Origin of the sequence: Paraburkholderia haematera (genome assembly GCF_905220975.1) — a bacterium.
In the GTDB taxonomy this organism is placed as follows: domain Bacteria; phylum Pseudomonadota; class Gammaproteobacteria; order Burkholderiales; family Burkholderiaceae; genus Paraburkholderia; species Paraburkholderia haematera.
Genome location: NZ_CAJNBK010000004.1, coordinates 230686 through 345064, shown reverse-complemented (window position 1 = coordinate 345064; position 114379 = coordinate 230686). Strand labels below are relative to the sequence as shown.

Genomic DNA, 114379 nt, shown 5'->3' with positions numbered 1-114379 from the left:
TGATCGGGGCCTAGCGGAATCCCACGCTGAAGTCGTGGCCCCACAGGCTCACGCGGGTCGCCTCGTAGACGCTGTGCTGCGCCCAATCGACCGTCAACCCGCCGTAGCCATACTCCAGATCGAAGCCGCCCGGCGTTTTCATGTAGAACGAGATCATGTGGTCGTTGCAATGACGGCCGAGCGTGGCGGAGAGCTTCACGCCATGCGCCGCGACCCGGTCGAGCGCGCGGCCCACTTCGTCCATCGAATTCACTTCGGCCATCACGTGGATGCAGCCGGACGGCACCGCGAGATCCATGATCGCGAGACTGTGATGGCGCGCGTTCCTGCAATGCAGAAAGTGGATGCGCTTCTCGGGTTCGGCGGGATCGTCGGTGAAGCGCACACGGAAGATGTCGGAGAGTTCGAAGCCGAGCACGTCACGCAGGAATGCGTCGGTGGCGTCGAATTGCGGGGCGGGCAGCACCGCGTGGCCGAGTCCCATCGCGCCGGTAACGAAACCGGTCACGCCGAGCGGTGAAGCGAAGCGCCGGAAATCGGCGCGCACGCCCCAGAAGAACTCATGCCGGTTGCCGGACGGATCGGTGCACCACGCCATCGCCTGCACGCGGCGCAGCGCGGCTTCTTTCGCGCTGGCGCGGATCGTTTCCACGCCGGCCAGCTCAAGGGTGCGGATCGCGTCGTCGAAGGCGGCCGCGTCGGCCAGCTCCCAACCCGACGCGAAGTAGCGATCGGCGTCGCCAGGCACGATCAGGTAGCGGAAATCGCGCTCGTCCATCTTCACATACAGCGCGCCGTCCGTTGCGTCCTGCGTCTGCATGCCCAGCACGTTTTCCGCGTAGCCGCGCCATGTGCCGACATCCGCCGACTGCACGACGACGTAGCCTAAAGCCCGTACATCGATCATCTCCGACTCCTCCAGAACCTGTTGTTGTCAGGCTTATTCTGGCGGTCCCGGGGGCGGCTAACATCGTCTGTTGGGACTAGCTTGCAGCGGTGTTTTCAGCGGTTTTTTCGTGATTTTCGGCGCTGCTTCCGGCACCGTTTTCGACAGCCTCGCGCAAGCGGTACTTGAGCACCTTGCCGGCCGCGCTGACAGGCAACTGATCGACCAGCGAGAGATGCCGTGGCACCTTGTAGTTCGCCATGTTCTTGCGGGCCCAGTCGGTCAGTTCTTCCGGGCTCGCGTGCTCGCCCGAACGCAGCACCACATACGCATGCCCCACCTCGCCGAGCCGTTCGTCCGGTACGCCGACCAGCGCGACCTGCGCCACCGCGGGATGCGCGCTGAACAGCCGCTCGATCTCCGCCGGATAGCAGTTGAAGCCGCCGACGATGAACATGTCCTTGATACGGTCGGTAATGCGCAGATAGCCGCGTTCGTCGAGCGTGCCCAGGTCGCCGGTATGCAGCCAGCCCTCATCGTCGACCGTGTCGATGGTGGCGTCCTGCTGCCCGAAATAGCCCTGCATCACGTTATAGCCGCGAATCAGCACTTCCCCGGTCTCGCCGGTGGCAACCGCGGCACCGCTGCTGTCGGCGATGCGAATCTCCACGCCGGGCATCGCACGGCCCGATGTGTGAGCGACGGTTTCGGCGTCGTCGCCGCTGCGGCATAGCGCGGCAAAGCCGCACGACTCCGTGAGGCCATAGCCCGTCAGCACGGTTTCGAAACCCAGTTGTGCGCGCATTCTTTCGATGAGACTCGGTGCGATCGCCGCCGCGCCGGTCACCGCGACTCGCAGTGACGACAGATCGCGCATGGCCAGACCCGGCATGTCGAGCAACGCGTGATACAGCGTCGGCGGCCCCGGCAATACGGACACGCGATCTCGCACGATGCGTTCGAGCACACGCTCCGGGTTGAACACGAGATGCGGCAGCACCGTCGCGCCGCTCGCGAACGCCGCAAGCCAGCCGGCCTTGTAGCCGAACGCGTGAAAGAACGGATTGACGATCAGATAGCGGTCGCTTTCACGCAGCGTCGCGATCTGCGCCCAATCGTGAACCACGCGGAGATTCTGGCCGTGCGTGGTCATCACGCCCTTGGGGCGGCCCGTCGTGCCGGACGTGAACATGATGTCCATCAGCGTGTCGGGGCGCACCGCCGCCTCGCGGGCACGGAACACCTCCATCGGGGTGCCTGCGGCGCGCAGCAGGAACGCGTCCCAGGTCTCGTCGCAGCCGCCGGCCGCTTCCGTTCCCGTTCTCGTTTCCGCTTCTGTTGACGGACCGTCGAACACCACGATGCGTTCAAGCGTCGCCGGACGGTGTGCGGCCAGCATGGCTGGATACGAATCGCCAAGGAAAGTGCCGCAGCAGAACAGAAGCCGCGCGCCGCTGTCCTCGAGAATCGCTGCGGCTTCCAGGCCTTTCATTCGGGTATTGATCGGCACCAGCGCCGCGCCCGCGCTGTGAATCGCGAGCGCCGCTACGATCCATTCAGCGATGTTCGGCGCCCAGATCGCGATACGCTCGCCCGGCTGGATGCCGCAGCTCATCAACGCGCGCGCCGCTTCGATCCGCGCCGCGTCCAGTTGCGCATAGCTCAGGTTGCCCTGAGCTGTTTCGATCGCGATGCGCGTGCCGTAGCGCGCGGCGCCGCGCGCGATCAGCGCGGGTGTCGTCAGGATGTGGTTGAGCGTCATGGTGAATTCGATGGGTGGGGTTCGCGGCAAGCGCAACACGCGAGGGCCGCGCGTGCGAACCGCGAACCTAGTCGGGGAAAACCACGCGCAGCGTCGCGCTGGCAGGTGTCGCACTACAGGCAAGCGTCCAGCCGTCCGTCAGATCGGCCGCATCGAGCACGTGGTTGGCATTCAGGTTCACGCTGCCGGCCTCGACCCGGCACATGCAGGCGCCGCACAAACCGCTGCGGCACGAGTTGGGCGCGGGCACGTCGGCGCGCAGCATGGCGTCGAGCAGGGTTTCACCGCTTTCGCAGATGACGGTGAAGGTGGTGCCGTCGAGCACGGTTTCGATCGCGGCGTTGGCGACGGAGCTTGTATCGGTCGAGTCTGCGGCTGAGGGTACGTTGGGTAGTTCCGGTGCTGCGGATGCGGTGCGCGCTTCGGGCGTACCCGTTGCTCCAGTTGCTCCAGTCGTGTCAGTCGCTCCGCGCGTGCCAGGCAGGCCGGCCACGCCAGCCGTAGCCGGCAAATCCGGCAGCGAAGCAAACCGCTCCACATGCACCTTCGCTCGCGGCAACCCCAGCGCCAGCATGGCCGCCAACGCGTTCTCCATGAACAGCGCCGGCCCGCAGATGAAGCATTCCTGCGTGCTCCACGGCCGCGCCAGTTCTTCCAGATGACGCTGCTGCGGAATGCCCTGCACGCTATCGAGCCAGTGAATCACGCGCAATCGTCCCGCGTGCCGCTGCCCGAGTTGACGCAGTTCCTCTCTGAAAATCACCGATTGCGCGTCCCGATTCGCGTAGATCAGGGTCAGCATGCCGCGCCCGTTCACCAGCGCGGACTTGAGGATCGACAGCACCGGCGTGATGCCGCTGCCGCCCGCGAACAGAAGCAGGTCGCCGTCAAGCGAACGTGGCGTGAACACGCCCGCGGGCGTCATCACGTCGAGTTCGTCGCCGGGCTGAATGCTGTCGCACATCCAGTTCGACACGCGCCCATCGCGCACCCGCTTGACGGTGATCTTCGGCGCGCGGTCGATGCCCGGCGCACTCGACAATGAATAGCAGCGCTGCACAATCGCATCCGCGCACGGCACCTTGAGCGTGAGGAACTGCCCCGGGCGATAGCTGAAGGCATCGTGCAGCGTCTGCGGCAGATCGAACACGAAAGAGCGCGCGTCGGCGCTCTCCGTGATCACGTCCGCCACTTTGAGCCGGTGAAAACGCGAATCGGCCATGGCGGGCGAACTCAGGCGATGCCCATGATCATCTGCGCATTGTCGATCCGATACTCGCTGCCATTGATGAAGCGAGATTCGTCGGACGCAAGGAACAGCACCAGATTCGCGATGTCTTCCGGCAGGCACATGCGCGAATGCGGATCGACCGACTGCGTGAGCGCCTCGCGAGTTTCGTCGGCAGAACCAAAGAACGGTGCGGTCATCGGCGTGAGAATGCCGTCCGGATGAATCGTGTTGCAGCGGACCTTGTAGCCCTGCTGCTTGCAGTGCGCGGCGATCGCGCGCGTCATCGCCGTCACGGCACCCTTGCTGGCCGAATAGGCGCAGAACATACCGAGTCCGCCCAACGCCGCGACCGACGACATGTTGACGATCGAACCGCCCTTCTCCTTCATCGCCTTCACCGCTGTGCGGCAACCGAGAAAATAGCCTTCGGCATTGATGCGCAGCACCCGCTGCCATTGTTCGAGCGTGGTGTCTTCAATGCTGCCGAGCAACAGCACCGCGGCGTTGTTGACCAGCACATCCGGCGTGCCGAACGTCGTTTGCGCCGCGCCGAACACGTCGTTCCAGCCCGTTTCCGACGAAATGTCGTGACGCACGAACAGGGCGGCATCGCCGATCTGCGCGGCCACTTCGCGGCCGGCTTCCTCGTTGACATCGGTGAGCACGACACGCGCGCCTTCACGGGCGAACAGCAACGCATCCTGTTTGCCGACGCCGCTCGCGGCGCCCGTTACGACGGCGATCTTGCCTTTGAGTCTGTCTCCCATCTTCATTCTCTCTTTCAGTGTCAGTCAGTTTCAGTCAGGGAATGGGCGGCGTTCGCGAGAACCACGCCCGCTGCGGCCCGGCCCGCCTGGCGGCCGGACCAGATACAGTCCGCGAGCGAGAGGCCGCTCACGTAGTGATTCGATGCCAGGCCGCAAGCGGCCCGGCCGGCGGCGAACAAGCCCTCGATCGGTGCGCCGTCCGAAGACAGCACCGCGTTGCTCGTCTCGTCGACTTGCAAGCCGCCCAGCGTGATCGACGGGCACGGGAACACGCGGCTGTCCGATGAAATGTCGATCGCGTAGTAAGGGCCTTGCATGAGCGGCTGCAACATCGCGGCGGATTTGCCGAACGCACGGTCGATGCCGTTAAGCGCGCCCAGGTTGTAGGCATTGATGGTGCGCTCGAGCACGGCCGGGTCGCAGCCGATGCGTGCGGCCAGTTCGGCCGGCGAGCGGGCGCGTTGGCGGCCGGCCAGCATCAACAGCATCGCGGGCACGCTCTGGAACGCCCACAGCTTGCCGCGCAAACATTCCCTGAGCGCGAGCTTGACGAGCCGCGCATCGAGAATCAGCCACGCATGTCCTTCACGGTTCTCGCACATCGCGTGGCCGAGCGCGGCGCCATAGATTTCCTCGTTGCAAAAGCGCTCGCCGTGGCGGTCCACAACACAGCCTTGCGCCCATGCGTACGGCGGATTGATGAAGCGCCACGCGGACACACGTTCGAGCCGCTGCGCCATGGCACCGGCAGATAAGCCAAGCCGGATGCCCGAACCGTCGCAACCCGTCGTGCCAAGACGCCAGTTCGGCAGATAACGCGGCGCGTAATGCGCCACCATCGACCGGTTGAAGATGAAGCCGCCGGTGCTCAATACCACCGCATCGGCCTTGATCGTGATGAGCCGGCCCTCGCGCTGCTCGACGCGATAAAGCGCGGCGCGCAACCGGTCGGCCCACGCCGGCATGCCGTTATGCAGGCGCTCGGCCCAGCGCGCGAGCCGGCGATGGGTACGCTGCGCACGGCCCGGCGCCACTTGCCAGACTTGCGCGCCGATTACGCGCCCGCTGCGGTCGGTGACCAGCCTGCGCACGCTTGCGTGGCACATCGTGTCGACCAAGGGCTGTGCATCCACCGCGCGCCGCAGCGTGTCGTACAGCACGCGCCCCGACATGCCGTCGCCAACCACCCGATGCCCGCGCGGTGCCGGCGCATGTTCGCGCACGGCATCGCCCACCGCCTCGTTGCCCGAGTAATACAGGTAATAGCGGTTCTGCGGATACGACGTCTTGCGCGGCGGCACCGACGCGGCAAAGCGCACGCCGAGGCGTTCGAGCCAGTGCAACAGATCGACGCTGCCTGCGCAAAAACGTTTGAGCGTCGCCGCGGACACCGCGTCGCCCACTTCCTGTTGCAGGTACGCGAACATTGCCTCGGGCGTGTCGCTGTAGCCCGCTTCGATCTGATAGCGTGTGCCGCCGCCTGCGTAGACCACGCCACCGCTTTTCGCGCTCGCGCCACCGCCCTCGAAACGCTCGACAATCCGCACTTTCGCACCGGCCGCCGCCGCTTCCAGCGCGGCGCACGCGCCCGCCGCACCGAAACCCGCCACCAGTACGTCGCATACGTCGTCCCAGCGCACGCACGCAGGATCGTCGACGACAAGCGGCATGTCGACCGGCGTGGCCGATCCGTGCTCTGCGGGCGTTGGGCTTAGCATCGCGCCATGTTCCCGATCAGGCCGCTGCGCAGCGCACGGGCGCCGCCGCAGTCGTATAGACACCGTCCACATACACGAGCGGATCGACCTCACCACTGATCAGCACCTGCTCGACGCGGCCAATAAAGATCGCGTGCGTGCCGTAATCGAAGCGGCCGTCCTGCGTGCAGATCAGACTGGCCTGCGAATCGTGCAGATACGGCACGCCCTGCGCCGAGCGCTGCCAGTTACCGGTCGTGAAGCGCTCTTCGCCTTTGAGGCGCCCGCTGCAATCGATCGCAATGTGCTGATGCTGCGCCGAGAGCACGTTCACGCAAAATGCCGCGCCTTTGTCGAGCGGCGGAAAAATCGACGACGTGCGGTTAATGCAGATCAGCAGCGAGGGCGGTTCGGTCGAGAGCGAATCGACCGCGGTGGCCGACATCGAATAACGACGTTCGCCGTCGCAGCAACTGATGACAGCGACCGAGCGCGCGAGGCGGCGCATTGCCAGCAGCATGTCGGCGCGCAACGGGTGAGAAGTGAGGTCGGTCATGATGTGACTCCGCGAAGTTCGATGCCGGCAGCGCGTGCTGGTTCTGAAGGACTGCTGTTGCCATCGCGATCATCGCCACCGTCGGCGAGATGATTCGCGGCAATGTAGCCAAAGGTCATGGCCGGCCCGAGCGTCGAGCCCGCGCCGGGGTAGCTCGCCCCCATCATCGACGCGCTGGTGTTGCCGATCGCATAAAGCCCGGCAATCGGCGTGCCGTCGGCGTGCAGGACACGCGCACGCGAATCGGTGAGCAGACCGCCCTTGGTGCCGATGTCGCCCGCGTCGATACGCACGGCGTAGAATGGTCCGGTCTCGATGGGTGCCAGGCACGGATTCGGTTGGACGCTGGGGTCGCCGTAGTAGGTGTCGAATGCATTGCCGCCCTTGGCGAATTCTTCGTCGATACCGGTCGCGGCAAAGCGATTCATTTTCTCCACGGTGTCGCGCAAGCCCTGCGCGTCGACACCGATCCGTGCGGCCAGCGCGTCGAGCGAATCGGCCTTATAGAGCAGAGAACGAAACGCCGCCGGGATGCGGGCGTCGGGCATCATCACGCTGGGCATGATCGGCCCGCACGGATACTTCTTGCGAAACTGCGCGTCGAATACCATCCAGGCCGGAACGCACGCCCCGGTTTTCGCGTGGTCGCGATACATCGCCGGAACGAACTCCGAATACGGCGCGGCCTCATTGACGAAGCGTTTGCCGAGACCGTTGACCACCACGCAACCCGGCAGATTTCGCTCGACGAACAGCGCACGCTGCTTTTCCTCGTGATCGACGTGCAGTGTCGGCGCGCCCCAGACGTGTTCCATCAACGCAATCTGTGCGCCCAATTGCTGGCCGACTGCAATCGCGTCGCCTGTATTGTTCGGCGGCGTCGCGCTCCACTGCGCTTGCGTGGGACGCGGCAGATAGCGCTCGCGCATCGCCTGATTGCGTTCGAAACCGCCGGCCGCGAGAATCACGCCGCGCTTCGCGAGCACACGCACGGTCTCTCCCCCGCGCTCCACCACGACACCCGTGACGCGTCCGTCGGCTTCGAGCAATCCGGTCATTGGCGCGTTGAGCCACAGCGGAATGTCGCGATCGAGCAAGGCGCGGCGCAGGCCACCCGCCAATGCATTGCCGAGCGTCAGGCGGCGATCGCGCCGCGAGCGGCTGCGCGCGCGCAGATCGAACCAGTAGCGGCCGAACTGCTTCAGCGCAAGCCCGATATAGCCCGGCGCTTTCGACAGAAGCATGTGCGCCTCTTTCGACGTCACCGCGACCCGCCCGGCGATCAGCGTCCCGGGCGAAGGCAGCCGCAAGCGCGCGAACTCCGCACCGAGCGACGCGCCGTCCACCGGCAGAGGATCGAGCGCGCGGTAACCCGGCATCGATCCAGGCAGGTCCTGAAAGTAGTCCGCGTACTTCGGCAAGGCTTCGTAACGCACCGGCGTATTCGCTTCGACATAGCGCAACATCTCCGGTGCCGTGTCGAGATAGGCGTCGATCCGGTCGCTCGCGGTCATGCCTTTCGTGCAGGCATCGAGGTAGGTTCGTGCGGCCTCGCGCGTATCCGTGGCGCCCAGTTCGGCGATATGGTGGTTGCATGGAATCCAGATGCCGCCGCCCGACACCGCCGAGGTCCCGCCGTACACGTCGCTCTTTTCGAGCACGGCGACGGACAGGCCGCGGTCGGCCGCGCGGCACGCGGCCAGCATGCCGCCCGCGCCGGAGCCGATCACCACGACGTCGAACACGTAGTTCTGCGGTTGCTGTTCGCTCATGGCGGCATCCATCAGACGAAGAAATCGGTGTTCGGGCGTCCGAGCATCACGGCGCCGAGGTTCTGGCCGAAACGATCGAGGTTGTTGGCGTAGTGCGCGCGCGCCGCATGCAGATCGAGAAAGCGGCGCACCAGCGGATTGCGGTTGTAAATGCCGTTGCCGCCCGCGTAGCGCAACAGCGAATTAGCGGCTTGCGCGCAGCGCTCGGCCACTTGCGCGGACTGATAGCGGAAGTGCACGCGCCGCTCGATCGATACCGCCGGGCCACCATGGGCCGCGGCGAGCAGCTCGCCGAAGTTACGCATCAGCAGCACTTTCATTTCGTCGATCGCGACCGCCGCGTTGGCACAGGCGGTTTGCGCGCCGGTGTCGTCGGTGGTTTTCGCGCCGCTGTTGGCACTAATGCGCGTGGCCGCGTAGGACGTGAAGTCATCCAGCGCGCCTTCCAGTGCGCCGATGCACGCCGTGCACACCGCGCGGACGAAGATCTGCGCGAACGGCAGATGGAACAGCGGCGCATCGTTTACCGCGAGGCCGGGGCTCGTGCCCATCATGCCGTCGACCGCCTTGTGCGTGCGATAGTCCGGCACGAATGCATCGTTCACCACGATGTCGTGGCTGCCGGTCGCGCGCAAGCCCAGTACGTCCCAATCCTGTTCGATCGTGTAATCGGTTTTCGGCAGCAGGAAGGTACGGTATTCCGGCGGCTCGCCTTCTTTCGCCGGCGGCACCAGCGCGCCGAGAAAGACCCAATCGCAGAGTTCGCTGCCGCTCGAGAACTTCCAGTGCCCGGACAGACGGAAGCCGCCTTCAACCGGCGTCACCCGGCCCACCGGCATATAGGTCGACGCAATCAGCGTGCTTTGATCCTTGCCCCACACGTCCTGCTGCGCGCGTTCGTCGAACAGCGCAAGCTGCCAGTTGTGCACGCCGACCACGCCGTACACCCAGGCGGTCGACATACAGCCGCGCGCCACCGCCATCTGAATCTCGAAGAAGGTTTGCGGATCGAGTTCGTAGCCGCCGTAGCGCTTCGGCTGAAGCACCTTGAAAAAGCCGGCCGCCTGAAAATCGGCCACGGTTTCAGCGGGAATCCGCCCGTTCGCCTCGGCTTGCGCGGCGCGCCCGGCTAAGACCGGCGCGAGCGCTTCGGCGCGGGCGATCAGTTCGGCTGCAAGGGCGTTCGAATCGTTGTCGCGATGCACGGCTGTCTCCTGTGTCGCGCGAGGGGTGTCGCGCCTATTTTGTTGGGTTCATCTTCGAGCGCCGGCTGCGGCGTCGCATCGTCTGAAGAGACTAGCGACGCCCGCCTCGCCCGCTGTTTTGCAGCAACTGCATCGACCTTATGCGGCGGCTTGCGCCTTCTGCTTTTCGTCCTTCAGTCGATTGAAGTACGGAATCACGTGCTCGCCGATATTGCGGATCGTTTCGAGTTGCGCTTCCTGGGACACCGTGCCCATCTGGCAGAGGAACAGCACTTCATCCACACCCGCTTCCATCAGGCGGCCCACATAGCCGATGCAATCGTCGACGGTGCCGTAAGCGTGATTCGGGTTCATCATCGAAAGCGCCGGGTCGCTGAAATCGACCACCACCTCCTCCGACGCGAAGCGCGAGCGGATCACCATTTCGCCGGTATTGCCCTTCACGAGGTCGTCGCCCCAGCTATCCGGGTTCGGACGCTCGCCGCCGGTGTACCAGTAAGCGAGCGACTCCATGAAATAGCGCTGGCCGCGAATGCCGATCTTGCGGGCCGCCTGCCCATCGCTCATCACCACGGTCGGGCACAGGGCCGCCAGGTGCTGCGTCGGACGGAAGCCCACCTGATCTTCAGGCTTGCGCGTGGCCCACGCCTCGCGGTAGATCGCGTTCTTCTTCGCGACTTCGTCGGGGCCGCCGAAACCGAGCACCAATGCGCCGAGGCCACGTTGACCGGCGCGCAGCAAGCCGTCGTTGTTGGTACATGCCATGTACATGGGCGGATGCGGGTCCTGAAACGGCTTCGGGTGAATCGGCCGTTTAGGAATCTTGATGTATTTTCCGTCGTGCTCGATCTCGTCCTGAACGAACATTTTCGGCACGAGGTACATCGATTCGTCGATCATCGGTTGCAGCTCGGCGAGGTCATAGCCGAATGCGCCTGCTTCCTGCTGGCTGCCGCCTTTGCCAACGCCGAAATGCACGCGGCCACCCGACAGAATGTCGAGCATGGCCACGCGTTCGGCCACCTTGATCGGATGATTCATCGCGGGCGGCAGGCAGATCACGCCGTGGCCGAGGCCAATGCGGGTCGTACGGCCGGCCAGATAGGCAAGGAAGGTTTCCGGCGCGCTCATATGCGCGTAGTTCGTCAGCGACGTGTGTTCGACGCACCAGACGGTATCGAAACCCATCTGTTCGGCGAGCAACGCCTGCTCGACGGTCTCCTTGAATACCCGGTGATCGCCTTCCCGCGAAGCGTCCGTGGTCTGGGCTTCGTAAATCAGAGAAAACTTCATTGCGTGCGTCTCCATGAATTTTGGACTGTGCTGAAACGGGCGGTCCGCTCCCGACGCATCGATTCCTACGATGTTCGTGACGGTCCACGGAATGAAGTTTCAGTTCGCGCGTGCGGCCCGGCATCGTCTATTTGGATTAACGGTGTGCGCTTTGGCGTAGAAGCTTTGATCGACCGCGCTTCTTGCTGCATTCAGGGCGGCCTCTATTGCCGTATTTTTCCTGCTTCGGCTAGTCCGATTGGACCTCGTGCAGCCATCGTCCGTGACGCTACGATCGAACCGCCATACAACGCGGCTCAACGGATGGGAGTGCAATGCAATGAAGGCTTCGATGATGCTGTACCCCGTCGACACGATCGATGCGGCGCTGCCGCTCTTTGTCGACGGGCTGGGATTGACGGTGAAGTTCCGCGACGGCGAACGCTATTGCGCGCTGGATGGCGCAGCGCTGACTATCGCACTGGTGGCGGGTGAAGAACGGATAGTCGAACGCGCGGCACTGGTGTTTCGCCTGGACGAAAACGACGACCTGTATGCAGCCATGGCGCGTGTGGTAGCGGCGGGTGCGTCAGTGCGCGTGCCGGTCCAGCAAGGGCCGCACGAATGGCGGGCGGTGCTGGAGGACAAGAACGGCGCGCTGCTGGTGTTGTCGCAAAAGCGCGCGGTTTAAGGGTTTAAGGGGTTCGAAGGTGTACCGCGCCCGATACAGGCGCGGTACAGGGCACAAATGGCACGTATTGCACGCGTTCGTTCAGCTGCGTTCAGCCAAGCGGCACCACACTGCCCAGCAGGATGCGCACGAGCGTGGCCTGACGCGTCACGCCCGTCTTCGAGAAGATCGCGCGCAGATGAGCCCGCGCGGTGTTCTTGCTGATGCCTAACTCTTCGGCGGCCTCTTCCAGCGTCAATCCATTGGTCAACAGCAACGCAAGCGAAGTCTCCGCGGGCGTGAGATCGAACAGCTTGCGCACGATCTCCTGCGAGCCCTGCGATTTACGATCGGGATCGCGCAAAAACAGCACGGTTGCCGGGCGGCGCTTGTTGTCCTCGGACCAGTCCGATAGCGGAATCGTGCGGACCAGCACGCCGAGTTTCGGCTTATCGCAACCACGCGTGATCGGCATGGCTTCGACAATCGGCGCGGCGGTGCCGAAGTGCCCCATCAGTGCATGGCGCACCAGACGTTGCAGATTGCGGTTCTCCTGGCTGTCCGTCGCCTCGACGTTGCCGTGCACGACACGCAGCCCGTTGCCCTGCGCGAGAATCTCGTCGGCCACGCTGTTGGTGCGCATGATCGTACCGCTCTCGTCGAGCGTCACCGTCCCCACCAGCATCCGGTCGATCGCGCTCGCGTAGAGCGTGCGCTCCGACTCCACGATATCGAGCCGCGAATGCAGTTCGACGGCACGCCGCAAGTGCGGCAGCAACAACGCGCAAAAGGCCTTGTCCTGTGCGGAAAAATGCTTCGCAGCGTGACCGCGGCACACGCGAAACCGGCATTCGACGCCGGACTCCGTGCGCAGGTCGGCACCCATGATGTAGCGAATGTCAGCCGGCTTCAGAAACTGCTTGTAGAGTTCGCTGGTGAGCCAGCCCGTGTCGCCGAATACCTCGTCGACCGTGACCACGCGATCCGCCGGCAAACCGACGAACGGGTCGAGCGAATAGTAGTAGTTGTTGTATGACGCTTCGCCCGGCACACCGGACCCCATTTCGGATGCGTGCACCATCAGGCCGCGCCGGTCGCTCGAAGGCGAACGCAGAATCAGGGTGACATAGCTCGCGCCGAGCGAGGTGCGAACCAGCTCGAGCGCACCCGCCCACGGTGTGCTTTCCAGCGCCCCTTGATAAATGCGTGCGGCCAGTTCGCTGAACTGCGCGACGCTCACCCCGGCCAGTTCACTCATGGCCTGGCCTTCTTCAGAGGCCCATTTCGTCTCCATCAACACTCCGTCCTCCATGCGATCTTGCATCGCGTCGCCAAGCTTAAGGGCCGATCTGTTTGCCGGCATCGGGGGAAGTACTTAGCTGACACAAGTTTCGCTGAGCGTGCGAACGAACTCTCGTCCAATCGGACGATGCCCCCTTAAAGCCGCCGCGATTCAATGCCTTCAGTGTTGCGGCGCGCGCGCCGAATGACTCGATTTGTCCACAGATTGGCGGTCCGTTCGCGGGCCAATGCGCGTCTTGCGTGGCCGCATCGCTTATACCCGGTATAGCCGCTTTCATGACTGTTTTCTCAGGAGACCCGATGGCGCTCGATCCCCAGGCGCAGGCCGTGCTCGCCGCTTTCGCCGGCATGCCCCCACTCGATTTCGCGCAACTCACCGCGCCGGCTTACCGGGCCATGCTCGCCGCAGGCGGCGCTTTTGCGCCCGGCGACGCCATTGCGGCCGAAGAAGATCTGATGATTCCCACCGCAAGCGGTCCGATTGCTGCGCGCCTCTACCGGCCGGTGCCTCAGGGTGGCAACGAGAACGCTCTCCTGCCCCTTACTGTCTTCTTTCACGGCGGCGGCTTCGTTTCCTGCGGGCTCGATACCCACGCAAACGTATGCCGTTGCCTCGCACAACGGGCGCGAACGGTCGTGCTATCGGTCGATTACCGGCTTGCGCCGGAAGCGCGATTTCCGGCCGCCGCACTCGATGCGTGCGACGCCGTGCGCTGGGCCGCGTCCAACTCAGGCGATTTGCGCGTGCGTCCTGGCGCGCTTGCCGTTGCAGGCGACAGCGCAGGTGGCAATCTTGCAGCGGTAGTCGCGCAGCAGTTGCGTCATAGCGCCGTGAATATCGCGCATCAGATGCTGTTCTATCCCGTGGTGGATTGCGCGACCGAGCATCCTTCATACGAATCGATGGGCGACGGCTATTTCCTGACGGCGGACATGATGCGCTGGTTCAAAAGCCAGTATTTCGCGCAGGGCGCCGATCGTGCCGATCCACTCGCCAGCCCGCTCGCCGCGACCGATCTCACGGGCGTGGCCAGCGCCACTATCATCAGCGCCGAATGCGACCCGTTGCGCGACGAGGCGGAGCACTATGCCGCGCGTCTCGCGCATGCGGGCGTGCTCACGACTCATCTGCGCTGGCCGGGGCAGATGCACGGCTTCGCCAGTTTTCTCGGCGCGCTCGATGCAGCCGACCATGCACTCACGCTGGCAGCCCGCTCATTGCGCCTTGCGCTGCACGTCCAGAACACCTGACTCCGTTCACCAGAAAAGACATGACTGCATTAATCCGCCTCGCGGCCGAAGACGGTATCGCGACGCTTACGTTCGACCGCCCCGAGGCACTGAACGCCCTCAACGAAGCAATGGCGAACGAACTGAACGCCAAGCTCGCACGCCTCGCTCATCACGACGAGATCCGTGCGATCGTACTGACCGGCGCCGGTAACGCCTTTATGGCGGGTGGCGACTTGCAGACCATGCGCGCCGCACTCGACACCGGGCCCGTGGTGCGCGACCGCGCGATCGGCAAACTGGTACGGCTCGCGCAAACCGTGGTCGAGACAGTCGCGGGCTCGCGCAAGCCGGTGATCGCCAGCATCAACGGCGCCGTGGCGGGCTTCGGCTTGAGCCTCGTTGCGGCCTGCGATCTGGCAATCGCTGCAAAGAGCGCGACGTTTACGTCGGCGTATGGGCGTATCGGCACGTCCCCCGACGGCGGCGCGACCTACACGCTGCCGCGCGCGCTCGGCGCCAAGCAGGCCGCGCAATGGATGTATCTCGACGAGCGGCATACGGCCGACGAAGCCCTGCGTGCAGGGATCGTCAATTGGGTCGTACCGGACGAGGAGCTCGCCGCGCAAACGCGTTCGCTGTTGCAGCGAATGGGCGCGCTCTCGCCGGATGCATTCGCGCAAACCAAGAATCTGATCCTGCACGCACCCCAGCGCAGTTTCGCCGAGCATCTCTACGCGGAACAGCGCAGCTTTCTGCAGTGCGCGGCGGGCGACGATTTCCGCGAAGGCATCGACGCATTCTTCGGCAAGCGCGCACCCGTATTCGGTTCTGGCGCACGTTAAGCGCTTTTCCGCTGTTCCTGTTTGCAGCGACAGCACAAGCAACAAGCAGTAGCACAGGGATCAACCCATGAAACTCGCCACTACCGACGAAATCGTCGCCGAGCTGAAAGCCGGCCGCATGATCATTCTGGTCGACGAAGAAGATCGCGAAAACGAAGGCGATCTGCTGATTGCCGCCGACCACGTCACGCCCGAAGCGATTAACTTCATGGCGCGCTTCGGCCGCGGCCTTGTCTGCCTGACGCTGAGCGCCGAACATTGTGCACGCCTCAAGCTCCCGCCGATGGCGGAACAGAACGGCACGCAGTACGGCACCGCATTCACGGTCAGCATCGAGGCGGCGCAAGGGGTCACCACCGGCATCTCCGCCGCCGACCGCGCGCACACAATCCGTACGGCGATTCAGCCGGATGTGCGCGCCGAGCATCTGGTGCAGCCCGGTCACGTGTTTCCGATCGCGGCGCGCCAGGGCGGCGTACTGGTGCGTGCCGGTCATACTGAAGCCGGCTGCGATCTCACCGCGCTGGCAGGCTTGACGCCGGCTGCGGTGATCTGCGAAATCATGAACGACGACGGCACGATGTCGCGCCTGCCGCAACTGATCGAATTCGCCGAACGCCATGGCTTGAAGATCGGCACGATTGCCGATCTGATCCACTATCGCAGCACGCACGAGTCGCTCGTCGAACGTGTAGGAGAACGACCGTTGCACACGCCGTGGGGACCGTTCCGCGCCATTCAGTATCGCGACACCGTGCGCCACTCCACGCATCTGGCGCTGGTGCGCGGCAATCCCATGCCCAATGTGCCGGTGCTCACACGCGTGCACGAATGCTTTTCGCTGCTCGATCTGCTCGATGCCGAACCGTCCGCGCATTCGTGGCCGCTGCACGCGGCGCTGCAAAAAATCGACGCGGCCGGATGCGGCGTGGCGGTCCTGCTCGACTGCGACATGCGCGCCGATGCGATGAACCACACCAGCACCGGCAACGGCAATGGCAATGGCAACGGCACGCCGGTTCGCAAGGACGGCCGACTCTCCGGGATTGGTTCACAGATCCTGCGAGACCTGGGCGTGCGTCGGCTGAATGTGCTGTCGAGTCCATTCAGGCTGCCGGCGCTCTCCGGGCACGAACTGGAGATCATGGCGTTCATCCCGCTTGGCGAAGCGGATCTGGACAATCCGCACGCCTTCGAACGCGCGCCTGCCACGCCGGGGGGCTCGGCACCGCTTCGGCCCGCCGCGGCGATGCCGGCAAGCGCGCCGCCCGCGTCATACGAACTCGAAGCCTCTTCATGGTGAACTCCCGATGACTCAAAAATCCTATGCAGCCCTCGTCACCGGCGCCTCACGCGGCGCCGGCAAAGGTATCGCGCTCGCCCTCGCCGCGACGGGCGCGACGGTCTACGTGACCGGGCGTACCCAACGCGAAGGCGACGCGCCCTTGCCCGGCACGGTGCACGCGACGGCGATCGAAATCGACAGGCTCGGGGGCAAAGGTATCGCCCTCACCTGCGATCACGCCGACGACCAGCAAGTAGCGGAAGTGTTCGACTACATCCGTCACAACAGCGGGCGCCTTGATATCCTCGTCAACAATGCCACGGTATTGCACGATGAACTGATTCGTCCCGCGCCGTTCTGGGAAAAGCCGCTGGACCTCGTGGATATTCTCGATGTCGGCCTGCGCTCGGCGTATGTCGCGAGCTGGCATGCCGCGCAGATGATGGCCGAACAAGGCGACGGGCTGATCGCATTCACGTCCTCGTTCGGCGCGAGCTGCTATATGCACGGCGCGGCGTACGGCGCGCAGAAAGCAGGGGTCGACAAGTTCGCGAAGGACATGGCCGTCGATCTGAAACCGTATGGCGTTGCGGCGGTTTCCATCTGGATGGGCATGCTGCAAACCGAGCGCACCGCGCGCGTGATTGCCGAGCACCCCGAACAGTATGCGGGCTTCAGCGAACTTGCCGAGACGCCGCAATTCACGGGACGCCTGATCGATGCGTTGTATCGCGACCCGCAGCGTCAGCAGAAATCCGGTCTCGTGCTGGTCGGCGCGGAGCTTGCGCACGAGTATGGCATCACCGAACTCGACGGCCGCCGGCCGCCCTCGCATCGCGAGGCGCTGGGCGGGCCGGTGCAGGCGCATCCGGCTATCGTGGCCTGATACACGGCGCGGCACGCGTGGCGCAGCGGTTCCGATCGCTGTGCCGCGCGGTTGCCTATCCCGTCCTGCTGTGCCCCACCGCTTCGTGCCTCTGCTTCGTGCCTGCTTCCGCGGCACGGGCAACTAGAAACCGCTCACCACCAACGCATACACGAGCGCCGCTCCGCCCACTGCGCCGAGGAAGGTGAAGCACTGTTCGTCCGAGCCCGAGCGGCGTGCCCAGATTCGTCCAGCCAGCGCAGCCAGGCCGGTGATCCCCAGAAACATCGACAGCGACGAACCGGCCGTACACACCATGCCGGGAAACTCATCGTTCCAGGCGCATTCGTAAAGCTGGCGCATGGATACGCCGACCACGCCGATCGCGACCAGCAAACCGGCAATCAGGCCATCCCGCTGAACCCTGGTTTTCATCTGCACCCCTCCCGCATCACACCACCCTCATCCCGCTCGTCCCCATCCCTACACGCGGTTCCAACGCCTGCCGCGTGGCTGTGCGCCTCGATACGGCGGACGAAAAGCCTTGTCGCGCCGTTCCAGGTTCATACCGTCATTGACGGCGATTGGACGCGTGCGGGCATCGTCCGGATGGACTAAGGGGATTGCCTGAGGGGTTGCATGAGGGGTTGCACGAGGGATTACCCGATACGGACGAGTCAGGCTTCCTCGTCGTCAGCGTCGCTGTCGTGGAGCAGGCTCAGCACGCGCCGTTTGATCGCGATGAAGCCGGGATCCATCACCATATCGAGCGAACGCGGCCGCTCGATCGGGATTTCAAGCCGCTCCCTGATGCGCCCGGGACGCGCCGACATCACATATACGCGGTCGCCGAGCAGGATCGCCTCGTCGATATCGTGCGTGACGAACAGCACGGTCTTGTGCGTGCGTTCCCAGACTCGCAGCAACAGTTTCTGCATCTGCGCACGGGTCTGACTGTCGAGCGCGCCAAACGGCTCGTCCATCAACAGCACCTCGGGATCGTTGGCGAGCGCGCGAGCAATCGCCACCCGTTGCATCATGCCGCCCGACAACTGCTTCGGATAGGCATCGACAAAATGGCTGAGGCCAATCTCCTCGACGTAATGCGCGACGATTTCGGCGCGCTCTTTTGCGGGCATACGTCGCCGCCGCAAACCGAATTCGACGTTCTGCCGCACCGTCAGCCACGGAAACAGGGTGTACGACTGAAACACCATGCCGCGGTCCGCACCCGGCTGCGTAACCGTGCGCCCGCCCACCACGATTTCGCCCGCGGTCGGCTGTGCCAGCCCCGCTGCCAGATACAGCAAGCTGGACTTGCCGCAACCGGAAGGCCCGACGATCACCGCGAACTCTTTCTCCGGCACATCGAGCGACACCTTGTCGAGCGCGATCGTCGTGCCGCCGTGTCCGTTCGGGTAGTGCAGATCGACGTCGATGGCCCGTAATTTCGCTTCGGGCACGGGCTTATGCAACGGTTCCACTTGCCCGGCGACCTCGGGGCGCCTCGCCAATGCAGTTATTGCGCCCATGGAGCCACCTTTAGTTTGAGGATGCGAAACGCCTGATCGGTGATAAGACCGAGCAGCCCGATGATGCCGATCGCCATGAAAATCACGTCGACCTGAAAGCCGCGCATCGCTTTCATGCTCAGATAACCGAGCCCGCTCGACGCCGCCACCAACTCGGCGACCACAAGATAGGTCCATGCCCAGCCCATCGTCACGCGCAAGGTGTCGAGAATCCCCGGCACGCTAGCCGGTGTCAGCACATTGAGCAGCACATCGCGGCGCGACGAACCCAGCGTGTACGACGCGTTGAGCAGTTCCTTCGACACGCCTCGCGACACATCGGCCACCATCACCAGTTGCTGAAAAAACGTGCCGAAGATAATCACTGTCACGCGCTGCTCCAGGCCAATGCCGATCCACAGAATGAACAGCGGCACGAAGGACGTAACCGGCAGATAGCGCATGAAGTTGACGATCGGTTCGAGCGCGCCCTGGACGATGCGAAACGTGCCCATCAACATGCCGATCGGAATCGCCAGCAAAGACGAAATCGCAAAGCCGATCAGCACGACACGGACACTGGCGAACACGTGCTCGCCGAGCGTGCCATCCGCGTATAGCCGCTGTGCGGCATCGAGCACCGCGCCCGGCGACGGCAGGAACATCGAAGGAATCACGTTCCCATAGGTCAGCAGCGACCAGCCGGCCAGCACCACCAACCACACGGCGATGCCGACCGCGAGCAGCACGGCACGCGGCACGTCGGCCTTGGGCGTCAGACAGACGTCGATCAATGAAGGCCCGCGCCGCCGTGCCGCGGGTGGCGCTTTCGCAGGGTTAGGCAGGGTCGTGCTCATTGCGGCACCTTGGCGCTGGCGAACGTGGGATCGACGAGCATGTTGTAGTCGACGGCGATTTTCTGTTTGCCCAGATCGCTCCAGATGCTGCTGCCGAGTGTGATGACCTTCTCGACCGAACCCGGCTTGGCCGCGGTGCCGAGCAGGCCGACGTTCATCGGTTGATCGTAGAAGCGCACGCCTTTGGCGGCGTCGGCGAACGCTTTCGGATCGGCCAGGTAGCCGCCCACGCCCTTCGCCATGATCGCGTAGGCCTTCTCAGGGTTGGCCCTGGTGTAAGCCACGGCCTTGTAGATGCCGTCCACCAGCGCCTGCACGTCCTTCGGGCGGTTTTTGATGACATCGCAATTCAGGGTCACCACGTCCACAATCACGCCAGGCGTGGCTGAACTGTCGATCAGCACCTTGCCCTGCTTGTGCTCACGCACGAAGGTCAGATGCGGTTCCCACGTCACCGCGGCCGGCACGCGTTTGGCGATAAAAGCGCTCGCGGCGTCGTCAGCGCTCATGTTCTGGATCGTCACGTCCTTGATCGACATGCCGCGCTGTTTCAGCAGATACGCCAGCCAGAATTGCGATACCGAACCTTCACTCATGGCGATCGGCTGCTTCTTCAGGTCCGCGAAACTGTTCACGCCGTCGCCCACCAGCACGCCGTCGCCGCCGTAGCTTTCGTCGAGTGCGATCACGCTCTTGAAGCAGAAATTCGGCGAGCGGAATTTCATCACCTCGTCCACCGTCGAGGCGGAGCCGTCGATCTTGCCCGACGCCTGCGCTGCCATGTAGATCGAGGCATCGTCGATCGTCTTCAGGTCGACGTCGAGCCCTTCCTGCTTGAAGTAGCCGAGATCGCGCGCGAGGTACAACGTGCCGTAGCCGACCCAGGTGGTGTGGGCAATCGTCAGGGTTCCCGCGTTGGCGGCCGGCGCGGCGAACGCGGCGAAGGCCGCGAGGGTCGCGAGTGTTGTTGAAAGCAGCGTGCCGGCAGCCGTTGCCGCGGCGCGGCGTGTCAGTGCGTTGAACATGAGCGGGTCCTTGAACGGAGATCGAAGACCGCACGCACCGCGTGCGGATGCACCACTCAGCACCAGCCATGCACCGGAATTGCGAATCGCTCAAGATTCCTTCGTACCTGAATCCTGAGCCATACACGGCATGAACGATGAGTGACGCACACAGCGTAGCGCCGCGCCATCATTGATCAAAAATTGTTTTCCTTGCCTGAATATAGTTTTTAATTATGCAGGCGAAAACGTAGTGGAGTCGGCGCCGCTCTGCGACTGCGAGGGCGCGATCCGGGGCGAACCGGCCGTGAGCCGGTTCGCCTCAAAGCGGTTAGCTCTTGAGTCGATACCCGGTCTTGAAGATCCACGCCACGATCACGAGAAACACCGCCAGAAATAGCGCGGTCATTCCGAGGCTGACTTCGACATCCACGTCGGCGAGACCATAGAAGCTCCAGCGAAATCCGCTGACCAGATAGACGATCGGATTGAACAGCGTCACGATCTTCCAGAACGGCGGCAACATATTGACCGCGTAGAAACTGCCGCCGAGGAACGTGAGCGGCGTGATGATCAGGAGCGGCACGAGTTGCAATTTCTCGAAGCTATCCGCCCAGATGCCGATAATGAACCCGAGCAGACTAAAGGTCACCGCGGTGAGCACCAGAAACAGAATCATCCAGAACGGATGCTGCACTTGCAACGGCACAAACAGGCCGGCGGTAGCCAGAATGATCAACCCGAGCAGAATCGATTTGGTAGCCGCCGCGCCCACGTAGCTCACGACGATCTCAAGATACGACACCGGCGCCGACAGCAACTCGTAGATCGTGCCGGTAAAGCGCGGAAAATAAATACCGAACGACGCATTCGAAATGCTTTGCGACAGCAGCGACAGCATGATCAGACCCGGCACGATAAACGCGCCGTAGCTGATGCCGTCCACTTCCTTGATTCGCGAACCGATGGCCGCACCGAACACGACGAAGTAAAGGGACGTGGATATCACCGGCGCGATGATGCTCTGCATCAGCGTGCGCCAGGTGCGCGCCATCTCGAACTTATAGATCGCGCGAATTGCGTAGATGTTCATTGGTTACCTCGGAGCAGACTGACGAAGATGTCTTCGAGCGAGCTTTGCGTCGTATGCAGGTCTTTGAAGCGGATGCTGGCATCGTCGAGCGCTTTGAGCAACGCAATGATGTCGGTGCGTCCGCCGTCGCCCTCATACGTGTAGGTCAGCTCGTTGCCACCCTTGGCGACATCCAGCCCATAACCGGCCAGCGCCGGCGGCACCTCCACGAGCGGACTCTCCAGTTGCAGCGTCAACTGCTTCTTGCCGAGTTTGCGCATCAACTCCGTTTTCTCTTCCACCAGCATGATCTCGCCCGCATTGATCACGCCGATGCGGTCGGCCATCTCTTCGGCTTCGTCAATGTAGTGCGTGGTGAGAATGATCGTCACGCCGCTGGCCGTAAGCGAGCGCACCAGCTTCCACATGTCGCGGCGCAACTCGACGTCGACACCTGCCGTGGGTTCGTCGAGAAACAGCACGCGTGGTTCGTGCGAGAGCGCTTTTGCAATCAGCACACGGCGCTTCATGCCGCCCGACAGCGTAATGATCTTGCTATTGCGTTTTTCCCACAGCGACAGATCACGCAAGATCTTCTCGACGTAAGCGGGATTTTTCGGCTTGCCGAATAGCCCGCGGCTGAACGAGACGGTCGCCCAGACGGTTTCGAACGAGTCGGTGGTGAGCTCCTGCGGCACGAGGCCGATCAGCGAGCGCGCGCCGCGATAATCGGTCGCAATGTCGCGGCCGTCCACCATCACGCTGCCAACGCTCGCATTGACGATGCCGCAAATGATGCTGATGAGGGTGGTTTTGCCCGCGCCGTTGGGCCCGAGCAAGGCGAAGATTTCCCCGCGATTGATCGCCAGATTGATGTTTTTGAGTGCATGAAAACCCGTGGCATAGGTTTTCGACAAATTCGTGACCGAGACGATAGGCTGCATGGATTCGACGATGGCAGACACCGGTATTGGGTTGGTAGGAGGCGGCGCGAATGCGCGGCCGCACCCGCAATGTAATTGAAAGTGAGAAAGCGTGCAGCGCAACCCCGATATTCTGTAGAAGCCGGCAGGCCGGAGCCTGTCACGGTTCGGCGCACGCGAAACTGCTGGCGAGGTTCACGTTGCCCTTGCCGCTGTAGCGGGGAAACAGCGGGTAGCGGCACAACGGACGCGAGCGTCCGTTGGTTGCGGCCGCAATATCCGTCGCGGTCAAGGTTTCGGGCGATACGCCACGCGTCACCCAATTATCGAGCGCGCCCAGCAAGTCCACGGATGGGATGAACACCCCGCTGCCATGTTGAAAACCCGGCACCATATAGAGCCGCATGAACGCATCGACCTGGTCGACGCCGAACCGATCGATCAGCGCTTCATAGTAAGCGATGGTCTGGTTCGGGCTGATGACTTCGTCGGCGAGGCCTTGCAGCGTGATGAGCTTGCCGCCGTGGGCGATATAGCGTCCAAGGTCGGGGTTCATCGCGCCGATCGTCTGGGACAGCGCGACAAGCTGTCCGCGATATTTGCCGGGATAGAGCGGGTCGAACCTGAGCGAGTCGAACGCCGCGTCCCGCGTCACGAAATAGCGAATGTAGCCGTCGCCCTGTGCGAACAGGTAGCCGTTGGCGAAGAAGCTCGGCACCGGCAAACGCTCGGGTTGATGCGCGAGCCCGAGCAGGCCGGTCAGATGCGTGCCCTGAAAAACGTTGTACCCGCGATAGCCGGTGACGCCCCACGCCAGCCTGTAGGGCAACGAAAGGCCGTCGCGCATGACCAGCAAGGTGGCGAGTTGCGCGTCGGTGAGGCACGTCTCGTGCGAAGGAGCGCGTCCGGCGCAGCGCAGCGAGGCGATGATTTCCGGTTCGTGTTCCCGGCAAGCGGCAACGTCGCTCACGATGCCGTCCGCCGCGCCGTCGAGCCGGTCGCAGACCGCGAGCGTGCGTTGTACCACGTATTCGAGCAGTGGCGGTGGAATGAAACCACCGGGTGTCGCATATTCCGCCTGACCGAGCTTCACGCCCATCAAACGTACGCCCGAAAAATTGAGCGCGGGCGAATTGGCGATCACGCCGTCGTAGTCGTCGGGATAGCGCTGCATCACGGTGTAGCCTTCGCGGCCGCCAGTCGAGCCGCCGGCGAAATACATGCGCTCCGGCGGCCGCCCGTAAGCGCGCGCAATGAGCGCGAGCGCGGTGTCGTGTGTTTTCTTCAGATGCGCGTGGCCGAAATTCGTCACCGCTTCATCGACGAGGCCGAAAATCGCGAGCGCCGAATTGCCCACATGCCCCGAGTCGTCGCCGAAGGTTGCATAGCCTTGCGCGAGCGGTGCGCGATCCGGGGAGAACGGCATCACGCCCGTACCGCTCACCACCACGCCGTTATAGCCCCCGCCGCCGATCTGCAGCGCGCGGCCGTTCCAGCGGCGCGGCAGATTCAGGTCGAAGCGGATATCGGGCGTGCTGGCCTTGAGCCCTTTGATGCGACCGGTGATACGGCAATATTCGCCGCCTTGCTGATTGCCGGGCGCGGTAGCCGCCACCATCGCCGCGCTTTCGATCTGCACGCCGGCCGTGGGCAAGGCGATCAGTTCAGGTGGCAACACCGCTCCCGCGAATTCCACGCAACGCAGGGCGAGCGGCGCTTCCCTGGCCGCGGCATAGGCCACTGAGGCGCTCAGCCCTGGCATCGCGCCAAGGATCATGACGAGCGTGCGCGAATATCGCTTCAAATGCACAGGGCGCATCCGGCGCACACGCGCCCTCACCCGTAACCCGCGCCGTTGGCAGCGGTGTGCGACTGCGGCCCTTTCCAGTCGTTCCAGCCGCGCGCGATCATGAGTATCGCGCCGATGGCGACCAGATCGCCGCCGAGTCCAATTAGCGTCCCGCGAAAGCCGTGGAACGTATGCGGTGTCGCCGTATCGACGATCAACGACACCAAGGTGCCGGAGACGAAACATACAAGCCCGGTACGACCGACCGTCACCACGGCCGGCAATCGTTGCGCAAGCCATGCGATGCTGCCCACACGCACGAACTGCGCGGCGAGCCAGGCAATGACGATAAAGTTGATCACGCGTTCCACGGAAAGGTTCTGTTTATTCAGGCCGGGCAGCGGCTGCGTCAGTACAAAGAGTTTGACGATGGCGAACGCGAGCACCGCGACCACCGCCGCGCGCGTGAACCAGCGCGCCGTGCGGGTGGCGTGAAAGCGCTCGCTGATGGGCTGCACCCGGCACAGAATGCCGAGCACGAACATCAGCTGCCATGCAAACGGATTAAAAGCCCAGTCGGCCACGTCGTCAATGCTCAATAGTGCGGCCAGCGGCCGGGCGAGCATCCAGACGGCCATGCTCAGGCCCAGTGCCGCGAGCGACGAACGGCGCGCCAGCGGCACCACGAACGGCACGCACAGGGCAAAGACCACGTACATGGGCAGCACGCTCGACAGATACGGCTGGCGCCGCAGCACGGCAATATCGAATGCCTCGTGCAACGGTTGAACCGCGAACGGCTGCCAGCCGGTGAGATCGACCATCGGCGGGTTCAGATGCAATAGCGCGAGGACAGCGCCGGATAGCAGGGTCAATACGGCCGTCAATAGATAGGCGCGATAGATCTCCCAGCAGCGCCTGACGAAGCGCATCGCCGCCGCACTCTCGCCGCGGCCCGCGAGTACCGCCGTATACGCTGCGGCCGACGCATAGCCGCCGAGAAATACAAACACTTCCGCCGAATCGCACAGGGCATACGCGTGCAACATCAGATGCGACAGCGCGCTGCCGGGAATGTGATCCAACACGATGACGATCAACACGACGCCGCGGAAAAAATCCACTTCGATCGAACGTCCGCGACGGCTGTCCATTCAGGTTCTCGCAAGATAGCGCCTGCATGCAAATGCGCCATAAAAAGCGGTCATTTGCCAAGGTTCTCAGTAGGAACTCCATAACAATAAAACGTTCCCATCGATACCGTGCACGACGCCGGCGCGCGCTGACAACCGCCCTTTAAATGCGTGCGAAGTGGCAGCAATCTGAAATTCAGATGTCGGAGTGTCGTAATACTGAGTCGTCATGCCCCAGGTTGATGGAAAGTCTTGCGGCAAGTTTTGCGGCTTTTATTGCGTCCCGCGCGAACACAATCGGTAAAGGCCGCTGAAAAAAATCACCTCTTCCTCTACGCGATTTTTTTCGCTTTTTTTCAACGTAGGATGGATTCTTGCACGCCCGCTGGAAGACAACCCCATGACCAACAACAGGATCGCCGGCTTCGACGGATTGCGCGCGATTGCAGTCCTGATGGTCTTTTTTCAACACCGTTTATTCGGTGACATTGGTGAGATCGGACACCTCGGCGTATGGATCTTCTTTGCGCTGAGCGGTTTTCTGATCATCGGTATTCTGTCCGCGCAACGCACGCGGATCGAAAACAACGGCAGCCGGTTCGGCGCGGAACTGAAGCGCTTTCTGTTTCGCCGCACATTGCGCATTTTTCCGGTTTACTACCTGATGCTGGTGGTGATGTGCGTGCTCATGGCGTTCGGAATGGCGAGCCCAGAGCTCGCAAGCGGCATGCCGTTTCATTTCGCGTATCTGTCGAACTTCTGGATCGGCTCCGTACTGCATTACTGGCCGGGGCGTTACTCGCATCTCTGGAGTCTCGCGATCGAGGAACAGTTTTATCTCGTGTTTGCGCCGTTATTGCTGCTGGTTACGGCGCGGCGGCATCGCGCGGTGTGCCTCGCGATCGTCGCGGTTGGACTGGTTTCGCTACTGGCGATGCGAGCGGCACAATGGCAGGACATCACCGTCTATACACATCCGCTGACCAACTTCTGGTTGCTGGCGTTGGGCGGAATGGGCGGCTTGATGATCGCCGGGAAGGAGAGCCGCTTACGCGTCATGCTCGGACATGGCACGACGCTGTTCGTCCTGAGTATCTGCCTTGTGGGATTTTGCGTGACGGAGCCGACGTGGAGCCGGTTGGGCAGTTCACTCGCCTTCACGATGATTAGCGCCTTGTATGGCGTGTGCATCGCGGCGCTTGTGTGTTCGATTGCGTGCTGCCGCAACGCCGCCGTGATCGGTCTGCTCGAAACCGGCTGGCTCGTGAGTTTCGGGCGCATCAGTTATGGCTTTTATCTCTATCACAACCTGATTCCGGACCTGACCCGCAACCGCCACGCCACGGCGTTCTTCGGCGGCACCGTCCCGATGTGGGCACATGTGGCCGGGATTGTCGCGTCGTTCCTGCTTTCGGTGACAATGGCCGTGCTGTCCTGGCGGCTGATCGAAGCGCCGATTCTTCGCCTGAAGACACGGCGCGCGCAGGCTGGCACGGCCAATCGGATTGCCGGGCAAACACCGCCGCCATTTGCCACTCGCACGGAGCGTGCATTGAGAGATGAACGCGCCGCTTCAGATGTCGCCTGAAACAGATCAACCTTACGTTATGCCTTCATGCGGCATGAGCAAGGGCGCGGTATCATGCGGCCTCACCTGGCCGGCTGCTTCGAACCTTGCGCGACACGCGGGCACTGAACAGGCCGAACGATAAAAACACGCCATTGCCCGCGCGTTCCGGTCCATCGGATCCGCGCGGTTGGCTCGCGGACTTCAGCAATGTTTCATTTCAGTTTCGCCAGTGGCGTGCTCGGCGCGAGCCTGCAGACGCTCAGCCTTTACGCGCTGCTTGGCATCATTGCGGCGCTGTTGCTCGGCGGGATGGTCAAGGGCGTGGTCAGTATCGGCGTACCGCTGGTGGCGATGCCGATTCTCAGCCAGTTCATGCCGATCAAAGAGGCCGTTCTGTTGCTGTCCATGCCAATCATTCTTGGCAATATTCCACAGGCGCTGGAAGGCGGCGACATGCTGCCGACGGTTCGGCGCATTGCCGCACCGCTGATCGGCACGGTGATCGGCAACATCGTCGGCGTGGGCGTATTGATCTCGCTGGCGCCGCATCGCGCGCAGGCTGCCGCGGGTGGATTGCTGATCGTCGCGGCGCTGCTCCTGCTGCTTTCACCGCGGCTTACGTTGTCGCCGGGGTGGGCCAAACCGGCTGGCTTCGTGCTGGGATTCGGTGCGGCGTTGATGGAGAGCATCGCTTCGGTGCCGGGGCCTTTGCTGGCGATGTATTTGATCGCCACGGGCGCCACGGGGAAAGTCTTTACGAAGCAGATCGCGATCATCCTCGTGGTTTCGATCATCACGCTGGTTGCCACGTTTAGTGGCGGTGCGCATGCCAGCTTGAGCGATCTCGTCATTTCGGCTTGTGCGAGCGTGCCGGTGATCGCGGGAATGCTACTCGTACGGCCGCTTAGGGACAGGCTGCCGCCGGCGGCGTTTCGGGTGCTGGTCCTGCTGTTCGTTCTGGGCGCCGCTGCGCAAATGGTCTGGAAATCAGGGGTTCTATAAGGGCCTCGCGCAGCGCATGCCCGGCGAGAACGACAGTTTCGTGGCGATCCTCGACCGGTTGCCCGGCCAGGTCCGAAGGCGCAGACCGCCTCACCCCAAACGTGCCATGGGAAAGACGCCCAACGGTTTCGCAGCAGAGCGGCGGGCCTCTATGGGCCCGTCCGCTTCTCGCCGCACTCTCAGGTCCTACTTTTTTATTGCCGGTACCTGATGGCACCGGTCTACTCTCCCGCAACTACCCCCGATCCTCGCAACCCTTCCCTTCGACAGATTCAGACTCAGGCGGCTGTACGCTGCCCCGGCTTCATCTGCGCTTCACTCCCGAGCTGGTCGAGAAGCTTGATGACGCGTTTGCGCTGGCTGACAATCAACTCGTGAGTCTCTTCCAGCACGCGAATGCGTTTTTCCCAGTACTCATGGTCTAACGGCACCAGCACGCTACCCGCGTCCCCACGCGCCACGTACTGAACCATGCTCTCAAGATGCTCCAGCTGGCTATCCACCAGACTGGCCGGACGCCGCCCGCCGCGCTGGGCGGTCGGTTGCTTGTTCGTGCCTCTCATCTTTCGATACCCCGTAAATTGGCCGCCGACAAGAACTGGGCCTCCACACCCAGTGCGCCGCGAATGCCGATCGGCGCTCTTTCTGCGCGCAGTTGCGTTTTCCAGCGCGGGGCCTGTTATAAACGGATTTATTGGGCCGTCGATGAAAGCGATCTGCATCTAATCATCCGACGATAGCGCATGTTTTTTGACAGGCTTTACCGTACGTCTCAGTTCTGGGCGACGGCGTGTTAAATATCTGGTTACCATCGCTACTTCACCAGAACCGCGTCCCCCGCTCGCAGCAATCCATCCATGAATCAGCGCACATTGCCGCCCCACCTGGCCGCTGCAGCCGCGGCCGAATCGCGCTCCGTCATTTCCACGAGCCGCTTCAGCACGCATGCGCTCGCAGCCGAGGAACAATTTCTGGCCTGGCGCCAGCGCGTGGGTCACGTGGTCGACGCGCCGCCGTCGAAGGAGCGGATCGCCAGGGGATTTCGCGGTGAGATCGACCTGTATGCCGTGGGCGGCATGGTGTTTACGGACTGCAGCACTGACCCCATGCTGCTGGAGCGGTCGGTGGCGCGCGTCTCAACAGACTCGCGGCGCGACTACGTCTTTCAACTGTTCGTGGAAGGCGAAATCGGCCATGTGACGGGTATGCGCAAGAAACGCAGTGCGCCGGGCTCGGTGCAGGGCATCGTCGCGTTCGATCTGAACCAGCCGTTCCGGGCCGAACGGCCCGAAAGCCGCCTTCTGAGCCTGTTCGTCCCGTCCGCGATCGTGGACGAGGAACTGGGCGACGGCGCGGCGCTTCACGGCCGGATTGTCCAGCAGGGTTCGCCGCTGACCGGCCTCGTACTTGAGCACCTGGTGGCGGTCGCCAGAGAAATCCCCACGCTCGGCCCGTCCGCTGCGGCGGACGCATTGCATGCCGGCGCCCAATTGCTGATGGCCACCTTCCGCAAGGAGGCACGCCTGACCGGCGCGAGCCGGGCGGCGCTGCAGGCTGCCGTGATGGGACAGGTGCGGCGCTACATCGATGCCAATCTGCACCAGGGCGACCTCACGCCGACCAGCGTGGTTCAGGCGTTACAACTGAAACGCGCCACGATCTATCGCTGGTTCGAGCACGACGGCGGGCTCGGCGCCTACATCCGCAATCGCCGGTTGCGGGAGGCGGCGGACGAACTGGTCCGTTTCCCGCATCTCCAGGTGACGGAAATCGCCTATGGACTCGGTTTCCAGAGCGCGTCCGACTTCACTCGCGCATTTCGCCGTGCCTTCGACATGAGCCCGCAAGATATGCGGGCACGCGCGTTGGACCTCCAGCACCTCAATGCGTGGGCGCTTACGCCGGCGGCTGCGGGACACCGGCAAGGCGCGCATCCGGCGCTTTGGTCTCGGGAAATGCCTTCAGCGCGGCAAGTGTGAGCAGGGTCGCGGCCATCAGATACCACGCGGGAATCATCGGATCGCCTGTCCGGTTGATCAGCCACGTCACGAGGAAAGGCGAAAATCCGCCGAAAAGAACCACGCCGAAGCTGTAAATCACTGAAATTCCAGCGGCACGCCGATGCGCCGGAAACGCTTCCATCATTAACACCGAACTCGGGCCTGCGTTGTTCACCGCGAGCGCCACATACGCCGTGATGATAACGAGCGCGGCGACATCGCCCACGCCGTGGGTCAGCGCCCAGAATGCCGGCCACGCGGCCGCCAGCGAAGCCACGAGCGCCACGTACTGCAGCGTCTTGCGGCTGGCGCAGCGGTCGGCGGCGCGCGCTATGAGCGGCGTCACCACGAGGATCACGAGGCCGGACAGGCAGGCCGTCAGGAGGCTGATCGCCGCCGGCCGGTGCAGCGTGCGAACCAGATAGGCCGGCATGTAAAAGACGGTGAGGTAGATGCCTACCGAAGGCGCCGCCATCATCAGGAGGCCGCAGAGGAAGGCACGCGGGTGCTCGGTGACGATCCGTCCCGGGCTGAGTCCCGGGCTGTGACTCGCCCGCTGCAGCGGCGCGGCTGCCGGCATCCGGCGGCGTAAATACCAGCCAACTGGCCCAATCAGCCCGCCCAGCACGAACGGAACGCGCCATCCCCAGTCGTGCATCGCAGCGGGCGACAGCAGCGCCGTCGTACTCGCCCCGACCAGCGCGGCGGCGAAGGCGGCTGCTCCCTGGCTCGCGCCGCGCCAGCTCACCATGAAACACCGGTGCCGGTAAGCCATCGACTCCATCAGCGAAGCCGACGCCGGCCCGATCTCTCCGCCTGCCGCGAGCCCCTGCATCAGGCGCGCGAGCACCATCAGGACCGTCGCGGCCGGGCCGATCGATGCATAGCCCGGCAGGCAGGCAATCAGCCATGTCCCAATGGTCATGAGTGTGAGCGATACCGTGAGGCCGGCTTTGCGGCCGCGGCTGTCGGCGATATGGCCGATCATGATCGCGCCAAGCGGGCGCATCACGAAGCCCGCGCCGAAGGTGGCGAGCGAAAGCATCAGCGACGACGCGGGATTGCTCGATGGAAAGAACAGATTGCCGATGATGACCGCGGAAAAGCTATAGACGGTGAAGTCATACGCCACGAAACCGTTACCGATAACAATGGCAATGACGATACGCCTGAGTTCTGCGCGGGACGGTTGGGCCGCTCTGGAGGCAGCAGTTTGCATGGATTGCGGTCGACGGGCGGAGCGTCGAGGTATTCCGGAAATGGGCAGAATGGAGGTGCAGCTCTTCTCTTTAACGGCGCAAAGAGACGCAACTTTACACCGGGCGCGCAGAGTTCGCGTGGCGTAGGTGAGCGGCGAATGCGGCCGTTGCCAGATGCCGGGAAACCCTCTGAGCGCGCTGCTACACTTGCAGACCGCCAACTTCCCGAAGAATGCCCGCCGCCCGGCATCGTGCTGATCGCAATCCGCATGAGCGTCGCACGGCACCTTCTTCGGCTGACACACTCCGCACGCCATGCTTCGATTCGAGAACCTCGCCAAGCGCTATAACGAGCGCATCATCTTTCAGGGACTGCACTACGACACAGTCGCAGGATCCGTCGCGCTCAACGATGAATCAGGCAGCGGCAAGTCGACGTTGCTTGGCATCCTCGCGGGCACGATCGAGCCCGACGCCGGCGACGTGTGGCTCGGCGGCCATTCGCTGCGTACCGCGACACAGGCGGCGAAATCCCTGCTGACGTATGTGCCGGAAGACTGCATGACGTATCCGGACCAGACTGGTCGAGCGTATCTGGATCGTGTGGCGTCGGAAAGAAAGACCGTGGTCGACGGCCCTACGCTCGATCTTGCCCATCGCTTCGGCCTCGAACCACATCTCGACAAACGCTTCGAGCAGATGTCGTTTGGCACACGCAAGAAATTCTTCCTGACGGGGGCCGTACTCGGCGAGACGAAAGTCGTGATCGCGGACGAACCGGTCGGCGGACTCGACGCTTCGGCGCGCGCGGTGCTGGTCGATCTGTTTAAAACGCTGGCCGAGACCCGCACGGTCTTTTTCTCGAGCTACGACTGCGCGTTTACGCAAGCATGCGGGGCGAAAACCGTCGATTTTGCGGACCTGGGTATGCACGGCTAGAAGGCTTGTACGCGCCGTCGAGTCGGCATGCCGTGCTCTCAAGCCTCATTGATAGCTCATCGTGAAGGTGGCCAGCCCCTTCACCGTACCCGGCCCTACCGTGCCGGTGGAGATGTACTGCGCAGTCAGTGGAATGCGGGTCGTACTCGCCGATGCACCGACCAGCCACTGATTCGGATTGCCGGCCACCGCCGAATCCGGCTCATAGCCGACCACGGTGCCACCGCTATTAAGCAGGCGTATCGCGACGCCCGTCGCGGTCGATCCGCTCGCCAGCGTCAGATTGCTGGTCGTGTTGCCGGGCGTGGTCGCATCGGTCAGCGTCACATAGACATTCGCACCGGCCTGGCACGATAGCCCGATGCTGAGACCGGTATTGCCGACTGCCGTGCCCACGGGGCTCAACGCACTGGCATTGACAGTTGGCAGCGCGACGCTGACCGACGGCGTCGTCACCGTGCACGTGGTCGCCACGATCGAGGTGTTATTAACCGAGATTGTCACGAGGGCCGGCGACGTGATGTTCGCCGGAACGTTGTGGCTGACCAGCGTGAGCAATTGCGGGATATTCACCGCACCACCCGTGGTCACTTGTGCGGCTGTTTTGACCAGTTGATAGGAGAACGTGAAGCTCCCCTGAAACGCAGCCGTCGTTGTGATCGGTGCGCCGAAATCGCCCCACCTGCCGAGGGCCAGCGTGGACAAAGTCGTGTTGCCGTAGGTGACGTCGACGACCTTGATGCCGATGCCCGCGATGCCGGTATTCCATACGCCCGCAACCGCGCTGCTCGTCAGTTGCGGATAGTACTGGATATACCAACCGTTGTTGTACGGCGGCACCGTGCCGGGATTCGACGGACAGTTAACGGAAACAGTCGAAGACTGCACCGGCCCGATTGCCGTGCCGACCGGTGTGTCGCGCGGCACGGTGATCGTGCCGAAACTGATCGCGGCCGAGCCGGTAATCGTGCATTGCAGCGCCGCACGAGCGGGCGCGCTGGCGACCAATCCGGCACACCCTGCCGCGCAAAGCATCAGGATGCCGAAGCATTTGCGCAGCGTACCGTATGAGCGAGACTTCTTCATTGCGCTTTTCCTCCAGCGGACGCACCCGCCGCTGCCTGGTTCGTTACGCCGGCCGTCGCGCCGCACACGGCATCGATATGCGCATACGCGCCGCGGTCTTCGCCCTTGGGTGGCAGGTGATAGCCGAATGCACACTGTTCATCGGCGGCATCGCCCCACTTCACCGTGAGCGCGCCGTCATCGGCCACGCCGCGCACGAAGATCCGGCTGTTCTGGCCGATCGCACCGACGCCCTGCCCCTTCGCGTCGTACACGGTCGCGCCGAATGGCAACGGTGCCCCGTTCGGCAAGCGGGCCGAGATCACCGCCGCCCTGCCCGTCACCGTGCCGAAGTGGATCATCACCACCGAATTGGCACGCGGCGCCACCTGCTGGCTGGTCGACTTGAATTCGACGTCGAGCGGGATTCCCTTCGGATCGATTTCGACCGTGTTCAGGCTATACGGCGTCAGATACGGAATCACCGCGTAGCCGAAGTTATCGATACGCACGCCGGACGAATTGGTGATGCGGGCGCCTTTCGCGTCTTTCGCCTCGACCACGCCGATCGTGTCGCCCAGATCGTTGGCAAAGGTCACGCCACCCGGATGCGCAACGATCGCACCGGTCACACCCGCCGACACTTGCGAGTAGCCGGAGCCGCCGCTTGCACTCGCCGCCAGCGTCGCGTACGGACTGCGGTACTGGCCATTCACGCCGCCGGCACTTGAACCCGGCGCATGGTTAGCCGTCACGCCATACGTGAATTCGTTGTCCACGCCGGCCGAGCCGTTCAGCATCGCCTGCTCGGACGAGCCACTCTGACTGTTATGCGTGAAGCTGGTCGACAGGGTCGGTGCATGCTGGCCGGTGCCGAGCGGAATCGAGACGCTCGCAAACAGCTGGTTGTTCATCTGCCCAGTCAGGCCGTCGCGTTGCCTCGACAGCGAGACGTTGTAGCTGAAGCTGGTGCCGAGCGCGCGCAACACATTGTTGTAGCCGATCTGGAATTGCGTGGTGGTGCCGCCGCGATTCCAGTAGTCGAGCGTCGAGCCGACCACATAGGCGTTGCCCCAGCCATTGCCGAAGGTCTGGTTCATGGTCAGTTGGACCTGATTGCGCTGACGGTCGACGGCGCTCGGGTCCTGTCCCGCGGCAACCGCGCTGCGCGCCAGCATGGCGTCGCGCAACGCCCAGAAACCACTCGACGAATAGCGATAGGCGGCGACGGTGAAGTTGGTGTCGGTGGCCGGCACCAGCTTGCTGTAGCTGATTCGCACGCTCTGACCGGTCGTATTGGTCACGCCGCGAATGTTGGCGCGCGCCTCGGTCACGTCTAACGCGACCGCGCCCAGCGGCGTATTGACCGCCGCGCCGAGCAGTCCCGCGAGATAGCCGTTTGCGACAATCGTCCCCGCGTAACCGGTGATCACGTTGTTGAAACCGTGCTGCACCGTTCCCTGAAGCAGGTTGTCGTGCTGATTGACCTGCGCGTCGCGAAGCTGGCCCGCGGCGACATTGAAGCGCGTGATACCCGGACGCAGCAACTGCGCGACCGACGCATAAGGCACCGAGAAACTATGCTGGCTGCCGTCGGCCTCCGTAACCGTGACGAGCAGATTGCCGCCATAGCCCGTGGCGTACAGATCGTTAATCTCGAATGCGCCCGGCGCGACCGTCGTCTCGTACAGCTTGTTGCCGTTCTGCGTGACGCTCACACGCGCATTGGTCATTGCCACGCCACGAATCAGCGGTGCATAACCCCGCAGCGAGTCGGGCAACATGCGGTCATCGCTCGCGAGTTCAACACCGCGAATACCGATGCTGTCGAAAACGGCGCCATCGGTAAAGGCGTCGCCCAGCGTCAACTGGCTGCGAATCGACGGCAGATCGTGCTGCACGTAGGTCGCGATATTCTGATATGTGCGCGGCCCGTTCGATTGCCACGTCAGCGCCGAATTTTGCCGGAAGTGCCAACTACCGATATTGACGCCGCTATTCAGGCCGAGATAGGTCTGCGTATTCGCGGAGCCCGACCCTGTCACGCGAAATGAATTCAGGTTGTAGCCCAAAGTGGCTGAAGTCACGCCTTCGTCCCAGAATTCGGGGCTCACGTAGCCTTGGGGATTGCGCAGCAGGGATGCCTGCGGGATGCTCAAATCGAGCCGCAGATCGGACAGCTCGAAAGATTGCGACGCACCGTCGACGAGATCGGCGAGGTTCGCGCATTCACCCGCCTGGGCTTTTGCGAGTTCGCCGCGGCCCTTGTCCGACAATGCCGAAAAGTCCAGACCGAGGCGCTCGATCAGCGCCTTGCCGAAACAGGGCACGGCGTTCCCCGCGCCTTCCCGCGCCACAAAACGCTGCGTGTCGTGACCGATCCAGTTTCCGTTCACGTAGAGATCGACGGTGTACTCGCCGGGCTGCACCGGATTGCCGCGCTCGAAACGCGATACGTCGACGCTTTGGCCTTTCGGTTTCATCAGAAACTCGCTATTGAACTGCACGTCGGCAAGCATCGTCGAGTCGGCGAACGCAGGGGCCGTGCCCCAGGCGGCCAGCGCGCCGAGCATCACGGCATGGCTGCGCCTGAGCACGAACCAGTTTCCGGCGCGCGGCCGTGAAGAGTGTTCCCGGGTGCGCATGGTTACTTGCGGGTCCCGTCGCGCAGCGTTTTGCCGTTGACGCCGGCGCCGTAATCGTTGATGAACGTGTAGTCGACTTGCGCGGGCACGGCGGCGAGCGGCGCTACGTTGCCGACGTCGAAGTCCGCGCTCGCGCCCGGGTCGACCATGCCGCCCTTCTCGCTGGTCCAACTCGTTGTGCTTTCGCTTGCGACAATTCTGCTGAACGTCACGTGATAAGGCGTCGGATTGGTCGCCTCGAGGGCGTAAGCGCCGTTGTCTTTGCGCACGAATTTCCAGCTGACTTTCGCGGCCGCTTCGTCCGCATTGCCCGGCAGCCCAGCCGGACGAAAGAACAGCTTGATGCGCGAACGGAACGCCAGTTGCAGCGAATTCGGATCGTCCGCTGTCGCGCTGGCCGCTGCTCGCGGCGGCACTTCAAGGACGTTGAGCCAGAACAGCGACTCCTTGTCTTGCGGCAAGGGCTCCTGCGTGTAGATCAGCCGCAGGCTCTGCCCTTTCTTCGGATCGAGGCGAAACAGCGGCGGCGACAAGGTGAACGGCACCTTCGATTCGTCCGGCATCGCGTTCGGATTGCCCGTGTCGAGCCACACCTGCACCAGGGCCGGTGCGTCGCCCTCATTACCGAGCTTGACGGTCACTTCGCGCTCTTTCGCCTGATAGATCACGCGCGTCCCGCTGATCACGACACCCGCCTGCGCGCTGCTCACCCACCATGACAATGCGAAAACCGTCATCGCCTTCAATAAATTCTTTCGCATTGCCATTTCGTTATCCTGATTATGTGGCGAACTCGTGGTTCGCTCTGATCTTCTCGACAGCCGGCGCTTCGACGGGCGCCGGCCACCGCCCCGTAGCGTCTGATTTTTACTGGTAGACGATCGAGTACATGACGGTCGTATTGACGGTACCCGCCGTCGACGCGCCGTTCGTCGCCACGTATTGCGCGAAGTACTTGAGCGTGGCCGCACCGCTTGCCAGCGCGACCGCTTTCGAGTTCTGCGAGGCCTGGGCGGCACCCAGCGTAATGACGCTGCTGTCGCCGTTGAGCAGGCCGATTTCCACGTTGGTCGCCGTGCCCGTCGCATTGATCAGCTGTCCCGTGGTCGTATCGACGGTGGCGCCCGGCTCGAAATAGGTGGACACGTTGCCCGAATTCGGCGTGCAGTTCGACAGTGCGATGTTGAACGGCGTGCGGCCTGCAGTCGTGCCGGCAGTGGCGAGCGCCGAAGTCGAGACAGTCGGCAGCGTGACGGTAAAGTTCTTGCCGCCGCCGTTGCCGCTGATCGTGCAGGTCTGGCTGGTGATCTGACCGGTGAACGTGATGGTGCCGTCGGCCGCCTGCGAAGCGGCCGGCATGGCGGCTGCGGCAGCAATGGCCGTGGCGATAACGCCTGAGCGCGTGAATTTCATGGTTGTCCCGATTGATAAGTAATACGTCGTATTGAAAGACCGTGTGTGTGGCGGGTTCAGCAATGGCGTTGCGCGCAAACCGACCGCACCGGTGGCAATTATCGGGACGACGTCCAGAAGGGACAGTCAAGCAGTGTCAATCTGGAGGCGAAAAGTTTGAACCAATGTTAAAAGAGCGGCATGTAGTGACTGGAAGGGGCTTAAGCAAACGCACTCGTTTCCGATCCGGCATAGCGGGCGCCGACTGACGTCGCACTGGCGAATGCCCGTTTTCGCTCGACAGATGCCGGCGCTCCTTTCGATCCCATTACCGCGCCATCCCGGGTAGGGTCCGCTGGCACACGGCATGCACTGCTTGCAGCGGTGCTGGCCTTCGAAGCCGGCCTGCTGCTGGTGGGCGCACAAACCGGCTTGCTCGACTATGACGTGGCGCACGGCCGCCGGCACGGAATCGCCGCCGAATACCGGATCGATTTTGGCACCGACCCTGTCGAAGAGTTCATGAGACTGGCCGGAGCCACGATGGAGGAATTCCCGAACTGCGTTTGCCTCGCCAGCAAACTGATTTTCAAACGGGTGAATATCCTGACCAGGTGGCTGCACAATCACACGCCACTGGAAATTCAAACGCGCCTGCATCAGCAGGGCAAACAGATGGTGCTGCTGCCGATGAACGTTGGATGAGTCAGTGAACCATGGTCACCGGGGTAACCGTGTGCCTTGAGAGCGATGCGAACATGGCCAGTCTGCGGAAGAAGCCCATGTGGCTGGCATCGATCACCATCACGTCGGGTTGGGTGGTCGCGGCGTAGTCGGCGATTGCCTTCGTGCGGTGGCCGAATACCCGTTTCCAGTGATACGGCACGCCGGCTTCTTCGAGAACGGTGCGGACGTCGATCAACGCCTTCAGCATGGCGCGCTTCTCCTGGCGCACCAGTGCGCTGCGACTGTGGAAAGCCGCCGCGCGCCCCTGATCCACAGGTTCGAGGACTTCCAGCAATTCGACTTCGGTGACGCCGCGCTCCAGAAACATGAAGGCTGCGTAGCGCGCGGCTTCTATCGCGCCGCCGTGGTCGAGAACGGGGATTAGCATTCGTATCATCGAAAACTCCGGCGGAGTACTTTGTACTTTAAGCTTAGCCAATGCGGCGTTAATGTCGCGTAAAAATCTCCGTAAAAAACGCTCCGCCGTATTCTGCCGCGCGCAGGCAAATTCCATAGCGGTACAAAGCGCCCTCACGATGCCTGTAACGCAGCGGGATTCAGCTCAATATGCAGAATCACCAGCCACCGCTTCGGGCAATCCTCGGAAATCTGCAGATTCTGCTTCCCGTCGCCAACTGTTTTCACGAAACCCTTCGCACGCGCGAAGCCGAACGCCCGCCGTGCATCAGATTGCAGCCATAGCGTCAGCAACCCGCATGTCACGCAACTGAACAGCCAGATCGTGTCATGAGGCAGCGCTGCGTCGAGTTGCTGCGCCACGTACGTAAAAATAGTCGTGAGAACCTGATTGGTGACAAAGGCGATGGCAACGACCTTGCACATCCCTCTGAACATCATGGCGGATCTTGAGGGCGTCATGGAATTTCAAACCCCGAGCATGCGGCGCGCTTCGACCTCAGCCAATTCGAGCGCTGCGCCTGAATCACGCATCGGCCGGCCGCAGCCACGTCCGGTAATCTGCTGAATCTGCTTGCCTTGCCGGGAAGTCGTCACGCGCAGTGCGCCTTTGAACATGTTGCCCGGTGCGGGGAATACGCAAGCCTCGACGGTCACGTTGCCCTTTGTTTGTTTGAACGCCATACAACCTCCAGCCAATCGCTGATTTTTCTTGCGGCGGAACGCCAGACTCAAACTCTACGGGCGACGCCATAAAGGCCGGGAAACGATTGCCGCCGGCGATATAAAAATTCCGTGAAAATCAGCGCACGCCGACCAGCCGGTAGCCCACTCCCGCTTCGGTGACGATGTGTTCAGGATGCGCCGGATCGCGTTCGAGCTTGTGCCGCAGATGCCCCATGTAGATTCGCAGGTAGTGATGGTTGTCGGTTTGCAAGGGGCCCCATACCTCGCCGAGCAGGTGTTCATGCGTCAATACGCGTCCGGGATGGCGCACCAGCACGCTCAGTTCGATGATGACGAGATACGCCTGGCGCGTCGCAGCGTGCGCCAGGCCCTGTGCGCCGGTCTGCGCTTCGAAGACACTCATGCCGGCCGCTTCGAGGCTGATGCGAATGAAGCGGCGAATGGCTTTGTCAGTGTCGATCACAACGATTCTAACGGTGGGATCGCGCATGAATGTGCCACGTCGACAGCACCTCGTAGAGGTCCCGGTCAACGTCCAGGCGGGGTCTCCATAGATTATTGGACAAGCGCGCTTCATGCGCGCGCCAGTAAAGCAGCGCGTTCAATGCATCGGCTTGAGATCGTCCAAAGCCAGGTTGAGCTTCAGCACATTCACGCGTGCCTCGCCGACGATGCCGAACTGCCGCCCCGAGGTATTACGCGCAACAAGATTCATCACCTGTTCGACCGGCAGGCCGCGAGCATTCGCCACGCGCGCCGCCTGAAAGGCGGCAGCCGCCGGACTGATCTCAGGGTCGAGGCCACTGCCAGACGATGTCACCAGATCGACCGGTACCGGTTGCGTCATGTCGTTCCCGGCAGCCTTCAACGCATCGAGACGGCCTTTGATTTCGTCGGCGAGCGCGGGGTTGGTCGGGCCGAGGTTCGAACCACCCGAGTTCTGCGCGTTGTAGGGCTGGGGCGTGGTGGCCGACAGGCGCCCCCAGAAATAATGCGGCGCGTCGAACTGCTGGCCGATCAGCGCGGAGCCGGCCACCTTGCCGTTCCGCTCGAGCAGACTGCCGTTCGCCTGGCGCGCGAATGCAGCATGACCGATTGCGCTCACAACGATCGGATAGATCACCCCGGTGATGACCGTCATCAGGACGAACAGGACAAGCAGTGGGCGAAGCAGCGTTTTCATGATGTTCACTCTATTGGGTCAGACCCAGCCGAACACGTTCAGCACCATATCGATCAGCTTGATGAACGGGAACGGCAGCAGAATGCCGCCCAGCCCGTAGACCAGCAGATTGCGGCGCAACAGCGACGCCGCACCGAGCGGCCGGTACTTCACGCCCTTGAGCGCCAGCGCCGGCACGTACGTCAGTGCACCGACCAGCACCACCGTGCCGAGCAACAGCACGACGAACAGTGGGCCGTGCGTCGGCAGCGTGCCGGCGGTCGCGGAGATGCGTTTCTTTGCGGCCAGCGATCCGGCGATCGCCAGCACCGGCACAATCGAACCGAAGCGGCCGAACCACATGACGGTGGCCAGCGTGCTGTTGTAGAACGGCGTATTGACCGAGAGGCCCGCAAACGCGCTGCCGTTGTTATTGGCGGCCGAACTGTAGGCATAGAGAATCTCGGAGAATCCATGCGGGCCGGGATTGGCGATGCCCGCCACGCCGGCTGCCGACAGCACGGCGATCGATGCACCGACCAGCACGAGCAATGGTGTCAGCAGCACGGCAATCGACACCATCTTCATCTCGTACGACTCGATCTTCTTGCCGATGTATTCCGGCGTTCGCCCGATCATCAGGCCAGCCACGAATACACCGTGAAATTTAGGAAAATCCGCGTAAACACAGCATTAATACTTCGCGGAGTTTCGTAAAAACGAGGGGCATGGTCCAGGAACCCGCCAGGCTGGCGCGGCGGCATGGTCGTGCGGGGAGACTTTCAGGCGTTCGTACTGCCGTTTGAAACTGATAGGCGCCGCTCAAACAACTCAAGCAACTCAAGCAACTCAAGCAACTCAAGCAACTCAAGCAACTCAAGCAGCTTATGCCGCTTGAGCCGCCTTATCGTGCGCAGCCTGTTCGAGCCAGAGCCGGCTATCAGGAAACCAGAATGCGTCCGGGCGAGGCGGCGCAACGAGCTTCACTGGAAGAGAGAGATTGAAAATCTTCGACCATGCGGACAGATAGGACGGCGTCTTCACGAGGAATCCGCAACTGGCGAGAAGCAGGCTGGAAACCAGCGCCTCCCGGCCGATTGCGAGTCCCGGATAGCCGCTGAAGTGAATCGGCGTGCTGCCACATGCAAGGTGTTTTGCCGGTGCTACGCTGACCGGCTTGTTGAACGGCCAGGCGGTAAAGAAATCGATAAACGCCTGTTCGTCGCTCGATACGAAGATCGTGGTGAGGTGCGGGTTTTCCGCGAGCGTGGATTCAACCTGCCGGCAAAAGCTCCCCCATGAAACCGGAATGGCTTCGAGCGTCTTGTCAGTGCCTCTGAAATGCGCGCCAAGGGTCGACGCGCCGAGCCCGAGCGTCTGGCAGATCGCGTCGACTTCTTCGTAGATATGCGCGGCCGGCCGATAGTGCGCGAAGAAGAGTTCACTCGCGCTCGCAAGCCGAAGACGGGCTTCATACCTCTGACGAAAGCCCAGTTGGACCAGGTCGCGAACGGTCGACGTTCGCACCTTATGCGTGATCGCGGCGCCCGAGGTGGCGTGCACGGAGTCGAAGAAAGCCGAGAACCAGTCCAGTTTTCCTTCGGCGTCGCCATACAGCCCGCCGCGCGCGCTTATGCACGGGGTGAGGCATTTCTCTTCGCAATACATCAGAATAAACAGGACCATCTGCATCACGGAGAAAAACCCGGAGTTCTCCTGAATCTCGATGGAAAAAATGCCTCTGTTCAAGCGCTGTGTAGCATGAAGTGAAATCCGGCGTGGCATGGCCACGGAATGCTTGAACCCTTCGCTGCGTCGGATCTGTTTCGCCCGATCGACCACCTTTCTCAACATGCCGACTCCTAATTAATTAGGTATTCTTTGAAATGGCACGCACCTCGCACCTCTGTTTGCCGCGAAGGAAGGGACGGTCCAGCATAGCACCTCAAAAAATCCAGTCGCGTAAAGTTCGCCCCGTCTTGGTGAGCTAGCGCACAAAGCATCGGTAAGGTTTCCCCTGGATGCGCGCGCCGCACTGCGGGTTCAACCCGGCGCCTCCTCCGTGTACTCACAGGCCACCGTTCCCCTGGGATGCCTGCACCAGCCGGAACATTGGCATAGTTGCTTGACCTTCCCGCCGTGGGAAGGTCCACGCTTAAGCTCTGATTTCTCACCGGAGGTAAAAAATGGAATTCGAAATCCCGGATATGACATGCGGCGGATGCGCCAATGCCATCGCTCGTGCGGTAAGCGGCCTCGACCCCGCGGCGAAACTCGACGTCGATGTCCCCGTTAAAATCGTGAAGGTCGCGTCGGTATTGCCGCCGGAACGCGTCATCGAGGCAATCGAAGCAGCGGGCTTTCATCCTTCGCTCAAGGGCTAAGCAGATCGCATCAGCCGATGTTTGCCGATTGAGCCTCGCGCCCTGTTCGCAGCATCATGGCCGCTCGTTATAACTTTTCCACCGATGGAAAACCCAACATGAATAATCTTCGCGCTTTCCGTGCCCTTTGCCTTTTCGGCAGCATTGCGTTTGCCGTCGCGGCAACACCCGTCTACGCCCAGCAGGGCGCTTCGATGCCCGGCATGGACATGTCCGGTTCAGCGGACGCCGGATCGAATGCATCGACACAGGCCTTCAAGGACGCCGACGAGAAAATGATGCAGGCCATGGAAGCACCTCCCTACACGGGCGACGCCGACAAGGACTTCGTGGCCCACATGATTCCGCATCATCAAGGCGCGGTCGAGATGGCGCAGGTGGAACTGAAATACGGCAAAGATCCCGAGTTGAAACGCCTGGCCCGAAACATCATCAAGGCGCAACACGACGAGATCGCCTTCATGCAGCGCTGGCAGGCGAAGCACGGTGCAAAGTGACAATGGGCAACGTTGCCGCCGAATGCCTTAATGCGCTAAAGCTTTAACGTTGCAACGCCGTGCTTGACCCTCACGCAACGTCAGGTTCTAGTCTCGATGCAGGCAAGAAGAAAGGAGCGATTTCGATGCTGCTGAAAGTAGGTGAATTAGCCAGGCGATCCGGCATTACGGTGCGCACGCTTCATCACTACGACGCAATCGGGTTGCTCACGCCTTCTGCCCGCTCCGATGCGGGTTACCGGCTCTACAACCGCGACGACATTGCCAGGCTGCATCAGATCCAGGCGATGCGGCGGCTGGATCTGTCCTTGGCCGACATCGGGGCCTTGCTGGCAAGACCGGACTCCTCCCTCGCTTCGGTTGTCGAGCAGCAGATCACCGCGCTCACGCTTCAGACTGACCCGAAGGCCACGATCGCCTCCTCACGCCAACCCAATAGAGGCGCTCAAAGCGCCTCGCTACGCCGTCTGCCCCAACTGTTCGCCGAACTGCAAGGCTGCAAGCTGGGCATAGAGCGGCGAGCTCAGAAGGAGCTCGGCGTGACGGCCCTGCGCGACGATGCGGCCTTGTTCCAGCACGACAATGCGGTCGGCCTGTTGTACGGTCGCGAGGCGGTGTGCGATGACCAGGGTGGTGCGGTTCTGCGCGGCATTATCCAGCGCCTTTTGTACCAGCCGTTCGCTGGCGGCATCGAGCGCGCTGGTCGCCTCATCCAGCAGCAGGATGGGCGGATTCTTCAGGATCGCGCGAGCGATCGCAATGCGTTGACGCTGTCCGCCGGACAGTCGCACACCGCGCTCGCCGAGAAAGGTGTCGTAGCCTTGCGGCAGTTCTTCGATGAAACCGGCCGCAGCGGCCATCTCGGCAGCCTGTTGCACTTGCGCGAGCGTGGCGTCCGGCGCACCGTAACGGATGTTGTCCAGCACGCTCCCTGAAAAAATCACCGATTCCTGCAGCACCACGCCGATTTCCTTGCGCAATTCGACGAGCGGCACGTCACGCGTCGGGACGCCGTTGATCAGAATGCTGCCGGACTGCGGATCGTAAAAGCGCAGCAGCAGTTGAAACAACGTCGTCTTGCCGGCGCCGGACGGCCCGACCAGGGCGACATGTTCGCCCGGACGGACATCGAGCGAAAGTGCGGAGAGCGCGGCAATGCCAGGGCGCGATGGATACGAGAAGCCGACATTGTCGAAGCGAATGCCCTCGCCTCGCGCGGGCAGCGCAACCGTGGTCGCGGACTCCAGCACCGGCGAGCGCGCCGCCAGCAATTGCAGCAAACGTTCGGTGGCGCCGGCCGCGCGTTGCAGATCGCCCCATACTTCGGCAACGGCTCCCACGGCGCCGGCGGTGAACACCGCGTAGAGAATGAACTGGGACAACTGTCCCGCCGTCATCCGCCCGGCCAGCACCGCCTGCGCCCCAAGCCACAGCACGAACACGATCGCGGTGAACACCAGCACGATCACCACGGCGGTCAACCAGGCGCGCGCGCGAATGCGCGTGAGCGCCGTCTCAAAGGCCGCCTCCACCGCGCCGGAAAACCGCCGCGCTTCAAAGGGCTCCTGCGTATACGACTGCACAGTGGGCATGGCGTTGAGCACCTCGCCCGCCAGTGCGCTCGTGTTCGCAATCTTGTCCTGGCTCGCGCGCGAAAGACGCCGCACACGCCGGCCGAAGATGACGATAGGCGCGACCACCACGAGCAGCGTCGCGATGATGTAGCCGGACAGCACGGGGCTCGTCACCGCCAGCATCGTCAGGCCGCCGGCCAGCAGGAAAAAGTTGCGCAAGCCGAGCGACAGGCTGGTGCCCACCACTGTCTGGATCAAGGTCGTGTCGGCGGTGAGTCGCGACAGCACCTCACCGGTCTGTGTGGTCTCGAAGAACTGCGGACTCATCCCCAGGACGTGGTCGTAGACCGCGCGACGCAAATCGGCCGTGACCCGCTCGCCCAACCAGGACACCAGGTAGAAGCGCAACGCCGTAGCGCTGGCCAGCACCAGCGAAACGACGAATAGCGCAAAGAAATAGCGGTCGATGTGCGCCCGCTCGCCCCCCGCGAAACCACGATCGATCAGGTATTTGAACGCCACCGGCAACACCAGTGTGGCGCCCGCCGACGTCACCAGCGCGAGGAACGCGAGCGCCCAGCGGCCGGCATAGGGGCGCAGGAAAGGAAACAGTGCAAACAGGGGGCCGATACGTCGTGAAGGCGACGAAGGCGACGAAGGCAAAGCAGCGTCTGGCATGAAGATTCCCAAGCGAATCGAAGGTCACCCAGATTGTGCCAGTCTTGCGGATTCGAAGGCGGCTCACATAAAAGCCTGACGCCGATCCACGAGTGCTTCTATGTCCGCCACGCATCGTCCTGAAGAACGGTCCGCCCATGCAGCAACACGCCGCCCGTCTGACTGCTTCCACGTGCTTGCCGCGACCGTCCATCTGGTTCAAGATCGAGTCGACTCATTCGGTCGAGGCCATTGCCATGACAGACGACTCCGATCCCGACAAACTGAAAGGCCCCGGTGGCTTGACGTTGCGTCAGATCCACGAACAGGTGCAGAAGAGCGTCGAGCGCGACCGCGAAGAGCAGGCATCGCGCAACGCTATTGCTCCGCAGCGCAGCAGATGGCAGCGTTGGGTGCGCTACGTGTGGGGCCGCAGCGGGCGTCGTTAGACGGCGGCGGCATCAAGAGCCGCGGCTTCACCTTCTCCAGCGCGTCGCTGAAGTTTGCCGATGTGTCGGGCTGCGCTACACGCTCGCCAGTGTCAATGTTGGAGGACTCGCCGGTGGAGGGTGGACGCATAGTGGCTCAGAGCGATTGGAACGCGGCGTTTCATGCAGGCGGTGGCTGATTTTCGTTCGTACGGAACCGAAGTGCGGACTCACGGCGATCGCGCGTGAGAGGTAGGCCAGCCCCTAAGGGCCGGCCAATGATCCCGCTCGCGCGAATCCGCTTACGGGGCCGCAACACCCTGCGTCGTCGCCGTGTACGGCGAGTAGAAGCTAATGCCGGCCCAGGTAGGCGTCGGTGCGTTATACCGCGCTGCGCCCTGGGTAAAGTTGGCGCCGTTGTGCCAGTCGCCGGTACCGGTGTACTGGGGCACCGCCGGATACGGGTACACCGGGCGCGAAGCGGTCACGGCGTTCGACGAATTGGTCTGGTACGTCATGACAGCATTCGGAGCGCTGCCCTGTTCGACCCAGCCGGTGATCTGCGTCACCAGGTCGATGTTGGGAAAGCCCTCGCCGCCGCCGCAGTGGCCGACGCCCGGCACGAGGTAGAGGCGCGCGGATGCGTCCACGTTCGACGCGCCCATCGTGTTTTGCATGGCCTCGTAGTAGTTGATCGTGAAGAGCGGCGAAATGTGCTGGTCAGCCCAGCCGTGCCACAGGATCAGCTTGCCGCCCGCTTTCTGGAAAGCGGACAGGTCGGGGTTGGTGGCATCGATGAATGGGTGGTTAGCCTGCAGGAAGTTCGGATAGAAACTCGCGTCCCGATAGCCGAAGGTGTCGATGTTCGGCATGCTCGGCGAACCCGTGAAGATCAGATTGTAAGCACCTGTCACGATCGAGTAGCTGAACAGACCGGTAACAGGCACGGGAGCGGCCGTCGAGTTCGTGCTCGGCACTTCGACGCCAATCCAGTTGATCTCCGAACCCAGTTGCGGCGACCCGCCCAGCATGCGTTCACCGGTAGTGGCATCCACCGGGCCGCCGTAGATCTTGCTGGCGGTGGCGACTTCAGCCGCGGTCAGGCAGCTGCTGGTGTTCGTCGCGCCGTTCGGGCACTGGATCGATGCCGGGTCGAAATTGCATATACGCGGATCGGCCAGCAGGCCGTCGGGCACCCCGGGCTGGCCACCGCAGGCAGCAACGACCGCCTTGTGCAGCACGGCAACCTTGTCGGCATAAAGCACGGCATTGCCGGTGCTAGTGCCGGTAGTGCTGTTCGATTCCACGCTCCAGCCGTGATACAGCGAGTTCTGGATCTGGAAGTGAGCAGCCGGAGCGCCAGCGACGATGCCGTTGTAATCGGTCGGGTAACGTTGCGCGGCCATCAGGGCTTCGCGGCCACCGTCAGAGCAACCTACGAAATAGGAATACTTCTGCGCCTGCCCGTAATAGACCTGAATCAGCTTCTTCGCCGCGAGCGTCGTGATGTGCTGGCCGCGATAAGCAAAGTCAGCCTGCTTTTGCGGATCCGTGGTCCACGTGGAGTCCTGGCCCTGGTGACCCATGTCGGTTGCTGCCGTCACGAAGCCGCCTTTCTGCACCAGCGGGCAGGTATAGCTGAAACTGAAGGCGCTTTGCTGGGTCGGATCGCTCAGGTTGCCGCACAGGCCACCGCAGCCCAGTTCCGCAAAACGTTGCGTATAGGTGCTCACAGGCAGCGCCACCTCGAAGGTGTTCGAAGGTGCCAGCGTACCCTTCACCGTGCAGAAGCTGACGGCGGCGCCATTGATGGTGGCGCTGGTGACGGTAGCCGAAGTAATCGAACTGCCCGCCCCGCCGATGCCGGTGATGTCCACCGAGGCCAGCCTGGAACAATCGACGACTGGAGCAACAACGGACAGCGGCGGATCGGCTGCGGGAGTGACGCTGCCGCTGCCGCAAGCGGCGACAATGGCGGTGGCCACGCCAATGGCAAACACTGCCAGCAGCGAGGCGGCCCGCGCACGAGTGCGCGCAAACAGCCCGAGGGGATGCGGAGTTTTCATGCTTGTTTCCTTAACTTGTCTCTTCTGTCGGATATCAGAACCGTCCCTGCACGCCGGGATCAGACGACGCACTCTCGATAACGGCACGATTTATTATGCAATCCTTATTTATATGACGTCTTGCCCTCCCCTGTTCGGCATGCTCCTGTTCACAAAGCGTATCTTTCGACGCGCAACATCATGGCCACTTCACGACATGGTGCACACATGCGTGCGATAGCCACTGATCACTTTGCGGCGCTGTCGCGCGTTTGGGCTGACCTCATGCCGGGTCCATGCCGTGCGCAAGCTTGACCGAAGCCGCCCGAGGCGAGGCGAGGAACGAGATCAGTTTCCGGACCTCGTCCGCCTGCCTGGACGCCGTGCAGACCGCAGCCGAGAAAACAGTCACGACCTGGATCTCAGACGGCAGTGACCCGATGACATCAATGCCCGGCAAGTGAATCAGCTCGCTCAATTGCTGGAAACCGAGTTCGACATCCCCGCTCGCGATAAGCGAGCCCACTGGAACGCCTGGCGGAGCCTGCACGATGCGCGGCGCGATAGTTTCGGCGATGCCCCAGCGCTCGAACAGGCGCGACAGGTGAGAGCCGCTGGGACCCGTGGAATAGCCGATGCTGCGCGCGGCCAGAACGGCGTCGCGAACAGCCGCCTCACTGCCGACCCCGGGCTGCGTCGCCCCGGCTGCCACGGCAATCGCCACGCCCGAGCGGGCAAGGTCTGTCCGGCTGCCGGCAACAATCTGGCCCGCCGCCGCCAGCCGGTCAATCACATCGGCTGCCAGTACGACCAGATCGCACGGCTCGCCGTCCATCACGCGCCGGGCCGCCTCGACGCCGCCAACCGATTCGATCAAGACACGTTGCGGCGCATGTCGCATGTATTGTTCGACAAGATCGGCCAGCACATGGCGGGTAGCCATCGATGAGATACCGCTGATCGTCTGGCTCATGAATAGCCGCCACTGCAATCCGTCGTGCCCCCGGCAATCACGGTCGCGGTTCCGGGCGCACCGTGTTTCGCCGTGATGTCACCGTCGGCTCGTTGCATGTTGCGATATACAACTCCGGGTTCATACATCATCAATGCCCCTTTGTTTTCAGCGCTGCATCGAGGCGCGGGTAGACGCGTCGCGCGTTACCCTCGTAGATCTTGTACCGTTCATCCGCACTGATATGCGCGGCCTCGATGTAGCGCTTCGTGTCGTCGAAATAGTTTCCAGTCTCCGGATCAATGCCGCGCACCGCGCCAATCATCTCGCTCGCAAACAGGATATTGTCCACGGGAATCACACGCGTCAGCAGGTCGATGCCCGGCTGGTGATAGACGCAGGTATCGAAGAAGACGTTGTTGAGCAGATGTTCCGTCAGTAGCGGCTTCTTCAGTTCCTGGGCCAGTCCGCGAAAGCGCCCCCAGTGATACGGCACAGCACCGCCGCCATGCGGGATCACAAAGCGCAGGGTCGGAAAGTCGCGGAACAGGTCCGACGTCAGGCACTGCATGAAGGCGGTGGTGTCCGCATTCAGGTAATGCGCGCCGGTGGTGTGGAAGCACGCGTTGCAGCTCGTACTCACATGGATCATCGCGGGGATGTCGTACTCGACCATCTTCTCGTAGATCCGGTACCAGTAGCGATCCGACAGCGGCGGGCTAGTCCAGTGGCCGCCCGACGGATCCGGATTGAGGTTGATCGCCACGTTGCCGTACTGCTCGACACACTTCATCAGTTCGGGAATGCAGGTGGCAACGTTCACACCCGGGCTCTGCGGAAGCATCGCTGCCGGAATGAAATGATCTGGAAAGAGCTGACTCACGCGATAACACAGCTCGTTGCAGATCGCCGCCCACGTGCTGGAGACCTGCAAGTCGCCAATGTGATGCGCCATGAAGCTGGCGCGCGGACTGAAAATCGTCAGATCGAGGCCGCGCTCGTTCATGAGCCGCAATTGATTGCTTTCGATCGATTCGCGCAACTCGTCGTCGCCGATCTTCAATTCCGAGACCTTCTGCATCTGCGAAGGATCGTTGATGCCTGCGATCTGGCGAGCGCGCCACGTCTCCAGCGCCTTTGGCGCGGTCGTGTAGTGGCCGTGAATATCGATGACCATTGTTGCTCCAAACTGCTGATTCGATTACCGGCGCGATGCCGCAAATGCGCGCGCCGGCCTCCCTAGTGTGCGGCGTTCGGCTGCGCAGTGGGCTCGCCCGCCCTCGCGCGCTGGGCCACCAGGATGGCAAGTGCTGCCAGCGTCGCGGGGACCGCCAGCATGGCGAGGATTGCGCCAAACTGCCATCCAAGCCCGAGCAGCGCGCCACCTATCGCGGAGCCGAAGATGCTGCCAAAGCGGCCCATGCCAAGCATCCAGCTAACCCCGGTTGCGCGCGCAACCGTCGGGTAACGACCCGGTGCAAACGCATTCAATCCCGTTTGCGCCCCACTCATGCAGAAGCCGGCAGCGAACACCAGCAACACCAGCGACGACGACAAGGCCCCGATCCATGCCAGCGCAAGTACGCACAGAGCACCGCCAAGGTAGGCTGCACTGATCACCGGTGCCGGGCGCACTTTGTCCATCATCCAGCCGACGAGAATCGCGCCGATGGTCCCACCAATCTGGAACATTGCCGTCACGTTGGCGGCCGTGGTGACTGTCAGGCCAGCGTCCTTCATTAACGTGGGCAGCCAGCCGGCACTCATCACGAGACCAAATGCGGGCCGCGATATGCCCCAGTCGTGGATGATGGCGGGCGCAACAAAGCCCATGATCGCCACGTCCATCCCATCGGCAGTCACCACGAGAAAGCACAGCGCCACCAATAGCCACTGGTAAAGCGAGATGGGTCGCTCGTCGATGAATGCCTTGATATCAATTACTTCGCCGCTTGCCATTGATTCTCTCCTGTCGCCTTGCCGCCTCTGGCGTAACGCGACGATCGTGTGCGCGTCTACAACCGCGTCTATTTAGAAGCGAGTGTGGATGCCCACTCGGGCAATCGCCTGGGTGGCGCTGCTGGATGCGCCGTCCGAACTGTTCAAGCCGTTGATCTGTGCCTGAGCGCCGACAGCCGCGAAAGTGGCGCTCAACAGTGCCAGCGAGATTTTCCCGCTCTTCTCCACAAATTCTCACTACATTTTAGTTAGTTTTACTAATTTCATTATCTATTGACTATTTCGCATCCGAAGCGCGGATCCAGAAACTCACTTCTACGGGATGAAGCAGGTCCGCACGCGTTTTGCGGGTGCAGGCGGAAAGTCGGGTGCGTCTGATCTCTGTCCAGCTTCGACGCGAAACGGGTACGCCGGGTCAATATAGTCGGCTTACCACGGTTTAGAAATAGGTCCGTCCAGACGGAACAACGCAAAAAGGAAGCGCTGAGCTTCGTTTTTCCATGCAAGGGTTTTCACGAACTCAACCTTCCCGCGGTGACACAACATGAAACTTCATTGACCTTAAGCCATTGATAATTAATATTATTTAACTTAATCCAGGTGGGAGGCCTGGCGGATCAACGAGAAATGCCGGCGATAAACCCACGCCCCGAAAACGGACCATGTCATTCGGATCCGATAAATAAAACAGATGGCATGCGGTAGCACTTGGCAACGAACCGGGCCATAGCAAACGCCAGGCGTTTATATTCGTCCCGGCGGAGCGCATTGAGAACGGTCAACGGCAAGTGCGCAAGCAGCACGCTCACGGGTTCGCGTCGCCAAGACTCGCCGCTCGCAGCCGGTCGAAATCCAGAATGACGATCTCCCCGAACCTCAGGCTCAATATGCATTGGCTTTCGAGACTCTTGAGCAACTGATTCGTGGTCTGTCGCGACAGGGACACCATTGAAGCGAGACTGTCTTGCGAGAGCCTGATTTTGCTCTGCGTGGCGTTAAGGCCGCCATACCCTCCTGCGATCAGCAGCAGGCGGCTCGCCACGCGCTGCGCCGCGGGCAACAACGTCATCGCTTCGGAGGTCTCGAACGAAACCCGAAGTCTTTGTGCCATCAGCAACGCAAAGTCGCGCCAATAGCCGGGCGTTGCGTCAAGCAGGCTTTGCAGCGCAGGCTCGGGTACGTGCAGCAAAAGCGTCCTGCTGACTGCGGTGGCGTCATGCGGACGCGGCAGCTTGTCGAACAACGAGATTTCCCCCACCCATGCGGTCGGTCCGAGCACCGCGAGCAGGGCTTCTTTCCCGTCCACCCCGACCGTGCCGATAGCCAGCGCGCCGCCCAGCACCGCGTACAGGCCGTCAGATTGATCGCCACGCCGATACAGAAGTTGGCCCTTTTCCAGCGTGAGCAGACTGGCGTGGGCGATCAGATAGTCCCGTAACTCGACAGGCAGGCCTCGAAACCACGGCGTCGTTTCGAGTTGTGAGCGGTAGCGGTGCAGACTGGATTCCATTGGCGCGTCGACCTGTCGGGTATCGGACAGATTTTATGTGGCTTTGCGAACATCATGTGGACTCGCATCCGACAACGTCATGACGGTGGCCCTTGATGCCGCTTTTGCGCCGCAGAGACCGCAGGCGTGATCTGCAGGGCGTTGTCTCAGGTAATTCCATTGCTTGAATCATCGAATAAGGAGTGCCGACGTGGCTTTATCTCATGACAGTCTGAAGAACGACGTATCGCCTGCCGAATGGGAAGCGCGAGTCAATCTCGCAGCGGCGTACCGCCTCACCGCACTGTTTGGGTGGGACGACCTGGTGTTTACCCACATTTCGGCACGCGTGCCCGGCCCGGAGCACCATTTCCTGATCAACCCGTACGGCATGATGTTCGACGAGATCAGCGCTTCGTCGCTGGTCAAGATCGATCTCGACGGCCGCAAGGTTTCCGAATCGCCGTATGACGTCAATCCGGCGGGTTTCACGATCCATAGCGCCGTGCATACGGCACGCGAAGACGCGTTTTGCGTGATGCACACTCACTCGGTCAATGGCGTTGCCGTGTCGGCGCAGGAGGGAGGGTTGCTGCCGCTCTCCCAACAGTCGCTCGGCGTGCTGGCGTCGCTCGGCTATCACGACTACGAGGGCATCGCGCTCAATGAAGCCGAGAAGCCTCGCCTCGTTCAGGACCTTGGAAGCAACACTTACCTGATGCTGCGCAACCACGGTCTGCTGACGGTCGGCGCGGCGCCCGCGGACGCCTTCGTCGCCATGTATTTCTTTGAAGCGGCCTGCATGATTCAGGTGCGTGCGCAGGCCGGCGGCGGCAAGTTGATTCCCGTCGCACAGCCGATTCTCGACGGCATCAAGGACCAGATCCGGATGGCGACGCGGGGTGTCACGCCGGGGGCGTTGGCGTGGCCCGGCCTGCTCCGCCGACTCGACCGCCGCAACCCCGGCTACGCCGAATAGCGCTATCCGTTCGCACAGTGCGCGATGCGTTGCGCGGAGTGAGCGAGTGGCGTAAGCATCGTCGAGCGCGTTCGCCGATTCAACGCATCGCAGCGGTCATTGAGTAGGTCACTTGAGAAACTGTATGGCAAAAATCTGTATCTACGGCGCCGGGTCCATTGGCTGCTATGTCGGCGGACGGCTTCTTGCCGGGGGCAGCGAGGTCAGTTTTATTGGACGCGCTCGCATCGCCGACCAGTTGCGCAGTCAAGGCATCACGCTCTCGAAGCACGACGATAGCCGCTGGTATGTGCCACCGGAGCGGACAGACGTGTCGACGGACGCGGCAAAGGCCGCCGCCGCCGATCTCGTTCTGGTGACCGTCAAGTCTGCCGCGACACCCACGGCCGCGGCGGAGCTGGCGAATGTGCTGCGCCCCGGCGCGGTCGTCGTGAGTTTCCAGAACGGTGTCGGCAATGCGGACATACTGCGCGCCGCGCTGCCGCATAACACGGTGCTGGAGGGCATGGTGCCGTTCAATGTCGTCGAACGCGGCCCCGGTGCATTTCATCAGGGGTCGGCGGGCGAGCTGGAAATCCGGCAGGCGCCGGCCTTGCAGCCGTTCGTCGAAGCGTTCAGGAAAGCGGGGCTGCCGCTGATCCAGCACGCCGACATGTTGCCGGTACAGTGGGCCAAGCTGCTGCTCAATCTCAACAATGCAATCAACGCGCTCTCCAACCGGCCTTTGAAGGAGGAACTCTCGCAACGTGCCTACCGGATCTGCCTTGGCATGGCACAGAAGGAAGCGCTCGGGCTTCTGAAACAGGCCAACATCCGGCCGGCCAGAGTGACGCCGCTTCCGGCCACCTGGATACCGCGTGTTCTCAGCGTGCCCGATGCATTATTTGAGCGGCTGGGCCGCGCGATGCTGACGATCGATCCGCTCGCGCGCTCGTCGATGTCCGACGATCTGGCTGCGGGACGCACGACGGAAATCGACTGGATCAATGGCGAAGTCGTGCGCCTCGCCCAACGCCTCGGGCGCACAGCGCCGGTGAACGAAAGGCTATGTGAGCTCGTACGGGAAGCCGAGCGAAGCGACGCGCGGCCATCATGGCCAGGAGACGCGCTGCTGGCTCAGATGCGGGCCGCAGCGTCTCCGTCAGGACAGCTTGCGCGCTCTAATCCCTGAACTTGCCCAACCGCTTCTCCCGTGCCGCTGTCATGGCCTCGGTCAAATCTTGCGATAGGAGCATGGCCGCGTTCCAGGTGGCGATGTAGTTCAGGCCATCAGCCACGGAATGATCGCGCGAGTAGAGCACCATTTCCTTGATGCCGCGAATCGACAGTGGCGACTTGGCGGCAATGGCGGCGGCGATCTCTCTCACTCCTCGTTGCAGATCGTCGGGCGAATCATAGACGCGATTCACGAGACCAATCTGCTTCGCCTCGGCAGCGTCGAGCCGGCGGCCGGTATAAGCGAGTTCGCGAACAATGCCGTCCGGCACCAGCTTGGGTAGCCGCTGCAGTGTGCCCACGTCGGCGGTCATGCCCACGTCGATCTCCCTGATCGAGAAGTAGGCATCGGCCGACGCATAACGCATGTCGCAGCAGGTAATCAGGTCGACGGCGCCACCGATACACGCGCCGTGGATAGCCGCGAGCACCGGCTTGCGGCAACGCTCGATGCTGGTCAGCGTGTCCTGCAGATCGAGAATCCGGCGGCGCAGCTTCTCTCGCGCACGACCGTCACACTCATCCTGCATCTCATTCTTCATGCCTGCGAGCATGGCAAGATCGATGCCGGACGAAAAGTGTTTGCCTCGACCGCTGATGACGGCCACCCGAATCTCCGGCGTCTCGTCCACCCAGTGGAAGGCATCCCGGATATCCAGCCACATCTGCTCGCCCATGGCGTTGGCCTGTTCCGGCTGATTCAATTGGAGCGTGGCGATGCCATCGGCGACGTCGACGTCAATCGTTTTGAAGTCCATGAGCGCTCACCCTTCCTGGCCGCGCAACATCTGCTCGGCGCCCATATTGAACAGCGCCGAACCGAGCAGGTTCTGGCCACCGTCGCACACCACCACGCAGCCGGAGATGTAAGCCGCGAGCGGCGAAGCGAGAAATGCCGCGACCTGGCCGATATCATCCACCGATCCCATGCGTTGCAGCGGAATGGCCTTGACGAATTCGTCCTGCTTCGGCAAACGCTTCATGCCCTCGGTGCCCTCGATGGGGCCGGGCACAATGCTGTTAGCCCGGATGCCGTATTGCCCCCATTCCAGAGCGATGTTCTTCATCATCATGTCGATGCCCGCCTTGGCGGCGCCCACATGGACCTGAAAAGCGTGCGGCATGTATGCCATGCCGGCCGACACGTACAGGATCGTTCCTCTCGTTTCCTTGAGTTGCTCGAATGCACCGCGAGTGGCATTGAAGGATCCAATCAGATCGATGTCGACCACGGCCTTGAATCCGTTCGCGGAGAGTTTTTCGGCGCGCGCAAGAAAGTTGCCCGCGGCACCGCAAACCAGGACGTCCATGGCGCCCAATTCCGCTCGGGATTTCTCGAACGCAGCTTCGAGTGCCGCACTGTCGCGCACGTCCGCGCTGACGGCACAGATCTTCGTGCCGAACACCCGCAACTCCGCAGCCGCCGCGTCGAGCTTTTCCTGCGTGCGTCCACAAATGGCAACGTTGGCGCCGAGTGCGGCGAAGTTCTTTGCTACACCCAGATTGATGCCACTGCCGCCCCCGGTGACGAAAACGGTTTTGCCTTTGAACAGGTCTTTCGCGAAATACTGAGTCACGAGCATGGTGGTGTCTCCCAAAAAGTCCGAATTGGATCTTGCCTCGTCAATACGAAACGCATCGCCGCCAGGATTGCGAAGCGCTTTGCAAGGGGCGTTCCCCCGCCGAATCAGCGAAGGTTCGCACCCACGTTTCCAGTTTCTCCTCAGCCGGTCTCAACCGGCACGTCAGTTGTCCGCCTGCGCGTCTGAGCGGTGAGCCAAAGCAATTGCATCGAGCCCGGCCATCACGAAGCGAACAAAGTCTTCCGCCAGCGCCTCCCTGTCCTTCGCAACCGCGGGCAGCAGTGCAGCCTGCATTCGCACTGGCGCGACCATCATGACGATGCAGGGCAGCACGCTAAACATCAAAGCCCGCTGCACCACCGGGGTTGACGGGTTCAATTCCAGCACCTCGCCAATTGTCTTCAGCAAAAATGCGGCTTTAGGCCGTATGGCTTTCTCGATGAGCGCCGGAATAGCGTTCGATGGAGAGAGCACTTCGCGCAGCATCAGCATGAAGCCCCAAGGCGTGCCGGTGTCCGTTGAGAATCCGACGAAACGGCCGAGCAGCGCGCGAAGCCGTTCCCTCGGGTCGGCGAAGCTGGCGACGAGCGCGGCCAGTTCGTCGAGGCCCACGACCTGCCGGTGCGCTTCGATCAGTGCGGCCTCATACAGCGCTTCCCTGCTGCCGAAGTGATAGTTGACCGACGCCATCGGCGTGCCGGCGCGCTCACAGATTTCCTTGCTGGTGGCATCCGCGAAACCACGCTCGGCGAACAACTGCCCCGCTGTTTCGAGCAGAAGCTGGCGTGTCGCCGCGCCGTCAGGGCGCGAGGCCCGTTTTGGCGCCGTGGGCTGCCTGGGCGGTTCCGGCTGCCTGGACGGTTTGGGCCGCGCCGTGGCTGTCTTTTTCGTGGGGGTGGGCATGGTTGAAGAGCAGGCTCGCAAAAACAGTTTGAATTTGAATTCAAATTCACATACTATCCATTCTACTTCATCTGGCGCGGTCCGCGAATGGGTTCCACTGCAAACCATTGCGCTGCGGAAAAGCCTGAATCGCCCGCGCGCAGGGCACGGATGCCTGCGGGAAAACCCTTGCGGCCGTGTTGAGCAAAGCTGCCACGCGCCCTGAGTGCCCTATTAAAAGCTATAAATTATGGAATACTCACTAAATACATTCTTTCCCGTCGCGAATCTGTCCGGCGCTGCGCAAGCGCGGTTGCGCGGACGGTCCGATGGTCGCGATTCGTTGCGGAGCCCATCATGAACCGATTTCCCCGCGCCGTACTTTTTGTGCTGCTGGCCGCCTTGCTGCCGGCCTGCTCACACAACGACGCCGGCACCTACCAGGGTTATGTCGAGGGCGAGTTTGTCTATCTCGGCTCGTCGCAAGCCGGCAAGCTGAGCCAATTGTCAGTCGCACGGGGACAAACGGTGGGTGCGAGCGCCTCGTTGTTCGCACTCGAATCGGACGACGAAACCCATGCACTGGCGCAGGCCCAGCAGCAACTCGCAGCCGCCCGCGCGCAACTTGCGGATATCCAGACGGGCAAACGCGTACCCGAGGTCGACGTCAACCGTGCCCAGCTCGCCGAAGCCATCGCCAACGCCCGCAAGGCATCGCTGCAACTCACGCGGGATCAAGCCCAGTACAGCGCCGGCGGCATTGCAAAGGCACAGCTCGACGATTCACGAGCCAACGCCGACTCCACCGCGGCACAAGTCCGCGAACTTACCAGTCAGGTCAACGTGGCTCGCCTGCCCGCGCGCTCGCAGCAGATTGTCCAACAGCAGGCTCAGGTGGCAGCAGCGGATGCGGCCGTTGCGCAGGCGCAATGGAAGCTCGATCAGAAGCGTGTCGCCGCCCCGGCAGCGGGCCTTGTCTACGACACGCTTTATCGCGAGGGCGAATGGGTGCCGGCGGGCAGCCCGATCGTGCAGCTTTTGCCGCCGCAGAATATCAAGGTGCGTTTCTTCGTTCCGGAAACGATCGTCGGCCAGTTGACGCCCGATCGTCGCGTGGCGATCCACTGCGACGGGTGCGCCGCCGACATCCCCGCCAGGATCACCTACGTGTCGAGCGAGGCGGAATACACGCCGCCTGTCATCTACAGCAACGAAAGCCGCGCCAAGCTCGTTTTCATGGTCGAAGCCCACCCGTCCAGCGCGGATGCAACAAAACTTCATCCGGGCCAACCCGTCTCGGTGGTGCTGCAATGAGCGCCGACACACAGCAATACGTCATCGACGTCCATGATCTGAACAAGCGCTTCGGCGATAAGCATGTCGTCAACAACGTCTCGTTGCAGGTCGGGCACGGGGAAATTTTCGGCTTCCTGGGACCGAACGGCAGCGGCAAGACCACGTCGATCCGGCTTATGTGCGGTTTGCTCACCCCCGATTCGGGAACCGGCACCTGCCTCGGGTACGACATCTTGCGCGAGAGCGAGCAGATCAAGCGCAATGTCGGATACATGACCCAGCGCTTTTCCTATTGGGAAGACCTGAGCATTCGCGAGAATCTCGACTTCGTCGCACGCGTTTATCAGATGCGCAATCGGCGCGAAGCCGTGGACCGCGCGCTGGAATCGCTCGGACTGCAAACGCGCGCCAACCAGCTGACGGGTTCGCTATCGGGCGGCTGGAAGCAGCGGCTGGCGCTCGCCGCGTGCATGCTGCACGAACCGAAACTCTTGCTGCTGGATGAACCCACCGCGGGCGTCGATCCGACCGCACGGCGCGACTTCTGGGAGGAATTGCACCGGCTCGCCGCGCGCGGCATATCGGTGCTCGTCAGCACGCACTACATGGACGAAGCGGAGCGCTGCCACAAGCTTGGGTATATCGCCTACGGGACGCTGCTCGCCAACGGTACGTCGAGCGAGATCATCGAATCGCAAGACCTCGCGACATGGTCGATCTATGGAGAGCGTCTTAGTACGCTATCCGAACAACTCCGTGCCACACCCGGCGTCGACCAGACTGTCGTATTCGGCTCCTCGCTGCACGTAAGCGGGCGCGATCATGCCGCGCTCGAAACGGCGATCAGGCAGGCAACCGCGGGCACCGCGCTGCGCATCGAACCCATCAGCACGGGCCTTGAAGACGTGTTTATCTACCTGATGAGCCATTCGGAAGACAACTTCGGAGCGCCATCGTGAAGAAGCACATTGCGTTCTCCCTGACACGGTGGTGGGCGATCGTCCTCAAAGAGTTTCTCCAGTTGCGGCGCGACCGCGTCACCTTCGGCATGATTATCGGGCTGCCGATCATCCAGCTTGCCCTGTTCGGCTTCGCGATCAACACCGATCCGAAGCACCTGCCGACCGCGGTCATCATTCACGACCAGAGCGAGTTTTCCCGCAGTTTTGTCGCCGCGATGACGAACTCAGCCTATTTCGACATCGTCGAAACCTTGCCCGACGAAGAAGCGGGCCGCCGCGCTCTCGCCCAAGGCAAAGTGCAATTCGTGCTTAACGTACCGGTCGATTTCTCGCGCAGATTGTTGCGTGGTGAACATCCTTCGCTGCTGATCGAGGCCGACGCCACCGATCCGACTGCGACAAATACTGCTGTCGGCGCGCTTGCGGGCCTTGTTCAACCGGTTGTGGACAAAGACCTCAAGGGTCCGCTCGCACATCTGAACGGAACGCAGAACGCCTTCGGCGTGCAGGTTCATAACCTGTACAACCCTGAAGGCATTACGCAGTACAACGTGGTACCGGGACTGATGGGCGTGATCCTGACCATGACGCTCGTCATGATGACGGGTCTCGCCGTGACGCGTGAACGCGAACGCGGCACGATGGAAAACCTGCTCGCCACGCCGGTCCTGCCGATCGAAGTCATGACCGGCAAGATTGTCCCCTATGTCTTTATTGGCCTTGTCCAGGCATCGATCATTCTTATCGCGACGCGTTTTATTTTTCACGTTCCATTTTTTGGCAGCGCGGTCGCCATCTATCTGTCTGCCTTGCTTTTCATTGCAGCGAATCTGACGGTGGGCATCACGCTGTCTTCGCTTGCGCAAAACCAGTTGCAGGCCATGCAACTCGCGGTCTTTTATTTTTTGCCGAACATCCTCCTCTCCGGTTTCATGTTTCCTTTTGCGGGCATGCCGCAATGGGCGCGGTTTATCGGCAATCTGTTGCCCCTGACCTACTTCAACCGGCTGATTCGCGGCATTTTGCTCAAAGGCAATGGCTGGGCGGATCTCTGGCCATCCGTATGGCCCATGGCGCTTTTCACGGCCATCGTCATGGCCATCGCGTTACGGTTTTATCGTCGCACGCTGGACTAGGAGAACACGATCATGAAAGAACTCGTTTTACTGTGTTCGCTCGTGCTGTGCGGCTGTGCGGTGGGACCGGACTTCCAGGCGCCCGCGGCGCCGGACACGCAAACGTATACGCGTCACGCAGAAGCATCAGGCACCGTGTCTGCAGACGCCACGGCCGGATCGGCGCAGACTTTCACCACCGCGGATTCCGCCATGCCGATGTGGTGGCAGCAGTTCCGCTCGGAGCCACTCGACCGGCTTGTCGAGCAGGCGCTGAGTCGGAGCCCGACACTTGTGCAAGCGCGCGCCAAACTGATTGAAGCGCGCGAGAACTACAACGCTCAGGCTGGCGCGACGCAGTTTCCGAGGGTCGACGCCAGCATTTCGGCGACACGGCAACAAGTCGATCTTGCTGCTTTCGGTATTCCGCACGTCGAGAATCCGGGGCCGTTTTCGTTATTCAACGCATCGGTGAGCGTGTCTTACGCGTTCGATATTTTTGGCGGCAATCGTCGCGCGCTCGAAGCAACGTTAGCGCAGGTCAATTACGAGGCATTCGAACTCGATGCGGCGCGCCTTTCCATTGCCGGCAACGTGGTATCGACAGCAGTGCTGCGCGCTTCGTTGCAGCAGCAGATCCTGCTGACCCAACGTCTCGCCGATGCGCAGGCGCAGCAGTTATCGATTATCGAGGCGCGCTTTGCCGCCGGTGGCGTCTCGCAACTCGACGTGAACAGCCAGCGCACGCTGCTTGCGCAAACGCGCGCATCTCTGCCGCCCCTCGCGACTCAGCTCGCTCAGGCAGATCATCAACTCGCGATCCTGGTTGGCGTCGCACCGTCGAAAATGGATTTCAGCGAACTCACGCTCGATTCTCTTCATCTGCCCAACGACATACCGGTCACGCTGCCCTCCACGCTCGCGCGGCAGCGTCCTGACATTCGCGCATCTGAAGCATTACTGCATCAGGCAAGTGCGAATGTAGGCGTTGCAACGGCAAATCTATATCCGCAGTTTTCGTTGTCGGCGGGAATCGGCTCTGAGCGCACTAGTATTCAGGACATTGTGAGCGGCCTGAATATCTGGAATATCGGCCTGAACCTGACACAGCCGATTTTCCACGGCGGCGAACTGCACGCGAAGAAGCGCGCAGCGCAAGCAGCTTATGAAGCAGCGTTCGCCGGCTATCAGCAAACCGTCCTGCAGGCATTGCAACAGGTCGCGGATGCACTCACGGCGTTGCGCAACGACGCCCAGGAATTACATGCCCGTAACGACGCCGCCGTGCAGGCACAGGCCAACCTCGATATTGCGCATGCGCAGTATTCAGCGGGAGGCATCAGCCGGTCGAGCCTGCTCGATACGCAACGTCAGGCGCTGCAGACCGCCTTGGACCAGACGCGCGCGCAGGCCAGCCGCTTGAGTGATACTGCGGCGCTGTTCCAGTCGCTAGGTAGCAGCCAGGACGGCCTGACGGTGGGCAGTGCCCCGTGATTGCGCGGCAAAGGGTAGGCCCACGAAGGCCGTCATGTAGTTCGCGATACGGACGCTCGATGCCGCAACAGGATTCATTGGATCTCGACATACCCTGCGCAAAACCGCGAAACCCGGTAAACGGCCAAACAGGAAAAACCTTTAACGTTGACTGAGGAACCGCTTTTCAATCGTGCAGGCTTGACGAACTCCATTTCTTTCGATTTGCGTCGGCACGGGCACGATCGTTAGTATTCGCAGCGCATAGCACGCGCTCGCTTCAAATACGACCCTCTGAACGACCATCGACGATCTGGAACAGGTAATCGGGCTGGCACACCGGAAAGAGTCGAAACGAAACGGGCGCGCTGGTAAAGTGCCGGTGATTTCGTTGCTTCCCTAACGCATTCACCCACCTCGCGACGCCACAATGCCGTTCAAGACAATTCCTGGAGGCGTCCGCGCCTCGATCGTGCAGCGCGTGCCGCGTTTCCCGGCCGTCGCGGTCGTCGTTGCCCTGAGCCTGTCCTTGCAAGGGTGTACGCTTCGCGGTGCGCCGTCGTATGAAATCTTCGGCGCCTATTTTCCGCTCTGGCTGCTGAGCGCCATCGCCGGGTTCGTCGGCGCACTCATCGCCCATCGGATCTTCGTCTCCACGGGGTGGGCGCAGATCGTCCCGTTTCAGCTCTCGGTCTGCCTCGCCATCGGTCTGACGGTCGCCGTGCTCTTCTGGCTTTCGGGAACAGGACAGCTCTTATGAAAATCGCCGGCTTGCGTCAAGCCTCGGTCAAAGGCCGCGTAATCGCGGGCGTCATCGTCATACTTGGCGTCGCCGCGGCCTGGTACGGCTACGACCGGACCACCCGGTTTCCCTCAACCGACGACGCAACGATCGACGCCGACGTCGTCCACGTCGCGTCGCCCGTCGGCGGCCGGATCATCCGGCTGGCGGTGCAGGAGAATCAGCGGGTCGCAAAGGGCGACGTGCTCTTCGAAATCGATCCTGTGCCTTATCGGCTGGCGGTCGCGCAAACCCAGGCCGATCTCGAACTGGCCCGCGCGGCGCTCGAAACGCGGCGCAAGTCGATTGTCGGCGAGCGCGCGAATGCAGTCATCGCCGGCGACCAGACCGGCAAGGCGGCACACAACTACGAACTGGCTTCGCGCACCGTGCAGCGGCTCACGCCGCTCGTGGCGAAGGGCTACGTGCCGGTGCAGCAACTGGATCAGGCGCAGGTCGCACAGCACGATGCGGCGTTGTCGCTAAAACAGGCGCAGGAACAGAAGCAGGCCACCGCACAGACGATCGGCGACGAAGCAGGCGCCGTCGCCGTAGTGCATGCGCGCGAGGCCGCCCTCGCGCTCGCACAGCGCGGCCTCGACGACACCATCGTGCGCGCGCCGCAGAATGGCTTCGTCACGGGGTTATCGGTGCTGGCCGGCGAGACGATCGCGCCGCATCAGTCGATTTTCACGCTCGTCCACGCGGACGAATGGTTTGCCGTCGCCAACTTCCGTGAAGGGGCGCTCGCGCGGATCCAGCCGGGCGATTGCGCGACGGTTTATTCCATGATCGACCGGAGCCAGGCGATTCGCGGCGAAGTGGTCGGCATCAGCGCCGGCGTGGCCGATTCGGACCGGATCAATCTGCCGCGCACCTTGCCGATCGTGCAGCAGTCCGTGAACTGGGTGCGGGTCGCCCAGCGCTTCCCCGTGCGGGTGCGGCTCGACGAACCGGCCGCCCGGCTGGTGCGAATCGGTGCAAGTGCGATCGTCGAGGTTCGGCATGGCGCAGCCTGCCGGTGAGCTTGCCCGACCGGGCCCAGCCGACATCCTGAAGCTGCTCGCGCCCTACCCCGGACGAGCGGCGATGGCGACCCGCATCGCGCTGATCTGCGCGTTGACGGCGTTCGTGACGAGCGCATACGGTACGCCGGAAGCCGCGATTTCCGCCTATGTCGTGTTCTTTTTGAACAGGCCCGACCGGGTGCTGAGCGTCGTGCTCGGCGCAGCATTGCTGGTGCTGGTCACGGTGATGATCGGCCTGGTCACGGTGGTGGCCACGTTCTCGCTCGACGATCCCATGTGGCGGGTCGCGTGTATCGCGGGGCTATCGTTCGGTCTGCTGTTCGTGACTTCGGCGAGCAAGCTGCGGCCGGTGGGCGCGATCCTCGCGATGATCGTCGGCTTTGCGCTCGACGAACTCGGCAGCGTACCGTTCGGCGAAGTGGCGACGCGCGCCCTGCTCTACGTCTGGCTGATGGTCGCGATTCCGGTGGGGATCTCGATTGGCGTCAACCTGCTGATCGCGCCGTCGCCGCGAAAGCTCGCCGGCCGCGCGGTGGCGAAGCGTCTGCGGATCGCAGCCCGAAGCATGACCGAACCCGAGGCGACGGCCGACGCACTCGGCGAATGCCTGCGCGAGGGCGACGCGGAAATCGGCACGTGGCTCAAGCTCTCGGTGGTCGACGGGTCGTCGGTGCGTGACGATGTTGGGCCGCTGCGGCAGGCCGTGTCATCGACGCTCGCGATTCTGGTCGCGGCCGATCTGGCGTCCGGCGAACCGTCGGGGCGGCTGCCGGCATCGTTCGCCGCGCCGATTGCGGAGACGCTGGAGAACATGGCCCGGACGTTCGAAGCAGGCGGCTATCCGGTCGACATCGAACTCAAGCTGCCTGATGCGGCCGAGCTGACGCCGCTCGCGCGAGTCGCCGTGGAGACTCTGCGGGATGCGATCACCCGTTTCGCCGTAGTCGAAGCGCACGCCGATGTCGAAGGTAAAGGCGAAAGCGAAGTTAAAACCGGCGTCCGGGCCGCAGCACCCACCCAGGCTCCTACCCAGGCGCCAGTCGAAGCCAGCACCTCGCCGCCTGCGGCCAAGCGCGGCGGGTTCTTCCTCCCGGATGCATTCACCAATCCAGACCACGTCCGCTACGCGCTGAAAACCACCGTGGCGGCGATGTTCTGCTATCTGCTTTATTCGCAGATCAACTGGCCGGGCATCCACACCTGCTTCATCACGGTCTATATGGTGTCGCTCGGCACCACCGCCGAGACCGTCGAGAAGATGACGCTGCGGATCGCCGGGTGTCTCGTGGGCGCCCTCCTCGGCACCGCGGCAATCGTATTCGTGACGCCGGTGCTGACGTCCGTCGCCGGGCTGATGACGCTGGTGCTGGTCGGTGCGTGGCTGTCGGCGTGGATCGCATTCGGTTCGCCACGGCTTGCTTATGCCGGCTTCCAGATTGCCCTGGTGTTTTTTATGTGCGTGTTGCAGGGCGCGGCGCCCGGCTACGACTTGACGCTCGCACGGGATCGAACGATCGGGATCCTGATCGGTAACGTGGTCGTCTACCTGGTTTTCACGCGCGTCTGGCCAGTTACCGTGGCCGCGCGCATCGACACCGGGCTCGCCGCCCTGCGGCAACAGTGGCAACGACTGGCGGCACTGCCCGATGCCGTCACGCGCCGGGCGCAGGCCGCGAGCGCCATGGCTCAATGCGGCGCGCTGGAACAGGACCTCGCGTTGATGCATTACGAGCCGTCGTGGGTTCGCCCCGAAGCACAGTGGATCGCAGAACGCCGTAGTGCACTGGCCAGGCTCGACGCGCTGGAAGGACCGATGTTCCTGCTCGCCGAACGACGCCCGGGCGACGCCGCGATCGACGGCTGGCTTAAGCGGGCTGAAGGTGGCGTGACGGTGTCGGCGGGTGCTGAGGGTGCTGAGGGTGCTGCGGGTGCTGCGGGATCTGCGGGTCCTGGAGGCAACGGCAACGCAGCGGTCGCAGCATTGCCCGCCGCGCGGGACCCAGCTTTGCCGCTCGCGCACGAGCCGGCTTTACCGCCCGCAGCAACCAGCGACGATACACGCGCCGTTTTGCTGCACCTCGGCGACACACGCCTCACTCAACTTGAACACGCTGCGTCGAACGACGCAGCGAAGGAATTCGCAACTCATGCGCCGGCTTAACCCTTCATTCGCACTGGCGATCCTGGCCGCAGCGGGTTTGGCCGGATGCGCCACGTCATCGCTGGACATGGCGCCGGACAGTCCCGATCGTCCGTGGCAACCGCAAACGGATTCAACGGGCGCCATCGTGCCTGGGCCCGCTAATTCAGCTAGCCCGGTTGCGTCAACTGCATCAGCGCCATCGGCCGCTTCAGCCGCTTCAGCCGCTGCGGCCGCTTCGACCGCCTCGGTTAACCCGTCCACCTCCGCACGCAACTACCAACTCCCCGCGAACCCCGCGCTCGCCACCGTGCCCCCTCCAGCGGCGCTGGAGCAGGCGCATGCATACGACCTGCCCGAACTGATCGATCTGGCGGAATCGGCGAACCCGCTGACCCGTATCGCCTGGAATGACGCGCGCAATGTGGCGCTCGCCGCCGGCATCGCGAAGAGCGCCTATCTCCCGCAATTGTCGGTCGCGGCGATGGGCCAATACCTCGGCCTCCACGATTCGAGCACTTCCGCGTTCGGCGATTCGTCGGCCAGCGCAACCGGGCACGGTACGACCTCGGTGGTCGCGCTGCAATGGCTGCTGTTCGATTTCGGCGGACGCGCCGCGCGCGTCGAAGCCGCGTCGCAGGCATCGGTGATGGCGAACATCGCTTTCACCGCCGTCCACCAGCAGGTGATCTTCGACGTCAGCGTCGCGTTCTACGCATACCAGGCCACGCGTGCCCGCATCGTTACGACGCAGCAAGGCCTCGACAACGCCGAAGCGATCCTGGCCGCGGCGCAGTCGCGCTACAAGCATGGCATCGGCACCGTCATCGAAGTGGCGCAGGCCAATCAGAATCGCGCGCAGGCCAGGCTCGCGCTCGTCCAGGCCCAGGGCGCGGAAAGCAACAGCTATCTCGCGCTGGTTGCCGCGATGGGAATTTCGCCGCTATCGAAACCCAGAATCGCGGAGATGCCGACGCACACGCTCCCGGCAATGACGAACGATTCGATCGAGCGGATCGTGTCGTCCGCGATCGCCCGGCGCCCGGACGTGTTGAGCGCCTATGCGTCCGAACGGGTCAATCTGGCGAAAGTGAAGGCGGCCGAGTCGGACTTCATGCCGAAGGTATTCGTCTCGGCGACGGGCGCCTACAACACCGGCAGTTCGTCGATTTCGGCGGTTCCGGCCATCGGCCAGCAATTGCCGACAGTGAATCTGAGCGGCGGCCGTTATGGCGGCAGCGTGATTGTTGGTGTGACGATTCCGCTGTATGACGGCGGTTTGCGATCGGCGGTGCTCGCGCAGGCGCGCAACGACGCCGATAGCGCCTCGACCCGCCTGACGCGAAGCCGCGAGGAAGCGGTCCGGCAAATCGTTACCGCGCAGAATACGTTGCAGACGAGTCTCGCGGCGCAAGCTGCGTCTAAAGAGCTGCTCGCCGCGGCGCAGACGACGTACAACGCCGCGTTCGACGCCTATCGGCAAGGGGTCGGCTCGGTGACCGACGCGCTGCTCGCGCAGAATCAGTTGCTCGCGGCGAAAAACGCGGACGCGGATAGTTACAGCAGCGCATTGTCGGCTGCGGCGGCGCTTGCGCTCGCGACCGGGTCGGTCGAGTCGATTCCGATGCGGGACAACTGGTGACCGGAGCGCACATACAGCGGCATAGATAGCCGGGCCACGGCAGCGCATGTTTTTTGCTTAATGAAGGTACCCGCGGAAAGCTACCCGCGCCAGGCGCAACAGGCAGGCATGGCGACATCCCGCCCCACGTCAGGGCCACTGCCCAGCCGAGCCGCGATGGAGGACCTATGCGAGCAATCCATGACACGGTACGCACGGTACGTATTGCAATTCTTGCCGGGGTGATTTCACTGCTTACCGCATGCGGCGGCCATGGAGGCGATTCGAGTAGCGGCAGCGGCACAGCCCCTCCCCCGGGCGGCGTCAATCTGCAAGTTGTCTCGTTCGGCGACAGCCTGTCGGACGTCGGGACCTTTGCGCCGATCGCCAGCGCGGTCGGCGGCGGGCGTTTCACGACCAATCCGGGACAGGTGTGGACTCAGAACGTGGCGCAGTACTACGGCGGCACGCTAAGCGCTGCATTTACGATCGACATCACGCATAAATTGAGTGCGCAAAACGGCCTCGGCTATGCAGAAGGCGGCGCCACGGTGGCGACGCCCGCCAACCTGTACGACTTTCTCACCGACGTGATCGGCAACATCGAAATGCCGGTCAACCAGCAGGTTTCGAGCTATCTGAACACGCACGGCAGTTTCAATTCCAGTCAACTGGTGCTGGTCTGGGCTGGCGCAAACGATGTGCTTCGCGCCGGTTCGCTGCCGGCCGCGGCGCCCACCGTGCAAACGGCGGCAGCCACCCTCGCCCAGATAGTCGGGCAGATCGTTCAGAGCGGCGCCACGCATGTGGTGCTGGTCAACGTGCCGAATGTCGGCCTGTCGCCCAAAGGCATCGCCTCGTCCGACGGCGGGGCCAACCTGACCCAGCTATCGCAACTCTTCAACGAGGACCTGAACGCCGCCTTGCAAGCCGACGGCCTGCAAGGCAAGGTGATCCAGATCGATTCTTATACGTGGGTAGACCAGATCATCGCGAACGCTCAGGCCAACGGCTTCGCGGTGACGAACACCGGTCAGGCGTGCGATCCCACGAAAACGCCGGATGACACATCGCTCCTGTGCTCACCGGCAACCTACGCGACGGCCAATGCCGACCAGACCTATATGTTCGCCGACGACCTTCATCCGACGACACATCTGCATGCACTGTTCGCCCAGTACGTGGAGCAGCAGATCGCTCTGAGTGGACTGGGTCACTGAGCGGAAATAACAGGATAACTTAGCGTATCCGTTATCTGCGCCGCGGACGGATCGCCGATGGGGTCGGTTCCGGTCTCGATCCGTCCTGCAAAGCGGGTCCAGGCATGCGTTTCGCACGTCGACCGTGACGCTGGTGTCATTTCAGGCTGCCAGCAAGAAACTGCCCTAACCGTTCGCTTTTCGGATTGACCAGGATGTCTTGCGGATTACCTTCTTCTTCGATTTTGCCCTTGTGCAGAAAGACCACGTGATTCGATACGTTGCGAGCGAATCCCATTTCGTGCGTGACCACGATCATCGTGCGCCCTTCTTCGGCCAGCGCTTGCATGACTTTCAACACTTCGCCGACCAGTTCCGGATCAAGCGCCGAAGTGGGTTCGTCGAACAGCATGACTTCGGGCTCCATCGCCAGTGCGCGAGCAATGGCCACCCGCTGTTGCTGACCGCCGGACAGATGAGCCGGATATTTGCTTTCTGTGCCGGCCACGAGCCCGACCTTGGTCAGGTACTTGCGAGCCCGCGTCTCCGCTTCCGCCCGGCTCAACCCCAGAACGCTGACGGGCGCTTCGATGATATTTTCGAGCACCGTCATATGCGCCCACAAGTTGAAGTGCTGAAACACCATCGATAGCTTGGCGCGCATTTTCTGCAGTTGCTTGCGATCGCTCACTTGCAATGCGCCTTTTCTGTCGCGCTTCGTCTGGATCTCTTCCGCGTCGACGGTGATCCGCCCGGAACAAGGCTGCTCAAGAAAATTTATGCAACGCAAAAAGGTGCTTTTCCCCGAGCCGCTCGAACCGATGATACTGATGACATCACCGGCCTTGGCCTTGAGCGATACGCCCTTCAGAACCTCGTTGTCACCAAACTTCTTGTGCAGGTCGTCGACAGTCAGCTTATACATTCTCAATACACTCCATCTTGGCTGCGGGTAGCCGGGTTCAATGCCCTTGCGGCTTCAGAAAGGCCAGCAAGCGTGTTTCCATCCGGCGAAACGCCCATACCAGCGTAAAAACGATGGCGGCATACAGCACGGCGGCAATGCCGTATGCCTGGAAGGAAGCGTAGGTTGCGGAGTTGACGTCGCGCGTCACTTTCAGAATGTCGGGTACGGTGGCGGTGAAAGCGAGCGTTGTTGCATGCAGCATCAGAATGACTTCATTGCTGTAGTTGGGCAGCGCTCGCCGCAATGCGGACGGCAGGATAATGCGGGTATAGAGCTTGAATTTCGACATTCCGAAAGCCTGTCCGGCCTCGATCTCACCATAAGAGGTCGCCTTGATCGCGCCCGCAAAAATCTCCGTGGCGTACGCACACTCATTCAGCGTAAATGCGAGCAACGTGCAATTCATCGCACTCCGGAAGAAGGCGTCGAGCAGTTCGTGCGAGTGCACAACCTGAAGGCTGTAGAGACCTGTATAGCAGATCAGCAACTGGACATAGAGCGGCGTGCCGCGAAAAACATACGTGTAGAGCCAGACCGGTCCGGATATGAAACGGTTACGCGACGAGCGCGCCACGGCAAGGGGAACCGCGAGACCAAAACCCAGTCCGATCGAGGCGACGAGCAGCCACAAGGTAACGACAAGACCGGTGTAGTGATAGCCGTCGGTGTACAGATAGTTTTGCCAGTATTGCCTGACGAGTTCAATCACAGCGCTGCCCTCCGTACGCCCATCGAATAACGCTTTTCCAGCCAGATCAATACCAGGTTCGACACGGTTGTGATCACCAGATAGATCGCCCCGGCGGTCAACGTGAAAAAGAAGAACTGCAACGTACTCTTACCCGCATCCTGCGACGCCTTGACCACGTCGGAAAGGCCGATGATCGAAACCAGCGCTGTGGCCTTGACCAGCACCTGCCAGTTGTTGCCGATACCGGGCAGGGCGAAGCGCATCATTTGCGGGAACATGATCCGGCTAAATACTCGCCATGAACTCATGCCGTAGGCGAAGCCTGCCTCGAGCTGCCCGCGAGGAACAGCGAGAAAGGCGCCGCGAAATGTCTCGGTAAAGTAGGCCCCGTAGATAAAACCGAGCGTGATGACGCCGGCAACAAACGGGTCGATGTCGATCTGATCGACACCCAGCCAGTCGGTCAGATCATTGAGGAGAATCTGAATGCCGTAAAACAGCAGCAGCATCAGCACGAGGTCAGGAACAGCACGAATCAGCGTCGTATAAATCGTGCCGACGCGGGACAGTACGCGATTGGGCGACAGTTTCGCCGCGGCACCGCCAAGACCCAGCACAAACGAAGCGCCTAGCGACAGCATCGCCAGCTTGATCGTTTCCCACATGCCCGCAAGAAGTAGCGGGCCAAACCCGTGAAATAACATGCTTACGTATCCTTGATGGCGAGGCGTTCGATCGCGCGGCGCATCTGTTGCACACGGCCGATTCTGGGCGCGTGAACAGATGACGCCGCGCCGCCGCGCAGCGGATGGATCGTGTATATCGACGAAGGAGCGCGACGAAAAAGCCCGACGGGAAAAAGGGCGTGGCTACCGCTCAGCCGCCATAGACGTCGAAGTCGAAGTACTTCTTCTCGAGCTTCTTGTACGTGCCGTCCTTGATGATGTCGGCGATGGCCTTGTCGACCTTCACCTTCAGATCGGCGTCGTCCTTACGCATGCCGATGCCCGCACCGTTGCCCAAGACCTTCTCGTCGACGATATCCTTGCCGGCAAACGCGAAGCCCACGCCGCGCGGCGTCTTCAGGAAGCCGATTTCAGCTTCCACCGCATCTTGCAGCGAAGCGTCGAGGCGCCCCGAGAGCAGGTCGGTATAGACCTGATCCTGGTTCTGGTACGGCACGACCTTTGCACCCTTCGGCTCCCAATAGGTCTTCGCGTAGGTTTCCTGGATCGTGCCCTGCTCGACACCGATCGTCTTCCCGGCCATCGCTTGTGGCGTCGGCAGCAATGACGAGCCCGCCTTGGCGACGAGGCGCGTCGGCGTATTGAACAGTTTCGCCGAGAAGGCAACCTGTTCCGCGCGTTGCGGCGTCATCGACATCGACGACAGCACGCCGTCGAATTTCTTCGCCTTCAGCGCCGGGATCATGCCGTCGAAGTCGTTCTCGACCCACACGCATTTGGCCTTCAGACGCGCGCAGATTTCGTTGCCGAGATCGACGTCAAAGCCGACAAGCTTGCCGTCCGGAGCCTTTGATTCAAACGGCGCATAGCTGGCATCCACGCCGAACCGGACGGTCGACCAGTCTTTTGCATACGCACCGGTTGCAATGGCGGCAAGCGCAACGCACAGGACAAACTTCTTCATACATTCTCCAGAAACAGTCTTCGAGGCGCTGAACGGTGCCGGAGGCGAACTGCCCTCAACCCCATGGATGCTGCCCAGCGATGTTGTATATACAGGGCGATTTCTTCTTGGTATGCACCTACATCACCCGATGTTGTATAGACATCATGGTAGCGAGTCCACTTTCAGTACCGCAACTAGGGTTTGCGCGCATGATAAGCGCTTTAGACTCAAATTTGCGGTAGTTTACAAACACCTTCGATGCGCTGGATGACCGTAATTTCGATACGAGCAGGCCATGTTGTATATACATATAAGATTCTACCTTCCTGTCTAGACAGGATCACCCCCCGGATTTCATCCGAACGCGACATAGGCCGCCACGAGGATCATGCAGAGGCCGAACACCCGCCCCTGAATCCGCATTGCGTGTGCCGATCGAAACCGGCGAAGGATCACCCGGCCTCCCACTATCCATGGAAAGTGGCAAGCCACACACACGAGAAGAAACGCAACCGCGAATTGGACGACCTGGGTCGGGAGCGCGTGAGCCGGGTCGAGAAACTGCGAAAACATCACCAGAATCATCGAGTGAATCTTGGGATTGAGGATCACGGATAGAAACCCGTCCCCGGCACGAAGCCGCACGCCGCCCTCTTCGCTGCTGTTTGCCGATCCGGCTGACGAACGAAAAAATCCCCAGGCAAGATAGAGCAGATAAGCGGTGCCCGCCCACTTGAACACCGCCTGGATTTCAGGGTGGCCATGCAATGCCTTCCCCAAGCCCATTCCGTAGATAAGACATAGCGCCACGTTCGCCATCTCGAAGCCGGCCCAGAATGGAAGCGAACCGGCCACGCCAAAGCGGCCGCCGGCGGTCGCGAGAACCGTGTTGCCGGGACCGGGGCTCACGACCATGGGTACGGTGTAGCCAAAAAACAGAATCCAGATGTTCCAGGAAATCATGAATAGACCTCGCGTCGGCAATCCGTCGGGGGCCGTGCGTCCGCCCCGGGAGTGTGTGATTAGAAGCGACTTCCTCACGGGTCACAAACGGGTTATCTTCATGCTCTCGATCAATTAAAGTAATCGACCGATTCATGCGACGCCTGCCCCCGCTCGGTGCGCTGCGTGCCTTTGAGGCCGCGGCGAAGCACCTGAGCTTCACCCGTGCTGCCGCTGAACTTTGTGTGACGCAGGCCGCGATCAGTCATCAAATCCGTCAACTCGAGGATTGGCTGGGCACGCGCCTTTTCGAGCGTCGAGGACATGCGCTGAAGCTCACCGCAAAGGGCGAAGCCTATCTTCCGGAACTGGCCAGCGCGTTCGATCGCATCGCGACGGCAACGGTGCGCTTAATGGAGCCTGACGCGCGGCCGCTGCGCATTACCGTTCTGCCGTCGTTCGCTTCGCGGTGGCTGGTGCCGCGTCTTGAAGCGTTTCGCGCATTGCATCCGGAAATCGAGGTGCGCCTCGATAGCTCGGCCGACGTCTGGGCGTTTGCCACCGAACGCTTCGATCTCGCCATTCGCTCAGGACTCGGGAAATGGACAGGCTTGAGAGCCGACCTGATCGCCCGGGAGACCTTGAGTCCGGTCTGTAGTCCGAAGCTTCTCGACGGGCCGCCCGCCATTCATGTTCCGGCTGACTTGCGCTACGTCCGCTTGCTGCACGACACCCCTAGACAGGGGTGGCAGCGCTGGTGTGACGAGGCCGGGGTGAATGGGCTCGACATGGATGCAGGCGCTTCGTTTAACGACGCCAGCCTCGCATTGCAAGCCGCCGTGGATGGCCAGGGCGTTGCGTTAGGCCGGCTCACACTCGCACAGGACGAGCTTCGTAGTGGCCGTCTGGTAAAGCCTTTCGATATTGCACTGCCCAACGACTTCAGTTACTGGCTTGTCTATCCGCCCGCGGCACTGAACCGGCCTAACGCTGATGCGTTCCGAACTTGGCTGTTGTCGCAAGCATGAGGAGACAGATGTCATGGAACACACCGAATTTCTCGCGGCCACCCGGCAGTTGGCCGCAGCCGCCGAGATTCTAGCCAAGGCCGGCCCCCAGAACTCGCGCTCCGATGCGCTCCAGATGCTCGCGTTCTTTCGCGGATTCGACGATCCTGGTCCCGGCTTGAAGGCCGTCGCAACATTCGACGACACGTTGTTCGCGCGCACGGGTCATGCCGCGCTCACCATGGCTGGACGCAATGAGTTTGCCGCCTCGCACGCGCTGCTCAAGCAGGCTCGATCGCTTTTGCGCGTTACGTGAAAGCGCCTGTCACGCGCGCTGCGGCCGGTCGGTCGCCGCGGAATTGCTTACGGCGACCGCGTCATGCGTCATGCGTCATTCAGCGATCAACGCGCGGTTGTTACTGCTGGTCGTCCGTCGGTACAAAGGCCATCCCGTGCGGGCTGACCAGATTGGTTACCAACGGAAGGAGTGCTCCGCTACGCAAATCAAGTTGACCGACATAAGCCGGCACCGCCGGCGTGCCATTCGTAGCAGCCACGCCGGTCGATGCGGAGAACGCTGCGTCACGTTGCCAGACATTGGCACTGATCTTGTACACGATGTTCGCCTTCGTATCGGACACCAGCAGGTACCCCCGTCGCGCAGTGGCGAATACCGTATCGTCAACCTGCACGTTGCCGAGAAGTGGCAAGTATTGCACTCGCGGTTCTTCGCTGGACGAGCGCAACAGGACAAGCTGACCATCTCCCTGATCATCGAGCAGTACATCACCCGACGGCGTCAGCGTCATCGAATCGGGATCGGTCAGATTGAGGGTCGCCACAGTGCCAAACGGAATGTCGCTGGCGTCCAATGTGCCGCGCACTACCGGGGTAACGTCGATCGTGTAGGTGTTGGCATCAAGGTGCAGAACGCGGACAATCGCGGGACCCAAATTCTTGCCACTGCTGTTAAGGGTGGGATTGGACGCACTGAAGTAGGCCTGGCCGTCCTTGAACACGATGTCGTCGTAACCGCCGCCGTGCAGCGTCTTGCCAAAGGAATACGGCTTGGAGGCCTGACCGGTCGCGGGGTTAATGATGACGAGGTTTGGATTCGCATCCTCATTCTGCATCGCCCAGATCTCACGCGTGTACGGATTGACCTTCAGGCCATCGTTGTGTCCCGCGACTTGATACGTCTTCACGACACTGCCGTCTAACGAGTATTCGACAATCACGCTCATCGCGCCATTCGAGCCATCCGGTGCACCGGTGTTCGCATAGCCGACCCAAACGTGACCATCAAGCACGGCCAGTGAGTCCGGTGCGCTGATCAACCCGCCGGAACCCGCCGCGAACACGGTCAGGCTATAACCCGGGGTGACGATCGGCTTTGTCGAGGTTTGCGCGTCGGCGAAGCTCGCCGCGAAACAAAGTGCGGCGAACGCTAGCGTGGTGCGACTGACAATACGGCTTACTGCGGATGCAGGTTGAGTGCTCGGCATGTTCATCTCCTGAAACAGCTATGCGGGCTGGAAAGGCAGTGACATCGGCATGTGCGAAGTGGCCGGTAAGAGAACGTAATGAATGGAAGCATGCGCGCGTGACTGAATGGTGACGGCACATGAAATCACGCCCACCAGCATGCCGTCATGCCTCTGCCAGGCTCGTCGCCAGTGGCCATATGGGGATTCCCGGTGGTCAACTGATCGTGCGATCGGCGACTGGATCAACGCACTCGTTGTGACCACCCATTGCTGACTGCCTACGGCAAGGGAACGTACAGGAATCGACCAGTGCATTCGCCCCCTCGATCCCGCGGGAGTTCACCGGTAACGGGCATTGTGTTGTCCGTCCCTCAATCACTCCAACGCTAAAACGCCAGGCGCTCTCCCGCTTTGATACCCGGATATAGCCGGGTCATACGAGTGGCAAAGACGGACACCTGTTTGTAGGTCTGGTGCGAAGTCCGTGCGTGCGATACCGTGGGGTTGTCGCGGCTGTTTCCATAGCTCCTGTTGTACAACCCAGAAACGGACAACGATAGCGAGCGTCCGGCACGTTGCTTTTCTCGATCAGGTCGCCTGATCGGTTCAGAATATTGTGGCTCGACCGGCTCACCCCCGTGTCGCTTGAACAGCGGTATCCGGCGGATTGGCTGCTGCAGTGGGTGCAACATTGACCGAATGCACGCGTGCCCGGCACACATTCTCCGGTGGAACGACGGGTTCGGGCCGCCAGCGCGCGCGACAACTTCACCGGCAAAGGGTGTGCCAGTATGGAAAAGATCGGCCGCACTAGCGTCTCACTTGAAACACGAGAGGCCTTTCAGAATAACCGCCGCCTCCAAATCGGCGCGCGTGCATTCGACATTCTTGAGGTGCTGATTCAGGCGCGAGGAAAAATTGTCACCAAGCACGAAATAATGTCGCATGCATGGCCGAACCTCATTGTTGAGGAAAGCAACATCCACGTCCATTTGTCCGCGCTCAGAAAACAACTCGGCGACGACGGCCGTGCAATCCAGACCGTTCCGCGGCGAGGTTACCGCCTGGTCCCGCTGGACGACGAAGCTATCGTTCATCGTGGCAAGAAGTCCGCGATGCTCCCTACGTCACCGTCGATCGAGTTTGAGCCACTCCCTGTTTGCTATACGCCGCTGATCGGCCGGGAAAATGAAATCGGCGAGATTGCCCATGCGTTGCAGGACACGCCGGTCGTGACCCTGCTCGGACCCGGCGGTGCAGGAAAGACGCACCTTGCGATCGAAGCGGCTCGATCAATGAGGGCAAACGGTCGTGTCGACGTCTGTTTCCTGTCTCTTGCTCCCGTGCTTCGCCGTGAGCAGGTGCTGAACGCCGCTGCGGAAGCGTTTGGCATCGAACCCTTCGACGAGCAGCTCCTCCTGCCGAAGTTGCTCGATGCCGTCGCCGATCGCCGGATACTATTGGTGCTGGACAACTGCGAGCACGTGCTTGAAGAGGCGGCAAGGCTGACCGAACGACTCGTTCAGGCAAGCGCAAATCTCCGGGTTCTGTCCACCAGCCGCGAAGCGCTCCGGAGTCGCAACGAGACTTTACTTTGGGTGGCGCCACTCCTCGTTCCCGGCCTCGATGCAACTCACGAAGAAATCCTGGCTTGCCCGTCGGTCGAAGCGTTTCTGGCATTTGCCGGGTCGTGGACGAGCGACCTTACGAATGAGCCTGAGAATGTCGATACGATCGCATCGGTCTGTCGCCGACTCGACGGCCTCCCGCTGGCCCTCGAATTGGCGGCGGCAAGAGCGAGGGTGTTTGGCTTGCGACAGTTGGCCTGTGAAGTGGCGGATGACCCGTTCCGCACTCTCACAGGAGGACGTCGGACCGCGCCTGCGCGTCAGCGGACGCTACTAGGCATGCTCGACTGGAGCTATCAACTACTCGGCGAACTCGAGAGGGACGTGCTGCACAGACTCGCGGCGATTTCCGGGCACTTTCACCTTGGCGATGCGCAAACTGTCGCGGCTGTCGACAGGGTCTCGAAAGCAGACGTTACAGAGGCTATCGCAGGCCTGGTATCGAAGTGCCTGGTCATCAGGACGCCAGGTCGCGAGAAAGACGACTACTCCCTGTTGGGAACAACCCGCGAATACGCATTGCGAAGACTCGACCGCCTCGTCAAAAATGCCGAAAGCTCATTGGAAAGAATACGCCATAGGGATCGCTCGGCTGAAGGCCGGAGCACGGCGCGCGCATCCCGCAGTGGCAGCCGCGCGGACAGGGTGGTGCCGGATCTGAAGTCTACGCAGAATCCACACGGAGCGTGGTAGTTCATCAAGTCTGAGTGAGCGGTGAACTCCCTCTCAGTTGCTGGTGCAAAGCGCCTCGACGCGAGTCATGTGCTTCCAATATTCTGGAGCAATGCGTCTTAAACCCCAAATGGAGGGTATATGAGTCAAAGCAGTGTTACACCCGGGTTCTTAAGAGTTAAGGAAATACTCGACGAGGCAATTTCCGCATGGGCAAGCTCTCCGTCGAACGGACGCCCTCCCAACCTGTCAGGACACGGCCCGTCATTTTCGTGGGCGACCAAGGCCGCCCTCCTTGCAGCGTTCGGACACGGCGAGCGCGTCGGAATTAATCGGACTCAATGGTAAACGCGCGGGCTTTCTGGTCATAGCACTTGAGCGATACGGACGTACGCTCTGATTTGAGACGAGTCGCGCAATAACAAAAGTAGCCCGATGTGAATTGAATATTCCTCTCCAGGCGGCCGCCGACACGTTCCAATCTATATCAAGCTCATAGCACCAGAACGCCGTTGCTGTTGATATCCGTTTCGCGGTGTGCAGCGTAAAGGACGCGATCGGACAGCTCGAACAGGCGTCATTAAACCAGATGCGAGGAGACACGTAGATGGGTAGAAACAAGTTCGAGCGAGGCATGACTGGCTCGGCAACACGGACGATGCTGGTCGCCGGAGCCCTGCTGTGGGCCGCAACGGTCGCGCGCGCCGACGATCTGACTGCACGTATCGGCGAACTGACGACACAGCGCTGTGCAGCCTGTCACGGTGTCGACGGAAACAGCACCGTGGGCACCTATCCGCGCCTTGCGGGCCAGTATCCGGAGTACCTCTACAAGCAGCTTACGCAGTTCAAGGGCGGTCCGGGTGTGCCGCCGTTGCGGCATAACGAGGTCATGCAGGCAATCGTGAAAGACCTGTCGCCGGACGACATGAAAGCACTCGCGGCCTTCTATGCGGCGCAAAAACCTGGGCCGGGTGCGGCCTCGAACGCAGCGCTGGTCGATGCCGGCGGGCTTGTCTATACGCACGGTGGCACAAACGGCGCGCCAGCATGCATTTCATGCCACCGCGCAACGGGAGGCGGTATCGAGCCCGACTTCCCACGCATCACAGGCCAACATGAAGAGTATGTCGAAACACAACTCCATGCATGGAAGAGCGGAACGCGCGGGGGCAAAGGAAAGTTGATGAGCCTGATTATCCCGCTGTTGAGCGACGACGAAATTGCCTCCGTTTCTGCTTATGTGGCAGCGCTGAAGCAATGAAACCCCGAACGGCCGGGCAAACGACCGGGTCCTCTGATGGCATCTTGAGTGACCGTCGATCAGGTCCTCGCAAGCCACCGGGAACGGCAAGATCCGAAATCGCTTCGGCCGCCCTAATTACGAGCATTGCACGTCCGGCATGTCGGCGTCGCCCCGATTTCTGGGGATTCTCCGGAGGGCGGCCGTAGCATCGATTTCTGCCTCGTTTCGTTCGCTGGTGCTCAACGATTGTTGATTGCTTGAGGACGATAGCGTTGACGCCGGTTCGTTGACAAAGCATGTCACGCGCTTGCCGTCGTGCAGTTGAACGGTCGTTACGTAACTAGGCTGCGGCGCCGCTGCCGACGCGGCGCCAACTGAAGTAACGACCAGAACACACGCAGCAGCGATCTGTAAAATTCCAGGCATGGAGTTCCTCTATTGTCGAGTTTGATACCGAAACGTTGCACCGATTCTGAACGAATTCACCTTAACGTAACCTTAACGTTGCAATCGAGCGCATGAGTCTACTTTCCAGAGTTCTCCTCCGGCTAATCGCGTCGATTCGCTGCATCACATCAGCTCCGTGTGTTGATTAGAATAGGATGGATAGCGTCTCGGGAATAGCTATGCCTTGGGATCGGCACCACACGAAAGAGCTTGCATGACCATAACCTTCGTATAGCCTGCATTGATGAAACCGGAATTGCGCACGCAACGGTCGGCATTGATCGAAACCGTGCGTTTATGAAAAAAGGCGCACTGTTCCAATGGTTAAATCTGAACTAGTCGAATGGACGATCTTGTTCGATGCCACGGGTAAGCGTCCCTGCGGTGTTCAATGGGTGGGGATCCGACTATTTCACCCCCTTTAATCTATGAAAATCGTCATCGCTGGTGGATCAATTGCGGGGCTTTCAAGTGCGCTCACGCTCGGTTGCATCGGACACGACGTGCACGTGTACGAGCGCTCTGACGTCCCGCTGCGAGGGAAAGGCGGCGGGGTTGCCGTGCTGCGTCACATGATGAAATTCCTCGAACAGCATGGCCATTACACACAGCACATGATCAGCGTGCCAACGATCATGCGACGGCGTATAGACATCAATGGAGATGTCCTGACCGAGGAGCCTGAGAAACTGCCGTTCTCGTCCTGGGACACCGTATACCGGTCGCTCTGCGCCATGCTGCCGAAAGACAGGATCTCATACGGACAAGAAGTCGTCGGCTTTACCGAGCATGACAAAGGGATTGAAATTGACCTTGACCGGGGAGAAAGTGTAAGCGCAGACATTCTCGTCGCTGCAGACGGAATCGGCTCGCGCACACGGGCGAAGCTTTTCCCAAACTACGAATCAAGGTTCGCAGGATACGTCGCCTGGCGAGGCATTGTTGACGAATCAGCCTTCTCGCCGCAAGAAGTCGAAGCGCTCGTGAATAACTTCACGATGTTCCGCGATCCGGGACATATGTTTATGGCATTCCTGATTCCCGGTCTCGACGGATCACTGGCGCCGGGCAGACGGCGTTTCAACTGGCTTTGGTATAGAAACGAAGCCGATGTGGCGGCGATGCACCGACATCTGACAGACGATCATGGACACCAGCATCATGCATCTATTAGTCCCGGTCATCTATCAACTGAGTCATTCGAGGAATTGTGCGAACTGGCAACCCGACATCTCCCCGTTACGTTTCAGCAACTTGTGCGCGAAACGCGGGCACCATTCTTCCAGTCAATATTTGATGCCTTAAGTCCCAGCTTCTCTGTCGGTCGGGTTGCGTTGATTGGCGATGCCGCCTGCACAGTTCGCCCCCATACCGCTTCCGGCACCTCGAAAGCAGCGGATGATGCCGTTGCATTGGCCGAAGCCCTATCGAGCAACACCGAATTTCACGTCGAACAGGTACTCGCATTGTGGGCAGCAAGTCGACGCGAGGCAGTGGGTCGCCTACTCGTGAAAGGGCCCGAACTCGCCGCGTCGTTCGGGTTGGGAAGTACCGATACGTGAAATCGACAGGTGAGAATCGGCAAGAAACTCGGTAGTGGTTGTGACAAATGTGGCGGAGCAAACGGTCGTGCGCTCGGCATCGAGATGTATCACGTTCTGCGCTCCGCACTTCCTGACATTCACTACCATTCGGGCGACACCGTCATCTCGGTCCAGGACGGTCCCGATCAGGCCACCATAACGCTCAGCGACGGAAGTGTGCACTACGCCGATATCGTCTTCGCCGCCGATGGATTCAAATCCGCAATCCGGGAGCGTCTTCTGCCTGACGTCAAGCTTGAATATGCCGGTTACGTGGCATGGCGCGGACTCGTGGACGGAATAAGCTTGTCGCAGCAGACGCGCGAAGCGCTCTTCGAAAAGTTTGCGTTTTCGATGCCGCCTCTGCGTCAAAGCATCATGCTTTCGCGAGACAGACAAGCCCAGCGACCAACGTGTCGACCATCGCACGCAGCCGATCCCGGTATGGCTGCGCGGCATTGTCGCCCGTCTGGAGCGTTCCGAGCCCAGCCGCAATGAACATCGCGTCCGCCCCGTCCCGATCGATACCGGCCTCGCTGAGAAGCGCACTCAGCAACGAGCGTATTTGCCCGTCAAGGGTCTGGAACGCTTGCGTCGCCAGCGCTTCGCGCGACGCGGTCAGCTCAGCAATATGCGGCGACTGGGCGACAAGCCGATGCGTTTCGCCGATATAGCAGTCGAGCACCTCGATGATCCGTTCGGTGGGCGGCGTGACGCCGCTCGAAATCCGTTCGGCCTTCGAAAGTGTGCTCGCACAAAGCCGGTCGGCGATCGCCGCGAAAAGCGCCGCCTTTGAATCGAACGAGAGATAAATCGTGCCTTTGGCGATACCGACCTCGCGTGCGATATCGTCAATCGAGGTTCGCTTGACGCCGTAGCGCAGAAACAGCATCAAAGCTGAATCGAGAATCCGGTCACGCTTGTCGTCGCTGGTGAGGGTCGTATCAGGCTGCATTCGGGAAGGACTTGCGAGGCCCGACGAGGATTTCGGAGACACTGAGATCATGAGGCTGGGTGACCGCATATAGAACCGCACCGGCAATATCGTCGGGCGACGCGAAGATGGCCGAAGCGTGAGTTTGAAGTTGCTCGAGCATTGCGTCCGATAGCACGTCGCCGGTCTTGAATTCGGCCGCAATACCGAACGATTTGAACATGCCATTGACGAATTCAGGCGGATAGTGCCGCCCGAAATTGGTCGCCACTGCGCCTGGCATGATGGTCACCACGCGTATCGGTTCGTCCGCGAGTTCGTGACGTAACGCCCGGCAGACGGAATTGGCCGCGGCCTTCGTCGCGCCATAGACGTGATAGGCGTTGCCCTCACCCGCGTACGAAGAAAGGGTCACGATATGCCCGTTGCTCGCGGTCCCGCGCATTGCACGGATCGCGGCCTGACTACCGGCGAGTACGGCGATCACGTTGGTCTCGAACATGGCCTGCCAATCCGACGTCGTGCCGTCTGCAATAGTACCGGGATGGTGAACGCCTGCCGCATTGACCATGATGTCGAGGCGCCCGGTTCGGCTGGCCGCCTCGTCGACGAAAGCGTGCAGCGCGTCGTAATCGTGCAGATCGAAAGCACCGATGCTCGCTTTGCCGCCTGCGTCTTCGATGATCCGGGCGACGTCCTGCAGCCGCTCTGAACTGCGCCCGGCGATGAAGACGTGAGCGCCCTCGCCTGCGAGGCGACGCGCAATCGCTTTACCGATGCCGGAAGACGCGCCTGTAATCACCGCTGTTTTGCCCAGAAGGGTGCCCATCAGATACTCCACGTTGTTTGAAATGAACATTATTCCAATCCGGTCATTTGGTCAAACCGATTTTTCCGCACTCGCGTCGCGAGGCGGTTAGAGCGGGCGTCGCGTGTTGCGGCAATGGACGCTGCAGTCTTGATCAGCAAGCGGCACATCACCCAGGTGTCCAGCCACGCCAACCCGCCATTCGCCGCCACGGCCTGTTCTTCGCAGATGCGTGGTTTTCCGGACGCTGCGCCTGGCGGCGGTATAGACTCAAGACAATGTCAGTGAGTTGATCCACGGCGTAGCGTTGGACCGCCAGGTGAGGCGCATATGGCAGGTGATCGGTGTGCCCGTTGCGGTGTGATACATCAAGGCGCCCGTTTGCGGCCGAAAGCGCCTAACCATGTCGGAGGTATTCAAATGTGTGATGTATGTGGTGATGCACAGCACGAGCCTCAGGTATCGCGCAGAGGTTTCCTGAAGACCGGCGCGCTGGCAGCGCTCCTGCCATGGAGCGTAAGTGCCACCATCGCCGCCATCGCGGCCAGCCCGCCAGCACCTGGCGTATCGCCACCACCGAACTCGATCTCGCCTGCGGATGCGTTGAAGCGGCTGATGGAAGGCAACGCGCGCTACGCCGCCAACATGCCGAACGAGCGTGATTTCTCATCGGGTCGCGCCGCCCGTGTGCAGGGGCAGTATCCGATCGCCTCGATCCTGGGCTGCGCCGATTCACGCGTGGCGCCGGAGTTCGCGTTCGATCAGGGGCCGGGCGATCTCTTCGTGTTACGCGTTGCAGGCAACATCGTGAATCCGGACATGCTTGCATCCCTCGAATACGGCGCTGAGTTCCTCGGCGTGCCGCTCGTCATGGTGCTAGGCCACACCGGATGCGGCGCGGTCGACGCCGCAATCAAGGTGCTAAAGTCCAAGGTGGTCCTTCCGGGCCATTTGCCGGAACTCATCACCGCGATCAAACCGGCCGTCATCGCCGCCGAGCAAACGCAGACCGGCAACTTGCAGGACAACGCGGCCACCGAGAACGTGCGGCGGCAAGTGGCTCGACTGAAGCGCTCACCGTCGATCGTCCAGAAACTTTACGTGGACAAGAAGATCGACATTGTTGGCGGCATGTATGACCTCGCCACCGGCAAAGTCGCCCTCGTCTAAACGAGGGGCTGGAGCGTAGGCGCGAGACCGAATGGCCGAGATCAGGCCGAGATCACCCTTCGCACAAGCCCTACCTGGACGCGTTCTCCGCCGCTGGACTATTCTTGCGACACCGCGATGCGGGAACCGCGTTCACCCTCGCGAGTTTTCTTTCGCTTCCTTTCAGTTGTCAGCGATGCGTGAAGACCCATTTGCTCAGCGTCGCGAATCCGCTCACAGAGAGTACGCATTCGTTCGCCTGCGTGTTGCGACGGCCCGCCTTATGCGCGCGGATTCGTCTGTTGAAAAGGCTCTCGCGACTTGCTGGGTCAATGCCTGGGCGCGCGCGATAGGCGATCTTCACTTTCATGGATTCGTCGAAGGGCGGGTCAGACGCAAGGCGAGGCGGTAGTCGCTCGAAACTCCTGCATTGCGGATTCCAGATTTGAGTCAATGCGCGACGATCCATTCCGCGATCGCGCGAACCACTTCACCTTCTACGCCGTTGAATCCGTGGTAGGCAAAAGCCTCACATGGATCACCCTTGGAGCTCCCCCCGGATACGATCATCAGACCGTCGTCGGACGAACCCGTCAATTTCTCCATCAGCCCAGACGTCCCGGATACCGGACAATATCGGCAGGCATCGTCCTTGTGATGCACGACGAGCACGGGGACTTTCAATGCGGAAAGATTCATGCCGGTTACCGGGCTACCTCCTTTGTCGTCCTGAAGAATGGTGGAGGTCAATACGATCCCATCCGGGCCGCCTCCGCTGGCAAGCGCGATGGCAATGGCAGCGACGGATTGCGTGCCTCGGCTCGTCCCGACCAGCCAGACCGGTACCTTGGTTTGCTCCCGCATCCAGGCAATCACCGCCTTGCCGTCCGCTGCATGCTCGGCGCTCAACCGGAATCCGTTCAGAAACGGAACTGACTGACGATCACTCGGCGCATCGATCACCGCCACCGCCAGGCCGTTGCTGACAAATGTCTGACGGCTACGCACCAGAAAGTTGCCTTGCCCCCAGCCAAACGTTCCATAGGGATCGAGCTGCAATCCGCCATGCCCGCCCGCATAGAGAATGACCGCGGCCTTCGGACTTTCAGGCGCGATGTAGAGGAAGCGCTGCGTGACGCCTGGGCGGGTTGCGATGTCGATCACTTTCGGCGCGGATTGCGCCTGGGCGAAATCCGCGCCGATGCAGAGGGTCCCGCCTAAGCAGACGTGACGATAAGGACTGCAATCAGTGATTTCATTTGCATACCTCCATTCTGGTACATGTAGGCGGCATCGGCGACTTGCCGCAAGACTATCGGCGCTCGAGGCACAGCGCACTGTGCCAGACAGGCCATGCAAGCAACATGCGCACCAAACTCGCTGGCGTAACAGGTTGGGCGGGACTGGACAACTAAGCCACCTGTGGCCGGCGAATAATGTTTCGTCGACGAAGCGTCGCGGGTCATTGCAAGCGCGGCGTAAGAGGCGCTTCGCCATTCCTTGCGACAAGCCGCATCAGCGGAACACAAGCTGTCGGCTCGGCACAACGCACATGTATTGACACGCGTTCCAATTGCAAAGAAACTCGACGTCATGCTGACGCTCAACCTCTCCTCTTTCGCGCTTCGCCACATGGCAGTCCGTTCGGGCATGCCATCGGAGGCCAATGCGCGTTAGATAAGCAGGAACGCAGCTCGAAGGCCTCGCCGGAAATACGGATGAGGCCTTTTTTGTTTGTGGCGTCTCCGTAATCGGCATCACCAGCGGAGATAACCATGAACGAAAGAAGCCCAAAGTTGACCCCATCCGGTTCACCTTCAATCGACGATTGCAGCAAGGACCGTCTTGCAAGTACTGCGATCTACCCAACCCGGAGCCCGGTGTCGGCAATACGTTTGAGAGCCGCCACCGAGCTCCACGAAGGCAGGTGCGATACGGGTTTTCGCCTCGCCCGGATGTTGTACCCATACGAGTACTGGAGTCTTCCGATGCAGGAAGACCACTTCGGCCGGACCGTCATTCCGATGGTTTCGGACGATGACGCTCCGATACCGACAGGACCACCTCCCCTCGGTCTTCTTGCGACTGCGGGCCGTTTGTGGCGGTTGGCGACGCTTGGAGTCCGGGCTACCGGGAGAACCGTATCCGCGCTCTCCCGCAAGCGGTCGCAGGATTGACTAGCGTATTGAAGTTCCGTGCAACGGTGCTGCGCTGTCGCATCGCTAAAGCGCAAAAAACTATGCACGATGCATAGATAGTACCGAAAACGCGATGCGTTGACAGCAGGTTGCGCAAGTCGCCGCGGCTGGCAACCGTAGGCAGCAGCGTCTATCATTTTCACAAGACATCTGCACGGTTTATCAGACGCCGACTGCACGACCCACGTTTCGCCAACGCGCATCGCAGTCCGCTTTTTATCGCACGCTGTTCGCCCGGGCGCCCGCCGCACTGTATGCTTGCCCTTGCACACGGCATGGTGCCGTGTCCGGGTCGGCGGATTCACGCGTCAACCGCTCGGCGATGCGAAAAACCACAGTCATATTGTCGGAGACGGGCATATGAACACAACCATTTCAATCGAAGAACCGCCTCGCCTCATCGGGATCGTGACCAAGGTCTACTCAAGTTTGCTGATCGTTGGTTTTGCGCTCATTCCCGCCTACCTGATTGTTTATCTGATTTACTTTCAGGACCCAAGCCTGAAGTTCGAAAACCACGCCTTTCACGAAATCGCGATCGCATCGGCAACGCTCGAGGGGCTGTTTGTCACCTATGTGACATGGCGTTGCTATCTGTCGTCGGGTGAACCGCTGTTGCGCTGGCTGACTTTGGGTTTTCTGGGCTTTGTACTGGTCTATGCGCTACACGGCGCGTTCACCGGCATGGCTCACCATAATATCTGGCTATTTCTGCTCTACGGCCCGGCATCGCGTCTGGTGATGTCGGTGTTGCTGCTGGTCGGGCTCCTCTCGTACCACCGCGCGCCGGACGCGATCGAACAGCGCTCGAAGCCGGGCCCGTGGCTGAGGTGGATCGCCGTGTTCGTCCTGATCGATGTGGTTGTCGGAGTCATTGCGAACTCGCCAATTGCGGGTAACCTCGCGGTGCGGCTTTCGATGGAGGGTGGCGCGCTCATCTTCTCGACGCTGAACGTCATGGTCCTGATGCTGCGTCGCATTCGCTCGCCGCTGATGGTGATCTACGGCATCTCGATCACTTCCTTCGCGCTTGCATCTCTCGCGTTCATTCTCGGCAAGCCCTGGAATCATATGTGGTGGCTGGCGCACGCGATCTTCGCTGCCGGCTTTTTTCTGTTGAGTTATGGCGTCGTTCAAGCGTTTCGCACGACGCGCTCCTTTTCGACGATCTACAGCCAGGAAGAACTGATGGCACGGCTCGCCGAGGCGATGGCACGCACGGAAAACGCGCTGCAGGAACTCCAACGCACCAATCACAAGCTTGAGCATCTCGCCGCCACCGATCCGCTGACAGGTGCCGCAAACCGGCGCGAGTTTATCCAGCAAGTGGAGGCCGAAATCGCACGGGCCAGGCGAGGCGGTGCACCGTTCTCGCTGCTGGCGCTGGATCTCGACCACTTCAAATTAATCAACGACAGCTACGGCCATCAGGTGGGTGACGAGGTGTTGCAGCGATTCGTGCAGAAATGCCTTGATGCCATTCGCCCCTATGACGGCGTGGCGCGGGTCGGGGGTGAAGAGTTTATGGTGTTGTTACCTACAGCCGCGCTGGAGGCCGCACGTTCGATCGCGGAGCGCGTCCGGGGCGCCGTGGCTACCGAGGAGTTCTATACCGGAACCGGGCGGGCCGTCGCCGTTACCGTCAGTGTCGGCATCTCCGAGTTCGGCCGCGACGGCGACACGATCGACACCCTCTTACGTGTCGCCGACGAGCGGCTTTACCAGGCCAAGCACAATGGCCGCAATCGGGTGGTGGCAGGATAGAAGCGGCTGACTTTGAAACTTATTGGCGCCTACGGGTTTTTCCCGATCACACCTACGTCGAAATCGGCATTGCCGAATCGTCGTAGGGGTATGTTCAACTTCTCCAGCGAAAGACGAGCACCCCATGACTACCGGAACAGTTCATCTCCAACGCGTCTTGCGCGCGACTCCTGAACGCATCTATCGCGCCTTCCTCGAACCCGATGCGATCGCGAAGTGGCTCCCTCCCTACGGGTTCACCTGTCAGGTCCACCACATGGATGCCCGCGTGGGTGGCACTTACAAGATGTCCTTCCGGAACTTCGGCACGGGTAATGGCCACTCGTTCGGTGGCGAGTACGTCGAACTGGTGCCGTTCGAGAAAATCCGCTACTCGGACCGATTCGACAACCCGAACCTGCCCGGCCAGATGCATGCCACTATTTCATTGCGGCAGGTGTCCTGCGGAACGGAGCTCACTATTGTGCAAGAGGGCATACCCGAGGTCATTCCTGTGGAGATGTGCTACCTCGGCTGGCAGGAGTCGCTTGTTCAGTTGGCAAAGTTGGTCGAGCCCAAGATCCCTGACTGACATCGCCGGTACAGGCGCGCTCGCCATTGCGCGAGATGCCGCCATGGGAGGGACACTTTGCGCGCCGCGACGTCATTCACGTTGGCGCATCGTGGTGCCGCCCATGCCTGCGGCGCTCGTCATCAGCCATGCTAGCCGCCCACCGGCCTGACGGTTGCGCCTTCGATATCAGACTGCCCCAATTGCCAGGCACGTGCCTGGTATGGCGAATCCGGACTGGTCGTGAAGGAGGAAACGTCATGCAAAAAGCATCCGCACTACTTCCGATCGATCCACTTCACGATATCGACCTGCAATACGGCAAGTTCAATCGGACGACGGCCCTCGACCTCAGCAAGGCGTTCGACAATTTCAAGGAAAATGCCCCGTCGGAACACCTCTGTGTGTTTTTCCACGGTGGGCTGGTATCTGAAGCGGACGGCCTCAGCACTGCCGGTAGGCTGATCAAGGGCTACACCGACAGCGGCGCCTACCCGTTCTTCTTTATCTGGCAGTCCGATCTCCTCACTTCAATGAAAGGTATTCTCGAACCCTATCGCGACGATCCGGGTTTCGTGAGCGCTGCCAATTACGCGGTGAATGCAGTGGCCCGCCAGATCGCCGCTGTGCTCGACACCGATCAATCGCTCAAGGGTCGGCGACGGCCGGCCAAAGCCCGTAAGGCGGCGCCCATGTCTCTCAAGGAACTGGCATCCTCCACCAAACTCTACGACAAAGCGTGGGCAAAGCGTGCGGGTGCACAGCTCGCCTGTTCGAGCACTGAACTGGATCAGTTCGCGCAATGGTTGGACGCTGCCGGAAAGTCGGTTCCCAAAAAGCGCCGGTTGTTTTCTCCCAAGCGTCTTCGCGGGCCGCAAAATCCTCTCGCAAGAATCATTCAACGACTTAATTCCGGGCACGATCACGGCTTGTATACGACGGTTGTCGAAGAACTCCTCATCGCGGCGGGACTGGCCGAGTGCCTGGGCCCGCCAATCTGGGACGAGATGAAGCAGTTCATCGACGACTCGTTCTCGACTGACACCGAAGCGGGCGGCAGCGCGTTTCTGAACCACTTATGCGATGCGTGGGACAAAAATCCGCAGCTCCGGGTCACGCTGATGGGTCACAGTGCTGGCGCGATCTACGTGCAGCGCTTCATTGAAGCACTCGATGCACGACTCCCGGCATCGTCAACGCAGCGGGTTGAAGTCATCATGCTGGCGCCGGCCATGACGTTCGACCGGATGAATGCTGGATTGCCGATACTGCGCAAGCGTGTCAGTGAGCTCCGGGTCTTCGGGCTCGATAACAAGACCGAGGGTTCCTACTGGGAGGTGCCACTGGTCTACAACAAGTCGCTGCTTTATCTTATTTCGTCGCTCTGCGAGATTGACCCAAATGCAGACAAGCCGCTGGTCGGGATGCAACGATACTGGAAAGGGACGGCGCCCTATATCGACGCCGATATCCTTGCAGTTGCCGAGTTCGTTCAAACCGCAAGAACCGTCTGGTCACCCACAAAACCCAGTGCGAAGCCAGGATATCAATCCCAAGCCAGAAGACATGGCGGCTTTCCGGAAGAAGACGAGACCAATCGCAGCATTTGCTTCGCATTGCAGAACGGTTTTTGATCGTCCGAACATGACGGCGAGTCACCGGGCCGCTATTTCGCGAGCTGTGGCATTCAGATCGAAACGAGGGTGGGTCGCATGCAGAAGGCGACATCAGACTACCTTGTCAGTAATACGGACGTGTGCATCGGTGATGTGAAATCCATACTTCTCAATGTCGTCCAGACACTCTCCCGAGTCAACGCCTGGGGTCGGTTTGTCCCGGCTCAGTTCCACTGACCTGAATGAAACCCAAGGCGCGAACCTTGCCGGCAGATTCGCCCCCGCCTCCTCCGCCGTAAAGCCGAACACGCGGCCGGGTCCCCGAAAAATATAAACAAGCATTTCGTACACTCCCGTGACGGACAAAAACTTTTGCACGATTTGACCAGGGCAGATACGTCGAACTCGAACACCGGTACGCATCCGCTACCGGCGAACTCATCGCCAAAATCATTCAGCGGCAATCCAGAGCGGAGGCCGGTTCAATTTAACCCATCGCTGCACCGATGGTCTTTCCCACTGGCGCGTAGCGTAATCAACTAACCTGGCAGGTACCGGATCGCCGTTCAGGATCAGGCGATTGAGCATCAACGTCAAATCTGTATCCGCTATGCTCCACGTTCCAAATAGATTCGCCGTATCTCCCGGAAGCAAAGCCTCAGCCACATAAAACAGCTTCTGGGCTGCTGCTTCGGCCGCGGGCGTAAGCGCCGCTCCTTGCGATCCGTAGAACACAACCTCCGTCGAGCGCTCCTGCCGGATGGGCATCAGGTCACTTCGCAGCCAGGCTTGCACCTGTCGTGCCCTCGCTCGAAGAAATTTATCTTGTGGATAGACCAACGTTTCCGGAAATGCCTCATCAAGATATTCAGCAATTGCGGACGATTCCGACAAAGCGAAGTCCCCATGCATCAGCGTGGGAACGCGCTGCGTCAACGATCTGGCTGCATAACTCGATTCATGATTGGCATCACGCCCGAGATCCACGGTCGATAGTTCAAATGGCAATCCCTTTTCGTCAAGAACAACGAAAACCGACATGGCGTAAGGGCTGACAAACTGAGCATCGGCATACAGACAAAGACGACTTTCCTGCAAGATAGCCTCCTGCGTGTTTGGGTTCATACGGAGGCTTGATGATATACGGCGAATGGCGGAAGGCACCACAAAATACCCTGGCGCGCTTGCGTGAATCTGCCGGGTTCCGGGCACCCCAAAATCCGCACGCGTTAGCCGGCCAACGGAAAGGAAGGCGCGTCATGCCGCCTCAAGGTTCGATAGAGCATCCACGTGGCGGCCGAGCCCATGCCGGCCGTCATCGACCACGCGATGCCCGTCACGCCCCAGTAGTGCGTCGCGGGCGGCACGATCGCGAATAGAATGACCATCTGTATCAGCGACGCCTGCGTCGTCGCCTTCGCATCGCCGACCGCGCGCAAGTAGGCGACGAGCACCGCGATCAATGCGCCGATCGCCATGTTGATGACGAATATTTTGAAGAGCGGGACCGCCGACATCCACGCGGCACCGAGAATCAACGCGAAGAGCGGTTCCGCAATGACTCGCAGCAACACGACGAGCATCGCCAGGCCGCCGGCAACAATAACCAGGTACAGCCTGACAAGCCGCGCCGCCACACGCGCGTCGTGCCGGTGTTGGGCGGAAAACGTGGGAAAGAGATATTGCCCCATCGCAAACGCCGTATCCGTCAGCAACATCTGCGCGAGCTTTGACGACATCTGGTACGCGCCCAGTTGCGCCGGTCCGAGCAGCTTCCCGACCACAACCTTGTCAAACTGGTTGAGCAGCAGATTCACGACGCTCCCCGCCCAGATCCAGCGGCTGAAGCCAATGTAATGTCCGATCCCCGACCACTTGGGTCGAATCGACGGACGCGGCGTCATCGTCGCCCATGTGAGGGTGGTTTTCAGCGTTTCGCCGACGATCATGCCGATCAGCAATGAGTAGGCTCCCGCACCACCCCACGCAAACGCGAGGCCAATGCAGCAATCAACAAACGCCGCGGCCATTTCGATCCCCGCGATGTGCTGGAAACCGCGATTGCGTTGGACCACGAAGTAAGCGGGCGATGCGACGCCGCGAAGCAACGGCAGCGCGGCCGCAAGCTGTAGCAGTGCGAGTGCGTTGCCGAGGTGAAACTGGCTGTTCATCACCGGCGCGAGCGCGATCAGCAGGAGCGCGACCAGCACGCCGCGTGTCGTGAGCGTGGTCCAGATGGCGGTGAGATCTGAACGCGTCGGCGCATCGCCCCCCTGGATGACCGCCTGCGGGAGACCTGTGTCGGAAAGCGATTCGGCGATCGCCACCGCGAGTAGCGCAATGCTGACGCTCCCGATTGCCGACGGCCCGAGAATGCGTCCAAGCGCGAGAAACTTCACAGCGACGAGACCGCGCACGACAATCTGCTGCAACAGCACCCAGGTGGGAGCACTTGGCCCGAGGCCCGCCCGCACGGAGAATGCCGCCCCCCTGATCGATCTCACTCCGCCCCCTCCCTGGTCGCTTACTTCCCTGGATGGCTCGTTTTCCTGGCGATCAGGGCTGATGCGGCATCGATCGAATGTGAAGCCTCTTTGCAGGAAAAACTGTGCGGCACTGAACGTCGCACCGCAAAAATGTTCCCGCGGCGCCGCGCGGAGGCGCCCTTCCGGCGCAATGGCCGCAAGACACTAACGATTGCTGGTATGAACAAACCGATGCCTGCGAGCCTTACCAAGGCCGCAGGATGCATCATCGGCTGTCAAACCACATACGGCGCCGCAAGCACAGGCACACAGTTGCAGCCCGCATTAAACGTGCCAGCCTTTCGAAAGCAAAAGCGACGGCCGTTGTCAGATTTCCACGCGCGCGCCCAGTTCGATCACCCGATTGGCCGGCAGCTTGAAATAGGCCGCCACGTTACCAACGTTGTGCAGCATGACCGAGAACAGACGCTCACGCCACATCGCCATGCCGCCATCACGCGTAGGCACCAGGGTCGCGCGGCTGAGGAAATAGGACGTCTCCGCCGCCTCGAAGCTCAGGCCAACTCTCTTGCAAATTTCAAGTGCACGCGGCAGATTGACCTCGTCCATGAAACCATAGTTGATCGTGATCTGGTAGCAGTCCGAATCTAGTTGGTGCACGCTCACTCGCTCACTATCAGGAACCCATGGTATCTCCTCATTGTTCACCGTCACGAAAACGACGCGTTTGTGTAGCACGCGGTTATGTGTCAGATTGTTTATCAACGAATGCGGCACGCCATCAGGATCGGGTGACAAAAAGATTGCCGTACCGCCAACCCTGACCGGCGAGCGGGCCAGCAGCGTGGCCAGATAGGACTTGAGCGGCATCGTCCCGGCCCTCGCGCGCGCTTCGATACGCATGATCTCCTGGCCCCGTCCCCAGGTCGCCATGATCGTGTAGATAATCAGTCCGACCAGAAGCGGGAACCAGCCGCCCTGCACAATCTTCAGCAAGTTAGCGGAGAAGAACGCCGCGTCGATCACGAAGAAGAATACCGTCGCGAACACGCATAGCAGCCAGTTGTAATGCCATGCGTAGCGAATGACGAAGAACGTCAGGATGGTCGTGATCAGCATCGTGCCGGTGACGGCGATACCGTACGCGGAACCGAGTGCCGTAGACGAACCGAAGCCGATCACGGCGGCCACGACTGCAGCCAGCAACGTCCAGTTGATTCCTGGCACGTAGATTTGCCCCATTTCCCTTTCCGACGTGTAGACGACGTTCATGCGCGGCAGGAAGCCGAGTTGCATCGCCTGCTTGGTCATCGAATACGTACCCGAAATGACGGCCTGGGACGCAATGACGGTCGCGACCGTCGACAGCGCGATCATCGGATACAGCGACCATTGCGGGAACAGCTTGTAAAACGGATTCTGCAGCGCGCCCGGATCGGCAAGCAACAGCGCGCCTTGCCCCAGATAGTTCAAGGCGAGGGCGGGAAACACCAGGGCGAACCACGTCAGCCGGATCGGCCTCGCGCCAAAATGCCCCATGTCGGCATACAGCGCTTCCGCGCCCGTCAACGACAGAACGACCGCGCCCAGCGCAACGAACGCGAGCGACCGGTGACGGAGGCAAAATTCCAGCCCCGAGAGTGGATTGAGCGCAACGAGAATCGCCGGCACCCGCAATATGTTGATGGCCCCCACCACGGCGAGCACGAGAAACCAGAGCACCATGACAGGTCCGAACACGATGCCGATACCGGAGGTGCCGCGCTTTTGCATCAGGAACAATGTGACCAGCGCCACCAGCGTCACTGGAATCACGCAGGTCTTGAGAAACGGCGCCGCGACCTCCAGTCCCTCGACCGCGCTCAGCACCGAGATCGCGGGCGTAATCACGCTGTCGCCGTAGAAGAGCGCTGCACCCATGATGCCGACACCGAGCAGCGTATGGCGCAAGCGCGGCCGCGTAATGACCGACGACGCGGCCAGCGCCAGCAGTGCCATGATGCCGCCCTCGCCATGGTTATTCGCGCGAAGAATCAGCGTGACGTACTTGAGCGAGACGACAACAATCAGCGACCAGACGATCAGCGAGACGATGCCGACCACATTGAGTGCATTGAGCGACAAACCATTGGCTGGATCGAACACGGTCTGCAGCGTATACAGCGGACTGGTGCCGATGTCGCCATACACAACGCCCAACGCCGCAAGCGCAAGGGCGGGCATCGCCGGCCGGTGATGCCCGCGCCCGCCGGAATGGCCTGCGTCGGGCACGGTGGATACTGACGGGCCCATGTCTCGCTCCTGGTTAGCGCTCTCGCAGTCAGTGCTGAACGCGACGCCGAATTCTTCTGATGTTTTGCAAACCCTGTCTTCCGCGGAGGTGGCTTTTCTCTTTGCCCGTAGGCCGGGACGCCATCCATTCAACATATACCATCGGCCACTGCGTATTGAAGGAATTGCGCATCACCGCCATGGGCTGCTACCGGCCCTAACCGCCAACGCCGCCAGGCGTACCGCCTCAGCCCCACCAGGCCGGGCCTTGGGGAAACGCATACCGATCGAGCGACGCCGCATGCATTTCGATGCTGTAGCCCGCACGTTGCGGCGGCATATAACGCCCGTTTCGGATCACGACCGGATCGACAAAATGCTCATGCAAATGATCCACGTACTCGAGCACCCGGTTTTCCAGCGACGCCGACACGCAGATATAGTCGAACAGCGAAATGTGCTGGACGTACTCGCACAATCCGACACCGCCGGCATGCGGACACACGGGCACGCCAAATTTCGCCGCCATCAGTAGCACGACGATGACCTCGTTCAGACCGCCCAGGCGGCAGCTGTCGACCTGACAGAAGTCGATGGCCTCTGCCTGCAGCAACTGCTTGAACATCACCCGGTTATGGCAGTGCTCGCCCGTCGCCACACCAATGGGCCGAATCCGCTGGCGGATGGCCGCGTGGCCGAGAATGTCGTCGGGACTCGTGGGTTCCTCGATCCACCACGGATCGAATTGCGCCAGGCGCCGCATATTCGCGACCGCTTCATCGACATCCCATACCTGGTTCGCATCCATCATCAGCTTGAGGTTTTCGCCGATTTCTTCGCGCAGGATGCGAGCACGGCGCATATCCTCTTCGAGATTGCCGCCCACCTTCTGCTTGAAGTGCGTCCAGCCCTGCGCAACGCCTTCGCGCGCGAGCCGCCGGATCTTGTCGTCGTCGTAGCCGAGCCAGCCGGCCGACGTCGTGTAAGCCGGATAGCCGTGCGCCAGCATTTCCTTTTCGCGCTCGCCCCGCGTCCCTGCATGGCGGTGCAGCATGGCAATGGCTTCCTGCGGCGTGATCGCATCGGTCACATAGCGGAAGTCGAGACAGCGCACGAGTTCTTCCGGGCTCATGTCGACCAGCAGCTTCCATACCGGTTTGCCTTGCGCTTTGGCCCACAGGTCCCAGGCCGCGTTCACGACAGCCGCCGTTGCCAGATGAATGGCGCCCTTGTCCGGGCCGATCCAGCGCAGCTGGCTGTCCGACGTCAACGCGCGCCAGAAAGCGCCCATGTTCGCGGCGATATCCTCGAGCGTTTTGCCGACGACGAGCGGCGCAAGCGCCTGCACCGCAGTCACGCAAATCTCGTTGCCGCGCCCGATGGTGAAGGTAAGGCCATGGCCTGTGAGCCCCTTCGGCGAATCGGTTTCGAGCGTCACGTAGGCAGCAGAGTAATCCGGCGCGGCGTTCATCGCGTCGGAGCCGTCGAGTGAACGCGAGGTCGGGAAGCGAATGTCCCGGACGGACAGCTTTGTGATCGTGGGCATCTGAACACCCTCCTCTGCGGCAGCTATCGATTTCTGCTTATAAGCAAAGAGCGCCGCGTGTGCTCGCCTGCCCTCTTTGCGGCCACCTTCCCGCCCCCCGCGACGTGGAGCGGCAAAGAGGAGGGAGCGCCGCGCTCCCTCCTCCGCCTTCGCGCCTGGTGGCGACGGTCAATCGTAGAGTACGGCGGCGATCTTGGGATCGCTCATGTTGCTCTTGTCGTACCAGTAGAAGCCCGTGTCGACCTTCGTGGGCAGCTTCTCGCCCTTCAACGCTTTCACTGCAGAGTCGACCACGCATTTGCCGATGCCGACCGGGTTCTGCGTGATCGCGCCGGCCATCAAGCCCGAATTGATGTCGTCCTTCTGCTCTTTGCCGGAGTCGTAACCAATCAGGACGAGTTTCTTGCCCGATTCCTTGACGCCAATCGCGGCGCCTTCTGCCGAGCCTTCATTCGCGCCGAAAATGCCCTTGAGATTGGGGTTGGCCTGGATCATCGTCTTGGCGATTTCCGCCGACTTCAAGTGATCGCCACCGCCATACTGGACTGAGACGATCTTGATGTTCGGGTGCTTCGCTTTCATCTCATTCAGGAAGCCGTCGCGGCGATCGATACCCGTGCGGCTCGTCTGATCGTGTACAACCAGACCGACTTCACCGGCATTGCCGATCGCCTCCGCCATCTTGTCGGCGGCGAGCGCGGCCGCTGCAAGATTGTCGGTCGCGCACGTGGTCAGCGGGATGTCGCTGTCAACGCCGGAGTCGAAGGCGATGACAGGTATTTTGGCGGCCTGCGCCCGCTTCAACAGCGGAATGGCCGCTTTGCTATCGAGCGCGGCGATGCCGAGCGCCTGGGGTTTCTTGGCCAGCGCGGCCGAAAGCATATCGATCTGCTTGTCGACCATGGCCTCGGTTTCCGGCCCCTCGAAGGTGATCCTGACGTTATGCTCCTTGGCCGACTGCTCCGCGCCGGATTTGACGGCCTGCCAGAACTGGTGCTGGAAGCCTTTCGAGATCAACGGGATGTAGGTGTCCTGCGCGTAGGTAACACTCGCCCCGCCAATGAGCGCGCCAACGCCGACCACGACACCGATTAGTCTTCTTTTCAACATGGGGTTTCTCCTCCTAAGTGGGCCATCGACCTTCAGCCATTGGGGGAGCCTTTGGCGCTCCCTTTTCTTGATCTTGTAACGCGCAGCGTCAGCCTTCGTCAGCTTTTCTTGCGCCGCAAAATATCGGCATACACCGCGAGAATGATGATGAGGCCGGTCACCACAATCTGCCATTCCTGAGCGACGGACATGATGCGCAGGCCGTTGGTCAGCACGCTCATGATGAACGCGCCGATGATCGTTCCCAGAATCGTGCCCGCGCCGCCGCTAAGCGAAGTTCCACCGATCACCACGGCGGCGATCGCTTCAAGTTCATAGCCTTGCCCGAGCGCCGGCTGGGCGGAATTCAGCCGCGAGGCGATCAGCAACCCGGCGACGCCGCAAATTGCCCCGGCCATGCCGTAAATAGCGATCTTCCACCGGTCGACATTCACGCCGGAAAGGCGTACCGCTTCTTCGTTGCTGCCGAGTGCAAATGTGTAGCGGCCGAGCGCCGTGCGATTAAGCGTGATCGAACTCGTCACCGCGAGAAAAAACAGAATCAGAACCGCATTCGGCACCGGCAGGCTCGGGAGCACATAGCCGATCAGCGAATCCTGCGAGATCCTGTAGAAGTTTTCGGTGTCGCTGAAATAGATCGGCTTGTCGGCCGAGACGACGAGCGAAAGGCCTTTCAGCAGCAGCATCATGCCCAAGGTGGCAATGAACGGCGGTATTTTCATTTTCGCCGTGAGGGTGCCCGAAATGGTCCCGCAGATCGCGCCCGTCCCAATCGCGGCAAGCACGCCGGTCCACATCGGCAAATGCCAATAGGTCAGAAACACGCCGCAAATCACCGCCGTGAACGTCATCAACGTGCCAACGGACAAGTCGATGCCGCCGGTGATAATAACGAACGTGCAGGCGATCGCCAGAACGCCGTTGACTGCCGTCGCCTGCAGAATCCCGAGCATATTGTCCATTTGCATGAACGCGGGAGACGCGAAGCTGAAAAACACCAGCAGGAGGATCAGGCTTCCGAAGGCCAGCAGTTTTTGCAGAGCGGCCGGCTTGAAAACGCGGGCTCTCAGGCCCGAGGATCGTTCCTTGTTACCCAGCGCCGACGTATCCGATGGCAGTGTCATGAAATAGACCTCTCGAGGCTCACGCCGCTTTTAAGGTTTCGCGCTGCGTCGCCAGTTGCATGATGCGCTCCTGCGTCGCCTCCGTGGCGGAGAGTTCGCCGGTAATGCGGCCCTCGCACATCACAACGATGCGGTCGCTCATACGCAAGATTTCCGGCAGTTCCGACGAGATCATCACGATCGCCTTGCCTTGCTCGGCGAGCGAGCGCAGGAGCTTGTAGATTTCGCTTTTCGCGCCGACGTCGATGCCCCGCGTCGGTTCGTCGAAGAACAGCACGTCGCAGTCGCGCTCGAGCCATTTCGCGACGACAATTTTCTGTTGATTGCCGCCCGAGAGAAGCCGCACTTCCTGCGTCGCGGAGGGTGTCCGAATGGCGAGCAGTTTGATGAAATGGGAGGCGGTCCGGCGTATCTGCGCACGGCGCAAGAAGAAGTTGAGCGACAGGAATTTGCGCAAGTTGGACATCACAATGTTCGATTCGACGTTCATGTTGGTCGCAAGGCCGAAGCGCTTCCTGTCTTCCGAGAGATAGCCGATGCCGCGCGCCACCGCATCGCTCGGATTCCTGATTGTCGCCTTCACGCCGCTCACGACAATGTCGCCCGATTCGATCGGATCGGCGCCGAACACCGCGCGGGCGACCTCGGTGCGGCCGGCGCCCATCAAGCCGGCAAAGCCCAATATCTCGCCTTTGTGCAACGCGAAACTCACGTCCCTGACAAGCGGGCCGGCGTTCAGATTCTTCACTTCGAGCGCGACCTCGCCTTTGTCTGCCGCGCTGTGAGAAGGCGTAACGTCGGTCAGCGTTCGCCCAACCATCATGCCGATGATCGCTTCGACGCTGGTGTCCCGCGCAGTGACAGTGGCCACATACTCTCCGTCGCGCAACACGGTGACGCGGTCGGCAATCTGCTTCAGTTCGTCCATCTTGTGGGAGATATAGATGATGCCCACGCCCCGGTTCTTCAGCTCGCGAATGATGCGGAAGAGTTCGGCGATCTCGGCGTCGTTGAGCGCCGAAGTGGGTTCGTCCATGATCAGGACGCGCGAGTCGAACGACAAAGCCTTGGCGATCTCGACCATCTGCTGCCTGGCCACAGTGAGGGTGCTGACAACTGCGCGCGGGTCGAGATTCACATGCATGCGGGCAAGAATGTCGTGCGCCTGTGCGTTGAGCTTGTCTTCGTCGAGGAACAGGCCGAGGCGTCCGCGCGGCTCGCGGCCGATGAACATATTCTGGGCGACGGTCAGATGATTCATCAACTGCAGTTCCTGATGAATGATGCCGACACCCATGGCCTGCGCCTCGCGCGGGCTCAGGAACTCGACCGCCTGGCCGTCATAGAGGATTTCACCCGTGTCCCGGGTGTAGACGCCGGCGAGGATTTTCATCAGCGTCGACTTGCCGGCGCCGTTCTCGCCCATTAGCGCATGCACTTCGCCTGCCATGAGCTCGAGCTGGACTTCGTGAAGCGCCCTCACGCCGGGAAAGCTCTTGTTGAGCCTTTTGACGGAAATGAGCGGGATCATGGCGCGGCCTGAACGACAATGCCGCGACCGCCGCTACCGTCATGGCGAGGAGCGGGTCGAAAAAGCCGTGGGTGCCGCTGTGCCGGGCGTCGCCGGGAATTGTGGCTAAAAGCGCGGCGGAAATCGCGGCTCAAATCGCAACGAGAAGCCAGACGCATTGCCTGGTGCCCCCAAACCGATGTGCCACGATTTTACGCCGCTGGATGCGCGCGACTCAATTAGGCATTCCCTAATATCGTACGGAAACGTATCACGCACCAATTTCCCACTATTTGACGATCATTTCAGGCCGGTTCGCCGGCCTCGATGCCATGCGAAATCCGGCTGAGGGCGCGTGCCGGGTGACACACCGAGCGCCGGAAATCCACCCTACGCTTCGGCCAGAATCTGCTCGATGACCTGCTCGAACGTTTCCACGGGTTGTCCGCCGCTCACCAGATAGCGGCCGTTGAAGATGATCGCCGGCACGGATTGAATGCCCTTCGCCTGGTATTCCCGTTCTTCAGCACGAACCTCGTCGGCATAAACTCCGCTTCGCAGTACCTCGTTTGCTTGCGCGGCATCGAGCCCCACGGATTGGGCCGCTTCGACCAGGACTTCGTGATTGCTCGGGTCCTTGCCCTCGGAATGATAGGCGCGCAGCAAGGCCAGTTTGAGCGGCAACTGCTTGCCTTGGATACCGGCCCAATGCATCAGGCGGTGCGCATCAAAGGTGTTGTAGACGTGCGTACGCGCGCCGAAGGTAAAGCCGACGCTTGCGCCGCGTTCGCGGATCATGGCTTGCGTTTCGGCGATCTGCGCCGGCGTGCGTCCGTATTTCTTGCCGAGATAATCAACAATGGCCTCGCCTTCCGGCCCCATCTCCGGATTCAACTCGAAGGGATGCACGACGACTTGTGCCTCGACCGTATCGCCTAAGCGCGAGAGTGCAAGCTCGAGCGACGACAGGCCGATTGCACACCACGGGCATGCGATATCGGAGACAAAATCGATTCTTAGCTGTTGTTTCATTGCTTTCCTGACTGGAATAACCTGGGGCACGGCCGGCTCTTTGCAAGTTCGTTGCAAGTTCGTTGCAACTCAAAAAACCGCCCAGCGGGTAGCCTAGCCTGAATCGCCAATATTTGCAGGGCTCCGCTCCGGCCGCAAGCCTCAGTCCGGCATCCCGTTGTGGTCGCCGAGCGGTCGCGCGGGCCAGTCCACCCAGCGGTCCGCGCGGGTCCGTTCATGCGCTTCGTTGAGCGGGTAACGAATGCGGTTGTCGTCGCGCGGGCGTTCACCGATCACCATCAGCCGAACTTCGTCTTTCGTATTGTTGATGAAGGTATGGCAGATGCCAGTGCCTGCCGGAAATGCAACGGAATCGCCTTCAGCAATGGGATGAAGCACGCCGTCGATCCAGACATCGGGCTTGCCTTCGAGCACGTACACAAACTCCTGCTCGGTACTTTCGGCATGCGGATAGGAGGTCCGCCGGCCAGGCAAAAGCCTCACGTGATGAATGCCGATACGCGTAATGCCGAGCGCGTCGGAAAGTGGCGCGTCTAGCGCCATTTTCTCGGTATCGCCGCGATAGCAATGCGCGTCCGGTTCTTCCAGTTCAGTCCAATGCTTGATGAAATCGGGGCGGCTCATTGGTTGTTCTCCTTAAGGACTACGGTCGATGATTGCGGTTTGCGCACTCATCGTTCGTTGTTGGCCAGCGACGTGAGAATCCGGTATGCAACGGTTACCCGCTCCTCAATCGGGAAGTTCTTGTTGGCGAGGATGACGATCCCCAGCCGCTTCTGCGGAATGAACGCGACGTACGCGCCGAAGCCGTTGGTCGAGCCGGTCTTATTGATCCAGACGTCGTCACGAGGTGCCTGCGGCGGGGTTATTTCACTAACCGGCGTTGCGTTGAAGATCATCGCCGGTGAGTTTCCATCCAGAAGCGTCTGCAGATTGACGGGATACGGATATTGTTCCCATATCAGATCCTGGGTCATCGCCCCGGCTTTGAAGTATCCGGTGTGGGTATCCGTGATCGCACGCTGGAGCTTCGGGTCCAACTGGACCAGATTCATGTTGGCTTCTACGAAACGGATCATGTCGGCAGCCGTGGTCTTGACGCCGTAGGCCTCATCGGACAGCTCCCCGGGTGCCATTCTGATCGGCGTACCTTGTTTCGTGTAGCCCTGAGCGTAGTCGTTCAGTTTCCCCGCGGGAACGTTGATGTAGCTGCGCTTCATATCAAGCGCGGGAAACAGATGATTTTCCATCAGCCCGCTGAAATCCTGACCCATGCTCTTTGCCGTTATCAGGCCGAGCGCGCCGATGCCGGGATTGGCGTAAGTGCGATAGGTTCCCGGTGCGTAGGTCGGTTGCCACTGCCTGAAATAAAGCATCAACTGATCGTTGTTGCGGATGGTGTCCGGCACCTGCAAGGGGAGCCCTCCGGGCGTGTGGGTGCCCAGATTGAGAAGGCTGACTTTGCCGAACGCGCTATTTCGCAGAGACGGGAGGTACTTGCCCGTTTGATCCGACAAAGATAAATCGCCACGCACCTGCGCATAGGACGCGAGCGTCGCCGTCAAGGTCTTGCTGACCGAACCCAGTTCGAACAAGGTGTCACCTGTGACTGGCTTCCTTGCTTCCGTCGACGCGAGGCCATAGTTGAATACGTAGTGTTTGTCACCGTCGACGATCCCAACTGCCATGCCGGGGATCCCGTCTTTCGCCATGACCGGTTGTATGGCGCGGGTGACTGTCTGACTGATTCTGTTTTGCTGATCGTCCGCCGCGTGGCTAACGACTGGTGTGGCACACGCAAAGCAGGTGATTGCTATAAGGCTAATGGCTCTGAAATTCATATCTCTCGTCTGTCAATTTGCGCCGGGGGTGACGTGGGCCGGCTGTTCATTCGCCTCCCCCCGCGCGGACGATCAGTAAGAACCCATATAGTCGCGCTTGCCGATTTCGACGCCGTTGTGGCGCAAAATCGCGTAGGCCGTCGTCACGTGGAAGAAGAACTGCGGCAGGCCATAGTTTTGCAGATAGGCGCTGCCGACCAGCTTCTTCTCTTTCGGCGTGCCCGGACGCAGGACGATTTCCTTGTTCTCGCTACCGTCGAATTGAGCGGCCTCGAGCGCGCCGATGTGGGTCAACGCCTTGGCGATCAGCGCTTGCAGGTCGGCAAACGTGACTTCCGTGTCGGGCCACGACGGCACCTCCACGCCGGCCAGGCGCGAGCTAACGCCCTTGGCGAAATCGGCAGCGATCTGCACCTGACGCACGAGGGGAAACATATCCGGGAACAGGCGCGCCTGCAGCAGCGCGTTCGGCTCGATGTTCTTGTCGGTGACGTGTGCTTCGGCTTTCTTCAGCACCTCGGACAATGCGGTCAGCATTTGCTTGAAAACCGGGACGGATGCGCTGTAGATGGAACTTGTCATGATTGCTCTTTCGGTCGGTGTTGGATGCCGGCGCGGAAGATGCCGTGCCGGCCGGTTGAGTGTCGGGGTGTTGATCGAACTTGTTGACTGAAGCGGCGCAAGATTACCATTGTCCTCGCGGGAATGCTTACGCGGAAGCGCTGCGCGAAGTCGCGGCGCTCGCGCCAGGATCGACACTCGCCATGACGTTCCTGCTTCCGCTGGAACTGGCGGACCCCGAAGTACGTCCCGGGCTTGAAATGGCGGAGAAAGGCGCGCGAGCAAGCGGCACGCCGTTCCTCAGCTTCTTCGCTCCGCCGGATATCCTGGCGCTGGCCAACGAAGCAGGCTTTAAAGAAGCAAGGCACGCCTCGGCGGCCGATCTTACGCAGCGCTACTTTATGGGCAGGTCAGATGGTCTGCGCCCGCCGAACAATGCCGAGGAACTGCTGTTGGCCAATACCCAGGTTAAGCCTGGATCGACATGCCACCCGAGACTTCACTACGCTGGGCGTTGACCCAGCGGTTATCGTCGGACAGCAACGACGCAATCATAGGCCCGATGTCGTCCGGCAAGCCTGCACGGCCGAGCGCCGTCGCGTTCGCCACGACCTTGTAAAACTGCAACGCGCTACCGGCTGATGCAATGGCCTTGGCGGCAACGCATTTTGCCTCTACGAAGACGAGAGCATTTTTTTCATCGACGGCGCTGAATGCAATGCGAAATTCTGCCGTTCATAAAAGGGAACGGCGTCCGGCCGCGCGTCGAGAAACACCGCAGTCATATCGCGAGCACGCGCGTCGGTCTCCGCATATTCCATCAAGGCGCGACCCGCACCGCTGCCCCGTATTGCCGCATCGACAACGAGGTCATCGATGTGCAAGTGTGACCCGCGCGCCAACGTGTGGACGGGCCTCATCCCCATCACGCCAATCAGCTTGCCGTCCTGGAAGGCGCCGACAAGCTCGTAGCCGGAATGCGATTGCCGCCTCGCCCGCCTGAGAAATTCGGCTTCGTCAAGCGAGCGCAATTGAGCGATTACAGGAAAGGCTTGCGTCCACTCTGCCGGGGAAAGTCTTCGGATGTCCAGGCTCTTGTTGTGATTGTCAGCCATCGCTGCCTTCCGTTCTCGTTGGAAAAATATCGATTGTTTCACAAAGTAATTTTCAACATTTTTCGGAGAACCGGGCGCGCAAAACCAGCCGGTCCAACGGCCAACCCCAACGCGGGAATGCCTTTTGTGGCGCCGCACGCGCTTCCATTGCCTACACTCAGATTACGCGCAAAACACTTTCGAAGCCCGCGATCGCACCAGCATTCGCGGGTCGGCTTGCGCGTCTGAATCCCGTCTCGCACCAATCGTAAGGGGAATCGTCATGGCGACATATGTGGTTCTTGCACAATTCACCGATCAGGGTATTCGCAACATCAAAAACAGCCCTCAGCGGGCCGGTCAAGCGGCAGAGTTAGCCAGGACATTTGGCTGTGAAATGAAAGAGATCTATTGGACCGTGGGTAAATATGACATTGTCACGATCGTCGACGCGCCCGATGAGCAAAGCTTCGCGGCATTCGGCTACGCGCTGGGGTCCGCGGGCAATGTGCGTACGCAAACGCTCCGTGCGTTCACGAAGGACGAATGCAGCGCGATTATCGGCAAACTCCCATAAATCAGGCCATCATCCGGAACGCGAGCCGTACTCTTTCCGCGACTCTTTCTCAGGAGGTCACAATGAACACACAGGCAAACGACAGCGAAGACGTGCGTGCATTCGTGCAAACGGCCGAGCAGGCCGGCGAGTATGTCTGGATCATTACGCTGGTCGACTTCGGAGCACAAAAGGTTAAACGTTCACTGGTTTCGGACGACACGTTCGCCATGCGCGCTGCGGCGCAAGATGCCGGCGAAGCCTATCTGAAGGGGCTGGCCGGAGACCGGTAGCGCGGTGCGGGGCTGGCTTGCGAGCCTGGCTTGTTTTAGCTTGAGGACAGGCTAAAGTTGGACCAAAGGCAAAGGGCCGGTAAGGGAGGTCGCCAATGTCCACGACGCAACATGGTTCCGGATCGCCTTTCACGGTATCGGTCGACGCGGGTCGCTTCGACGTCACTCGACCGGGAAGCGCGAACGATGTAATCGATCTGCTGCAGAACACCAATATCCAGATCGTCGACCTGAAATTCACCGACCTCCCGGGCCTCTGGCAGCACTTCTCGATCACACTTCCCGAAGTTCACCCGGACCTGTTTGAGGCCGGGATCGGCTTCGACGGTTCGTCGATCCGCGGCTTTCAGGAGATCCACGAATCCGACATGCTGCTCAGGCCCGATCCGGCCACGGCCTTTGTCGATCCGGTTTGCGACACGCCCACGCTGTCGATCATCTGCGACGTGGTCGATCCCGTGTTGCAGCAGCGCTATTCGCGCGACCCGCGCTATGTGGCGCACAAGGCGGAGGCCTATCTGCGCCAGAGCGGCATTGCAACGACCTGCTATTTCGGGCCTGAACTGGAGTTCTTCATCTTCGACTCCATCCGCTTCGGCCAGGATCAGCACTGCGGCTTCTACTATGTCGAATCGGCCGAGGGCGAGTGGAACACCGGTCGCGACGAGGGTGCGTACGGTGGCGGCAATCTCGGCTACAAACAGCGCTACAAGGAAGGTTATTTCCCGGTGCCGCCGCACGACACGCTGCAGGATATCCGCTCGGAGATCGCGCTGACGCTGCAACAAGCGGGCGTACAGATTGAAGTGCATCACCATGAAGTCGCGACGGCAGGCCAGAACGAGATCGACATGCGATTTGCAAGCCTCACGCGAATGGCCGACAACGTGATGATCTACAAGTACGTGTGCAAGAACGTGGCGCGCCGGCATGGGAAAGTGGCCACTTTCATGCCCAAGCCGCTATTTGCCGACAACGCGAGCGGCATGCATTGCCATCAGAGCCTATGGAAAGATGGAGAGAATCTTTTCTACGACGCCAACGGCTGGGCGCTGACCTCCGACCTGTGCCGCTGGTACATCGGCGGTTTGTTGCAGCACGCCCCCGCGCTGATGGCCTTTTGCGCGCCGACCACCAATTCATACAAGCGTCTGGTTCCAGGGTATGAAGCGCCCGTCAATCTGGCCATGTCGCAGCGCAACCGTTCCGCCGCGGCACGCATTCCGATGTATTCGGATTCGCCTAACGCAAGGCGCGTCGAATTCCGCTGTCCGGACCCCTCGGCCAACGCGTACCTCGCTTTTGCGGCGATGCTGATGGCCGGACTCGACGGTATTGAAAACCGGACTGATCCGGGCGATCCGCTCGACCGGAACATCTACGACCTTCCCCCTGAAGAAGCCGCCAATATACGGCAGGTGCCTGGCTCGCTGGACGCGGCCCTCGCCGCGCTGGAAGCCGATAACGCGTTTCTGCGCAAGGGCGATGTTTTCACCGAAGACGTGATCCAGACCTGGATCGACTACAAGCGCGAACGCGAGATCGATACGATCAAATTGCGCCCGCATCCGTGGGAGTTCTATCTGTATTTCGATGTCTGAGATGAATAACGTGTGAACCGGCCGTTATCGTGCGTTATCGTGGCGGCAGACTTCGTCTCGTCGCCGAAACTAACCGGCGATTGTTCACGATATGAGACCTGACATGCGGCGCATTTATTTTCTATTGCCCGATGTGAAGAATGGGAAGTCAATCATCGACGAACTGTTGCTGAAGCGGGTCGAAAGGGCGATTGAAAAGGGCGAATTGCTGATGATGGTCGACGTCGGGAAAGACCGTGTCGAGGTAATCGAAGCACTGGTCAAGAGTCGTCATCCGGAAGCGGATATCGAGGGCACTGATCCGACGATTCCGGCGTTTCCCTGAGCGCGCCCGCTCGGCGGTGCCCGCCCTCAACCCTCAGGCCAGCGTCCTGATCGAGTTACTGATACCGCGCGCGCAATCGATCACGGCGGGCGCCAACCGTGCCTCCGCTTCCGCCGGTGTCCACCGGCTCGTCGGCGCGACGACATGAACCGCACCGACTGGCCGGCGCTCCCCGTCGAGCACGGCCGCCGCGATCGTCATATCGCCGATGAACAGTTCCTCGCGGTTCGGCGCGTAACCATTGCGCCGCCCAAGCGCGAGCCGCGTCTCGATTTCGTCGAGATCCGTCACGGTGTACTGCGTATGCGCGACGCGATCGCTGGCCAGCAGCAGCGCACGTGATTCGTTTTCCGGGAGCGCCGCGAGATAGGCCCGCCCCGATGCCGTGCAGTACATCGGAATGCGGCTGCCGATCGGCATGTGAATCGGCACGAACTTCATACAGACGAAGCGCGCCACGTAGACCATGTCGACGCCGTCCGGCTCGGTCAGATTGGTCGTCTCGCCGGTGACATTGGTGAGTTCGGACAAAAACGGATTGGCGACGTCGATCAGCGTGTCGGCGGCCAGGTAGTTGAAGCCGATCTGCATCACACGCGGCGCCAGTTGATATCGCCGGGTACGCGGATGCTTTCTCACATAGCCGAGCTTCTCCAGCGTGTAGATCATGCGCTGCGCGGAGCTTTTGGTGATGGACGTGGCCTCCGCGACTTCCGGCAGCGTCATTGACCTGCGCTGGGCGCTGAACGCGCGCAGCACCGCGATTCCCTTCTCCAGCGACTGATTGAACAGTGCGTCCGGCGTTTCCTCCGGCTCGGGGGGCGCTTCCGGCTGAGCGCCGAGCGTCTTGCGTGTCATGGAATCACCCAATTGTTTTCACCTGCCGTCGACTCTATCATATCGAATATCGATACGCAAATTTCGTTTGTCGATATTTTTGATTCGAATATCATTCATCAACTGATGGGTACCGATACTCCGATCGGCCGTCGTCAACTCGTGGAGAGACTCATGTTCCAGTTTGCCAAACGCTTCGCAGGTGTCTTTGCAACAGGATTGCTGCTCGCCGGTGCGCCGGCCTTGTCGGTGGCCGCCACCACGTACGAGATCGGCGCGACAGCCACCGGTGTGCCGTTCACCTTTCTCGACGTGAAGAGCAATTCGATTCAGGGCCTGCTGGTCGATGCGATTACCGCGACAGGCAAGGCTGCGGGCTTCGACGTGAAAATCGAGCAGACCACCTTCTCCTCGCTGATTCCGTCGCTGACCACGAAAAAGATCGACATCATCTCGGCCGCCATGCTGAAGACGCCGGCGCGCGAGCAGGTCGTCGATTTCTCCGACACCGTGTACTCCTATGGCGAAGGTCTGATCGTGCGCGCCGACGATAAAGGCCAGTACACCTCAATGGACGACCTCAAGGGCGAGGTCGTCGGCGCGCAGGTCGGCACCGCGTTCGTCGACGCGTTGAACAAGAAAGGCATTTTTAAGGAGGTTCGCACCTACGACTCCGTCGCCGACATCATGCGCGACGTTGCACTCGGCCGCATCAAGGCGGGCTTCGGCGACCATCCGATTCTGGCCTACCAGCTTCAGCACAATCCGAATCCGCAATTGCGCCTCGTCAGCGGATATCAGCCGTCGGTGAAAGGCCAGGTGTGTTTCGTCGTGCGCAAGGGCGACACGGCGACGCTGGAACAGTTGAATGCCGGCATCAGAAAGATCAAGGCCGACGGTACGCTCATGCAAATCGTCAAGAAGTGGCAGGTGGAATGACGTCGCCTTCAGAATAAGGACGGTTCGCCATGTTCTTCCAGAACGCCATCGAGTTTCTGCCGATCCTGCTAAAAGGTGCGGTGGTCACGATCGAGATCACCTTCTGCTCGTTCATTCTGAGCACCCTGCTCGGCCTGGTGCTCGCGCTCATGCGCGTGTCCCACAACCGCGTCGTATCAAACGCCGCCGCGACTTTTATCAACGTGATCCGCGGGCTGCCGATCATCGTTCAGCTCTTCTACATTTATTTTGTGCTGCCCGATCTCGGCGTGCAGTTGTCGGCGTTCCAGGCGGGATTCATCGGCCTTGGCGTCGCGTATTCGGTGTATCAGGCGGAAAACTTTCGCGCGGGCATCCAGGCAATCGATCACGGGCAGATCGAAGCAGCGCAGTCGATCGGCATGCGGGGCGCGATGATCATGCGGCGCGTGGTGTTGCCGCAGGCGTTCCGGATCGCCCTGCCGCCGTACGGCAATACCCTCGTGATGATGCTCAAGGACTCATCGCTCGCATCCACGATCACCGTCGCCGAAATGACGCGCGCCGGACAGCTCATCGCGTCGTCGACGTTTCAGAACATGACGGTGTTCACGCTGGTCGCGCTGCTTTACCTCGGACTCAGCCTGCCGCTCGTTTATGGATTGCGGCGGATCGAACGCCGCCTCGGATTGAAGGGAAAACGATGATCAAGGTCGATTCGATTCACAAGCGCTTTCATGATCAGCACGTGCTGAAAGGCGTCAGTCTGAGTGTCGAACGTGGCCAGGTCGTGTGTCTGATCGGTCCGTCGGGATCGGGCAAATCGACGCTTCTTCGCTGCATCAACGGACTGGAACGGCATGACGCCGGCACGATCACCGTCGAAGGCAACGCTGTCGACGCGAAGTCAAAGCAGATCCACGATCTGCGCGCGCAGGTCGGCATGGTGTTCCAGCGATTCAATCTGTTTCCGCACCGAACCGCGCTGGAAAACGTGTTCGAGGGTCCCGTATTCGTCAGGAAGGAAGTGCGTGCACGGGCTCGCGAGCGGGCGCGGCATCTGCTCGACAAGGTCGGCCTCGCGCACCGGATGGACGCTTATCCGGCTGAAATGTCGGGCGGACAGCAACAGCGTGTGGCGATTGCGCGCGCGCTCGCCATGGAACCGAAAGCGATCCTTTTCGACGAGCCCACCTCGGCGCTTGACCCGGAGCTGGTCGGCGAAGTACTTGGCGTCATGCGCCGGCTTGCCGACGACGGCATGACCATGATCGTCGTCACGCACGAAATGGGCTTTGCTCGCGAAGTGGCCGACCGTGTGTGTTTTCTTCATGACGGCACGATCCATGAGGAAGGGTCCGCCGCCGATCTGTTCGAGCGTCCGCGCAATCCTCGCACACGCGAGTTTCTCGGCAAGATGCCCGCGCTTACCGAAGCACCCCGGATTTGAATACCATCATGAGCCTGCACGAAGTTGCAAAGCCGTTGCCTCCCTCTCTCTGGGCCACGACAGCGGAACCCGCTGTCGATACGCCGCCGCTCGATGGTTCGGTCACGACGGACGTCGCGATCGTCGGCGCCGGTTACACGGGTTTGTCGACGGCCTTGCATCTGGCGGAACAGGGCTTACGAGTCTGCGTGATCGATGCCAACGAGCCCGGTTGGGGAGCGTCCGGCCGCAATGGCGGCCAGGTGATCCCAGGCCTGAAATATGATCCTGATGAACTCATCCGACGCTACGGCCCACGCGATGGCGATGCGCTTGTGCAAATGGCGGGCGGCGCCGCGGATTCGGTTTTCGATCTGATCGAGCGCCACGGCATTCAGTGCAATGCGACGCGCGCCGGCTGGATTCAGCCGACCCATTCGAGCAAGCTGCTCAGCACGCTGCATGCTCGGGCCCGGCAATGGGAAGCGCGCGGCGCGCCGGTCGAACTGCTCGACCGTACGCAGATATCCACGCGGCTCGGCACGGATGCATTCGTTGGCGGCTGGGTCGACCTGCGTGCGGGCAGCGTGCATCCGTTGAGCTACGCACGCGGCCTTGCGCGCGCGGCGCAAACGGCAGGCGCGGCGATCCACGGCGGAACGCGTGCCGCGAGCGTGGAGCGCAGCCCGAAAGGCTGGCGAATTCGCACGGCGCAGGGTTCGCTCATCGATTCGAAACAGATCCTGCTGGCAACCAACGGTTATACCGATGGTCTTTGGCCGCGCCTCGCCCAATCAGTGATCGCGGCCAATAGCTTCATAGTCGCGACGAGGCCGCTGCCCGACGATATTGGCGCAACGATTCTGCCCGGTGGCGAAGTGGCTTCCGATTCGCGGCGCCTGTTGCTCTATTTCCGCAAAGATGCGCGCGGGCGTCTGCTGATGGGCGGGCGCGGACCCTTTCGCGAGCCGCGTAGCGCCGCGGATTGGGCGCATCTCGAGCGTGCCGCCAAGCTGATGTTTCCACAACTGAAGGACATCGAGTACGAATACCGATGGGCAGGCCGCATCGCCATTACACGCAATTTTTTGCCGCACGTGCATTTGCCGGCAGAAGGCATGACCATCGCGCTCGGCTACAACGGACGCGGTATTGCAATGGCGACGACGTTAGGAAAGCATCTGGCCGCTTTGATAGGCGGGACGACACGCGGCTTACCGCTTCCACCAACGTCAATCGAGCCGGTTCCGCTCCACGCGTTGCAGCGGTTCTATATCAGTGCGGGCGTGGCGTGGTACGGACTGCTCGATGCGCTGTCGTGAGTTCAGGTTTCGTTATTTTTTACCCTGCAGCAACACGATCGCGGACAGTCTCGATACGGGCGGATATCGTGGGCCGTCTTCAGCCACATTCAGCGATTGACCGGCACGAGTAAGCATGTCGCGGTCCAGACTTACCGCGCGGTCCATCCCCCGTCGATGACGAGATTCGCGCCGGCCATGAAGGCCGAATCGTCGCTCGCCAGAAAGGCGGCCGCGCTGGCAACCTCGTCAGGCGAACCGATTCGCCCTAGCACCGTTGCCGCTTCGAACGAGCGTCGCAGGCCGGCCGGATCGGGACTGCTGGAGAACACATCCTCCAGCAATTGCGTCGCGACGGGTCCGGGACACAGGCAGTTCACCCGGATACCGCTGCGACCGTGGTCAATCGCCATCGCCTTGGTCAACATCACCACGCCGCCTTTTGAGGCGCAGTAGGCCGCCACATTGGCTTCGCCAACGAGCCCCAGTTCGGACGCAACGTTAATAATGACGCCCTGACCGCGCTTCTGCATCGCCGGGATGAGGGCTCTCGAACATAAGAAGACTCCTTTCAGGTTGACCGCCATCAGCCGGTCCCATTCCGCAACGGTCGTGTCGAGAACGGTTTTCGCGAATTCGATGCCCGCGTTGTTGACCAGAATGTCCACCTGTCCGAATCGGGCTTCAGCCTGACGCACCATGTCACTCACGTCGGATTCCAGCGACACATCCGCACGAACGTAACAGGCTTCGCTGCCCGAGGCGCATAGCGCTTCTGCTTCGGCGGTCGCGTCCGTTACGTCAGCGAGCACCACCTTTGCGCCCTCGGCTACGAACCTTGTGGCTATTGCATGTCCAATGCCTCGCTGGGCACCGGTAATCAGAGCAACGCGGTTTTTCAGTCTCATGGGGTTCTCGCGCTAACAGGGTGAGCGTCATGTTATCAGCCGGGATTTGGAGCATGCCATGCTGATCCTCGAAACCCGAAATGCTCCGCTGCCTCGTCCTGAGACCTCGCAACGACCGATATGGCGAGCCGGCGGCCAATCACCTCCGCGATCGCTCTGAACGGCACGCCCTCTTCGACAATTGCATGACAGGGGCCATCGATAGCACCGCGCCCAAGCACGACCCGGAAAGCACGGGCAGCATCGAAGCGATGCCGTAACAAAGACTCGCACGTGACGATCTCCCAATCCGATTGATTGAGAGCCATCTACGAGGCAAAATCATCCTGTTAAAGTGGCAACATTATCCGCGTATACGTCCTGACAGGTTACGTATGGCCCACATGAACGACGATGAAAGCGGCAACCGGCTCGGCAACTATCTGAAGAACCGGCGGACCAAGCTCGATCCAGCGTCCTTCGGCATTTCCGGTGGCCGGCGGCGGACGGCTGGACTGCGCCGGGAAGAGGTGGCGCAGCGCGCCAATATCAGCGCAGCCTGGTACACCTGGCTGGAGCAGGGGCGCGGCGGCAATCCGTCGGCGGACGTGCTGGACCGCATCGCGAAGGCATTGATGCTGACCGAGGTCGAGCGTGAACACGTGTTCCTGCTCGGCCTCGGCCATCCGCCTGAAGTCCACTATCGCGGCAGCGACCCGATCACACCGCGACTGCAGCGCCTGCTCGATGCGCTGCCCTACAGCCCGGCGATCGTCAGGACTGCGACGTGGGACGTGGTTGCCTGGAACCGCGCGGCTGCCGCGGTGCTCACCGATTACGGCTCCCTGCCTCCCGAAAAACGCAACATCCTGCGCATGATTTTCTGCGATCCCCGCGTCCGTGCCGCGCAGTTCGATTGGGCAACCGTGGCGCGCTTCGTGGTGGGCGCCTTCCGGGTCGATGCCGCGCGCGCAGGCGCCGACGCCGAGGTGGCACCGCTCGTCGACGAACTCTGCCGCGCAAGTCCCGAGTTCGCCGCCATGTGGCAGGACAATGAAGTTCGGACCCACGGCGATGGGGTCAAGCAACTGCGCCACCCTGTGCTCGGACCCATCTCGCTGGAATACTCATCCTTCGCGGTCGACGGGCGGCCGGACCTTCAGATGGTTGTCTACAACCCGGCGACACCGGTCGACCAGGAGCGGATCAGATCTCTGATCGAGGGAACACCGGTCGTTGCTGAGAAGCGCGAATACGACGAAGCCCGGACGATGAGCGATAGCGGCCACGCCCACCCGGCAGGATGATTAGTCATACTTGACGATGACACCGGCGAGCGGGTCCATCCAGAGCCAGCCAAATGCGCGCGCCAGGATGAGAATGATTCCTGGCAGACGAAAGTTTTTCGAAAGCATTTGTCTGGACGACTTCGCCACGCTTTCGCATCGTCAATTTATGCGCGAAGGACGGAATAGACGCCGCGCCGGATCGTTTAGAGGTAGTACGAACCACCGGCAGACTTCGATGAGCACTCGACAACAGCACGTCATTCGTTCTGTCAGCGCAGGGTTGCTAACTGCATCCGTTGCGTTGTTCGCCGGCTGCGGCGGCGGCGGTGGTGGTGGTGGCACAAGCAGCA

103 protein-coding genes and 7 pseudogenes (1 of these 110 cut by a window edge) are annotated in these 114379 nt (G+C 61.3%); 45 read left to right on the top strand and 65 right to left on the bottom strand.

Annotated features, from left to right (window positions below):
* Positions 1-10: 10 nt before the first annotated feature.
* The 9 genes from KHO23_RS11260 to KHO23_RS11220 form a co-directional block, all read right to left on the bottom strand.
* Complete coding sequence (locus tag KHO23_RS11260; RefSeq protein WP_211611085.1) at positions 11-907, bottom strand: VOC family protein; 897 nt, start codon at positions 905-907, stop codon at positions 11-13.
* Positions 908-983: 76 nt separating this feature from the next.
* On the bottom strand, positions 984-2648 hold the full coding sequence (locus tag KHO23_RS11255) for a FadD3 family acyl-CoA ligase (RefSeq protein ID WP_211611084.1): 1665 nt from the start codon (positions 2646-2648) through the stop codon (positions 984-986).
* Positions 2649-2715: 67 nt separating this feature from the next.
* The gene (locus KHO23_RS11250) at positions 2716-3870 is read right to left on the bottom strand and encodes a ferredoxin--NADP reductase (RefSeq protein WP_211611083.1); all 1155 of its coding nucleotides are present in this window, start codon (positions 3868-3870) and stop codon (positions 2716-2718) included.
* An 11-nt stretch (positions 3871-3881) separates the two neighbouring features.
* On the bottom strand, positions 3882-4646 hold the full coding sequence (locus KHO23_RS11245; RefSeq protein WP_211611082.1) for a glucose 1-dehydrogenase: 765 nt from the start codon (positions 4644-4646) through the stop codon (positions 3882-3884).
* A gap of 20 nt (positions 4647-4666) precedes the next feature.
* On the bottom strand, positions 4667-6364 hold the full coding sequence (locus KHO23_RS11240) for an FAD-binding protein (RefSeq protein WP_211611081.1): 1698 nt from the start codon (positions 6362-6364) through the stop codon (positions 4667-4669).
* Between the two features lie 16 nt (positions 6365-6380).
* Positions 6381-6899 (bottom strand): flavin reductase family protein, encoded by a 519-nt coding sequence (locus KHO23_RS11235; protein ID WP_211611080.1) that lies wholly within the window; start codon positions 6897-6899, stop codon positions 6381-6383.
* Positions 6896-8671: an FAD-dependent oxidoreductase gene (locus tag KHO23_RS11230; RefSeq protein ID WP_211611079.1), complete on the bottom strand. Its 1776-nt coding sequence runs from the start codon at positions 8669-8671 to the stop codon at positions 6896-6898. The genes KHO23_RS11235 and KHO23_RS11230 overlap by 4 nt, the downstream gene beginning before the upstream one ends.
* A gap of 11 nt (positions 8672-8682) precedes the next feature.
* On the bottom strand, positions 8683-9876 hold the full coding sequence (locus KHO23_RS11225; RefSeq protein WP_211611078.1) for an acyl-CoA dehydrogenase family protein: 1194 nt from the start codon (positions 9874-9876) through the stop codon (positions 8683-8685).
* A gap of 138 nt (positions 9877-10014) precedes the next feature.
* Positions 10015-11169 carry an LLM class flavin-dependent oxidoreductase gene (locus KHO23_RS11220; RefSeq protein WP_211611077.1) on the bottom strand — a complete coding sequence of 385 codons (1155 nt, stop codon included), beginning with the start codon at positions 11167-11169 and terminating at the stop codon, positions 10015-10017.
* Between the two features lie 319 nt (positions 11170-11488).
* On the opposite strand from KHO23_RS11220, the gene KHO23_RS11215 reads away from it, so the two are divergent.
* Positions 11489-11839 (top strand): VOC family protein, encoded by a 351-nt coding sequence (locus KHO23_RS11215; protein WP_211611076.1) that lies wholly within the window; start codon positions 11489-11491, stop codon positions 11837-11839.
* Between the two features lie 91 nt (positions 11840-11930).
* Here the strand turns inward: KHO23_RS11215 and KHO23_RS11210 are convergent, their stop codons facing one another.
* On the bottom strand, positions 11931-13112 hold the full coding sequence (locus KHO23_RS11210) for a helix-turn-helix transcriptional regulator (protein WP_211611075.1): 1182 nt from the start codon (positions 13110-13112) through the stop codon (positions 11931-11933).
* A 308-nt stretch (positions 13113-13420) separates the two neighbouring features.
* Here KHO23_RS11210 and KHO23_RS11205 point away from each other — a divergent pair, with 308 nt between their 5' ends.
* The 4 genes from KHO23_RS11205 to KHO23_RS11190 all read left to right on the top strand — a co-directional run bounded on the left by KHO23_RS11205 (position 13421) and on the right by KHO23_RS11190 (position 17366).
* On the top strand, positions 13421-14371 hold the full coding sequence (locus KHO23_RS11205) for an alpha/beta hydrolase (RefSeq protein ID WP_211611074.1): 951 nt from the start codon (positions 13421-13423) through the stop codon (positions 14369-14371).
* Between the two features lie 20 nt (positions 14372-14391).
* The gene (locus tag KHO23_RS11200) at positions 14392-15195 is read left to right on the top strand and encodes an enoyl-CoA hydratase/isomerase family protein (protein ID WP_211611073.1); all 804 of its coding nucleotides are present in this window, start codon (positions 14392-14394) and stop codon (positions 15193-15195) included.
* Between the two features lie 67 nt (positions 15196-15262).
* Positions 15263-16498: a bifunctional 3,4-dihydroxy-2-butanone-4-phosphate synthase/GTP cyclohydrolase II gene (gene ribBA, locus KHO23_RS11195; RefSeq protein WP_211611072.1), complete on the top strand. Its 1236-nt coding sequence runs from the start codon at positions 15263-15265 to the stop codon at positions 16496-16498.
* Between the two features lie 7 nt (positions 16499-16505).
* The gene (locus KHO23_RS11190) at positions 16506-17366 is read left to right on the top strand and encodes an SDR family NAD(P)-dependent oxidoreductase (protein WP_211611071.1); all 861 of its coding nucleotides are present in this window, start codon (positions 16506-16508) and stop codon (positions 17364-17366) included.
* Between the two features lie 123 nt (positions 17367-17489).
* Here the strand turns inward: KHO23_RS11190 and KHO23_RS11185 are convergent, their stop codons facing one another.
* The 8 genes from KHO23_RS11185 to KHO23_RS11150 form a co-directional block, all read right to left on the bottom strand.
* The gene (locus tag KHO23_RS11185; RefSeq protein WP_211611070.1) at positions 17490-17780 is read right to left on the bottom strand and encodes a hypothetical protein; all 291 of its coding nucleotides are present in this window, start codon (positions 17778-17780) and stop codon (positions 17490-17492) included.
* A 242-nt stretch (positions 17781-18022) separates the two neighbouring features.
* Positions 18023-18877, bottom strand: coding sequence for an ABC transporter ATP-binding protein (locus KHO23_RS11180; RefSeq protein WP_211611069.1), 855 nt, complete (start codon positions 18875-18877; stop codon positions 18023-18025).
* Complete coding sequence (locus KHO23_RS11175) at positions 18865-19713, bottom strand: ABC transporter permease (protein ID WP_211611068.1); 849 nt, start codon at positions 19711-19713, stop codon at positions 18865-18867. The genes KHO23_RS11180 and KHO23_RS11175 overlap by 13 nt, the downstream gene beginning before the upstream one ends.
* Positions 19710-20738, bottom strand: coding sequence for an ABC transporter substrate-binding protein (locus KHO23_RS11170; protein ID WP_211611067.1), 1029 nt, complete (start codon positions 20736-20738; stop codon positions 19710-19712). The genes KHO23_RS11175 and KHO23_RS11170 overlap by 4 nt, the downstream gene beginning before the upstream one ends.
* 310 nt (positions 20739-21048) lie before the next feature.
* A complete protein-coding gene (locus KHO23_RS11165) occupies positions 21049-21810 on the bottom strand; it encodes an ABC transporter permease (protein ID WP_211611066.1) in 762 nt (253 codons plus the stop codon).
* The gene (locus tag KHO23_RS11160; RefSeq protein ID WP_211611065.1) at positions 21807-22733 is read right to left on the bottom strand and encodes an ABC transporter ATP-binding protein; all 927 of its coding nucleotides are present in this window, start codon (positions 22731-22733) and stop codon (positions 21807-21809) included. Before KHO23_RS11160 ends, KHO23_RS11165 begins: the two co-directional genes overlap by 4 nt.
* 139 nt (positions 22734-22872) lie before the next feature.
* Positions 22873-24489, bottom strand: coding sequence for a tannase/feruloyl esterase family alpha/beta hydrolase (locus KHO23_RS11155; RefSeq protein ID WP_236066803.1), 1617 nt, complete (start codon positions 24487-24489; stop codon positions 22873-22875).
* A 59-nt stretch (positions 24490-24548) separates the two neighbouring features.
* Positions 24549-25655 (bottom strand): OpgC domain-containing protein, encoded by a 1107-nt coding sequence (locus tag KHO23_RS11150; protein ID WP_211611063.1) that lies wholly within the window; start codon positions 25653-25655, stop codon positions 24549-24551.
* 379 nt (positions 25656-26034) lie between these two features.
* Between KHO23_RS11150 and KHO23_RS11145 the strand changes: the two genes are divergently transcribed.
* Positions 26035-27222, top strand: a complete 1188-nt coding sequence (locus KHO23_RS11145) for an acyltransferase family protein (protein ID WP_211611062.1) — start codon at positions 26035-26037, stop codon at positions 27220-27222.
* A gap of 189 nt (positions 27223-27411) precedes the next feature.
* Positions 27412-28206 carry a TSUP family transporter gene (locus KHO23_RS11140; protein ID WP_211611061.1) on the top strand — a complete coding sequence of 265 codons (795 nt, stop codon included), beginning with the start codon at positions 27412-27414 and terminating at the stop codon, positions 28204-28206.
* A 278-nt stretch (positions 28207-28484) separates the two neighbouring features.
* Here the strand turns inward: KHO23_RS11140 and KHO23_RS11135 are convergent, their stop codons facing one another.
* Positions 28485-28769, bottom strand: coding sequence for a hypothetical protein (locus tag KHO23_RS11135; protein ID WP_211611060.1), 285 nt, complete (start codon positions 28767-28769; stop codon positions 28485-28487).
* Between the two features lie 294 nt (positions 28770-29063).
* On the opposite strand from KHO23_RS11135, the gene KHO23_RS11130 reads away from it, so the two are divergent.
* Positions 29064-30185 (top strand): AraC family transcriptional regulator, encoded by a 1122-nt coding sequence (locus tag KHO23_RS11130; protein WP_211611059.1) that lies wholly within the window; start codon positions 29064-29066, stop codon positions 30183-30185.
* On the opposite strand, the gene KHO23_RS11125 is transcribed toward KHO23_RS11130, so the two are convergent.
* Positions 30103-31425: an MFS transporter gene (locus KHO23_RS11125; RefSeq protein WP_211611058.1), complete on the bottom strand. Its 1323-nt coding sequence runs from the start codon at positions 31423-31425 to the stop codon at positions 30103-30105. The genes KHO23_RS11130 and KHO23_RS11125 overlap by 83 nt on opposite strands.
* A 295-nt stretch (positions 31426-31720) precedes the next feature.
* Between KHO23_RS11125 and KHO23_RS11120 the strand changes: the two genes are divergently transcribed.
* The gene (locus KHO23_RS11120; protein ID WP_211611057.1) at positions 31721-32344 is read left to right on the top strand and encodes an ABC transporter ATP-binding protein; all 624 of its coding nucleotides are present in this window, start codon (positions 31721-31723) and stop codon (positions 32342-32344) included.
* Positions 32345-32389: 45 nt separating this feature from the next.
* On the opposite strand, the gene KHO23_RS11115 is transcribed toward KHO23_RS11120, so the two are convergent.
* The 4 genes from KHO23_RS11115 to KHO23_RS11100 form a co-directional block, all read right to left on the bottom strand.
* On the bottom strand, positions 32390-33430 hold the full coding sequence (locus tag KHO23_RS11115; RefSeq protein ID WP_236066795.1) for a fimbrial protein: 1041 nt from the start codon (positions 33428-33430) through the stop codon (positions 32390-32392).
* On the bottom strand, positions 33427-36006 hold the full coding sequence (locus KHO23_RS11110; RefSeq protein ID WP_236066794.1) for a fimbria/pilus outer membrane usher protein: 2580 nt from the start codon (positions 36004-36006) through the stop codon (positions 33427-33429). Before KHO23_RS11110 ends, KHO23_RS11115 begins: the two co-directional genes overlap by 4 nt.
* Positions 36007-36056: 50 nt before the next feature.
* Positions 36057-36815 (bottom strand): fimbrial biogenesis chaperone, encoded by a 759-nt coding sequence (locus tag KHO23_RS11105; RefSeq protein WP_236066793.1) that lies wholly within the window; start codon positions 36813-36815, stop codon positions 36057-36059.
* A gap of 106 nt (positions 36816-36921) precedes the next feature.
* A complete protein-coding gene (locus tag KHO23_RS11100) occupies positions 36922-37467 on the bottom strand; it encodes a fimbrial protein (protein ID WP_211611054.1) in 546 nt (181 codons plus the stop codon).
* Positions 37468-37872: 405 nt separating this feature from the next.
* On the opposite strand from KHO23_RS11100, the pseudogene KHO23_RS11095 reads away from it, so the two are divergent.
* A pseudogene (locus KHO23_RS11095) lies at positions 37873-38151 on the top strand (amino acid transporter); the annotation flags it as partial.
* 1 nt (position 38152) lies between these two features.
* Here KHO23_RS11095 and KHO23_RS11090 read toward each other — a convergent pair.
* The 7 genes and pseudogenes from KHO23_RS11090 to KHO23_RS11060 all read right to left on the bottom strand — a co-directional run bounded on the left by KHO23_RS11090 (position 38153) and on the right by KHO23_RS11060 (position 42292).
* On the bottom strand, positions 38153-38569 hold the full coding sequence (locus KHO23_RS11090; RefSeq protein ID WP_211611053.1) for a universal stress protein: 417 nt from the start codon (positions 38567-38569) through the stop codon (positions 38153-38155).
* Positions 38570-38703: 134 nt separating this feature from the next.
* On the bottom strand, positions 38704-39030 hold the full coding sequence (locus tag KHO23_RS11085; protein WP_236066792.1) for a hypothetical protein: 327 nt from the start codon (positions 39028-39030) through the stop codon (positions 38704-38706).
* Positions 39031-39057: 27 nt separating this feature from the next.
* The gene (locus KHO23_RS11080; RefSeq protein ID WP_211611051.1) at positions 39058-39273 is read right to left on the bottom strand and encodes a hypothetical protein; all 216 of its coding nucleotides are present in this window, start codon (positions 39271-39273) and stop codon (positions 39058-39060) included.
* Positions 39274-39391: 118 nt separating this feature from the next.
* Positions 39392-39766: a winged helix-turn-helix domain-containing protein gene (locus KHO23_RS11075; RefSeq protein WP_211611050.1), complete on the bottom strand. Its 375-nt coding sequence runs from the start codon at positions 39764-39766 to the stop codon at positions 39392-39394.
* 111 nt (positions 39767-39877) lie between these two features.
* The gene (kdpC, locus tag KHO23_RS11070) at positions 39878-40459 is read right to left on the bottom strand and encodes a potassium-transporting ATPase subunit KdpC (RefSeq protein ID WP_211611049.1); all 582 of its coding nucleotides are present in this window, start codon (positions 40457-40459) and stop codon (positions 39878-39880) included.
* Positions 40460-40618: 159 nt separating this feature from the next.
* Positions 40619-41095, bottom strand: a pseudogene (locus KHO23_RS11065) (potassium-transporting ATPase subunit KdpA); the annotation flags it as partial.
* A gap of 228 nt (positions 41096-41323) precedes the next feature.
* Complete coding sequence (locus KHO23_RS11060) at positions 41324-42292, bottom strand: O-fucosyltransferase family protein (RefSeq protein WP_211611048.1); 969 nt, start codon at positions 42290-42292, stop codon at positions 41324-41326.
* Positions 42293-42624: 332 nt separating this feature from the next.
* Between KHO23_RS11060 and KHO23_RS11055 the strand changes: the two genes are divergently transcribed.
* The 3 genes and pseudogenes from KHO23_RS11055 to KHO23_RS11045 form a co-directional block, all read left to right on the top strand.
* Complete coding sequence (locus tag KHO23_RS11055; protein ID WP_211611047.1) at positions 42625-42822, top strand: heavy-metal-associated domain-containing protein; 198 nt, start codon at positions 42625-42627, stop codon at positions 42820-42822.
* A gap of 98 nt (positions 42823-42920) precedes the next feature.
* A complete protein-coding gene (gene copM / locus KHO23_RS11050) occupies positions 42921-43319 on the top strand; it encodes a CopM family metallochaperone (RefSeq protein ID WP_211611193.1) in 399 nt (132 codons plus the stop codon).
* Positions 43320-43444: 125 nt separating this feature from the next.
* Positions 43445-43810: pseudogene (locus KHO23_RS11045) on the top strand (MerR family transcriptional regulator); the annotation flags it as partial.
* Here KHO23_RS11045 and KHO23_RS11040 read toward each other — a convergent pair.
* Entirely contained in the window at positions 43778-45571 is a 1794-nt protein-coding gene (locus tag KHO23_RS11040) for an ABC transporter transmembrane domain-containing protein (protein ID WP_211611046.1), read from the bottom strand. The pseudogene KHO23_RS11045 and the gene KHO23_RS11040 sit on opposite strands and share 33 nt — an antisense overlap.
* Before the next feature lie 236 nt (positions 45572-45807).
* Between KHO23_RS11040 and KHO23_RS11035 the strand changes: the two genes are divergently transcribed.
* Positions 45808-45999: a hypothetical protein gene (locus tag KHO23_RS11035; RefSeq protein WP_149667994.1), complete on the top strand. Its 192-nt coding sequence runs from the start codon at positions 45808-45810 to the stop codon at positions 45997-45999.
* Between the two features lie 281 nt (positions 46000-46280).
* On the opposite strand, the gene KHO23_RS11030 is transcribed toward KHO23_RS11035, so the two are convergent.
* The 5 genes and pseudogenes from KHO23_RS11030 to KHO23_RS11010 form a co-directional block, all read right to left on the bottom strand.
* The gene (locus KHO23_RS11030) at positions 46281-48044 is read right to left on the bottom strand and encodes a tannase/feruloyl esterase family alpha/beta hydrolase (RefSeq protein WP_211611045.1); all 1764 of its coding nucleotides are present in this window, start codon (positions 48042-48044) and stop codon (positions 46281-46283) included.
* A gap of 262 nt (positions 48045-48306) precedes the next feature.
* Positions 48307-48996 carry a substrate-binding domain-containing protein gene (locus tag KHO23_RS11025; RefSeq protein WP_211611044.1) on the bottom strand — a complete coding sequence of 230 codons (690 nt, stop codon included), beginning with the start codon at positions 48994-48996 and terminating at the stop codon, positions 48307-48309.
* Positions 48997-49126: 130 nt separating this feature from the next.
* Positions 49127-50152: an amidohydrolase family protein gene (locus tag KHO23_RS11020; protein ID WP_211611043.1), complete on the bottom strand. Its 1026-nt coding sequence runs from the start codon at positions 50150-50152 to the stop codon at positions 49127-49129.
* Positions 50153-50214: 62 nt separating this feature from the next.
* Positions 50215-50736 (bottom strand): annotated as a pseudogene (locus KHO23_RS11015) (MFS transporter); the annotation flags it as partial.
* Positions 50737-51739: 1003 nt separating this feature from the next.
* Positions 51740-52444 (bottom strand): Crp/Fnr family transcriptional regulator, encoded by a 705-nt coding sequence (locus KHO23_RS11010; RefSeq protein WP_211611041.1) that lies wholly within the window; start codon positions 52442-52444, stop codon positions 51740-51742.
* 190 nt (positions 52445-52634) lie between these two features.
* Here KHO23_RS11010 and KHO23_RS11005 point away from each other — a divergent pair, with 190 nt between their 5' ends.
* Complete coding sequence (locus KHO23_RS11005) at positions 52635-53402, top strand: class II aldolase/adducin family protein (protein ID WP_211611040.1); 768 nt, start codon at positions 52635-52637, stop codon at positions 53400-53402.
* Between the two features lie 124 nt (positions 53403-53526).
* Positions 53527-54573 (top strand): 2-dehydropantoate 2-reductase, encoded by a 1047-nt coding sequence (locus KHO23_RS11000; RefSeq protein WP_211611039.1) that lies wholly within the window; start codon positions 53527-53529, stop codon positions 54571-54573.
* On the opposite strand, the gene KHO23_RS10995 is transcribed toward KHO23_RS11000, so the two are convergent.
* From KHO23_RS10995 to KHO23_RS10985, 3 genes are all read right to left on the bottom strand, one after another.
* Positions 54563-55375: a crotonase/enoyl-CoA hydratase family protein gene (locus tag KHO23_RS10995; RefSeq protein WP_211611038.1), complete on the bottom strand. Its 813-nt coding sequence runs from the start codon at positions 55373-55375 to the stop codon at positions 54563-54565. The two genes, KHO23_RS11000 and KHO23_RS10995, sit on opposite strands and share 11 nt — an antisense overlap.
* A gap of 6 nt (positions 55376-55381) precedes the next feature.
* Positions 55382-56200: an SDR family oxidoreductase gene (locus KHO23_RS10990; protein ID WP_211611037.1), complete on the bottom strand. Its 819-nt coding sequence runs from the start codon at positions 56198-56200 to the stop codon at positions 55382-55384.
* 162 nt (positions 56201-56362) lie between these two features.
* A complete protein-coding gene (locus KHO23_RS10985) occupies positions 56363-57103 on the bottom strand; it encodes a TetR/AcrR family transcriptional regulator (protein ID WP_211611036.1) in 741 nt (246 codons plus the stop codon).
* Between the two features lie 336 nt (positions 57104-57439).
* Here KHO23_RS10985 and KHO23_RS10980 point away from each other — a divergent pair, with 336 nt between their 5' ends.
* From KHO23_RS10980 to KHO23_RS10940, 9 genes are all read left to right on the top strand, one after another.
* Complete coding sequence (locus KHO23_RS10980; protein ID WP_211611035.1) at positions 57440-58396, top strand: HlyD family secretion protein; 957 nt, start codon at positions 57440-57442, stop codon at positions 58394-58396.
* Complete coding sequence (locus KHO23_RS10975) at positions 58393-59337, top strand: ABC transporter ATP-binding protein (RefSeq protein ID WP_211611034.1); 945 nt, start codon at positions 58393-58395, stop codon at positions 59335-59337. Before KHO23_RS10980 ends, KHO23_RS10975 begins: the two co-directional genes overlap by 4 nt.
* The gene (locus tag KHO23_RS10970) at positions 59334-60476 is read left to right on the top strand and encodes an ABC transporter permease (protein ID WP_211611033.1); all 1143 of its coding nucleotides are present in this window, start codon (positions 59334-59336) and stop codon (positions 60474-60476) included. The genes KHO23_RS10975 and KHO23_RS10970 overlap by 4 nt, the downstream gene beginning before the upstream one ends.
* Before the next feature lie 12 nt (positions 60477-60488).
* A complete protein-coding gene (locus KHO23_RS10965) occupies positions 60489-61949 on the top strand; it encodes an efflux transporter outer membrane subunit (RefSeq protein WP_211611032.1) in 1461 nt (486 codons plus the stop codon).
* Positions 61950-62358: 409 nt separating this feature from the next.
* The gene (locus tag KHO23_RS10960; RefSeq protein WP_236066791.1) at positions 62359-62688 is read left to right on the top strand and encodes a hypothetical protein; all 330 of its coding nucleotides are present in this window, start codon (positions 62359-62361) and stop codon (positions 62686-62688) included.
* Entirely contained in the window at positions 62685-63734 is a 1050-nt protein-coding gene (gene mdtN, locus KHO23_RS10955; RefSeq protein WP_211611031.1) for a multidrug transporter subunit MdtN, read from the top strand. Before KHO23_RS10960 ends, mdtN begins: the two co-directional genes overlap by 4 nt.
* Positions 63715-65898, top strand: coding sequence for an FUSC family protein (locus KHO23_RS10950; protein ID WP_211611030.1), 2184 nt, complete (start codon positions 63715-63717; stop codon positions 65896-65898). Before mdtN ends, KHO23_RS10950 begins: the two co-directional genes overlap by 20 nt.
* Positions 65885-67519 carry a TolC family protein gene (locus tag KHO23_RS10945; protein WP_211611029.1) on the top strand — a complete coding sequence of 545 codons (1635 nt, stop codon included), beginning with the start codon at positions 65885-65887 and terminating at the stop codon, positions 67517-67519. Before KHO23_RS10950 ends, KHO23_RS10945 begins: the two co-directional genes overlap by 14 nt.
* Positions 67520-67686: 167 nt before the next feature.
* Positions 67687-68718 (top strand): SGNH/GDSL hydrolase family protein, encoded by a 1032-nt coding sequence (locus KHO23_RS10940; RefSeq protein WP_211611028.1) that lies wholly within the window; start codon positions 67687-67689, stop codon positions 68716-68718.
* 136 nt (positions 68719-68854) lie between these two features.
* Here the strand turns inward: KHO23_RS10940 and KHO23_RS10935 are convergent, their stop codons facing one another.
* From KHO23_RS10935 to KHO23_RS10915, 5 genes are all read right to left on the bottom strand, one after another.
* On the bottom strand, positions 68855-69622 hold the full coding sequence (locus KHO23_RS10935; protein ID WP_211611027.1) for an ABC transporter ATP-binding protein: 768 nt from the start codon (positions 69620-69622) through the stop codon (positions 68855-68857).
* A 37-nt stretch (positions 69623-69659) separates the two neighbouring features.
* Positions 69660-70373: an ABC transporter permease gene (locus tag KHO23_RS10930; RefSeq protein ID WP_211611026.1), complete on the bottom strand. Its 714-nt coding sequence runs from the start codon at positions 70371-70373 to the stop codon at positions 69660-69662.
* Positions 70370-71059, bottom strand: coding sequence for an ABC transporter permease (locus KHO23_RS10925; RefSeq protein WP_211611025.1), 690 nt, complete (start codon positions 71057-71059; stop codon positions 70370-70372). The genes KHO23_RS10930 and KHO23_RS10925 overlap by 4 nt, the downstream gene beginning before the upstream one ends.
* Before the next feature lie 172 nt (positions 71060-71231).
* Positions 71232-72005: an ABC transporter substrate-binding protein gene (locus KHO23_RS10920; protein ID WP_211611024.1), complete on the bottom strand. Its 774-nt coding sequence runs from the start codon at positions 72003-72005 to the stop codon at positions 71232-71234.
* A gap of 336 nt (positions 72006-72341) precedes the next feature.
* Positions 72342-72950, bottom strand: a complete 609-nt coding sequence (locus tag KHO23_RS10915; protein WP_211611023.1) for a LysE family translocator — start codon at positions 72948-72950, stop codon at positions 72342-72344.
* Between the two features lie 134 nt (positions 72951-73084).
* Here KHO23_RS10915 and KHO23_RS10910 point away from each other — a divergent pair, with 134 nt between their 5' ends.
* Positions 73085-73957: a transcriptional regulator GcvA gene (locus KHO23_RS10910; RefSeq protein ID WP_211611022.1), complete on the top strand. Its 873-nt coding sequence runs from the start codon at positions 73085-73087 to the stop codon at positions 73955-73957.
* Positions 73958-73970: 13 nt separating this feature from the next.
* Entirely contained in the window at positions 73971-74252 is a 282-nt protein-coding gene (locus KHO23_RS10905; RefSeq protein WP_236066790.1) for a hypothetical protein, read from the top strand.
* A 100-nt stretch (positions 74253-74352) separates the two neighbouring features.
* Here KHO23_RS10905 and KHO23_RS10900 read toward each other — a convergent pair whose 3' ends face one another.
* Positions 74353-75447 (bottom strand): hypothetical protein, encoded by a 1095-nt coding sequence (locus KHO23_RS10900; protein ID WP_211611021.1) that lies wholly within the window; start codon positions 75445-75447, stop codon positions 74353-74355.
* A 767-nt stretch (positions 75448-76214) separates the two neighbouring features.
* Here KHO23_RS10900 and KHO23_RS10895 point away from each other — a divergent pair.
* The 3 genes from KHO23_RS10895 to KHO23_RS10885 all read left to right on the top strand — a co-directional run bounded on the left by KHO23_RS10895 (position 76215) and on the right by KHO23_RS10885 (position 80978).
* Positions 76215-77744 (top strand): ATP-binding protein, encoded by a 1530-nt coding sequence (locus KHO23_RS10895; protein WP_211611020.1) that lies wholly within the window; start codon positions 76215-76217, stop codon positions 77742-77744.
* Positions 77745-78330: 586 nt separating this feature from the next.
* Complete coding sequence (locus tag KHO23_RS10890) at positions 78331-78987, top strand: c-type cytochrome (protein WP_211611019.1); 657 nt, start codon at positions 78331-78333, stop codon at positions 78985-78987.
* An 857-nt stretch (positions 78988-79844) separates the two neighbouring features.
* Positions 79845-80978, top strand: a complete 1134-nt coding sequence (locus tag KHO23_RS10885; RefSeq protein WP_211611018.1) for an FAD binding domain-containing protein — start codon at positions 79845-79847, stop codon at positions 80976-80978.
* 397 nt (positions 80979-81375) lie between these two features.
* Here KHO23_RS10885 and KHO23_RS10880 read toward each other — a convergent pair whose 3' ends face one another.
* Both KHO23_RS10880 and KHO23_RS10875 read right to left on the bottom strand, forming a co-directional pair.
* Positions 81376-81954: a TetR/AcrR family transcriptional regulator gene (locus KHO23_RS10880; RefSeq protein WP_211611017.1), complete on the bottom strand. Its 579-nt coding sequence runs from the start codon at positions 81952-81954 to the stop codon at positions 81376-81378.
* A complete protein-coding gene (locus KHO23_RS10875) occupies positions 81944-82792 on the bottom strand; it encodes an SDR family oxidoreductase (protein ID WP_211611016.1) in 849 nt (282 codons plus the stop codon). The genes KHO23_RS10880 and KHO23_RS10875 overlap by 11 nt, the downstream gene beginning before the upstream one ends.
* 369 nt (positions 82793-83161) lie before the next feature.
* On the opposite strand from KHO23_RS10875, the gene KHO23_RS10870 reads away from it, so the two are divergent.
* Positions 83162-83911: a carbonic anhydrase gene (locus KHO23_RS10870; RefSeq protein WP_211611015.1), complete on the top strand. Its 750-nt coding sequence runs from the start codon at positions 83162-83164 to the stop codon at positions 83909-83911.
* Between the two features lie 169 nt (positions 83912-84080).
* Here KHO23_RS10870 and KHO23_RS10865 read toward each other — a convergent pair whose 3' ends face one another.
* Together KHO23_RS10865 and KHO23_RS10860 are read right to left on the bottom strand one after the other, a co-directional pair.
* On the bottom strand, positions 84081-84260 hold the full coding sequence (locus KHO23_RS10865) for a hypothetical protein (RefSeq protein ID WP_211611014.1): 180 nt from the start codon (positions 84258-84260) through the stop codon (positions 84081-84083).
* 80 nt (positions 84261-84340) lie between these two features.
* Positions 84341-85054, bottom strand: coding sequence for an alpha/beta hydrolase (locus KHO23_RS10860; RefSeq protein WP_236066789.1), 714 nt, complete (start codon positions 85052-85054; stop codon positions 84341-84343).
* Positions 85055-86448: 1394 nt separating this feature from the next.
* Here KHO23_RS10860 and KHO23_RS10855 point away from each other — a divergent pair.
* The 3 genes from KHO23_RS10855 (at position 86449) to KHO23_RS10845 (ending at position 90036) form a co-directional block, all read left to right on the top strand.
* On the top strand, positions 86449-87852 hold the full coding sequence (locus KHO23_RS10855) for a GGDEF domain-containing protein (RefSeq protein ID WP_211611013.1): 1404 nt from the start codon (positions 86449-86451) through the stop codon (positions 87850-87852).
* Between the two features lie 124 nt (positions 87853-87976).
* Positions 87977-88423, top strand: a complete 447-nt coding sequence (locus KHO23_RS10850) for an SRPBCC family protein (protein WP_211611012.1) — start codon at positions 87977-87979, stop codon at positions 88421-88423.
* Between the two features lie 239 nt (positions 88424-88662).
* Positions 88663-90036, top strand: a complete 1374-nt coding sequence (locus tag KHO23_RS10845; protein WP_236066788.1) for a hypothetical protein — start codon at positions 88663-88665, stop codon at positions 90034-90036.
* A gap of 432 nt (positions 90037-90468) precedes the next feature.
* On the opposite strand, the gene yfcF is transcribed toward KHO23_RS10845, so the two are convergent.
* The 11 genes from yfcF to KHO23_RS10790 form a co-directional block, all read right to left on the bottom strand.
* Complete coding sequence (yfcF, locus tag KHO23_RS10840; RefSeq protein WP_211611011.1) at positions 90469-91116, bottom strand: glutathione transferase; 648 nt, start codon at positions 91114-91116, stop codon at positions 90469-90471.
* 131 nt (positions 91117-91247) lie between these two features.
* Complete coding sequence (locus tag KHO23_RS10835; RefSeq protein WP_211611010.1) at positions 91248-92522, bottom strand: oligosaccharide flippase family protein; 1275 nt, start codon at positions 92520-92522, stop codon at positions 91248-91250.
* A gap of 348 nt (positions 92523-92870) precedes the next feature.
* On the bottom strand, positions 92871-94796 hold the full coding sequence (locus tag KHO23_RS10830) for a potassium transporter Kup (RefSeq protein ID WP_211611009.1): 1926 nt from the start codon (positions 94794-94796) through the stop codon (positions 92871-92873).
* Between the two features lie 226 nt (positions 94797-95022).
* Positions 95023-96321, bottom strand: a complete 1299-nt coding sequence (locus KHO23_RS10825) for an L-fuconate dehydratase (RefSeq protein WP_211611008.1) — start codon at positions 96319-96321, stop codon at positions 95023-95025.
* Between the two features lie 168 nt (positions 96322-96489).
* A complete protein-coding gene (locus KHO23_RS10820; RefSeq protein ID WP_211611007.1) occupies positions 96490-97431 on the bottom strand; it encodes an ABC transporter substrate-binding protein in 942 nt (313 codons plus the stop codon).
* Positions 97432-97529: 98 nt separating this feature from the next.
* Positions 97530-98555, bottom strand: a complete 1026-nt coding sequence (locus KHO23_RS10815; RefSeq protein ID WP_211611006.1) for an ABC transporter permease — start codon at positions 98553-98555, stop codon at positions 97530-97532.
* A 19-nt stretch (positions 98556-98574) separates the two neighbouring features.
* Positions 98575-100086, bottom strand: a complete 1512-nt coding sequence (locus KHO23_RS10810; protein WP_211611005.1) for a sugar ABC transporter ATP-binding protein — start codon at positions 100084-100086, stop codon at positions 98575-98577.
* Between the two features lie 369 nt (positions 100087-100455).
* Positions 100456-101097, bottom strand: coding sequence for a DsbA family oxidoreductase (locus KHO23_RS10805; RefSeq protein ID WP_211611004.1), 642 nt, complete (start codon positions 101095-101097; stop codon positions 100456-100458).
* A gap of 141 nt (positions 101098-101238) precedes the next feature.
* On the bottom strand, positions 101239-101721 hold the full coding sequence (locus tag KHO23_RS10800; RefSeq protein WP_211611003.1) for a cupin domain-containing protein: 483 nt from the start codon (positions 101719-101721) through the stop codon (positions 101239-101241).
* A 47-nt stretch (positions 101722-101768) separates the two neighbouring features.
* A complete protein-coding gene (ampC, locus tag KHO23_RS10795) occupies positions 101769-102938 on the bottom strand; it encodes a class C beta-lactamase (RefSeq protein WP_211611002.1) in 1170 nt (389 codons plus the stop codon).
* A gap of 72 nt (positions 102939-103010) precedes the next feature.
* On the bottom strand, positions 103011-103520 hold the full coding sequence (locus KHO23_RS10790; RefSeq protein ID WP_211611001.1) for a DUF1993 domain-containing protein: 510 nt from the start codon (positions 103518-103520) through the stop codon (positions 103011-103013).
* 125 nt (positions 103521-103645) lie between these two features.
* Here KHO23_RS10790 and KHO23_RS10785 point away from each other — a divergent pair.
* Positions 103646-104017, top strand: a pseudogene (locus tag KHO23_RS10785) (hypothetical protein); the annotation flags it as partial.
* Here the strand turns inward: KHO23_RS10785 and KHO23_RS35015 are convergent.
* A pseudogene (locus tag KHO23_RS35015) lies at positions 103968-104114 on the bottom strand (3-oxoacyl-ACP reductase); the annotation flags it as partial. The pseudogenes KHO23_RS10785 and KHO23_RS35015 overlap by 50 nt on opposite strands.
* Before the next feature lie 59 nt (positions 104115-104173).
* Positions 104174-104656, bottom strand: a complete 483-nt coding sequence (locus tag KHO23_RS10775; RefSeq protein WP_236066787.1) for a GNAT family N-acetyltransferase — start codon at positions 104654-104656, stop codon at positions 104174-104176.
* Between the two features lie 220 nt (positions 104657-104876).
* Here KHO23_RS10775 and KHO23_RS10770 point away from each other — a divergent pair, with 220 nt between their 5' ends.
* From KHO23_RS10770 to KHO23_RS10755, 4 genes and pseudogenes are all read left to right on the top strand, one after another.
* The gene (locus KHO23_RS10770) at positions 104877-105170 is read left to right on the top strand and encodes a GYD domain-containing protein (RefSeq protein ID WP_211611000.1); all 294 of its coding nucleotides are present in this window, start codon (positions 104877-104879) and stop codon (positions 105168-105170) included.
* 62 nt (positions 105171-105232) lie between these two features.
* Complete coding sequence (locus KHO23_RS10765) at positions 105233-105442, top strand: hypothetical protein (RefSeq protein ID WP_211610999.1); 210 nt, start codon at positions 105233-105235, stop codon at positions 105440-105442.
* A gap of 95 nt (positions 105443-105537) precedes the next feature.
* The gene (glnA, locus tag KHO23_RS10760; protein WP_211610998.1) at positions 105538-107043 is read left to right on the top strand and encodes a type I glutamate--ammonia ligase; all 1506 of its coding nucleotides are present in this window, start codon (positions 105538-105540) and stop codon (positions 107041-107043) included.
* Between the two features lie 169 nt (positions 107044-107212).
* Positions 107213-107368 (top strand): annotated as a pseudogene (locus KHO23_RS10755) (DUF1269 domain-containing protein); the annotation flags it as partial.
* A 33-nt stretch (positions 107369-107401) separates the two neighbouring features.
* Here the strand turns inward: KHO23_RS10755 and KHO23_RS10750 are convergent.
* Positions 107402-108226 carry an IclR family transcriptional regulator gene (locus KHO23_RS10750; RefSeq protein WP_211610996.1) on the bottom strand — a complete coding sequence of 275 codons (825 nt, stop codon included), beginning with the start codon at positions 108224-108226 and terminating at the stop codon, positions 107402-107404.
* 153 nt (positions 108227-108379) lie between these two features.
* Between KHO23_RS10750 and KHO23_RS10745 the strand changes: the two genes are divergently transcribed.
* The 4 genes from KHO23_RS10745 to KHO23_RS10730 are packed head-to-tail and all read left to right on the top strand — an operon-like array spanning position 108380 to position 111874.
* Entirely contained in the window at positions 108380-109144 is a 765-nt protein-coding gene (locus KHO23_RS10745; protein WP_211610995.1) for a substrate-binding periplasmic protein, read from the top strand.
* A gap of 29 nt (positions 109145-109173) precedes the next feature.
* Positions 109174-109830, top strand: a complete 657-nt coding sequence (locus KHO23_RS10740) for an amino acid ABC transporter permease (protein ID WP_211610994.1) — start codon at positions 109174-109176, stop codon at positions 109828-109830.
* The gene (locus KHO23_RS10735) at positions 109827-110573 is read left to right on the top strand and encodes an amino acid ABC transporter ATP-binding protein (RefSeq protein WP_211610993.1); all 747 of its coding nucleotides are present in this window, start codon (positions 109827-109829) and stop codon (positions 110571-110573) included. The genes KHO23_RS10740 and KHO23_RS10735 overlap by 4 nt, the downstream gene beginning before the upstream one ends.
* Before the next feature lie 8 nt (positions 110574-110581).
* Positions 110582-111874: an NAD(P)/FAD-dependent oxidoreductase gene (locus tag KHO23_RS10730; protein WP_211610992.1), complete on the top strand. Its 1293-nt coding sequence runs from the start codon at positions 110582-110584 to the stop codon at positions 111872-111874.
* Positions 111875-112005: 131 nt separating this feature from the next.
* Here KHO23_RS10730 and KHO23_RS10725 read toward each other — a convergent pair whose 3' ends face one another.
* Positions 112006-112761, bottom strand: coding sequence for an SDR family NAD(P)-dependent oxidoreductase (locus KHO23_RS10725; protein WP_211610991.1), 756 nt, complete (start codon positions 112759-112761; stop codon positions 112006-112008).
* Between the two features lie 383 nt (positions 112762-113144).
* On the opposite strand from KHO23_RS10725, the gene KHO23_RS10720 reads away from it, so the two are divergent.
* Positions 113145-114047 carry a helix-turn-helix transcriptional regulator gene (locus tag KHO23_RS10720; RefSeq protein WP_211610990.1) on the top strand — a complete coding sequence of 301 codons (903 nt, stop codon included), beginning with the start codon at positions 113145-113147 and terminating at the stop codon, positions 114045-114047.
* Positions 114048-114264: 217 nt separating this feature from the next.
* Positions 114265-114379: the beginning of a hypothetical protein gene (locus KHO23_RS10715; protein ID WP_211610989.1), read on the top strand. The gene runs 659 nt beyond the window's last position; 115 of the gene's 774 nt are visible here — the first part of the coding sequence; the start codon lies at positions 114265-114267; its stop codon lies off the right edge, out of view.

What these genes read in the sequence shown, in the direction of transcription:
- KHO23_RS11175 (WP_211611068.1), bottom strand. Translation starts at nt 19,713, where the DNA reads ATGAGCACGACCCTGCCTAACCCTGCGAAAGCGCCACCCGCGGCACGG.
- KHO23_RS11055 (WP_211611047.1), top strand. Translation starts at nt 42,625, where the DNA reads ATGGAATTCGAAATCCCGGATATGACATGCGGCGGATGCGCCAATGCC.
- KHO23_RS10885 (WP_211611018.1), top strand. Translation starts at nt 79,845, where the DNA reads ATGAAAATCGTCATCGCTGGTGGATCAATTGCGGGGCTTTCAAGTGCG.
- KHO23_RS11000 (WP_211611039.1), top strand. Translation starts at nt 53,527, where the DNA reads ATGGCAAAAATCTGTATCTACGGCGCCGGGTCCATTGGCTGCTATGTC.
- KHO23_RS11025 (WP_211611044.1), bottom strand. Translation starts at nt 48,996, where the DNA reads ATGAGCCAGACGATCAGCGGTATCTCATCGATGGCTACCCGCCATGTG.
- KHO23_RS10735 (WP_211610993.1), top strand. Translation starts at nt 109,827, where the DNA reads ATGATCAAGGTCGATTCGATTCACAAGCGCTTTCATGATCAGCACGTG.
- KHO23_RS10960 (WP_236066791.1), top strand. Translation starts at nt 62,359, where the DNA reads ATGCCGTTCAAGACAATTCCTGGAGGCGTCCGCGCCTCGATCGTGCAG.
- KHO23_RS10985 (WP_211611036.1), bottom strand. Translation starts at nt 57,103, where the DNA reads ATGCCCACCCCCACGAAAAAGACAGCCACGGCGCGGCCCAAACCGTCC.
- mdtN (WP_211611031.1), top strand. Translation starts at nt 62,685, where the DNA reads ATGAAAATCGCCGGCTTGCGTCAAGCCTCGGTCAAAGGCCGCGTAATC.
- KHO23_RS11250 (WP_211611083.1), bottom strand. Translation starts at nt 3,870, where the DNA reads ATGGCCGATTCGCGTTTTCACCGGCTCAAAGTGGCGGACGTGATCACG.
- KHO23_RS10820 (WP_211611007.1), bottom strand. Translation starts at nt 97,431, where the DNA reads ATGTTGAAAAGAAGACTAATCGGTGTCGTGGTCGGCGTTGGCGCGCTC.
- KHO23_RS10890 (WP_211611019.1), top strand. Translation starts at nt 78,331, where the DNA reads ATGGGTAGAAACAAGTTCGAGCGAGGCATGACTGGCTCGGCAACACGG.
- KHO23_RS10990 (WP_211611037.1), bottom strand. Translation starts at nt 56,200, where the DNA reads ATGCTCGTGACTCAGTATTTCGCGAAAGACCTGTTCAAAGGCAAAACC.
- KHO23_RS10940 (WP_211611028.1), top strand. Translation starts at nt 67,687, where the DNA reads ATGCGAGCAATCCATGACACGGTACGCACGGTACGTATTGCAATTCTT.
- KHO23_RS11255 (WP_211611084.1), bottom strand. Translation starts at nt 2,648, where the DNA reads ATGACGCTCAACCACATCCTGACGACACCCGCGCTGATCGCGCGCGGC.
- KHO23_RS11215 (WP_211611076.1), top strand. Translation starts at nt 11,489, where the DNA reads ATGAAGGCTTCGATGATGCTGTACCCCGTCGACACGATCGATGCGGCG.
- KHO23_RS10920 (WP_211611024.1), bottom strand. Translation starts at nt 72,005, where the DNA reads ATGAAGAAGTTTGTCCTGTGCGTTGCGCTTGCCGCCATTGCAACCGGT.
- KHO23_RS11180 (WP_211611069.1), bottom strand. Translation starts at nt 18,877, where the DNA reads ATGGGCGCAATAACTGCATTGGCGAGGCGCCCCGAGGTCGCCGGGCAA.
- KHO23_RS11120 (WP_211611057.1), top strand. Translation starts at nt 31,721, where the DNA reads ATGCTTCGATTCGAGAACCTCGCCAAGCGCTATAACGAGCGCATCATC.
- KHO23_RS10805 (WP_211611004.1), bottom strand. Translation starts at nt 101,097, where the DNA reads ATGAAACAACAGCTAAGAATCGATTTTGTCTCCGATATCGCATGCCCG.
- KHO23_RS10790 (WP_211611001.1), bottom strand. Translation starts at nt 103,520, where the DNA reads ATGACAAGTTCCATCTACAGCGCATCCGTCCCGGTTTTCAAGCAAATG.
- KHO23_RS11245 (WP_211611082.1), bottom strand. Translation starts at nt 4,646, where the DNA reads ATGGGAGACAGACTCAAAGGCAAGATCGCCGTCGTAACGGGCGCCGCG.
- KHO23_RS10800 (WP_211611003.1), bottom strand. Translation starts at nt 101,721, where the DNA reads ATGAGCCGCCCCGATTTCATCAAGCATTGGACTGAACTGGAAGAACCG.
- KHO23_RS11105 (WP_236066793.1), bottom strand. Translation starts at nt 36,815, where the DNA reads ATGCGAAAGAATTTATTGAAGGCGATGACGGTTTTCGCATTGTCATGG.
- KHO23_RS11140 (WP_211611061.1), top strand. Translation starts at nt 27,412, where the DNA reads ATGTTTCATTTCAGTTTCGCCAGTGGCGTGCTCGGCGCGAGCCTGCAG.
- KHO23_RS11205 (WP_211611074.1), top strand. Translation starts at nt 13,421, where the DNA reads ATGGCGCTCGATCCCCAGGCGCAGGCCGTGCTCGCCGCTTTCGCCGGC.
- KHO23_RS10825 (WP_211611008.1), bottom strand. Translation starts at nt 96,321, where the DNA reads ATGCCCACGATCACAAAGCTGTCCGTCCGGGACATTCGCTTCCCGACC.
- KHO23_RS10965 (WP_211611032.1), top strand. Translation starts at nt 60,489, where the DNA reads ATGAAAGAACTCGTTTTACTGTGTTCGCTCGTGCTGTGCGGCTGTGCG.
- KHO23_RS10745 (WP_211610995.1), top strand. Translation starts at nt 108,380, where the DNA reads ATGTTCCAGTTTGCCAAACGCTTCGCAGGTGTCTTTGCAACAGGATTG.
- KHO23_RS10865 (WP_211611014.1), bottom strand. Translation starts at nt 84,260, where the DNA reads ATGAAAGTGAAGATCGCCTATCGCGCGCGCCCAGGCATTGACCCAGCA.
- KHO23_RS11090 (WP_211611053.1), bottom strand. Translation starts at nt 38,569, where the DNA reads ATGATACGAATGCTAATCCCCGTTCTCGACCACGGCGGCGCGATAGAA.
- KHO23_RS11185 (WP_211611070.1), bottom strand. Translation starts at nt 17,780, where the DNA reads ATGAAAACCAGGGTTCAGCGGGATGGCCTGATTGCCGGTTTGCTGGTC.
- KHO23_RS11165 (WP_211611066.1), bottom strand. Translation starts at nt 21,810, where the DNA reads ATGAACATCTACGCAATTCGCGCGATCTATAAGTTCGAGATGGCGCGC.
- KHO23_RS10875 (WP_211611016.1), bottom strand. Translation starts at nt 82,792, where the DNA reads ATGTTCATTTCAAACAACGTGGAGTATCTGATGGGCACCCTTCTGGGC.
- copM (WP_211611193.1), top strand. Translation starts at nt 42,921, where the DNA reads ATGAATAATCTTCGCGCTTTCCGTGCCCTTTGCCTTTTCGGCAGCATT.
- KHO23_RS10880 (WP_211611017.1), bottom strand. Translation starts at nt 81,954, where the DNA reads ATGCAGCCTGATACGACCCTCACCAGCGACGACAAGCGTGACCGGATT.
- KHO23_RS11230 (WP_211611079.1), bottom strand. Translation starts at nt 8,671, where the DNA reads ATGAGCGAACAGCAACCGCAGAACTACGTGTTCGACGTCGTGGTGATC.
- KHO23_RS10935 (WP_211611027.1), bottom strand. Translation starts at nt 69,622, where the DNA reads ATGTATAAGCTGACTGTCGACGACCTGCACAAGAAGTTTGGTGACAAC.
- KHO23_RS10750 (WP_211610996.1), bottom strand. Translation starts at nt 108,226, where the DNA reads ATGACACGCAAGACGCTCGGCGCTCAGCCGGAAGCGCCCCCCGAGCCG.
- KHO23_RS11260 (WP_211611085.1), bottom strand. Translation starts at nt 907, where the DNA reads ATGATCGATGTACGGGCTTTAGGCTACGTCGTCGTGCAGTCGGCGGAT.
- KHO23_RS11200 (WP_211611073.1), top strand. Translation starts at nt 14,392, where the DNA reads ATGACTGCATTAATCCGCCTCGCGGCCGAAGACGGTATCGCGACGCTT.
- KHO23_RS10765 (WP_211610999.1), top strand. Translation starts at nt 105,233, where the DNA reads ATGAACACACAGGCAAACGACAGCGAAGACGTGCGTGCATTCGTGCAA.
- KHO23_RS11240 (WP_211611081.1), bottom strand. Translation starts at nt 6,364, where the DNA reads ATGCTAAGCCCAACGCCCGCAGAGCACGGATCGGCCACGCCGGTCGAC.
- KHO23_RS10850 (WP_211611012.1), top strand. Translation starts at nt 87,977, where the DNA reads ATGACTACCGGAACAGTTCATCTCCAACGCGTCTTGCGCGCGACTCCT.
- KHO23_RS10895 (WP_211611020.1), top strand. Translation starts at nt 76,215, where the DNA reads ATGGAAAAGATCGGCCGCACTAGCGTCTCACTTGAAACACGAGAGGCC.
- KHO23_RS11130 (WP_211611059.1), top strand. Translation starts at nt 29,064, where the DNA reads ATGAATCAGCGCACATTGCCGCCCCACCTGGCCGCTGCAGCCGCGGCC.
- KHO23_RS11030 (WP_211611045.1), bottom strand. Translation starts at nt 48,044, where the DNA reads ATGAAAACTCCGCATCCCCTCGGGCTGTTTGCGCGCACTCGTGCGCGG.
- KHO23_RS11145 (WP_211611062.1), top strand. Translation starts at nt 26,035, where the DNA reads ATGACCAACAACAGGATCGCCGGCTTCGACGGATTGCGCGCGATTGCA.
- KHO23_RS10945 (WP_211611029.1), top strand. Translation starts at nt 65,885, where the DNA reads ATGCGCCGGCTTAACCCTTCATTCGCACTGGCGATCCTGGCCGCAGCG.
- KHO23_RS10910 (WP_211611022.1), top strand. Translation starts at nt 73,085, where the DNA reads ATGCGACGCCTGCCCCCGCTCGGTGCGCTGCGTGCCTTTGAGGCCGCG.
- KHO23_RS10950 (WP_211611030.1), top strand. Translation starts at nt 63,715, where the DNA reads ATGGCGCAGCCTGCCGGTGAGCTTGCCCGACCGGGCCCAGCCGACATC.
- KHO23_RS11170 (WP_211611067.1), bottom strand. Translation starts at nt 20,738, where the DNA reads ATGTTCAACGCACTGACACGCCGCGCCGCGGCAACGGCTGCCGGCACG.
- KHO23_RS11220 (WP_211611077.1), bottom strand. Translation starts at nt 11,169, where the DNA reads ATGAAGTTTTCTCTGATTTACGAAGCCCAGACCACGGACGCTTCGCGG.
- KHO23_RS11235 (WP_211611080.1), bottom strand. Translation starts at nt 6,899, where the DNA reads ATGACCGACCTCACTTCTCACCCGTTGCGCGCCGACATGCTGCTGGCA.
- KHO23_RS11135 (WP_211611060.1), bottom strand. Translation starts at nt 28,769, where the DNA reads ATGAGAGGCACGAACAAGCAACCGACCGCCCAGCGCGGCGGGCGGCGT.
- KHO23_RS10995 (WP_211611038.1), bottom strand. Translation starts at nt 55,375, where the DNA reads ATGGACTTCAAAACGATTGACGTCGACGTCGCCGATGGCATCGCCACG.
- ampC (WP_211611002.1), bottom strand. Translation starts at nt 102,938, where the DNA reads ATGAATTTCAGAGCCATTAGCCTTATAGCAATCACCTGCTTTGCGTGT.
- KHO23_RS11040 (WP_211611046.1), bottom strand. Translation starts at nt 45,571, where the DNA reads ATGCCAGACGCTGCTTTGCCTTCGTCGCCTTCGTCGCCTTCACGACGT.
- KHO23_RS10830 (WP_211611009.1), bottom strand. Translation starts at nt 94,796, where the DNA reads ATGGGCCCGTCAGTATCCACCGTGCCCGACGCAGGCCATTCCGGCGGG.
- kdpC (WP_211611049.1), bottom strand. Translation starts at nt 40,459, where the DNA reads ATGAAAACGCTGCTTCGCCCACTGCTTGTCCTGTTCGTCCTGATGACG.
- KHO23_RS10725 (WP_211610991.1), bottom strand. Translation starts at nt 112,761, where the DNA reads ATGAGACTGAAAAACCGCGTTGCTCTGATTACCGGTGCCCAGCGAGGC.
- KHO23_RS10975 (WP_211611034.1), top strand. Translation starts at nt 58,393, where the DNA reads ATGAGCGCCGACACACAGCAATACGTCATCGACGTCCATGATCTGAAC.
- KHO23_RS11060 (WP_211611048.1), bottom strand. Translation starts at nt 42,292, where the DNA reads ATGTTGAGAAAGGTGGTCGATCGGGCGAAACAGATCCGACGCAGCGAA.
- KHO23_RS11100 (WP_211611054.1), bottom strand. Translation starts at nt 37,467, where the DNA reads ATGAAATTCACGCGCTCAGGCGTTATCGCCACGGCCATTGCTGCCGCA.
- KHO23_RS11150 (WP_211611063.1), bottom strand. Translation starts at nt 25,655, where the DNA reads ATGGACAGCCGTCGCGGACGTTCGATCGAAGTGGATTTTTTCCGCGGC.
- KHO23_RS11080 (WP_211611051.1), bottom strand. Translation starts at nt 39,273, where the DNA reads ATGGCGTTCAAACAAACAAAGGGCAACGTGACCGTCGAGGCTTGCGTA.
- KHO23_RS10845 (WP_236066788.1), top strand. Translation starts at nt 88,663, where the DNA reads ATGCAAAAAGCATCCGCACTACTTCCGATCGATCCACTTCACGATATC.
- glnA (WP_211610998.1), top strand. Translation starts at nt 105,538, where the DNA reads ATGTCCACGACGCAACATGGTTCCGGATCGCCTTTCACGGTATCGGTC.
- KHO23_RS10925 (WP_211611025.1), bottom strand. Translation starts at nt 71,059, where the DNA reads ATGTTATTTCACGGGTTTGGCCCGCTACTTCTTGCGGGCATGTGGGAA.
- KHO23_RS10730 (WP_211610992.1), top strand. Translation starts at nt 110,582, where the DNA reads ATGAGCCTGCACGAAGTTGCAAAGCCGTTGCCTCCCTCTCTCTGGGCC.
- KHO23_RS10905 (WP_236066790.1), top strand. Translation starts at nt 73,971, where the DNA reads ATGGAACACACCGAATTTCTCGCGGCCACCCGGCAGTTGGCCGCAGCC.
- KHO23_RS10855 (WP_211611013.1), top strand. Translation starts at nt 86,449, where the DNA reads ATGAACACAACCATTTCAATCGAAGAACCGCCTCGCCTCATCGGGATC.
- KHO23_RS11085 (WP_236066792.1), bottom strand. Translation starts at nt 39,030, where the DNA reads ATGATGTTCAGAGGGATGTGCAAGGTCGTTGCCATCGCCTTTGTCACC.
- KHO23_RS11035 (WP_149667994.1), top strand. Translation starts at nt 45,808, where the DNA reads ATGACAGACGACTCCGATCCCGACAAACTGAAAGGCCCCGGTGGCTTG.
- KHO23_RS10740 (WP_211610994.1), top strand. Translation starts at nt 109,174, where the DNA reads ATGTTCTTCCAGAACGCCATCGAGTTTCTGCCGATCCTGCTAAAAGGT.
- KHO23_RS10810 (WP_211611005.1), bottom strand. Translation starts at nt 100,086, where the DNA reads ATGATCCCGCTCATTTCCGTCAAAAGGCTCAACAAGAGCTTTCCCGGC.
- KHO23_RS11190 (WP_211611071.1), top strand. Translation starts at nt 16,506, where the DNA reads ATGACTCAAAAATCCTATGCAGCCCTCGTCACCGGCGCCTCACGCGGC.
- KHO23_RS10870 (WP_211611015.1), top strand. Translation starts at nt 83,162, where the DNA reads ATGTGTGATGTATGTGGTGATGCACAGCACGAGCCTCAGGTATCGCGC.
- KHO23_RS11020 (WP_211611043.1), bottom strand. Translation starts at nt 50,152, where the DNA reads ATGGTCATCGATATTCACGGCCACTACACGACCGCGCCAAAGGCGCTG.
- KHO23_RS11010 (WP_211611041.1), bottom strand. Translation starts at nt 52,444, where the DNA reads ATGGAATCCAGTCTGCACCGCTACCGCTCACAACTCGAAACGACGCCG.
- KHO23_RS10815 (WP_211611006.1), bottom strand. Translation starts at nt 98,555, where the DNA reads ATGACACTGCCATCGGATACGTCGGCGCTGGGTAACAAGGAACGATCC.
- KHO23_RS10720 (WP_211610990.1), top strand. Translation starts at nt 113,145, where the DNA reads ATGAACGACGATGAAAGCGGCAACCGGCTCGGCAACTATCTGAAGAAC.
- KHO23_RS10900 (WP_211611021.1), bottom strand. Translation starts at nt 75,447, where the DNA reads ATGAACATGCCGAGCACTCAACCTGCATCCGCAGTAAGCCGTATTGTC.
- KHO23_RS10980 (WP_211611035.1), top strand. Translation starts at nt 57,440, where the DNA reads ATGAACCGATTTCCCCGCGCCGTACTTTTTGTGCTGCTGGCCGCCTTG.
- KHO23_RS11160 (WP_211611065.1), bottom strand. Translation starts at nt 22,733, where the DNA reads ATGCAGCCTATCGTCTCGGTCACGAATTTGTCGAAAACCTATGCCACG.
- KHO23_RS11115 (WP_236066795.1), bottom strand. Translation starts at nt 33,430, where the DNA reads ATGAAGAAGTCTCGCTCATACGGTACGCTGCGCAAATGCTTCGGCATC.
- KHO23_RS11075 (WP_211611050.1), bottom strand. Translation starts at nt 39,766, where the DNA reads ATGCGCGATCCCACCGTTAGAATCGTTGTGATCGACACTGACAAAGCC.
- KHO23_RS11125 (WP_211611058.1), bottom strand. Translation starts at nt 31,425, where the DNA reads ATGCAAACTGCTGCCTCCAGAGCGGCCCAACCGTCCCGCGCAGAACTC.
- KHO23_RS10915 (WP_211611023.1), bottom strand. Translation starts at nt 72,950, where the DNA reads ATGATTTCCTGGAACATCTGGATTCTGTTTTTTGGCTACACCGTACCC.
- ribBA (WP_211611072.1), top strand. Translation starts at nt 15,263, where the DNA reads ATGAAACTCGCCACTACCGACGAAATCGTCGCCGAGCTGAAAGCCGGC.
- KHO23_RS11210 (WP_211611075.1), bottom strand. Translation starts at nt 13,112, where the DNA reads ATGGAGACGAAATGGGCCTCTGAAGAAGGCCAGGCCATGAGTGAACTG.
- KHO23_RS10770 (WP_211611000.1), top strand. Translation starts at nt 104,877, where the DNA reads ATGGCGACATATGTGGTTCTTGCACAATTCACCGATCAGGGTATTCGC.
- KHO23_RS11155 (WP_236066803.1), bottom strand. Translation starts at nt 24,489, where the DNA reads ATGATCCTTGGCGCGATGCCAGGGCTGAGCGCCTCAGTGGCCTATGCC.